Below are 105580 nucleotides of genomic sequence, written 5' to 3'. Positions count from 1 at the left end.
CCCCTGTCCCCTGTCCCCTGTTCCCTGTTCCCTGTTCCCTAAGATAAAAATTACCTGTTTAATACTTTCCAAACAACCTCTAAAAAGCGATAATATTAGTCTAGTTTGTAGGATTCTCTCAATTTAACTACAACGGCTGACCAATATTCAAGCTCACAGGTCAATTGTAAAATTTGAATCGATCATGTCTAACTTGCCGCCACTGAATACGGAAACCATCTGGGCTATTCTTAATGATAAAATTGGTGATGCCATAGTCAATCAATTAGTATGGCACTATTTAGGTTATCGCTATGACTCTTCAATTGCTAAATGGGATAACAGCGAAGTCACATCAGAATGGCGAGATGATTACCCAGAACCACCTGATTTCATTGATAGCCGCCCAGCAACAGTAAAATTAACTCGTGCCATTCCTAAAGACAATAAACAAATTTTGAAAGAAAAATTGGGTTTTAAAGGTTACAAAATTGGTGAATTTGGTCCCCGACAGACTCGTAGAGCAACGGCCGCGAATTGGTTATTAAGTTACTTGCAAGAAACTCAGGGTAGCATTGAGTAAATTTATGATAACAATAAGAGGATGTTTGGAAAGTATTAAACAGGTAATTTTTATCTTAGGGAACAGGGAACACCAGAAGGATTGGGAAGGATTGGGAAGGATTGGGAAGGATTGGGGAACACGGTTCGACTTCGCTCACCGACCGCACAAAAAACAATCAAATCCAGTCCCCTCCCCTGACAAGGACAAGACTTGGTGGACTTGGTGGACAAGGTGACAAGGGAGAAAAACATTACAAAGTCTGTATTTTTAGTAAGAAAAATAGCCGCTTAAAAGACCATTGTCCGTATAAAATCTTCCTTGTCCACTTTCCTTCCTTGTCTTCCTAGTCTTGCCTTCACAGATCATATTAAAAACCTACCCTTGCAAGGAGAGGGAGGGGTTAAATAATAGTTGATACACTAATCATGACTTGACAAACATCCTCTTAGAACTATTTAAAGATTATCAGTATCTTATTGACACTCCGCGCACTCATATGATGGAGATTCTCGGTTCATCCGTCCTCCCTAGGGACTAAATAAATACAAGCATCTAGCGTTGTTGGATAGATGCACAAGCTGACAATGCACCTGATTTCAAGGTTGGGGTCTGCGGAGAAGCCGATGCCACAAGAGTTAGAATTATTGAGGTTATACAGTTTAAATGGGGGACAATTCAGTTTATGCGGAATCCTACACCACTACCCAAGATAGTCCGCGCCCATGTATTTATTTCCGGTCGAGTGCAAGGAGTAGGCTATCGCTATGCCACCGTCGATACAGCGACTCAGTTGGGATTAACCGGTTGGGTGCGGAATCTTCCCGATAACCGTGTAGAAGCAGTTTTTGAAGGGGCGCGGGTGGTTGTAGAACAGATGGTTCGCTGGTGTCACACTGGACCACCTGCTGCAGTCGTCAAAGATGTTGTGCTTGAGTATGAAAAACCTCAAGGTTTGCGGGGGTTTGAAGTTAAGCCTTTTGATTGAACTCTCCCGGACTGCAGTAAAAAAAGCTGTGGGGAAATCAGTAATCAAGTCACTGCCAATACAACCGAACCTGTAATTTTGCCACTACGTAGGGCATATAAAGCTTGATTTGCTTCACCTAGAGGAAAAGAATTAACTTCCGTGTGGATGGGGATTTTCGGTGCTATAGCAAGAAATTCTTCTCCGTCTTGGCGAGTTAAATTCGCCACCGATCGCAAAACTCTTTCTTGCCAGAGGATTTCATAGGGAAAAGCCGGAATATCACTCATGTGGATACCAGCACAAACTACTATACCACCTTTAGCTACTGCACGCAAGGCAGCTGGAACTAATTTTCCTAGAGGAGCAAAGATAATTGCTGCATCCAAGGGTTCTGGCGGTAAGATGTTGGAATTTCCGGACCAAGTTGCACCTAATTGACGGGCAAACTCTTGTCCCTGAATATCTCCTGGACGGGTAAAGGCGAAAACTTGTCTGCCATGATAACGAGCCAGTTGAATCAAAATGTGGGCAGATGAACCAAAACCATAAAAACCCAGTTTTTCAGCATCACCAGTCATGCTGTAAGCGCGATAGCCAATTAAACCACCACATAATAGAGGTGCTGCTTGTAAGTCAGGATAGCTGGGGTCTAGGGTAAAACAAAAACGGTGGTCAGCTACGGTATAATCTGCATAACCACCATCTAAGTTATAACCCGTAAACTCAGCATAATCGCAAAGATTTTCACGGTTAGAGACACAGTAACGGCAGTAATTACAAGTATGGCCGAGCCAAGGAACACCCACACGTTGACCGATATGAAAATTAACAACACTATCACCTTTGGCCTCAACGGTACCGACAATTTGATGTCCTGGGATTAAAGGTAGTTTTGGATGAGTTAATTCGCCATCTACTATATGTAAATCCGTGCGACACACAGCACAGGCATGAACACGAATCAGCACTTGCTCAGAATTGGGTTTTGGCACTGGTAACTCAACTAGGCGTAGAGGTTGGCGCGGCGCCTCCAAAATCATTGCACGCATAGGTAATTATATGGTCAAAATTTTCTGTATTTATATGGTATGGGCAATTCATGAATTAACCCTAGCTCTAGAGATGGAGGTAATTTTCGCCCATGCTTCCCAGGTATCTAACTATTCTGTAAATTCTATTGACTTTTTATAAACTATTCGTTACACTTATTTACATAAGTTAGCAAATGCCTCAAACCATTTTAAGTAAATCAGTATCAATCAAGTTGCTTTGGACTTGAGCTAAAATTTCGCTTCTTAGTATTGTTGTATCTAAATCGTCATTCTTACTTCTGTGAATCAGAAACCTCAGTTGCCAAGCTGAGGTTTTTTGTTGGTTACAACTGAGCGCTATAGCAGTAACCACAAGTGTTAGGACATTTCCCTGTTCCCTGTTCCCTGTTCCCTTAAAACCAAAATTATGATGTCCTAAGGTGTATGCGTAGTGCTATAGTTTAGATTTTGTTTCAGTTTTGGCATTTTCTTGCGGCTAAATCACGCTGCGATCGCTACATTAGAAAATACATGAGGAGATTATTTATAAGTGACTCACACAAAACCATGAGTGAAAATGTAACGATTTTTCAAAATCCTTTACTTAAAGGTTCTGGCTTACCCCCCTATCAGGACATTCAACCAGAGCAAGTAATACCAGCATTAGGGCAGCTACTGGCGGAACTTGACCAGAAGCTAACTATTTTAGAAACTAATATCGAACTTACTTGGAACGGCTTAGTAGAACCACTAGAAAAGCTCACAGAACAGCTCAACTGGACTTGGGGCATAGTCGGCCATTTAATGGGTGTCAAGAATAGCCCTGAACTAAGGACAGCATATGAAAGCGTACAACCACAAGTAGTACAGTTTCTTAACAAGCTTGGTCAAAGCCAATCAATTTACAATGGTCTCAAGGCATTCCGCGCCAGTGACAACTGGGCTACCTTAGAATCAGCCCAACAGCGAATTGTAGAAACCGCCATCAGAGATGCCGAACTTTCCGGTGTGGGCTTACAACCAGAAGCGAGGGAGCGTTTCAATGCTATCCAAATGGACTTAGCAGAACTAGCTACCAAATTCTCAAACCATGTCCTAGATGCGACTAAAGCCTTTAGCTTAACCCTGACTAAAAAAGCAGAAATTGACGGCTTACCCGATAGCTTATTGAGTTTAGCAGCACAGGCTGCCCGTGAGGCGGGAGATGAAAACGCCACCCCAGAAAATGGCCCTTGGCGCATTACTTTAGACTTTCCCAGCTATGGGCCATTCATGCAGCACAGCACGCGGCGAGATTTACGGGAAAAACTGTATAAAGCTTATATAACTCGTGCTTCATCGGGAGAGTTAAATAATCAGGGGCTAATTGAGCGTACCTTGGAGTTGCGGCAAGAATTAGCCAAATTACTGGGCTTTGAAAATTATGCTCAGTTGAGTTTAGCCAGCAAAATGGCTCCCAATGTGACAGCAGTTGAGGCATTATTAGAAGAACTACGTCAAGCCAGTTATGATGCTGCTGTTAAAGACTTAGAAGAACTCAAAGCCTTTGCTTCCTCTAAGAAAGCAGCGGAAGCCGATAATTTACAACACTGGGACACCAGCTTTTGGGCCGAACGTCAAAGGGAAGAAAAATTTGCCTTCACCGCTGAAGAATTACGTCCTTATTTTCCCCTACCCCAAGTCTTAGATGGCTTATTTGGACTGGTGAAGCGGTTGTTTGGTGTGACTGTCACTCCCGCCGATGGTCAAGCCCCAGTCTGGCATGAGAATGTACGTTATTTCCAAATTGCTGATGAAAGTGGTATTCCCCTAGCTTACTTCTACTTAGACCCTTACAGCCGCCCGGCAGAAAAACGCGGTGGTGCTTGGATGGATGTATGTATTAATCGTAGCAAAATAACTGAGAATGGTGTGACATCGATTCGTTTACCTGTGGCCTATTTGGTATGTAACCAAACTCCTCCTGTGGATGGTAAGCCTAGTTTGATGACTTTCTATGAAGTAGAAACTTTATTTCATGAATTTGGCCATGGCTTGCAGCATATGCTCACCAAAGTAGACTATACTGGAGCAGCAGGTATTAATAATGTAGAATGGGATGCTGTGGAACTACCCAGTCAGTTCATGGAAAACTGGTGCTATGAGCGACCCACTTTGTTTGGTATGGCAAAGCATTATCAAACTGGTGCAGCCCTACCAGAGCATTATTACCAAAAACTCCTGGCCGCACGTAACTATATGAGTGGTAGTGTGATGTTGCGGCAAATTCACTTTAGCAGTGTTGATTTAGAACTACACTATCGTTATCGGCCTGGTAGTGGGGAAACAGCCGCAGATGTGCGTCATCGCATTGCCAAAACTACTACAGTTTTATCACCACTACCAGAAGATGCTTTTTTATGTGCCTTCGGACACATTTTTGCTGGGGGTTATGCAGCAGGTTATTACAGTTATAAGTGGGCTGAGGTATTGAGTGCTGACGCATTTGCCGCTTTTGAAGAAGCTGGTTTAGAGGATGAACAGGCGATAAAAGCCACAGGTAGACGTTACCGTGATACGGTACTGGCTCTGGGTGGTAGTCAACATCCTATGAAGGTGTTTGAATCTTTCCGAGGTCGTCAACCCAGTACACTGTCTTTACTCAAGCATACTGGTTTATTAGCAAAAGCAGGTTAGTGAGATCCCGGCAGTTCTTCTAATCTACAAGGGTGTGTTAGCCAATGGCATAACATACCCTAGGTCAAATTGATATGATAGTTAAGTCTACATCTGTGTTCATCTGTGGTTAATTATTTCCCCCCAATACCTGAATTGAGTTGAAAAATGGCAGGTAAATTCTGATGACAAATCCAGATATATATAGCAATCCTAAATGACTCATGAACAGTTTCTGTTGGGTGTGTTCCCTGTTCCCTTTCCTCACTGATAATTTCTCAACTCAAATAGGATGACTATAGTTATATGAAAATTATGGGAAATACTTAAGTATTGCCAATAGTTTAGAAATATTAACATATAGCAGTAACCACAATTGTTAGGACATTTCCCTGCTTGTTGTTCCCCATTCCCTGTTCCCTGTTCCCTGTTCCCAGTTCCCTTAAAACCACAATTATGATCTCCTAACGTGTATGCGTAGTGCTATAGATTATTAAAAAAAATAACTAAGATTATAGTTTATAAACTTTATTACGCTAAATTAAAAGTATACCCAGCCTAGTATAAATTTATGTAAATCAGAGCCAAAAAACTCAAGATTAATTAACTATCTGTCACTTTTTCCAGTGACAATGGTCATTAATTAAAAGTTTGTAGCGACTTACTGACTAGGTTGTTTGTGCTGAAGTTGAGATGTTCAACTCAGCCAACTAATAAGAGTAAACACCAAAGCAACTTTAACGGCGAGAAGTAACAATGATTGAAAGAATTTTACTAGCAGTTTCTGGCTTAGGCCACGCAGAAGAAATGCTGAAAGTCTTAAAAGAGATGCCCTCAATTAAATCTGCCAAAGTGACGGTTCTCCATGTTGTACCTGCCCAAAGTACTGCGGCTGCTATGACAGATAAATGGGAAGAGGGCGGTAAAATCTTAGCTAGTGCTATTCAATCTCTCAACTTAGACCCTAGTCAGGTGTCTTCCATTCTGCGACAAGGTGACCCCAAAGACCTGGTTTGTCAGCTAGCAGATGAAATTGATGCTGACTTGATTATTATGGGTTCACGGGGACTGAAACGCCTGCAATCCATTTTATCTAATTCAGTTAGTCAGTATGTTTTCCAGCTATCTTCTCGCCCCATGTTGCTGGTCAAGGACGACATTTATGTGAAGAGAATTAAGCGCGTTATGGTTGCCATGGATAACTCCGAACCTGCCAAAAAATGCTTAAGTTTGGCGCTATTTTTGTTACGAGATATCCCCGGTAGTCAGTTAATTTTAAGCAATATTACTACAGATTTACGTACCAAACAATCTCAGGTCACTGAAATTACGCCAGATAAAAATTCCAATTTGGCATGGGCGGTGGCTGAAGCGCAAAAGTACGGTGTACAAACTCGTTGTTTCACTAGTAGCGGTAAACCAGGTGAAGAAATTTGCCGCATAGCAGAAGAGTTAAATATAGATTTATTATTGCTCGGTTCTCCAGACCGCCGCCCATCCGTGGCTAAGAGTTTTGTGGATATAGACAGACTCATCGGTGCTTCTTTGTCTGACTATGTTCGAGTTCATGCAACTTGTCCTGTGTTATTGGCGCGGACTGTCGCCTAACATCAGGTCAATAAAGAACCCATGCACCAATGGTGTTGGGGTTCTTGGTGTTATGCACAAATATCAAGAATCTTTTCCACCTTCACGGCTAGCAGTTTGGATGTAAAGAATTATTAAAAACACTGCGGGCACTAGAACGAACAGAATGCTCGCTACGAACCCTAGGTCATTCACTTGCATAGCAAGAAAGCCTCTCTTTAATTTTAGTTTTTAGTGAACAATTTTAGAATAGCATTATCGATGCCAGTGTTACCTCAAATTTTTTTTACGTTGCGTTGGTCTGAGAATTTAAATGTTAAGGTTTGGTTACTACACTGACTGGTCCGTTGACTAGGGTTTGACAGGCCAGGCGGTAGTTATCAGGTTTTTTCTTAAATTTGCGGTTCTCTACATCTGTGCGGGGGGAAAGATTTTCTATTCCTTCGACTATCTCCACAATGCAGGTGCCACACTGACCATTGCCGCCGCAATTTGTCATTTTACCAATAAATTTATATATGTCAATGCCATTTTGCATGGCTTTGAGCCGAAGATTAGCCCCATCCGCTGCTATTACTTCTTGGTTTTCTTTGACAAATTTGATGTTACCCATGGCTTATTTATACCTCTTTGACTGTAAGCGTTTTTTAATAAAGCTGATTTTGGCATAGAGCGCCCACACTATCTTACTTAATTTATGGCAAAATATTACAAAATACTAAGGGATATCAAGTTTAGAAAAGAAAAAACTGCCAAATAAATAGGACAGGTAGGATACCTGTCCCAAAAATTGGTCATAGGTTGGCTTACCTGAAACCAACAGCTGCTTGCCATACAAACGCCAGCAACAAGAAGAAGACGGGAATAATGGGGAGAACATCTACCAAAGGATCGAAAATTTGGTAAGCTTCAGGCAATTTGGCTAATAACAATGCTGCTTCCATGTTTGTTTAAATCCACCTATTTAACACAGACTTCATAATTGAAGTGTATCTTAACATGGTTTGGGGATGGGGTATTTAATATTTTTAGGCAGCAAAATTCTTTCCTGGGCTCCCATTCCCCATTTTCTGCCTAGTTAAGCCATTGTGCAAATTCCCTGGCAAAGCGATCGCTTAATATTGCTTCACGAATCTTCTGGGTAAAGCGAATTAATTCGGTAATGTTGTGAATACTCAACAACGTGTAGCCTAATATTTCCTGCGATCGCACTAAATGAGAGATGTAAGCACGGCTAAAATTTTGACAAGCATAACAAGAGCAAGTTTCATCTAATGGTGCATAATCTTCACGAAACTTAGCATTCTTTAAATTCCAGCGTTCCCCTTGCACAATTGCTGTACCGTGTCGCGCCCAACGGGTAGGAATCACACAGTCAAATAAATCTACACCAGAAGCGATGGCAATAGCCATTTCCCGATAAGTACCCACACCCATCAAATAACGAGGCTTTTCCGGTGGTAATAGTGGCGCTGTAGTGCGCACAATATCAGCCATGAGTTCAGGTGGTTCTCCCACACTCACACCACCAATAGCGTATCCTGGCAAGTCCAACTCAGCTAAAGCCTCAGCCGCTTGGACGCGTAAATCCAGATACACCCCACCTTGAACGATACCAAACAAAGCTTGATCACTGCGTTGATGAAAAGAAATACAGCGTTCTAGCCAACGATAAGTCCTCTGAGTCGCCGCTTGTACATCTTGGCGGGTAGCTGGATAAGGGGGACATTCATCAAAAGCCATGATCACATCAGCCCCTAGAGTATTTTGGATCTCTATAGAGCGTTCCGGCGTTAAATGAATAATTTGCCCATCATGAGGTGAGCGAAAAGTTACACCATCTTCAGAAATTTTCCGCATTTCGCTCAAGCTGAATACTTGAAACCCACCGGAATCTGTGAGCATTGGTCCATTCCAGCCCATAAATTTGTGTAACCCACCACCTCCAGCGACAATTCTCTCCCCAGGTTGCAGATGCAGATGATAAGTATTAGAAAGTATCATCTGCGCCCCAGTACTGATTAACTGTTCTGGAGTGACAGTTTTGACATTTGCCAGAGTCCCCACTGGCATAAATCTTGGGGTTTCCACAGATCCATGAGGAGTCATAAACACCCCAGACCTGGCTTTTGTCTGGCTACATTGAGCCAGGGATTGAAAAGAAAAATTTTGACTCAAGGTAAAAGTAATGCTACTGCGCTAAATGTATAAACAAAACCCCGAAATTCTGGCAATTGATTCTTTATGAACACTCAAGGACTCACAAATAAACCAGTACCAATTTTTTGAGTATATGCTAATCAAAAGGAGTCGGAACCATCATCGTCAATTTCTGCATCCCATTTAGCGGAGAAAACTTGCTCCATCATCGCTTCTATGGCGTTGAAATTCAAGTTGCGTTCTTTTCGCTCTTGTAAGGGAGTCGAAAGTGGAATCAGCCGTAAACACATATGTTCTTGGAACAAATCAAAGTAAGTTTCTTGTTGCGGGGACTGTTTAAGTTCGAGGTAATCAAAGCTATCAAGATTTAAGTAAAGCGCACAGTTAGCAACGACTGTAGACCTTTGCGGATTAACAAAAACTTCCATGACATCTCCTTCACCCTCGCTCTGTAAGCCTTCTTGGGTGTAGATATAGCGGACTCGCCCTAAATCAGACAGCAATCGTCGCATATCAAGCTTATTTACAATTATTCCCGTATTAACAATACACGGGGATGGTATCCTGGTGTGGGGTAGATGGTGACTCATAGGAAAATAGGAGATAAGCAAAGGTCAGGTATAAAAAAGCAAAAATGTGACTTTAACAGCTTGTGGCCTGCTTTTGAAAAAATATCAATTTTGGAGGGCTAATGTCTAATACAGTCTAGGGTAATTTATTAATTGCCGAATGCAAAATCTAATTCTTTGTTTTACTATTTTAGGTTGCTAATGTCACCGGTATTTCCTCACAGTCAAAATGTAAAAAAAGATTTTACAAGACTTGATGCTTTAAGCCCCGCACTTCAGCCGGGGAGACATAAGCCAATTACATCAATAAATATGTATTAATTAGGTAATTTCAGTATATTAAGTAATAGGATGAATCAACCTCAGTGGTGGAAAAGATTATTCTTTCATGTATTTGCCAGTATTACTTTTTATACAGCTATTCCTCTACCTTATATCAATGGGCTAGACTTCCGCAGAGCAGCGTATTTTGCCCCCCTGGTAGGGGTGATGATTGGCGGTATTTTGGGGCTATGTGATACCGCGATGAATTATCTAGGGATACCATTGCTAACTCGTAGCGCTTTAGTAGTGGTTATCTGGATTGCTATAACTGGAGGATTGCACTTAGATGGGGCTATGGATACTGCCGATGGTTTAGCGGTGGCTAACCCGGAAAAACGCTTAGAAGTGATGACGGACAGCGCTACAGGGGCTTTTGGGGCTATGGCGGCTATGGCGTTAATATTACTCAAGGCCACAGCTTTAATGGATATTGTAGACCACCGTTGGCTACTGCTGATGGCAGCTTGTGGATGGGGACGCTGGGGACAACAACTCGCCATCGCCCGGTATCCTTACCTCAAACCCACTGGTAAAGGCGCATTCCACAAACAAGCCATTCGTTCATATCCTGATTTATTACCAGGACTGTTTTTACTATTGAGCTTGAGTGTGTTAATGAGGTTATTCCATACCAAGTATCTATTTTTTGCCCTCAGTATGAGCGGGGTGGGAAGTGCGATCGCTCTACTGACCGGTTTATGGTTCCATTATCAATTAGGCGGACACACAGGAGATACTTATGGCGCGGTAGTTGAGTGGACAGAAGCCTTATTCCTCTGTGTTCTCACCATTTTTTAATTACTTCACCGCTTGCAGCTTTGTTACCTTCAGTTCAAAAAGTCCCACCCCAGTTTCCCCAAAGGAGCGGACGCGGATAATATACTTTCCTGTTTCCTGAATGCGGGTAAACAGTAAGGAATTGGTAGTACCATCAGGTCCATCATCATTTTCCGCCACTGTGGCTCCATTAGGTCCTAAGAGTGTAATGATGGTATCAAAACTCTCAGAATTCAAATCAATCACTAGCTTATCACCCTTATTCAGGTTGACTATATAATCCCGTCCAAAGCCACCTTGTCCCGTGGGGATATCTTTTTCTGAAAGGGTATCGGACAGTTCAGTACTGGGAGTTATAGGAATAGGATTATACAATTGGTTTTGAGCATATCCCACCGTTGTATTTATGCCCATGACCAACAAGGTGGTAGGAATAATCATTAGTTCTCTTAAACCCACCAGAAAAGCTTTACTAATCATTAGTGTTCTCACAAAACAGGTCGCCACATTTAGAATAGATGGATGAAAGTAACTTTATCTATCAACTTTGAGGTATTTGTCTTTGACGGCTGTAGCAACAGCGGCTAAACCTAAGACAGGAATACCATCCTGATTGAGTGTTTGTACAGCAGACCTGAGGGTGGCACCAGTGGTATAAATATCGTCAACTAACAATATTGGGACATTTACACGGCGACTGCTTAATTCAGTCCCAACGGCAAATGCTGACGCTAAGTTACTTTCTCGTTGCGATGCTGATAAACCAAATTGTGCCTCAGTTTCCTGCACTCTTTTTAAACCATTGGCTAGCAATTTTAACCCAGCTGTTTGACAGAAACTTTCAGCTATGAGTGCAGCTTGGTTATAACCGCGTTTTTTTTGCTTATTGGGATGGAGTGGTATGGGGACGACTACAGGGTGTGGTTTACTTTTCGATACATTTGATAATAACCATGCTTCGCCTAACCATTGACCTAACGGACGGGCAATTTGGGGTTGATTTTCATATTTCATCACAGCGATCGCTCGTTTGACAATACCGCCGTAGACTCCCCAACCAAATACAGGTATTGGTTGTTGCCATAAAGCAGTAGGATTCCTGTGCTGGCAGTTTTTGATTTGCTTAATACAATAAGGGCAAAATTCTCCAGATGTTGTTCTTTGGCATAAAAGACAACTTGATTGGAGAAACAGGTTGAGAAAGTTGTTAAAATTTTGCTTCCAGGTTGGCATTTCCAGAATGGGAGAACTTAGACTTTGATATGGTTAACTTTTACAGACAAAGTATAATTTTACTTGTAAAATTTATTTCATGGCATTTTATGCTTGAGGAGTTATAACCAGTTTGGCATCACTTAACACTAGGAAAGTGACCAGTCCATGTCCACAAGACTGATAACTTCAGTAGGAACGTATTATTTGACGATCCTAAAACTTACACAATCGTCTCACGACTTCAGCTACGTGAGTAAGGTTTGTAATGTTTAAGCTTTAAAAACCCTGCCAAGGTTGCCAGTAGCACTATATACTGTCTACCAGGACTGTAGATACCACTATTATCAGGCATTTTTTAGCCATTCACTAAACCATGAAACTTGAGGATATATATCAATTCTTTGAGGATCCTCCGCCAGCTTATCTCTGTCAGGAACTAGCAGTTTGTTACATTTTGTATGTTTTAATACAACATGAATCCTATGGCACTGAATTGATCCAGCGACTAGAAACTGAATACCCAGACTATCGACTTTCGGATACCGTACTTTATAGTGCGATCAAATTTCTCGAAGACGAAAAGGCTATTACTGGGTATTGGAAGAAACTCGACGGGCGAGGAAGGCCCAGAAGGATGTACGAAGTTTCTCCACAATGGCAAGAACAGTCGCAAAAGTTGGCCAATCTTTGGCAATATTACATAAAGGGGAGGAAAAATTCATGAATATTTGCTCATAAATTCAGTCTCATCCTATGAAAACAATAATAATTTTAGTTATGAATAATGCAATTGTGCCATCTACGCTCTTGCTCACTTTGTTGTTATCAGTGGGTCTATTTTTCTTTATTCGGGCCTCAACCAAAGACCGCACAACAAAAGCAGAACTTGTATCTGAACAAGACGAAGCTGCTTTAATGCCGAAAGTTAAGGAGTATTTTCGCCAGCGTTGTTACCAAGTAGCCGCCATAGATAGAGAAAAGAACCAAGTGATTTTCGAAGGTTTTGTTCAACCCAGCTTATTTTTAGCTCTGTTTTTAACCCTGTTAGCATCTGCTGGTATGGCTTGTCTAGCATTGGTTTTGTCGCTACTTTTCCCGAACTTTGGTAATTGGTTTCTGGGATTGATACTATTGTCACCTTTAAGCGGTGTATTTTATTGGCAAAAAGCTGGAAGAATTGAGAAGGTATCCTTGTACATAGAAGAAGCAAACCAGGATAAACTAGGGGTTATAAGTAAACTCACTATAATTGCCCATCGAGATGAACTCATGGAGTTCCAGAGGGCTTTACAGTTAGAATCCGCTGATTGATCACAGCAAGTAGGAAAAGCTAACCGGGATATAAGTCTTCCCTACGAAATTGTATCGCAGGGAAAGGATTATATCGGATTAGAGAGCCTCTTCGGCAATCCATTGCAGGAGAAGGCGACTCAACTCTCAGGGGATGTATTTTGCTCTATCTCACTCTCCTGTACAGCATTTGAATAGAAACAAACCTATACAAACCAATGTTTGAGCCGAAGTTAATTTCTCCATACAGTCGAATTAACTGGACTCCATATCGATGTACTAGCAACTTAGTCAGAAACTAAAAAAAAACGAAAATTTTTCATAAACTGAACCACTTTACCAGTTAAATGATTGACGGAACCCACATTCCAAATCTAAAGAGAACCATGAAGAATTCAGCGGCTAGCCACGGCCGCTGGCTCCACACCTGTCGGAGATTCTAATGACCGCAGACTGGGAAACAAGAAATGGTTTTCTTCTACGTATTGAGCACCAAACAGCCCCTTCTCTGCCCAGAAATAACGGTCTGTGGTATGCTCATTTCGCTTGACAAGTAGCAATGCGGGTGGGGCAATGCCTTCAGCTTGAATAAATTTTCTTGCTGCTGTGACAGGTTTTTCTTCGCCACTTTCAATGCTATATTGAGGCACGTGTTCTAGAATTCGTCGTCCTTCTTGACGACGACGACTTTTCCGCTTCCGTCTTCTAGCCAAAGTATTTTCCTCCTCTTTCAAGCTATAGATTGTAGTTATAGCTACAAAATCAGTGGCAATTATATAAGTTCTACTTTAAAATATCAAGAGTTTTTAAAGTTTCGATACACAGAAGTAAAACATGAAATTTGTAAAGCATATAATTACCTGGTGCACCCCATCACCCAAAAGATTTAGTTAAGCTTTATTTAAAGAGGGATAAAAAATAAAGTAATCCTTTTCTATCTTCCCTGAAATTCTGTAATCCTGAGCAAAAGCTAAAAAAATGTTAATGTCTGCCAGTTCAGATTTTGTTGCTCTATGCCGAGAGCAAATAGCACTGCTAGCCCAAGGGCTGGGAGCATCATTATGTGTTGTTTATCTAACAGAAGAACTGCTAGATGCTCCTGCTGGTAAAGCGAAACTCATTCCTGTGGTGGTTCACCCGGAGACAGCAGTATTACCTCGGGGGAAAGAAATGACTGGGGCAAGACTTGGGGATGTTTTGGTCAGACATGAGCAACAGGGTAAGTTATTGGCAGAGGGTAAGGGATCAAGGATTTCATTGGATGAGACAAGGAAAGCAGATGCACAAAAAGCAGATTTACACGAGGAATCTCGACTCAGTGAACACCAAATTGTCCTACCTCTGATTCATGAAGGGGTGATGATGGGTCTATTGATTACAGGTAGAGAAGATAGGGACTGGAATGAACAGGAACAAAGCGAAATTGAAAAAATCGTGCAAACCATAGCCATAGGGTGTTTCCTAGACCAACGTCGAGCCTGGTTACAGCATCAGCTACATCAACAACAAATTCTGCAAGCACAGCAGCGAGATTTGCTGGATAATTTACTACACCAGTTTCGTAACCCATTGACCGCCTTACGCACCTTCGGCAAACTGCTATTAAAACGCCTGCGTTCAGGTGATCCCAACCGAGACGTAGGAACTAATATTGTCAGGGAAAGCGATCGCCTCGAAGAATTACTTCGACAGTTCGAGCAAGTAATTGATTGGACAGAGGGGAATGTCGCGCCCTTGTCATTGCCTGAAAACGAAGTATTTGTGGAAGCAACTGTCGAAAAACAACCCAAACCGGTACTCTTATTGCCAGGAATAGGAGAGAAAAACATTGATTGCTTTGTAGTTGATTTATTAACACCATTATTGGTATCAGCTCAAGCAATAGCACAGGAGCGTCATCTAGAACTCATAACCGAAATTCCCGGTCACTTGCCCCCGGTAAAGGCTAATGTCAAAGCATTACCAGAAGTATTCAGCAATATTATTGATAATGCTCTAAAATACACTCCTCATGGGGGCAAAATAGTCATTCAATTAGGGCAGGAAAAACCTAATTTTCAGGGAATTGCTATTAGTAATACCGGCGCAGGAATTCCACCAGAAGACTTAGCCCATTTGGGAGAACGCCATTATCGGGGAGTGCAAGCCCAAAGTCAAATTCCTGGTAGTGGTTTGGGACTAGCGATCGCCAAACAATTAATAGAACAAATGGAGGGCGAAATGGAAATTTTCAGCCCTGCAATTAACTCGAGTCTGGTTTCACCCCATACACCGGGAACTACATTTATAATTTGGTTACCAATGACTAATCGCCAATGATTATCTCACCGAAACCGGAAAGTTTTGATTGATTGTTATTTGTAAATCCGTATCTGGGACGATAGAGATTAACTCAACGCTATTTCTGCCAAAGAACAGGCCAATCAAACCGCCGATAGCCGCACCACCTAGCACCTCTTCTGTAGCGATAGCGCCATCGCCTGTGACGGCAGACACCGCAGCCGCAGCACCAGCACCTAAGACACTATTACGGATAATTGTACTGGTGTTAATACCCTTTCTAATAGTTTCAGTTTTAGTAATTACTTCTGAAGAAGCGTTAATTTTATACTCCTCACCTGTGGTCAAAACTAACTTCTCCGCCACGAATTGAGAACCGCCTTGAGCAGGTTGGAGTTTACCGAAAACTTGACTACCAGCCGGAATGATTACAGTTCCTTGTCGGGTAATTACATTTTGATATACTGTCAGAGTCAAAGGCGCTGTTTCATCTTTGGTGACGAGAATTTTTTGCCCCTGAGCATACTTCACAGGAATCACAGTCCCTTGGGGAATAGTCACAGATATCGGTGTGGGGGTGGTAGGCCGAACAGCGACAATATCGACAATATAGGGAGAAATAATTGCGGAGGCTTGATTAGAACTAACCAACGCCTGATAGATAAAAGCTGCCACCTGTGCGCGGGTGGCGGTTACAGTTGGATTCAGCAACTGAACGTTAGGATAGTTCACCACAATTCGCCGCTCAGTAGCTGCAGCGATGGGACTACGCGCCCAGTCAGCAATATTAAAGCTGTCGTTGAAAATTTGCAAAGTAGTTTGAGTATTAATACTCGGAGAATAATTTAACCCGTTGGCTAAAGCTACCAAAACCTGTTGGCGCGGAATATTCTGGTTAGGCTCGAAGCGATTACCTGGATACCCTGTTAAGAAACCGATGGTATAGGCTTGTCGAATGGCATTAGATGCCCAAAAATTACTAGGAACATCCACAAAATTGATTGCTTGCCGTTGTGGTGCTTTTAGGAACGCATTGTTAATCATCGCGGCAAATTGAGCGCGGGTTACTGCTTCTTCGGGGCGAAACCTACCATCAGGAAACCCAGCAATTACACCTCGCCTAGACAACTCTTGGATGAACTGTGCTGCCCAATAGTTAGATGGAACATCGGAAAATCTCGTTTGAGCTAATGATGGTGTGGTTGTGATTAAGGGTGCTAGAGTGCCTAATATGAAGCTTACGGCTAAAAGTGCTGGGGTTCCAGATTGCCAAGGATTTAAATTCAACATTGCTTTTTACTGCCCTAAATTTCAGTTTTTCTCCTAGGTATTCAGACAATTTGGGTGATTAAAAGTTCCTGAACTGTTGATTTTTAATCCTGAGACTATTAACTATCATTTGTTCTTTGTAGTAATGGATATAAGATAATATGAGATAGGATTTATTATGCTGTTTGCATAAATTATGTTATTATTTAATCATGGCTAAATATAACAGCTAAAAATGAAGCGATCGCCTGCCATATATATTTGCACTGGCGATCGCTCATGGTAAATAATTAAACTCACAGATCAAATATAGTCAATCTTATTACAGGTTTATGACTAAATTGGAATTAAGTCGCAGCGTCAAATCTTGTTCGGGTCTTAAAACGAATGCTTCAACTTGTTGTTTCCGTAGCAATACACTAGCTAAAGCACCAGCAGCAGCACCTCCGAGAGGTTCTAAAACTTCAACTCTGCGGTTTCCTGTAATTAGTGAAATTGCAGTAGCGGCACCAGCCCCAATAGCAGCATCTGTTAATACTTTACTGCTATCATTTTTACTAATTGTTTCAGTTCTGCTAATTATCTGAGAGGAAGCATTAATTAATTGCTTAGGACGGCCATCAGTAAAGACTAACTCCCTGGCCACGAACCTCACACCCCTAACATTGTCATTGTTTCTGCTTCTGTTATCGAAATATACGGGTTCTAGCTGTCCTACAACTTCAGTGTTTCTGGGAATTAAGATATTTCTGCGATTATCGATGATGTCATTTGATATTTTCAATGTCAGGTTTAATGTTTCCCCGCGAACCACAACAACTCTTTCTTTTTCGTGTGTGACAGGAAGACTCACGTTAGCGTTACCTGGAATTGTCACTGTTCTGGTTTGCCCAATAGTATACTGGGCATTAGCAGGAGTAAAGGCCATCATTGGAGTAACAGTACTACTAATTGCCATTGCTACGAGTGCAGCGGTGTGATATTTCCATTGGTGAAGAGTATTCATAATATGCTTGTGCTTGATGTATGTGCTCTATGATCTGACGGGCTATTGATTATGATTGTTTCTGGTTGTGTTTTAATGTAAGTATAGTTATAAAGCCTTTTTCAGGCTCATGAAGTACACACCTATTCCCTATTCCCTATTCCCTGTTCCCTGTTCCCTGTTCCCTGTTCCCTGTTCCCTGTTCCCTCAAACTAAAAAAAATTGTACCTCACGAGCATGGGAAATGCTATAGATATCTCACCAATTGCAGCACTCTTCAAGTAAATAGAATACACATCCTCATATGATCAATCTTGTGGAGTGGTGAGGAAAGTCCGTCCTTGTATAGCGCAGATGAAATGCTTGTAAATATGCATCTGACATTCTTGATCACCAGATAAAAAAGATTGATTAAGATTTGGTAAAGGAAAAGGTTACAACCATATGAATACAACTCCCACAAGCAGGATGATTTTCTTTTAGGTCAAATGAGCAAAATAATTTGCCTAATATGAAAAATTGCGTCATCATATTGTTAAGTTTAGTAAAATTACGGACTTAAATACTACAATAGTAAGAAGCACATAGCTAAACTATCAAATAGTGCATCTGTACTGCCAAATAGGAAAACACTTAGATGTGGTGCTGTAGCCTCAATGATTCCAGTACAACTTATCCTCAAAAACTTTCTCAGTTACCGTGATGCAAGTTTAGATTTTAGCGGTTTGCATACGGCTTGTATTTGTGGTTCTAATGGTGCCGGTAAGTCTTCTCTGTTAGAAGCAATCACATGGGCAATTTGGGGTGAAAGCCGCGCTGGTGTTGAAGATGATGTGATTCATTCAGGGGCGAAAGAAGTTCGGGTGGATTATATTTTTCAATGTAACCAGCAAAAATATCGTGTGATTCGCACAAGAGTTAGGGGTGCTAGTGGTGTCCTAGAATTTCAAATTGAAACAACTTCTGGGTTTCGCGCCCTGACTGGTAAAGGTGTCAGAGCAACCCAGGACTTGATTTTACAACACATCAAGCTTGATTATGATACTTTTATTAATTCTGCCTACCTGCGTCAAGGTCGTGCTGACGAATTTATGATCAAGCGTCCCAGTGAACGCAAGGAAATTTTAGCAGAGTTATTAAAACTCAATCAATATGATCAACTCGAAGAAAGAGCAAAAGATGCATCTCGCCAGTTTAAGGCTAGGTCTGAGGAGTTAGAGCGTACTCTGGAGTCGAGTCAAATTCAGCTGCAAAAACGGGAAGTAACCGCGGACCAAAAAGCAAAATTGGAAACTGAACTTAATCAACTGCAACAATTCCAGTCCTTAGAGAATATTCAATTACAAAGTTTGCAAGTTATCCAGCATCAGCGCCAAAATTGGGAGCAACAACTTAATTTTTATAGGCAACAACAGCAAAATTTAACTCAAGATAGCGATCGCCTACAACAGGAACAATCAGCAATTCAAAGTCAGCTGTCAGATTTAGAAGCAATATTAAATCAGGAAACCGAAATACACAATGGCTTTAGGCAGTATCAAAATCTGGAGTTACAAGAAGAAGCCTTAGCAACTAAGTTTCAAGAACACACCCGCGCAACGGTACTGCTGCAACAAAAGCAACAGCAATTAACTAGCCAAATTCACGAACTAGAAAGGGAACTACAACAAGTTGAAGGACAATTAGTAGCCTTAGAACCCCAAGAGCGAGAAATTCAGGAAACTCTTCATAAATCTGGTGAAGTAGAAGCTGCTTTAGCACAACTAATATCCGCCCGTCGGCGTTTAACTCAATTGGATCAACTGCAAATGCAAGTTTCTCCTTTGTTACAACAACGGCAAAACCTGCAAAGTCAACTGGATAAAGTTCATGCTGGGGTTGTAGCACGTCTGGAACAGTTACAAGCTAGAGAAAACCAACTAAAAAGCTCCTCACAACGTCAACAGCAACTACAACAAGCGGCCAGAGAGTTAGAAACCCAGATTTCGCAAATGGAGAAAGATAAAGTTTACCTGCAACGAGTACAGGAAAAAGGACAGGAAAGACGGCACTTTATGGAACGTCTGCAAGGTCAAGAACGGGAATATGAAAGATTATTGGGGGAGTTGGAGCAAAAATTGCAAATGCTCCGCACCCCTGATGCAATTTGTCCCTTGTGTGAGCGTCCTTTAGATGAACATCACTGGAATCGTGTCGTAGATAAAACTAAAGATGACTACAAGGATACTGAAGACCAGTTGTGGGTATTCCGGGAACAAAAGGCAGTATCAGATCGAGAAATTCAACTACTGAGACAGGAATATCGGGAAATAAATCATAAATTGTCCCCTTATGATAATCTACGAGAACAAAGAGGTCAGTTAGCTGCACAACTGCAATCTATTAAGGACACTGAGCAAGAATTACAACAATTAGCTACTAACAAGCAGCTTTTAGAGCGATCGCTGGAAGTGGGTGATTACGCCCCAGATCAACAGGCGGAACTGCGGCAATTAGATGAATATTTACAACAACTGAATTATAATGAGCAAGACCACGCTCTGGCTCGCAGTGAAGTAGAGCGGTGGCGGTGGGCAGAAATTAAACAAGGGCAAATTAAAGACGCAGCCAAGCGACAAGCGCAAATAGCCGCCCGCAAACCAGAATTACAAGGGAATATTGCCCAATTACACACTAAAATCCAGCAGGATAAAACTGATTCTGACTGTGCGAAACAAATTTCTCAACTTGAGCGTCAGATTGCCGAAATCGGTTACAGTTCAGAGCAACATAACAGCCTGCGCCAAGCTTTACGCCAAGCTCAATCTTGGCAATTGCGTTATCAGCAACTTTTATCAGCCCAGCAGCAGTATCCCCAACTCCAGCAACGATGGCAGGATTTAGACGCTTCTAGGAGGGAAAGATTGCAAGAACGGGAAAAACTCCTGACCCAAATTGCAAATATTACCGAACAGTTAGAGCAATCAGCCAATCCCACGGAGCAAATAAACGCTTTAGAGCAGAAAATTCACACACGCCGACAAGAACTTGATGATTACATATCACATCTGGGGCGTTTAGAACAGGTGATGTTACAATTGGAAAACCTGCAAACCCAGTATGAGGAACAACAGCAGGAACTACAAACTTGTAAGCAGCAACAACGAGTTTATCAGGAATTGGCGCAAGCATTTGGTAAAAATGGTATCCAAGCAATGATGATTGAGAACGTCTTACCTCAACTGGAAGCTGAGACCAATCAACTGTTATCGCGGTTGAGTGCTAATCAATTGCACGTACAATTTATTACTCAAAAAGCCGGGCGGAGTAGTAACGCCAAGAAGAAAAGCGCCAAGCTGATTGATACCTTAGATATTTTAATAGCTGATTCCAGGGGAACACGAGCCTATGAGACTTACTCCGGTGGCGAAGCGTTTAGAATTAACTTTGCTATCCGTTTAGCCCTAGCAAAATTACTGGCACAGAGGGCTGGTGCAGCGTTGCAATTATTAATTATAGATGAAGGCTTTGGTACACAGGATGCCGAAGGATGCGATCGCCTAATTGCCTCCATTAATACTATCGCCTCTGATTTTGCCTGTATCCTCACAGTTACCCATATGCCCCATCTTAAAGAAGCTTTTCAAGCCCGCATTGAGGTGAATAAAACTCAGCAAGGTTCCCAGGTAAGCTTATCAATTTAACTCTGAAAAATTTCTGCCCACACCCCTGTGCCTAAAGTACGAGAAACCTAACTACGTTGCTGTTTCTGCCGCGGTTTTCAGCATTTTCATGATAAATTAATCAATTCGTTCCGTATTACCTATTCTTACCCAACCTTCCTGTTGGCTTTGAGTGCGAATTTTTTGCCATCTTTTATCCTGGCTTTCTTCCAAGATAATCAGTTCTTCATTCACCCCCACCCCAGCCACACGGGGAGCATCCAACGTTGGTTCAGCTCGCACACTTAAGCCTTCAGTCCAGGTCACACGGCCTCGGTAAGCTCCCGGTGGTAATGTTTCCGTGGGAGTTTCCGGGGGCGTTTCCGTAGGAGTTGGTTCGGGGGTGGATATAATATTTACCTCAGTTGTTTGAGGAGCTTCTTGTGGTAAAGACGTACCGTCATTTGCAAAAATAGGTTTAGGCGGGGGGATTAAATTTCGATTAATGAAATAAAATGCAACGGTAACACCGCTACCGATTAGAATAGCGATGGCCATGACAAAGCCGAGTATCAACTTAAGTAAATTAGAAAGCATCCTTATCACCTCATCGTCAATGGTCAATAGTCAATAGTAATTCATAATTAAATATTGACCACTCCGATAAAAAATGTACTGGAGCAGCCAGTGTAAAATTATGGTAACTTGATGATAAAAAAAAGTGAGTGCCGCCTTACTATTGCTAATTATTCATGAAGGCTTTGATACACAGGATGCACAAAGATGCGATCGCCTCTGACTTTGCTTGTATCCCCTACCTAGCCTGATAGAACTTCCCGACGATAAGCCCATCGTGCTAGCACCCCTGCAACGACTGTCCACCATAGTAACCACAGGATATGAACTAGGGGGTGGTTGTCAAACTTAAAAATATGTTGGAAATTGACTTGACCTATCCAAGCGATTAATTGACCGTAATGATAAGCAGGGGAATAAAGAACCAATTGCTCAAACCAAGGTTGAGGAGACAAACTGGTTTTGGTTGGGTTCCATCCTACTGTTAATCCCACGAAAGCTATAACTATCAGACTCACCCACCGGACAGACTCAGATTTAAAGAGATACCCCAAGGTGAAGCTGAAAATAGCAAAGGGAACAATGGCTAATAGTAGGATTACACTTAACCAGAGCATCCAGGGTTCAAATGCTAACGCTGGTTTGTGATGTACCAAACTCTCCACTTCTGCGGTAATCAGAGATAATCCACTTATTGTTAAAGCCAGCAATGAAAAAATCCCTACTTTGGCTGCAAGATAGGTTGTAAAGGGTAGTGGCGTGATTCGGATGAGTTTTAACCAACCGCGATCGCGTTCTGAGGCAATTTTCAAACAGAACTGAGCAATACAAAGATAAAGAATCAAGGCACCTAAATAAATTGATACATTGGATTGGAAGGATTCTTGGCTAGTTTTATTAGAGTAGCCAATGGCAATAGCTGAAATAGCACTCCCCAGCACAGTATCGATTTTCCGAAAACCTTGTAACATCTCAGCATAGAACTGTCCCCAAAAGGCTTTGGAATTGCTGATAAAATTGTTTTCTTGATAGTCACTGCTAGCTGGAGAATGTTGCGGAGAATTGTCTGTGCTGTTAACAACAGCTAGAAGGTCTTGATAGCGAGGTGAGGAAATTTCTTGAATTTTTCCATGACTTGGTTCTAATATCAGTTCCCGTGTCACTAAATCAGCAATTTCATCACAATCTTGTTGACTATGGCTAATGGCGATAATGGTTTTTCCTTGGCTATGGAATTCTCGAACTTGCTTCCAGAAATTTTCACGAGCCTCTTGACTAAGATTATTAGTAGGTTCATCAAGAATGAGTAAATCTGGGTTTCCCACAATCGCTAATGCAAAATATAAAGATTGAGCTTGTCCCCCAGCTAAGGTGGTTGCATAATCGTTTTGTTTTGTGTCTAAACGCGATCGCTTAATGGTATCTTCAAGTTCCAGGGGTTGGGGATAGTAACTCCGAAATAGCTGAATAGTTTCTTTGACAGTCAGATATTCCACAGGTTTTGCCCGTTGTAACATCGTCCCCAGTCTTAAATGAGATTTCGGATCTTCTGGTGATTTACCAAAAACTTCAATAGCCCCCTGATTGGGAGATTGTAATCCACACAACAAGTTTACTAAGGTAGTTTTTCCAGAGCCATTATCCCCACGCAGTAAAATAAATTCTCCGCACAGAATATCTAGGTTAATATCGTCTAAGACGTTCTGCTTTTTTTGATTAATCACATAGGTTTTTGTAACATTCCGCAGCTTGATAACTGATTTCATGATGATTATTGAAAGAAATTAAGAAAATCAATTTTTTCGATAACAAACCAAATTCCTGCTCCTGCAAGTAAAGCTGGTACCACTGGAATTCCTAAGAAAGTTATTAAGGTTAAACTGACTATTCCAGCTATTACCATTATGGGCGGTGGAAATGGTGGTGGTGGTGGGGGACAATTTGAGTTAATGCAAATTTGGTGAGGAAGTAAAGCTAAAAACAAAACAAAAATTGCAATTCCTCCCACAATTTTGACTAAGGATGGGGGAAGTCCGAATATTTTTTTTTGGTTTTCCATGATAAAAATGTTCATCAATTTACATTTTCAACGAACCAGCAATATCCCCAGGCTACCGCACTTCCGATACCAACTGCGAATGGCGGGGGAACCGTTAATGCAGTTACGCCAACGGTAGTGACGCTTCCAACGATGGCCGCGTCTTGTGGACTACACAAGGGTTTCACCTCCACACTGGCCGTATCTGTTTTACTGGAATCAGCAAAGGATTTCACGGAGATATGTGCTGTACCTTTTTTTTGTCCGGTAATTACACCATCCTGGTTCACCTCAACTATTTTGGGATTATCGGATTCCCAGGAAAGTTCTTGATTAAAATCCCCTTTTCCTTCCAACTTGACTTTAAATTGAAATTTATCACCGTTTATTCCCAGTTTTTTTTCTCGTGGTTCCAAGTGGAGACCCGTGATAATGGGTTCTGAAACTTTTAATACAAACGCAGTAGACTTGTTGGGATCTAAATTCGATATCCCAACAATCTTGGTTGTTCCAGGATTGAGCGCTAATAGTTGACCTTGGCCAGAAATGCTAGCAATAGTGGGAACCTCAGATGACCAAGATACGGTGTGATCGGCTGGAGTACAGTTACCTTGACATTCAACATTAAATTTTACCGTACCTTGTGTGCCCACATAAAGCTGCTCTGGTTTATTCACCAATTGAATGGCTTTGATTTGAGGTGGATTTTCTAAAATCTCTACCGGGATAGTCTGGGTGAGTCGTTCATCTTTGTTCCACACTCCTGTGATTTCAGTTTTTCCGGGTTTTAAGGCTTTTACCTGATTAGAGCTATCAATTTCAAGCAGGCTATGATTATTAATCTTCCACGAGAGAGATTTATCTTCTAACCAGCTAAGACCCTCAATTTTGACTTCTAATTTACGGGTTTCGCCTGCTTTGATCCGTAACTGTTGGGGGTTAACGGCTAACTTGGGTAAAACTTCAACTGGAATACTATAGGCTGGTAGATTGTTTCCTTTAGATTGATTTTCTTGAATACCAAACTTAACCTGCACTTCAGTTTTTCCCACTGACCTAGCTAGAACATGAGCTTGATTATCTTGTTTTTGGATTGCTACATTGGAGTTACTTGAACTCCAATCAAATTTTGGGGTATTGGAACCAATATTGCGTATTTGAGCGGTGAGGGTGGCTTGCTCACCTAATGTAATCTCTAAATGTTCAGGGTGAACAGAAGTTATCCAGCATTCTGTTTGTTGACCTTGCTGCCACCATAGGATAGGATCGCAGCTCTGTTGAGAAATGATAGTGTAAGCTACTAGAGATACTGTCCAGAGGATAAATATACCAATAAGTATTCGCGATCGTCGGAATAGACTCTCCAGAAAATTCGGCTTAACCGAAGAACTTGAGGGAGCTTGAGAAGTCATGAGAAACTCTCATTATTAAAGTTTGCATCCACAGTTTGATTACATTAGGACTTACGCAAGATTGGACTAAAAACCTGCTTCTGATGTAGGGGTGATTCATGAATTACCCCTACTTTCGTTCTGTTTTGCGTAAGTCCTGTACATACCATATCATTACTTGCTGTATCAGGCTACTCTTAAATTTCGCAGTACCATTGTGCTAGGTTTTCCGAAAGATTCCGAGTAAATATGTAAAAAAATATGACTTTATTAAGTAGGGTTTTCCATTTTCAACCCAAGGTTTCCAGGTAAGTGTATGCCTATATATATACATCCCCAATAAAGAATGTGGAGGGGTGCCATTAAAATTCTGTACAAACGTTGGGAAAAATTATTAAGTAGGTCAAAATTCAGCAACGTAAAATGTGGATAGGGATTGCTTCACTCCACTTCGTTCCGTATGGCTAACGCCAAGCTTCGCTAACGCAATGACGTTTTATCTTTAATTAAGTACGTTGACCTACTTAACATCCGAATGATTAATTACGTAACTTACCGAAAGTATCACCCAAAATATTGTGTTTCGAGGCTAAACGCGCCCTCCCAGATGCAGCCCATTCTTGTAATTGTTGAATTTGTTCCACAGCTGTTCGCGCCAGGGGTATAATCTGGCTGGCAGCTTCGAGAATATCATCAGTAGTAAAATCGCGGTTTTGACTAAATCCAATGTGCATTGCTTCAATCAAAGTTTGCTCAATTTCGGCTCCTGAAAAATCCGGTGTTTCATAAGCTAGTCTGTCAATATCATAACCTTTCAAGTTATGGGGACGCAGTCGGGATAAATGAACGTTAAAAATTGCTTTTCTTTCATCTTGAGTAGGTAAACCCACAAAGAAAATTTCATCAAATCGCCCTTTACGCAACATTTCTGCTGGTAGGGACTGGATGTCGTTAGCAGTGGAAACAACAAATACAGGTGAGGTCTTTTCAGCTAACCAGGTAATAAAAGTACCGAACACACGGCTAGTAGTACCTGCATCACCTTTACCACCCAGTCCGGAAAAAGCTTTATCAATCTCATCAATCCACAATACACAGGGGGCGAGGGCTTCCGCTACCTGAATCATTTGGCGAGTCCGTGATTCTGATTCACCCACTAAACCACCAAATAAGCGCCCCACATCTAAACGTAACAGGGGTAAATGCCAGTGATGAGCGATCGCTTTTGCTGTTAAAGATTTACCTGTTCCTTGAATACCTAACAACATTAAACCACGAGGGTGGGGTAATCCGTACTGTCGCGCCTTATCAGTAAACGAGCCTCCCCGACGCAGTAACCAATCTTTGAGGTTATCTAGTCCCCCTATATCAGAAATTTGCTCAGTGGCTGGGTAAAAGTCCAGGATTTGGGTTTGGCGGATAGTTTGGCGCTTTTCCTCTAAAACTAAGTCTACATCCTCTGGTTGTAATTCTCCATGGGATGCGATGGCTCGAGCCAAAACCCGCCGTATCCGTTCCATGGACAGACCTTGACAGGAACGCACCAAGTCATCGATAACTTTCACCGATAGGGAATTATTACCAGTGCTTTGTACTAACCTTTCCACCTCAGCTTTAATTTCCGGCGCTGCGGGTAAAGGAAACTCCACCACCGTGAGAACTTCGGTTAAATCGTCAGGAATAGCAACCCGGGGCGACAGCAATACCAGATTTTTCGGTTGGGACTTCAGGAGTTTAGCTAAGTTGCGAAGTTTGCGGGCGATGGCCACATCATCTAAAAATCGATGATAATCACGTAAAATCAAGACAGCAGGGGCAGAAGCTGGCAACTTTTCCACAAATTCCAAAGCTTGCAACGGGTTACGCTTGCCAAACCCTGTATCATTGGGGTTTCCCTGGTAGCCATCCACAAAATCCCAGGTGTATACAGGACGGTTTCCTTGGTTTGTCGCTTCTTCCCGGATTGCGGCTTCTACCCGTTCCTCCTCATAAGTGGGGATATAAATCAAAGGGTAGCGCGCGCGTAGCAACAATTTAAATTCTTCACGAAAGTTCATAATTTTTCAAAACTTAAAAATATTTATTTAAAAAACCCGGCTCTCAGAAACCGGGTGTATTGATCAATGTCTTAAGTTAGGATGAACTAATAAATCGTTTTTCAGGCTGATCACAAGCACTACAACTTAAAACATTTACTCACCCCGGAAGTTGCTTTTTTAACGCTTCCAAAGAAGCCCAACGACTATCAACAGGTTTGTCTGAACTATCAACCTTACCAGTCAAAATACCCGGACAATTGAGGTTACAAAGCTGGCGCTGAGGCAATTCCAAGCACATCTGCTCATATAACCACTCACTCGGATAAAAATAACCATCAGGTGAGAGGGTTTCCAGCAAATCTTCCATCACAACTTCCCTCTCTAAAGGTATATCCTGTATTTGATTAGCGGCTTCATCTAACCAAATAACTTCTTTGGTATTCACTATTAAACGATGGTTATATTGCTGCAAACAGCGGTTACAAGTACAAGTAACAATTGTTTCGGCTTTGCTAGATACTTCTAAGTAATTGCCATGATGCTCTATCCGCAAGCGACCACGAACAGGTGTTAAGCTTTCCAAACCGGGGAGAAACTCTTTAACTTCGATTTCCTCTCTCCGCTCCGGCGCTTTGGTAAGTTGCGGGATAAAAATTGCGTCCATAGGATTTTGATATAATCACGAACAGTTATATTTTGCTGTCACAAAAACCATAAAGCCGTCCCAGAAGGACGGGGTTTTTAACCCAAATTTCTCATAACTCTGTTTTAGCTTTTGAACAGAAGAGAAATTTTGTATTTACAAGGTTTTTATGATATAATCCGTTTTTACCTGATTATTCAACTGTCGGCGCTGGACAGACCACCAAATGACGGTGCGGCTCTCGTCCACGGCTAAAAGTTTGCAAATCTGCAAATTCTTGGAAGAAAGAATGGATTTGCCGCCTTTCAGCTGCACTGAGAGACTTTATTTCTACTTCCATACCGGAAGCGCGTACTTCCTCTGCTGCTGCTTGTGCCAAAGCGCGAATTTCCCCTTGTCTTTTGCTGCGGTACCCATTCAACTCAATGGTATAAGAGGCTTGTGACCCTGGGGGCTGGTTGAGGTTTAGCACCGAGTTGGCTAAATACTGAATCGCATCTAGCACTGAACCATTAGCGCCAATTAAAACTTGGATTTGTTTCTGGGTCAGGTTAGTTTCATCAATAGTCAACCAGTAGCTATCTATTTCTGGGGAATTGTCAAATTGAGAGCGGTCAGTTTCTAAATTCCCTTGAATCTCCGCAGGTGTTCCTGTTAGTCCCAGCAGGGTTTTTAACCACTGCTGCCCTCTGTGCATCCCACTGTCAAGCATCATCAACCTGTAGTCTTTTTCTTAGAACTTTTGGGCTCAAATGGTAAACTTCTCTGTTCTGCTGCGGCTTCTTTCTCTTGGGTGGCTACAATTTCCTGTAGTCCCTCTGGTAGAGGTTCACGGGAGAGAATATAAGTTTGGGCAGTTTGGAAAATATTACCAATCACCATATACATTAATACCCCAGCTGGTAGGGGGAAGAACAAAAACATTCCAGAAAATATAACTGGTGTGATTTTGTTAACTGTATCTTGTTGCGGGTTACCACCACTAGAATTCTGCCCGGAAATCATTTGGCTGACATAAAGGCTGATGCCAAAAAATATGATCATCGAGACAATATCCCAGTGGACTTTACCATCAGGATCTATAGCACCAACTCTACCCAAAGCTTCTATAAACAAAAATCCTTTTTCTGCTGCTAGTCCGGGAATTGAGCCTTGAATGGTCACGTCTCCTGGTTCCAAGGCTTCTATATTGCCCTGGGCATCTATTTTGACCCTCTCTTCCCCTTTCATGACTTTCCATTGAGGAACCAGGTTATTTTCTGGATGTTCTGCTAAAAGCGTCTGAAATGGTTTGCCCTCAAGAGTTTGATATTGGATCTTAGTTTTTTCTCCTACGGCTAATTTGTTACCCCCGGGTAGAATGGCTGTGATCCGAAGGTGTTCTCCATCAGCAATGTAGATGTTTTGGGGAGCAGTAGCAAAGGCCTGGGGTTGAATTCGCTCAATTTGTTCAGCCGGAAAAATTTGCAGGTTAACGCTGTAGTTGGCACCAGCAAAAGGTGAACCCCGCAATGTGGCAAACAGCGCTAATAATACTGGCATTTGCAGTAATAGGGGCAGACATCCTGCTAATGGGTTACCAAATTCTTTTTGGACATTGACCATTTCCTCTTGCTGCTTTTGCTGATCGTCCTTATAGCGCTCTTTAATTTCTGCCATCCGCTTCTGCATCAGAGGTTGCACAATTCGCATTTTCCGCATATTACGAATTGAACCAGCACTCAGGGGATAGAGCGCGAAGCGGATTATCAATGTCAAGGCAACGATCGCCAATCCATAGCTAGGCACAATCCCATAGAAAAAATCTATGATTGGCAGCATCACGTTGTTTGAGAGAAACCCGATACCAAAATCCATTATTCTGAATTCAACCTGAGTTACTGTAAACTAATCTGAATGTGACATACTCCTACACTTTTGTGCAGGCTGCCCAGAGAATCCCGCTGTTGCACAGGAGGCTCTCGGCTCCAAGAACGGAATGCCATCCCGCTCTATTTTTTATATTTATAGCTTACTAGATTAAAGTAAATGTTACCTTCGCTAGTCCCTACTATTTTGTAGAAACGCGACGAATCGCGTCTCTATTACTCCCTATTGCTTGTTAGCGGCAGCGCTATATAGGGGATTTTTAGCTTTAACTCTTTCATTGATGTAGTCATAAGTCTGGCGGAAATTAGGAACAGCCCGCATTTCTAGGCGACTACCATTTCTGAGGGTTAATACCATATCTCCCCAAAAGCCAATTCCACGGGGAATTTTGACAATTTTCACAATCTCTGAATAAATGATATCCGTGCGATCGCCTCCTCTCCAACCTCCCGTTACGGAAATCCGGCGGTCAGTGATGCGGAAACGTAGCCATAATGCTCTGACAATGGCTCCCACAGTCAATGGTAGCCCGACAACAGTTAGTCCAATCAACACATTGAGGATTAAGTCCCCGATGTGGGGGCCTCCCTCATAATAAACTTCTTCACGAATGCCCATCAAACACCTCAGCTTTTACCAACAACTCTTTTAATTCTTGCAGAAATTGCTGGCTTACGCACTGAGATTCTGCTGCTGCTGGTTTGACAACAATGACTAGCCGCCAACCTGGAAACAATTTTGGCAATAGCTCATGCAGTGCAGCTGTAATCTGGCGTTTGATCCGATTACGAATTACTGCTTTTTTGCTGACTTTTGTGCTAATGGAAACGCCAAATTTTGTGCTCGATAGTGGCTGCTCACTGATTACAGTATCCAAGGAAGGCTTTTTCAAACCTGAAGGTTTTAAAGCTCTCAATGTGAAATGAGAACTGTGACGACGAATTCCTTCCCGGAAAACTGCTTGGAAATCTTTTCGAGATTTTAATCGATTTGCTTTGGGCAAAGCCACATCTGGTCTTCTTGAAATTTCCTAAACGCTCAGACGATGACGTCCCCTTTTTCTTCTGGACCGGATCACATTTCTTCCTGTTGGTGTCTGCATCCTAGCCCGAAAACCAGAAGTTCTTTTTCTTTTACGGCAAGTGCCGCCCAGGGTCCTCTTCATCCCGTTCTCCTCTTAGGCGATTTTTATAAAAAGTTACAATCGCTTACTATATCACTTCCAGAACTAAAAATGATATTTTTTTTAAATGTCCTCAACAATTAATCAGGCGGGTTAATGAAGACCATCGTTGATAATTAAGCAAATCTGTGATATCTTCCGTAGCGTAGCCATACCCGCCCTTAGTAAAAATCCTTGCTTAAGAGATACTCAAAACCCAGGTTCCCACATAACGCTCTAAGGGTAAATCTCCAGGAGAGAGAATTTGACAGTTAAAATAATACATCCCGCCAAAACTCGGTGTTTTGACATCTGACAGGACTAACTCAACTTCTCCTCCGGCTGCTACCGGCTTTTGGGGGAAAATTTCTATACGGCGAGCTTCTTTGTTCCATTTGACTTCATCTAGAGGAACTTTTTGACCTTTGACTTTGACCTCCACTTTGTTCGGGTCGAAACTTCCTTCGTAATAATCTGGGTAGCTAACCACAAACTGAGCTGCGGCTAAGTTCATTTTTTTGGCTGGTATTCGCAGTCTGAATCGCTCCCAGCTATTAGCTTGTCCGCCAAAGTCTAATCTAAAGGGAAGCTGATTTTCACTTTTAACGCCGCCAAATAGGGTCAGTCCCGGTAAGCCTTGAGCTCCAGTTATGACTGGAAACCCAGTCAACAAAGAGCTAGTGACGGCTAGAGCCGAAACAAGCCTCACAAGCAGTTGACGATCAGAACCGGGAAATTGTAAATTTTGCATAGTCTAGGCTTCCTCCACCAGAAAACAGGTTAGTGATATAAAGTAAGTCTTGAGTCCTCTTAACTCAACTTTACTACTGACACCCTGGTAATTGACGTTAAATTGAAGCAAAAAGTGCCATCACTCTTGAAAGCTTGAGTTTTACTCAAAATATAGAAATCCGGTTTGGTTTCTGAATTTTAGACTAAGTAAACTTGATTTTGTTGCTAAATATGTCTAAATACATCTAATTCCAAAGGTTTTGTGATAAAAACTGATCTATCTAGTCAGCGATTGGGCGGATCGCAGTGCTGGGGGTATTGGCCAATCAAGGGATAGATTGAGGAAAATGAGCTTGATTCAAAGCAGCAATCATTAAAAAATAACGCTAAAAAAATATGTAAAGAAAGAATACTAAAATTTTGCAATGCCTAAAACAAACTAAAGAGAAAGATGCAAAATTAGTAATCAATTTAGGATTTGTAATATGTGAATCTATTTGTGACTATCGGCAAGTGTCAAATCTGCCAGGGGCGAAGTGAGGCTAGAACACAGAAAAGCAAAAGTATTTAAGGGTTTATCTACCAGGAAAAGCCATCTCAGACAGTGACGCCCAAAAAAGAGGTATTTATCTCCAGGAGATTTCATGAAAATAGCAGTTGCTAAAGAAATTGAAGTTTGTGAACGACGTGTGGCATTAAATCCTGACACCGTTACCCGGTTAGTGAAACAAGGTTTGGAAGTATGGGTAGAAAAAGGTGCGGGAGAAGGCTCTTTTTTTAGCGATTCTGCCTACGAAGCAGCAGGAGCAACAGTTATAACTGATACAGCTAAATTATGGAGTGAAGCAGATATTGTACTCAAAGTTAGCCCACCAAAAGAGCGAGAAAATGGCGGCTCAGAAATAGAGTTACTGCGACATGGATCTGTGTTAATCAGTTTCCTTAATCCTTTGGGAAATCCCGCGGTAGTACAGGAACTGGCAAATCGGCACATTACAGCTTTGAGTATGGAGATGATCCCCCGTACGACCAGGGCGCAAAGTATGGATGCTTTGTCTTCCCAAGCTTCACTAGCAGGATATAAAGCCGTATTAATTGCGGCTGCTGCATTACCTAAATATTTCCCGATGCTGACCACAGCCGCAGGCACTATCGCCCCAGCTAAAGTATTTATTATGGGGGCTGGTGTAGCGGGATTGCAAGCGATCGCCACAGCCAGACGCTTAGGTGCTGTAGTAGAAGCCTTTGATATTCGTCCCGCAGTCAAAGAAGAGGTGCAAAGTCTGGGGGCGAAATTCGTCGAAGTCAAACTGGAAGAAGAAACCACTGCAGCAGGCGGATATGCCAAAGAAATTTCCGAAGCTAGTAAACAACGTACCCAGGAAGTTGTGGCGGAACACGTGAAAAATGCCGATGTCGTGATTACCACCGCCCAAGTACCCGGGAGAAAAGCACCAAGACTAGTAACAGAGGAAATGGTAGCACAAATGAAACCGGGTTCAGTAATTGTAGATCTAGCAGCCGAACAAGGGGGTAACTGTGCTTGCACCCAAGCAGGTAAAGATATTCTCTGGAATGGCGTGACGATTATTGGCCCCATCAATTTACCCTCATCAATGCCAGTTCACGCTAGCCAGCTGTATTCTAAGAACTTAACATCCTTGCTGCAATTATTAATCAAAGATAAAACTTTACAAGTAGATTTTGCTGACGACATCATTGATGCGGCTTGCATTACCCACGCCGGGGAAATTCGCAATCAAAGAGTGCAGGATGCGCTAAAAGCTTTGATCCCTCAAATCGGCACTTAACTAACCGCCCCTCAAAACCTATCTGTGTGCATCTGTGGTTAAAAACAGGAGATTTCAGTTCATGACCGAAGCATTACTCGCTGCTTTATTTGTATTTGTTTTGGCATCCTTTATTGGCTTTGAGGTGATCAACAAAATCCCACCGACTTTACACACCCCCTTAATGTCAGGCTCCAATGCCATTTCTGGTATTGCTGTATTAGGGGCAATTGTAGCTGCTGGTGCTAAAGATACCAGTATATCAGTAATTCTCGGTTTAATTGCTGTGGTACTAGCGACAGTTAACGTTGTCGGTGGTTTTCTCGTCACAGATCGGATGTTGCAAATGTTCAAGAAAAAGGAAGTTAAGGCGTGAGCGATTTTCTACCAACTGGGATTCAGCTGACGTACCTGGTCGCTGCATCATTATTTATCCTGGGTTTAAAGAAACTGGGTTCCCCAGCTACAGCACGTAACGGTAACGTGATCTCGGCTGTGGGGATGCTGCTGGCCATTGTCGCCACACTGTTAGATCAGCAGGTACTCAACTATGAGATGATTTTAGTGGGCTTGGCTATTGGTGCCGGAATTGGTGCGATCGCTGCTTACAAAGTCCAAATGACGGAAATGCCCCAAATGGTGGGTTTACTCAATGGTTTAGGTGGTGCTGCTTCCGCACTCATCGCCGTTGCCGAGTTCTGGCGGTTAATTGGCAATGCCCAACCCATACCTCTAGATGTAAACATTTCCATTTTACTGGATGTATTAATCGGTGGTGTCACCTTAACGGGTAGTTTTATCGCCTTCGCCAAATTGCAAGGTTTAATCAGTGGGTCACCGATTAAATTACCTTTCCAGCAACCATTTAACCTCTTCCTACTGGCTGCTTACTTAGTAGGCAGTGTCTATTTAATCATCACACCCGACAGCCTACCCATATTCTTCGCCGTGGTAGGAGTTTCTCTAGTATTGGGTGTTATGTTCGTCCTCCCCATTGGTGGGGGCGATATGCCTGTAGTCATTTCCCTATTAAACTCCCTATCTGGGATAGCAGCCGCAGCCGCAGGGTTTGTGGTCATGAACAATATGTTGATTATCGCTGGCGCACTGGTGGGCGCATCGGGGTTAATCCTCACCCAGATTATGTGTAAAGCGATGAATCGTTCATTATTTAACGTGCTGTTTGGTGCCTTTGGTGGGGAAGCGTCCGCTCCTAGTGGTGGCGGTGCTACAGGTGCTACAACCAATCAAACAGTTCGTAGCATTGACCCCGAAGAAGGAGCAATGATGTTGGGTTATGCCCGTAACGTGGTGATTGTCCCTGGTTATGGTATGGCTGTTGCCCAGGCACAGCATACTGTAAGGGAATTAGCAGATCAATTAGAACGCATGGGGGTTGATGTTAAGTATGCTATTCACCCCGTCGCTGGTAGAATGCCGGGGCATATGAATGTGTTACTCGCAGAAGCCAATGTGCCTTATACCCAGTTGTATGACATGGATGATATCAATCCCCAATTGGAAGGGGCGGATGTGGCTTTAGTGATTGGTGCTAATGATGTGGTCAATCCAGCAGCCCGCAGCGATACCAATAGCCCCATTTATGGTATGCCGATTTTGGAGGTAGATCGGGCAAAGCAGACAATTGTCATTAAGCGTGGCATGAGTACGGGTTTTGCCGGTGTAGATAATGAATTATTCTACAAAGAAAAAACTACCATGCTGTTTGGTAGCGCCAAGGATATGGTTTCTAAGTTGGTTTCCGAGGTAAAGCAGCTTTAAGGACTATTTTCAAGGGTGAGCTTGCCCTGGGAGGTATGATGTTCCTGGGGTAAGTCTTTTCTGCCAAGACGATTTCACGACAGATAAATCTAATATGCCTAATGATAGAAGCTAATCAAAATGTAAAATTTTGAAATTGAACTAAGTCTCGATGACCAAAAATGCCCGATAATCAATATTGTTGAATTTGTCCGCTGACACAGCACATTTCATCTGGGTGAGGTAAATCAATAGCTGGCAAAACTTCGCCGTCAGCGCTTAGTCGATAGCTTCTGTGGGCTAGCCATCAGCTTGCCCGCAACACTACAGTTTTACCAGAAAATGTGCTGTCAACCCACTAGATAAAAAACTGCACAAGATGGATGGGTCCAATTTTATGGATATGAGAAAAATTTAGATTTTGATTTTCAACATTTGTTTGTTGAAAACAACAAACATTAAGTAATCAGGGTGTATCATTAGTCAGTATATCTATATGTTATCAAAACAAGAACGTCAAATAGATTTTTTAGGTAATATCCCTTTTATATCAGTTCATATTGGTGGATTATTGATTTTTTGGGTAGGTTTTAGTTGGACTGCTTTAATTACTTGTTTATTATTATGGTTTGTGCGGATGTTTGGCATCACCGCTGGATACCACCGTTATTTTTCACACCGTACTTATCAAACAACACGTTTTTTTCAGTTTATTCTGGCGGTTTTAGGTAATGCTTCGGCGCAGTTAGGCCCATTATGGTGGGCTGCACATCATCGTCATCACCACAACTATGCAGATACAGAACAAGATATTCATTCCCCCGTTGTTCATGGTGGCTGGTGGTCACATATTGGTTGGGTAGTCTGTCCTCAGTATTCTCAGACTGATGAACGCAAAATCCGAGATTTTGCCAAATATCCAGAGTTACAGTATTTAAACCGGTTTCATATGGTGGTGCCTATCTTGCTAGCAATCGCTGTAACTGTCATCGGCATATTGTTTCAGATTTATCTTCCTGGCCTACAAACATCTGGTTTGCAGATGCTTATTTGGGGGTTCTGTTTAAGTACTGTCCTGGTTTATCACTCAACTTTTACAATTAATTCTCTCGCCCATATCGTTGGTTACCGTAGTTTTAATACCTCGGATAATAGTCGCAATAATCTGTTTTTAGCTTTAATTACTTTAGGTGAAGGTTGGCATAATAATCATCATTATTATCCTGCATCAGAACGTCAAGGTTTCTATTGGTGGGAAATAGATATTACTCATTACATTCTCACCCTATTATCATGGATGGGAATTGTTTGGAATTTAAGAACTCCTCCTCAAACAATTTATGACCAGTCTCATAGTTGAGCTAAAAAGTAGTAGTACCGCGGCGCGAAAGTCCAAATTCAAAAGGCTTTTTTTTGGGATGTGATACTTCCACAAACTTAGATAGACGCATAGGAAAGGGGAATGGGGCGATCGCTAAAAAATGGTGTAGGAACATGATCAAATCACGTCCCTACAAATAACGAATTATCGTCGTTTGGGAGAAGTGCGTCGCAGTTCGCGTTTTTCCTCTTCTCGGCGACGTCGATCGCGCCAATCTGCTAAGGTCAGATAACCAACCCCACCAGTCACCGCTACAAGCAGCAGCAAGGCCAGTAAGGCCAAAATATTTAGGAATGGATTTTCCACGATTCCCCTATAGTCCGTTACGTCCCCACACTACCATCGCAATTGACCAGGTAAACACAACCAAAAGCGATACCCAACCAAGTGTTAAAGTTGCCATAGTCTTACACTTTCTCAATAATTACAAAACGTCTCTAATACCCATAATAATGTCAAAGGGCTGCATAAACAAAAGCCAAGGAAACTTCAGATATGCAAACGATGGCCGAACGCCTAGAATCTCTCAAAGCTGGAATAATTTCGGCTATTTCCTTAAGTCTTGCCTTCCTAATTACCAGTCTGGTAAATACTATGGTGTTAGTACAGTATTTTCCCACACTGGCAACTCTATATACAAGTATAAATTTCCCTTGGTGGCTCAGTGGCGGAATCGCCGCCTTGTCTGGTTTCCTCTTTGGTGTTACCTACCGCTACATTATCCGCACAGATCAGAATCCCCAACTAAAATCCGGTGCTGTACTGGCTTTCGGTTTAGTGCGGGGCTTAACTCAGATCAACTCTACACAAAATATTATACCTGATTTAGTCCAAGCCGGGGAAAGTATACTTTGGTTCGCCATGGGCGCGATCGCCCTTGATACAGCTATACAAATCCGCTGGGTGAAACCTTTCCCCTCCACAAATGATAGGGAGCAACTAAACTAAGATTCATACACAATTTCTGTTCCCTCTTCATAGCGATCGCCCCTTAATACAGTCAACCGTCAACCGTCAACCGTCAACCGTCAACAGATGCAAACACCCAATCAGATTAAAACCCCCTCTTTTATCCAAAAAATACAATGGGTAGCTGACCCTGTAGGGTATATGGAAACAGCAGCTCAAGAATATCCCGATATTTTCTCCGCCCAAGTGGTGGGGTTTGGTAACAACCTGGTATTTGTTAACCATCCCCAGGGCGTGCAAGAAATTTTAACCAATGACCGTAAGAAATTTGTTGCTGCTGGGAAAGAAAATAGAATTTTACAACCCTTACTAGGTGACTATTCGGTGATTATGCTGGAAGGCGATCGCCATCGTCAGCGACGAAAATTAGTCATGCCATCTTTTCATGGCGATCGCATGCGAAACTATGGTGAAATCATCAGGGAAATTACCACCAAAGTCTGGAGCCAACTCCCCACAAACCAACCCTTCACCACCCGCACCGCCACCCAGAATATTTCCTTACAAGTTATCTTACAGACCGTCTTCGGTGTCTATGAAGGAGAACGCAGCCAACAACTGCTAAAAAATCTCTCATTAATGGCGGATATATTTCGCTCACCATTAACTTCTAGTTTTCTATTTTTCCCCTCTCTGCAAACAGATTTAGGACCCTGGAGTCCTTGGGGTAATTTTTTACGCAATAGACAAAAAGTAGACCAGTTAATTTACGCAGAAATCCGCGAACGCCGACAACAAACCGATGAGAATCGTATTGATATTCTCTCCTTGCTCATGTCAGCAAAAGATGAAAACGGTAACTCAATGACAGACCAAGAGTTACGCGACGAATTAATGACCCTGTTATTCGCCGGTTATGAAACCACAGCCACCGCCATGGCTTGGGGATTATATTGGATTCATAAACACCCCGAAATTAAAGAAAAACTGCTCCAAGAACTGCATACCCTGGGTGATACACCAGACCCCATGAGTATATTCCGGTTACCTTATCTCACCGCTGTTTGTAATGAGACATTACGGATTCATCCAGTAGCTATGTTGACATTTCCCAGAGTAGTCAAAGAACCTGTAGAACTCCTAGGATATGCTTTAGCACCGGGGACAGTATTAATGGGCTGTATGTATCTCATTCACCAACGGCAAGATTTATACCCCGAACCCAAGCAGTTTAAACCAGAAAGATTTCTGGAACGTCAATATTCCCCCTATGAATTTATGCCTTTTGGTGGCGGTGTCCGGCGCTGTTTAGGTGAAGCCTTAGCCGTGTTTGAAATGAAACTAGTATTAGCCACCATCTTATCCCGCTATGAACTCGCACTAGCTGATACCAAACCAGAAATACCCCAACGTCGGGGTGTAACTTTAGCCCCCGGTCGTGGGGTGAAGATGCTGATCAATGGAAACTAAAAGCTGCCTGGATTAGCACTTTGTAGTACCCACGTCCCCACTCGCTGGGGACATTAATCGAATGGAAACTGTTTGATTCATTTATTTACATCGCACAGTTTGATAATGTCCCCACTCCCTGGGGACATTAATTGAATTAATACTGTTAACCTCGGTGGTTGAGCGCAGTCTAAACCCAAAACCCGGTGGTTGAGCGTAGTCGAAACCCAAAACCCGGTGGTTGAGCGTAGTCGAAACCCAAAACCCGGTGGTTGAGCGTAGTCGAAACCACCTTACTCAAAGAACTAATTAACCTCGGTGGTTGAGCGTAGTCGAAACCCAGCGCAGTCCAAACCCAGCGCAGTCGAAATCAGCATTATTCAGAAGATTCCATACGAAAATTTTTATAATGTGATTCATTCTGACATTCAGCCAAAACATGAACACGATCCCAACTGCTATTCATTAAAGCAATCTTCTTACCTCGACTCCATCCCAGAACCTGCTTTTCTCGTTCAAAAACATCAACCAGATTATCAAAATGTTCAGCATAAACTAACTTTACAGGTAATCGATTTTTCGTATAATTTGCACCCAAACCATTTTGATGTTCCCATAAACGACGGGGTAAATTTATTGTACTTCCTGTATAGAAAGAACCATCAGCACATTCTAGGATATATAGATAAGGCATTATGATAAACTCCTGATGATATAGACTTCTATTGTTCCCTTCGACTTCGCTCAGGGAACATAACCCCGCTGGTTGAGCGTAGTCGAAACCCAGCGCAGTCGAAACCACGATCGCCCCAACAATCTCGAAAATCGCCTGGGGTTCTGTTAACCTCACTTCCTCCCCCTTCTATTGTTCCCTTCGACTTCGCTCAGGGAACATAACCCCGGTGGTTGAGCGTAGTCGAAACCCAGCGTAGTCGAAACCACGATCGCCCCAAAAAGCATAAGCACGGGAAGCATTATGCAGCTACATCAACATAATCACATTCGGTTTGCGGTTGAGGAATGTTTAATCCATCTTCTATTAATGCTTCTAAGTGAAAAGCAATTGCTTCTTGAATATTTTGTTTAACTTCTTCTATTGTGTCACCAACACTCACACATCCAGGTAAATCAGGCACGTAAGCAGAATAGTTTTCTGAAGCTTTTTCAATAATAATTGCATAACGCATGATCATTCCTCCAATTGTGCTTGTTTAAGAATACTTTTAAGAGTGCCAATTCCTAAATCTTTGGAATGTTTACCGGGAACAGTTACTGTTCCCAGTTTATTAGGGTGTTTATATTGACGATGACTTCCTTTAGTTCTCGACAAATACCATCCATCTGCTTCTAATATTTTGATAATTTCAGAAACTTTCATTGTTTATTTTATCATTTTTCACGTTTTTGTCTCGGCATAAAAGAATCTTGCCGATATATAGAGACTTGACCAAATTAGAAGTATACACTATGATAAAACAGTATAAATGGATGGAATAAAGCTTCTGCAATTGATACTCTCCAACTAAGGGGGATGGATTTACAAGGGTTTATTCGTAAATTAGGAAGCGTTAAGGGTTTCAGGTGTTTCGTTGCGATCGCCCTGATTCGATATAATGGTATAAATACTATCAACAACTCTTGACTATGCAGATTAGTGAAGAAATCACAATCAAAGTGAGTCCTAAAGTTGCTCAAGCCTATCAAAAAGCAACGGAACGGAAAAAGCAATCTTTGGTAATGCTAGTTAGTTTATTTTTACGAGAGGATCTGAATGAGGAAGTTTATTTTCTTGGTAAATTGATGGATGAAATTAGCGATAGAGCAGTTTCCACAAGGCTTGACACCAGAAATTTTGGAAACAATTCTGAATGAATAATCTCCCTAAATATGTATTAGATACCAATATTATTGTTAGTGCTTTATTATTTAAAAAATGCAGAATTAATCGTGAGTGGAGATGAAGATTTGTTAATTTTGAATCCTTTTCAAGAAATTGCTATTGTGACAGTTAGACAATTTTTAGAGATGGAATAATCTGGGTTGATATTGGATTTTGTTGATTCAACCAACCGAAAAGCGATCGCCTCTTACACATTATGTTCCCCAATCCTTCCGGTGTTTCCTAATATAAAAATTACCTGTTTAATACTTTCCAAACATCCTCTTAGGCGATCGCCTCTAGGTTAATATATATGCTGATTGAGCGAAGTCGAAACCCGGCGCAGTCGAAATCCGGTGGTTGAGCGAAGTCGAAACCCGGCGCAGTCGAAATCCGGTGGTTGAGCGAAGTCGAAACCCGGCGCAGTCGAAATCAGCATTATTCAGAAGATTACATACGAAAATTTTTATAATGTGATTCATTCTGACATTCAGCCAAAACATGAACACGATCCCAACTGCTATTCATTAAAGCCATCTTCTTAGCTCGACTCCATCCCTGAACCTGCTTTTCTCGTTCAAAAACATCAACCACATTATCAAAATGTTCAGCATAAACTAACTTTACAGGTAATCGCTTTTTCGTATAATTTGCACCCAAACCATTTTCATGTTCCCATAAACGACGGGGTAAATTTATTGTACTTCCTGTATAGAAAGAACCATCAGCACATTCTAGGATATATAAATAAGGCATTATGATAAACTCCTGATGATATAGACTTCTATTGTTCCCTTCGACTTCGCTCAGGGAACATATTGATTTCGTTGGTTGAGCGTAGTCGAAACCACGATCGCCCCAATAATCTCTAAAATCTCCTGGGGTTCTCTTAACCTCACTTCCTCCCCCTGATATTGTTCCCTTCGACTTCGCTCAGGGAACTTAACCCCGGTGGTTGAGCGAAGTCGAAACCACTAAAATTAGCAACATATAATATTCTTATGCACACCCTAGCCTCTCGTATGCAGGCGGTACAATCGCCAATCATTCCTGTGGTTGGGGAATTAATCCAAAATTCCCCCGGTACCATTTCTTTAGGACAAGGTGTAGTTTCCTACAACCCACCACCAGAAGCCATTCAGCTTTTACCCCAATTCTTAGCAAATTCAACTAATAATTTATACAAACCAGTAGAGGGGATACCTGTATTATTAGCAGCGATCGCCCAAAAATTAGAAACTTTCAACCGCATTATTATTAACCAAAATAACTCAATTGTAGTCACTGCGGGCAGCAACATGGGGTTTATGAACGCCATTTTAGCCATTACTACCCCCGGTGACGAAATTATCCTGAATACACCTTACTATTTCAACCATGAAATGGCCATAACCATGGCCGGGTGTACTCCCGTATTAGTAGCAACAGATGAAAACTACCAATTACGTCCCCAAGCGATCGCCCAAGCAATTACCCCCAGAACCCGCGCTGTAGTCACAATTTCCCCCAATAATCCCACAGGAGTTATTTACCCAGCAGCCGCATTACAACAAGTAAATCAAATATGTGCAAATCATCGCATCTACCATATTAGCGATGAAGCCTACGAATATTTTACCTACAACGGCGTTAAACACATTTCCCCTGGTGGTTTTGAGGGTGCAACAGATTACACCATTTCTCTTTATAGCCTATCCAAAACCTATGGTTTTGCAAGTTGGCGGATTGGCTATATGGTAATTCCCCAACACCTACTAGTCGCAGTCAAAAAGATTCAGGATACAATTTTAATTTGTCCTCCTGTGGTTTCTCAGTATGCCGCAGTAGGAGCATTACAAGCTAAACCAGAGTATTTACATAATCACATTGGGGCAATTGCCCAAGTCCGCCAAATAGTCATAGATGCCCTCAACCCTCTAGCAGGTTTATGTAATATTACTCCTGCCGATGGTGCATTTTATTTCTTCCTCAAAGTTCATACCCACATGGATAGCTTTGATTTAGTAAAAAGGTTAATTCAAGAACATCAAATCGCAGTAATTCCCGGTACAACTTTTGGGCTGAAAGATGGATGTTATCTGCGGGTAGCTTATGGGGCGTTGCAAAAAGATACAGCTAAAGCAGGTATAGAGAGATTAGTAAAAGGCTTACACAGGATAGTCAGTAATACTTGACCTATCCTGCGCCTTATGTGTAATAAGTGTCTTTGTTTGGATCCTTGATGATTCCTTGCTCAGAGGCTATTGGCGAAGTTGAGACCCGCCAATTAATCTAAAGCAAATTCTACAAACTCTAGTTGTCCAGCTAACATATTTTTATCCACCGCCGACAAGGTTTTATTATGAGAACGGGGAGAATTTAAACAGCCACAAACTAACTGGGCGACATCTGCCCGGTGAATAGTGCCAACAATACGCGGATCTTCGGTTAAAATACCATTGCCTGTTGCCGGTTCCGATTTTAAGCCACCGGGGCGAATGATAGTGTAAGTCAGCCCACTAGCAATTAAATGTTGTTCGGCCTTGTCTTTTTCCACTAACACAGGTCCCAATGTTGCTAGAGCTTGGGGAGGTAAAGCACCAGCACTATTACCAGTACCAATGGATGAAATTAAAATAAACCTTTGTACCCCTGCTTTTACTGAGGCATCAATGAGATTTTTATTACCGAGGTAATCAGCCCTTTCACCCTCGGAAGGTAAGCCGCCAATGGTACTAATTACCGTTTGGATAGGTTCATCACCGAGTATGGCAGCTTCTACATCTCTGACATTTAAAGCATCTCCCATTATAGTTTTAACACCTATTGCTTCTAGTTCAGGAGTTTCGCTTCTTAGGAGTGCTTTCACCCGGAGATTTTGCGCCGTTAAATATTTAGCAATTTCTCGACCAACGCCACGACTTGCGCCTGCGAGAAAAATGTAAGATCCAGTGGTCATATTAAGGGATTATAAATTCACTTCCTCAGCTTACAATGTAGCGAACTCATTAAACGCCAAAGTTCACCAATCACAAGCACTATGGATGTGCCGACAACTACACGCACCCAGTCCATGAAAGACAAAGGTATTGTTCTAAAGATGCTACCACCAAACTGAATAATCAATATCTGTCCCACAAAAATAGTGATAGCGATCGCCACAAATGCTTTATTCCTAGACAACCCTGTAAAGGCAGACTGACTTAATCCCAAGCATCGAGCATTAAACAAATTCCAGAATTGTAACATTTTCCTTGCTCAACTATGGTACTGGGATAAATTTTGTAAGCAGAATAGGTTCCCTCTTCAATACTGTGATTTCTAGCCTCAGCTTGAGTTATTTTTCTAACTTGTTCCGCTGATTGCATATTTTTTCACCTTATCTAGTAGAAAGAAAATACATTTTATGAACTTTTGTAAGATAAATTAAGCTGATGTTTACAGCTTTTTATACTTCCTAATAGCGTTATTCATCAAGATAATTTGTTCAGCATGAAATGATGGAGGTATCAAGCTGTGAATCCTATGTTCTAGTCCATCATGCATTACATCTGTGGGTAATTGAGAGTGATCTAATCCCAATGTATGACCAATTTCATGGGTAATAGTATTAGCAATCAAGTTAGATAATTGAGCCAAATTTAGACTTGCTTCATGGGAAACATGAAGTATTTTGTCTAAACGAACAAGAGCAATAGTAGTAACTTGCTGATGAGTAAAACTAGCAATTCCGAGATAGTCAACTGGTTGCTGGTCAGCTAATACATGGATATGGGTGAAATTATCCCCCCACTCTGTTGAATCAGGATGTTCTGAGGTCAAAAACACATTGACACTCCTAAAAGCACTAAAGACCTTAGCAAGAGCATCTGTCATAACTGCTAGTATTGTGCTATTGTCCTCAATGTCAAGAATCACTCTGGAAATATCAACCAAAATACAATGGCGAATATCGCGATTGTCTTTAGCTATTAACCATCCACAATAGGGACACACTAGCCAACTTGTTTGAACACGAGAACGACAACCTTGACAGTGAAGCTTTGCAGGTCTATCAAGGTTAATTCGTTCCCAAATCGGAACTTTCATCTGAGGATTTGTCTTCCTCAGATTTAGACGTTCATAAAGAGACATTTTACTTAGAACCAGCTACCCAACTAAAGCCAAATCCGTACTTTTTATCTGCTGCTTCATGACCGCTAAAGTACTTTTCTGCTTTCAAAATTACTATTTGAGAGCCAATATTACTAATCACAGCCGCAGCGCAAAAAGGTTTATTCACATCTGGGTTATTGAGTTCCAAATAAATCTGTTCCCCATTGCTAATTTTGAAGAACATTCGCCCACCCACAGAGCTAAAATCACGCGCACCTTGATAAATGAGAGCGAAAAACATTACTCTTTTAATGGTGTCCGGTCTGTAAATAAACATATTTTCACCATCTGCGGCTACTCCGGTGCGGTCATCTTTATCTAGAAAAATATAAGGAGGGGAATCTTTTTTACCAAAATTTCCCCCCAAAGGTTGAATGACTCCTTTCTGACCATCTACCGTCTCATACATACATCCCAAGTCCAAGTCAGGAGGACTATTAGTACTAAACAACGTGCTAAGGAGACCAGGATTTTGAGTAGATTTTTGATTCCAATTTAGGTTGACATGAACCGTTAACTGGTTAGATACACCTGTCTTACTTAGGTCTATTTTGTGGGAATCACCACTTTTTTTAAGAGTAATAGCCATGATTGTATAATTCTAGATATTCAACAGTAAGACCTGATCATGTCTGCTAAACCGTTGACAGTGATCCCATTGCCCACAGCTGCCATTTTCCATTCATTATCGTGTCGATATACTTCCGCCAATATCATTCCTGTCCTCCCCTGATAATCTCTACCTGAGAGGTTATATCTAGCCAGTTCTTTGTTATTATCTGCATTGACTAAACGCACAAAAGCATTTTCAACTTGGCTAAAGTCCTGTTTACGGCGAAGGCATTCATAAATATTGATTACGAACACCAATTTAGCAATCTGGGTTGGTATCCGAGGTAAGTCAACAATAATCACCTCATCATCCCCATCACCTGCGCCAGTTAAGTTATCCCCTGTATGAATGATGGCTTTTGACGAATGCTGAAGATTCCCAAAGTAGACAATATTTTCTTTACTGGTTAACTTACCATTGGCATCTAGGCAAATTACAGAAGCATCCAAATCATACTGAGCACCACCTGCAAAGTTACTAAAAAACCCACCCCCGGATGTTTTTGCTACATCCCAGCCTAGTCCACACCTCAACTTAGTCAGGGTGGGAGCTTCCTTAGATAGAGAAATTCTCTGTCCTTTTTGTAAATTAATTCCCATATCTCATCTCCTAGCTATAACGATCTAATAATGCTTGTAAGCCACCTTGATAACCAGATCCGACTGCATTTAAACGCCACTCTCCATCTTTGCGATAGATTTCAGCCATAATTAATGCAGTTTCAACAGAGTAATCCTCAACTAAGTCGTATCTAACTACTTCTTGATTAGTCTGAGCATTAACGATACGAACAAAAGCATTTTGAACCTGACCAAAGTTTTGACCTCGTTTTCCGGCTTCATGAATAGTTACCGTAATCACAATTTTCTGAATATCAGCAGGAACCTTTTGCAGACTAATCTTGATCACTTCATCATCACCATCACCAGCACCTGTCAGATTATCCCCTGTGTGTTCTACTGACTTGCTTACATCTGGGCTGGTCTGGTTATTGTAAAAAATAAAGTGGTTGTCAGATATCAACTTTTCGTTACTGCTGAGTAGAAAAGCTGATGCGTCTAGGTCAAAGTTATAGCCGGTGTCCGTTGGTTTCACATCCCACCCCAAACCAACAAATACCTCGGTAAGTCCCGGCGCAACTTTTTCTAGTGAAACCCGTTGTCCTTTTGTTAACGTAACTGCCATTTTTTTTGTCTCCTGAAATTCAACTTTTAACGAATAAAGTACAGTGCCTAACTTCTCATAGAATTGGTATGACCAACCATCTTACTGGGGTAAATGAAAATGCTGACTTTTCCCCCAGTAAAATGGTTTTAGCCTTCTGGAGAATTACCTAGTTGTAGCGATCAAGGAGCGCCTGTAAACCACCTTGATAACCGGATCCGACTGCATTTAGACGCCACTCACCATCTTGACGATAAAGTTCAGCCATGATCAATGCTGTCTCGATGGAATAATCTTCTGTAAGTTCATAGCGGACAGCTTCTTCTTGTGTCTGCTCATTGACAATACGTACATAGGCATTTTGTACTTGACCAAAGTTTTGATTGCGTTTTTCTGCCTCATGAATAGTCACAGCGATCGCAATTTTTTCAACCTCATCAGGTACTTGATTCAAAGAAACTTTGATTGTCTCATCATCTCCCTCACCTATACCCGTCAGGTTATCTCCTAGATGTTGTACTGCTTTATCAGCATCGGGACTTTTAGGATTGTTATAAAATATAAAATGGGCTTCAGATATGAGCTTATCATGAGAATTGAGCAGAAAAGCTGAGGCATCTAAATCAAAATCTGTGCCGGTATCAGTAGACTTTACATCCCATCCAAGACCAACAAAAACTTGAGACAGACCCGGTGCAACTTTCTCCAGAGAGATACGTTGTCCCTTAGCCAGATTAATTGTCATTATTCAAGACTCCGTGATAATTCAGGTAATATGTAGTGGGAATATATGTATATTGGTGATTAGACAATATACGTTGTGCAAATAAGTTTATAATTGAAACTCTAAGGGATTCAAAGATAAATTTGAACATATTTCTCGCACAACTTGCTTCTCGGATTCATCGAAGTTATTATCAGCCGAACCGATGCTACAACATACTATAATCAATAATTTTGCAGCCTCGGAATCATTCTTGAACTTACTAATAGCTTTTAGTGCTTGTTCTTTACCAATATGTGAGTCAAACTCAAAACCACTCACAAAATAGTTGAATCTCTCAATTACATCATTCATCTCAAATACACGCAGTTCCTCATTTCTAGCAATAAAACCCGCCATTTTTTGTTTTTCCGTAGAATGAATATGTCCATCTGCTGCTGCTACTAAAGCGCATCCAGCAACAATAGCATCCATGAATTCTTTGTTTTTAAACCGCACAATAGAATCATGGAGATTTTTTTGTTGTTCTTTTACCCAATTTAAAAAAGTCACGACAGTACTCCAGTTTTACTTGATGTCCCTAAGAGGATGTCTGCTGCATTGCATAGCAACAGATGTCAATACTTTCAGTTCATCTATCGGAGGTAATCATCCGAATTGAAAGTTTTCGATGAAATGTATCATAATAAACCGAATTAATTTTGACAATTATGAGTATTGTATAAATATAATCATCTATCTAAAGATAGATATTTAATCAAAAGATGATAATATCGTCACCTAGCGGCTAAACCCCAAGATTGCTACTCGCGCTCTATGATCTATTATACATACTCAGGAAGAGTAACAAAAAATACTGTTATTTCTATTGAAGCAACTATACTTACATCTGTTACCAAAACTATTTCTGGGATGCAAATCATTGACCATGAGAAATTGATCAGCATCGTAACTCATAAATTCCAGATTGCTCTTGAGTAATTAGGTCGGTATAGCTTACCCTAAGTATGCAATATTATTGTGTCACACCCAATGCAGATGGATTGGATTAGCTTACTCAAAGCTCAACAAGCTGACTTCCTTCAACGTGTGAAAAAACCTAAAACTTATGATTTATCCTTGCTGGAAAGTCAAGTTAAAGCATCTCACCGTGAGAGAATAGTATTCTCTTGTGAGGAATTGCTGAAGATAACCGAATTTTCCCGTCAGCAAGCGGAAATTATCGCCAAAAATCCACCACCAACACCACCGGAATACCCCGACCCGGATGACTGGGGGATGACTTTTCCCGAATACTTCCAGAAGCAAGCACAAGAGTATCTTTTGCGAGAGCAAATTGTGGGGTTAGTGATGGCTGAATGTCTGGGTAAGTTAGTCAAAAAAATCCCACAGCAGACCTTGGAAAACATGGTGTTAGATGATGAGGGGAATTTGCGCGGAGAGAGCAAATTTGCTTACCTGTTGGCTAATAATCCTAATGTTAGTATTCAAGTTTACGCAGCTGATGGAGAAAGTGTTAATAGTATTAAGAAAAATAAAGTGAGGTGGTCAGTTACTCAGGATGATTTAAAGAATTATCAAGTATTAGTTTTTCTCTGTTTATTGCATCCGTTTACTGATATGAATTATTACCAAAAACATTCTATCATTGCGGGTTTTTTACCAACAAGCCAAATTCAATTTCCGGAGCCAAAACTGTATGTTACTCCCGGTCATTTCTTGTATGCGGGGGGTTTGAGTTGGTATTTAGAATCATTAGTTACCCAAGGAAATATCAAAAAACCCACACAGCCATTAGTTGAACAACAGATAATAGTAGAAACAGTGCAAACTTTGCCAGCAGAACACCCGCAAAAGGCAATAATTGGTGATTGGGAATGTTGGCAAACATTGAAAGGCCACACTAGAGGAATTAATTGTATAGCTTTTAGTTCCAGGTGTAACAATGGCACAACCTCCCCCATATTAGCAAGTGGTAGTTATGGGGAAACAAAGCTATGGGATTTAAGTAAGGGTGAATTAATCCAGACATTATCAGAGTATCCTTGGGTGGTTTCTGGACAGGTAGATATGGTAAATTCTCTAGCCTTTAGTCCAGATGGACAAACTTTAATTACTGGTGGTGCTGATTCCACGGTGAAGATTTGGCACGTAGGCGCATTAGATTTAATCGATATTCTGCACAAGCATAATGCTATGGTGCGGTGCGTTGCATTTACACCAGATGGACTGATGTTAGCAACGGCTGGGGATGATAGAAAAGTCTTATTTTGGGATTTGACCCAACGTCAGGTAGCGATCGCCTTATCTTTAGATGATACAGCTGCTCATTCCCTAGTTTTTAGTCAAGATGGGCAAATATTGGCTACAGGTAGCTACCGCAAAATCAAAGTTTGGCGGACTTCACAACCCAGCGGGTGGAAAACTCTCAAAGATTCACCACCCCTATACAGTCTCACCGGTCATTCTCACATCGTCTCTGCCATGACTATCAGTGCCGATGGTAAACTACTAGTCAGTGGGAGTTGGGATCAAACAATTAAAATTTGGCAATTGGAAACAGGGAAATTAATTCGTACCCTCAAGGGTCATAGAGATAAAGTGTATGCTGTAGCCCTGAGTCCTGATGGACAAATTATCGCCAGTGGTAGTGCAGATCAAAGCATCAAATTGTGGCATCGAGAAACAGGCGAATTGCTAGCTACTTTTAATGGTCATAGCCATACAGTTACAGCCTTAGCCTTCACAGATTCGGGTGAGATGTTAGTTTCTGGGAGTTTTGATCAAACAATTAAAATTTGGCAGAGAAGCTGATTGGAGAGGCATTTGATGGGTTGATGAATCAAATTTAGATGTATATGCAATCACAACGAATTTCATACTTAAGATACAACCCTAGGTAGAGAATGACAGATAGCCATAGCCAATAGCCTAGATACAACCCACTAACAGAGGTGAAGTTATGGCAGTATCTGCAGTTGATATTTCTAGAAGTCTCAGCGGCATAGATTTTCCAGCCAATAAACAGGATTTAGTCAACCATGCCAGACAGAAAAACGCCAGTCAAGAAATAATCAACATCCTCCAACAAATGGCAGAAAGGGAATATGGCAATATGGCAGACGTAGAACATGCCTTTGGTGAAGTGAGATAATTTCTCGCCTGGTCAGCAACAGTATGAAGAAAGCGATCGCCCTATTTCTAGAGCGATCGCTAAACAATTCACGCTAAAATCATTAAACCAGAAGTGATTGCATCAATGGTCTGTCTGCCAATAACTTACCGGTTCGTAACCACTCATCCAATTCATCTGGTGCTTGAACTTGGTTAAGGAACTCACGCAATTGAAGACCTTCCAGAATTTCCTTGTCCAATAATGCCTGTGCAGTCTCCTCTAGCAACTTGCGGTTATAATGCAAAATACTCAAAGCGATGTGATGAGCATTATCTAGAGTCAGCTTCACTTCCCGGTCAATTTCCTCAGCCACCTTGGGACTAATACTACGGCGGGGATTAGGGTAACCTTCCAGGAACTGCTGTTGAATCTTCTCAAAAGCCACAGTACCCAACTTCTCGCTCATCCCATACATAGTAATAGCTCGTTCTGCCAAATCAGTAGCTTTCTGGATATCATCAGCAGCACCAGTGGAAACCTTGCGCTCAATAGCTTCATTAAAATCTGCCATTAATACTGCTGGGCGATTTTGTCGGGTGGCTAACATTGCAGCTTCATTGACTAGGTTAGCTAAATCTGCTCCTGCAAAACCAGGATTTCGACCCGCAATAGTTGATAAATCAACATCATCAGCTAATTTCACATTTCTCGCATGGACATTCAGAATAGCTTCACGACCACTTTTATCAGCACGGTCAACCACAACTTGACGGTCAAATCGACCTGGACGACTTAATGCGGGGTCTACTATTAGCAACAAAAAATTTCACACAGCAACAATTTTGGCAGTATTGATCTCAAGATTTGTGTCTATATAGGTTTATTCTAGAAACTAAACCCAGTCACCTAATATCGGGTATACCCCACAGAGAAATGTGTATTGCCGTACTATTATGAAAAATAATTTAGGATTTGTAGCTAAATTGCTGGTACTTTCCGGTTTGCTGTCCCTATTGATTAAATACGCGGGACCGCATTTATCCATAGCCGCAACAAATGCCAATGCCCTGATTATAGTTCTGTTACCGAATGTAATGCTCGCGATCGCTTTATTTTGGAGATTCCAGTCAGTACTGAAACAAAATTAGTAGAAATTGGTAAAATCAGCTAAGGTAACAATGATACATCTGGGGCAGGCCTGTGAACCTTGGGCAATGGATTGGCTTAATCGCTATAGTTCTTTGTTTGTATATCTTATGGCAAATTCGGCAAGTGCTGTTGCTGATATTTGCTGCAGTGGTTTTGGCTACTACCTTAAATCGGCTAGCCAAACGTCTTCAAAGCTTAGGCTTGAAACGTGGCTTCGCTGTTCTCCTATCGGTGTGTATTTTCTTGGCCGGTGTAGTATGTTTTTTCTGGCTGATTGTTCCCCCTTTTGTGCAGCAGTTTCAAGAACTCACTTATCGGGTTCCTCAAGGTTTTGCTCTTTTTAATAGTTGGCTAAAGGAACTAGAAACCCTCGTTCCCACTCCACTGGTTCCCTACCTCCCTAATCTCAGTCACCTGATTGCACAAGCACAACCCTTTCTCAATCAGGTATTGGGTAACTCTTTTGCTTTTGTTTCTGGCTCCCTAGAAGTCCTAGTTAAGATGTTATTACTCCTAGTACTAACGGGGATGTTATTAGCCGAACCTCAAGCCTATCGCCGATTATTTATTCGCCTATTCCCTTCATTTTATCGCTCAAGAATAGATGGGATTTTGGACCAATGTGAACTTTCATTGGAGGGATGGATAACAGGTGCTTTTATTGCTATGAGTGTGGTGGGAATATCAAGTGTGATTGGCTTATATGTTTTGGGGGTGAAAGCCGCTCTAGCTTTGGGAGTTTTAGCAGGATTTCTCAATTTAATTCCTAATTTAGGTCCTACATTGAGTCTAATACCAGCAATGGCGATCGCCTTGTTAGATACTCCCTGGAAACCTCTGCTAGTGTTGCTTCTCTATTTTGTGATTCAACAGATTGATGCCAACTTTGTGACTCCCACTGTCATGGCACATCGCGTTTCCCTACTACCTGCTGTGACATTAATTTCCCAACTATTTTTCGTTACTTTCTTTGGTTTTTTAGGATTATTTTTAGCCTTACCTTTGACCGTAGTTGCTAAGATTTGGTTGCAAGAAGTATTGATTAAAGATGTTCTAGATGAATGGGGAAATAGTCTCGGACAAGAAAGTGAGTTAGTAATCATTTCGCCATCTTCTCTCTCAGATAATGATCCTAAGAAAGTAACTCAAAATAGCAGCATGGAACCAACAATTGATGAAATTTTACCAGCAGAAGAATAATTAATCATCTATATTTTATTTCCGGTTGATTTACGGCAGTTTTTATGTAGCTATTAAAGCCTTTTTCAGGCTCATGAAGTACACACCAATTCCCAATTCCCTATTCCCTGTTCCCTGTTCCCTGTTCCCTGTTACCTGTTCCCTCAAACTAAAAAAATTTGTACCTCACGAGCATGGGAAATGCTATTATATCTGAGTGTTAATCTTAATGTAATATGATAAATTTTGCGGTATATCCAGCCATTATTTAGCGAAATATGCTCTATTTACTACAAATGTTGCGCATCTGGGTAAACAGAAAATTTTATTAACTTTTTGTATGGTTATAGTAGCAGCCGTTACACTTTTACAAGTAGGACTTATGTTATTTATTATTGTTAATCCCTTATCCTGAATATTTTAGGTAACAGGAGCGGGAATATCCTAGCATTACCTCTCTACAGGAATTTATGCGTAGGATGAGATTTTATTTTTACTCTTATGTAGGGTTCTGTGTACTAAATTTGTAGCAGTTATATTCTAAGTATAATCACTTGAACAAAACGAAACTATTTCAGGAAAGGTAAAGTAGCCAGAAAACCTCTTCTGTATTCCCTTGTGGTCAGGATAATTTTTAATGCCTATCTAACTTGTATCTAGCAGAGAATGAAAATTTATCCACATTTATCGGTCATTGGTCAAAGGGTAAATCTGATGCACATCAGTATCTTCATAAACCATGAGGATGTAGTCTTCTAAAATTATCAAAATTAATCATATTTCGGAGTGTTTTAAATAACTTGAAAATAGGAATCTCATTATGCTTACTTTGTTAAAATTTAATATTTATCTCAAGAAAGTATTATGTATTTGCTGTATACATACACCGATGATATAATACTAAATATAATTGATATATTTGGTATTATATCCTGTTAAATAAGATGGAATAACTGAGTTGTACTATCAATTACTATGCTCTTACTAGTCAAAAATATGCTCAAAATCATGATGTTGTCGATATAAAAAATGACTTTGTATATAATATTATGTTCTAAATGAATATGTAATGAACCGTATTTTGTACAGTGACAGAAAGGAATTAAATTCACAAAACAACCATGTATACGCAGAATAATTAGCAGTATCTTCATCAAAAAATAATATATGTAGATAACTTTGTCAAAACTATCTGTTTCATAAAGATTGCACTAATTAGGGCTAAACATTTATGTTTAGTCTTATAGCCTCCGGAAACTGAGGTATATACTTTGAAAAAAGGAAAATAAAGCAGTGACGTACAACATAACAAAAACCGTTATGCATGAAAGCTTACAACTCGATGAAATAGTCGAATTTGCTGAAAATCCTGAACCACGTTGTCCTTGTGTGCTATTGCTAGATACATCAGGATCAATGCAAGGAGATCCTATAGAAGCTTTAAATCAGGGCTTGCTGAGTTTGAAGGATGAATTAGTGAAAAATTCCTTAGCATCCAGAAGGGTTGAAGTGGCGATCATCACTTTTGATACTAATGTGAATATAGTCCAGGATTTTGTCACAGCCGATGAATTTAACCCGCCCATTTTGACAGCCCAGGGACTAACGACTATGGGGGCAGGAATTCATAAAGCATTGGACATGGTGGAAGAGCGTAAATCTTTATATCGTGCCAATGGCATTGCTTATTATCGTCCTTGGGTGTTCATGATTACAGATGGAGAACCACAGGGTGAATTAGACCATCTCATAGAGCAAGCAGCGCAACGCCTACAAGTAGATGAAGCTAATAAACGAGTTGCATTCTTCACAGTAGGTGTAGAAAACGCTAACATGATGCGCTTAAATCAATTAGCAGTGCGAACCCCACTCAAACTCAAAGGACTTAACTTTATTGAGATGTTTGTTTGGTTGTCAGCCAGTATGTCCGCAGTTTCCCATTCTCAGATAGATGAACAGGTAGCACTACCACCCATTGGCTGGGGTACTCTTTAATCGGGTTAGCGTCGCTTACCGTAGGTATCGTGGCTTACATTCACACGAGCTATGCCTGAAAAAAAATCTATGAATACAACATTGAAACAGATATCTCATTGGCAAGTAGTGGCCGCATCTGTATGCGGTACAAGCCACATCAGAAATAAGCAGCTGTGTCAAGATGCTCACCACTGGCAGCTACTACCAGGTAATGTGTTGCTCACTGCTGCTGCTGATGGTGCAGGTTCTGCCAGCCAGGGAAAAGTGGGAGCAATGGTAGCTGTAGAAAAAGCAATAGAAACCCTTGCTATCAAAGAAATTACTAGAGATTCCCTTGCAGATGATGCAATTGTGCGATCGCTATTGAATGAAGCCTTACTAGCAGCCAAAAAAGCGGTAGAGGATGCAGCAAGAGCTGGCAGCAAACAGCCTCAAGATTTAGCAACTACCTTAATTATTATGGTTGCTACCCCGGATATGGTCGCAGTGGTACAAATTGGTGATGGTTTAGCAGTAGCCAAGGATCGCATGGGTAACTTAATGGCACTGACAAGACCTGATCATGGGGAATACATCAACGAGACGAATTTTTTAACTTCCCCTCATGCCTTAGATACAGCGCAAATCAGATTATGGCGTGAAAACATAGTTAATATTGGTGTCCTTACCGATGGACTACAAATGCTGGCCTTAAATATGCTTGTGGGTGAACCTCATAAACCCTTCTTTTTTCCCTTATTCGACTTTGTAGAGAATGCCGAAGATCAGACAACAGCCAAGGAACAGTTGGTGAGGTTTTTAGGTTCTGAACGGATTACCCAACGTACTGATGATGACCTGACCCTGATTTTAGCAGGTCTTAGGAGTGCTCAATGATCTTTTGTCTGAGTAACGTTGTGGTGATTTTGCGAGATTTGTATTTTATATAACCCCATTCATCGTAATTTTATCATGCAGGTCTTACGTTGTTTTCCCAAACAAGAAATTATCAACCTCAGCGTTAGTTTGGGGCGTGGCGGTGAAGCTTGTATCTATACAGTGCCCTCCTGTGGTGATTTAGTCGCTAAAGTTTATCACAAACCAACAGTTGCTCACGCCAACAAACTCCAGGCGATGCTGGCCAACCCTCCAGAAAACCCTACAGCTAGCTTGGGGCATATTTCCATTGCTTGGCCGCTGGATTTATTACGGTCAAAAGACCAAGACAATGGCATCATCGGCTTTTTGATGCCTCGCATTCGTGGGATGCGCCCCATTATCGACTTTTACAATCCCAGAACTCGTCGCGACCACTGTCCCTTATTCAATTATCAGTATCTGCTACGCACTGCTCGTAATTTGGCAGCGGCTTTTGCAGCTTTGCATAATAGTGGATATTGCGTTGGTGACGTCAATGAGTCAAATATTCTCGTTAGCGATACAGCACTGGTGACCTTGGTTGATACTGACTCGTTCCAAGTGTACGATCCTGATCAGAATGTTGTTTATCGCTGTCCTGTAGGTAAACCAGAGTTTACCCCACCAGAACTACAGAATAAAATTTTTGCTCAACACGATCGCAAAGTGACCCATGATTCCTTTGGGCTGGCGGTGTTGATTTTTCAACTTTTAATGGAAGGTACTCACCCCTTTTCGGGAATCTTTCAAGGTGTTTCTGAGCCACCACCCTACGAAGCCCGGATTGCTGCGGGACATTTCACTTATAGTCAAAAGCGTCAAGTACCTTATCTCCCCACCCCCATCGCACCCGCTTGGGAAATGCTGCATCCCAAGTTGCAAGAATTGTTTTTACGTTGTTTTGAAGATGGTCACGATCACCCACATCTGCGCCCCAACGCCCAAACTTGGTTATCAGTTTTAGCTGAAGCAGAAGATAGCCTGATTACTTGTACTGCTAATCCCCAGCATCGCTATAATCACCATTTAGATAGTTGTCCCTGGTGTAAACGTGCTTTGCGCTTAGGTGGACGTGATCCATTTCCATCACCTAGAGCAGTAGAAAATCGCGAACATCTGCGCCCGCGATTTGTACCTAAAAGGCGTTACGCCCAGCGTCCACGTTCTCCACAACCAGTCAGGCCGCAATCCCAAATAAATCATTGGCAGTTACCTAAGTATTCTGTTTATCAACGTCAAAAAAACACAAAGTTTTATCCCGCTATTTTGTGTTTAGTGGGTTTTGGTGTGTTGGGGTATTTAGACGTAGCAATTAAATTTACTCGTCCTTATGTTTCTCAAAATGCCTACACTCAACAAACTTTGATAACTCGTCCTCAACCCCAGCCAGATACTCTGACTTTCGCCGATTACTATCAACAGGGTCATGCTGCTTACCAAGCAAAAGATTATCACAAAGCAGTACAACACTTTAGCCAAGCTATAGAACAGACAGCAACAAATGCTAGTGCTTATGTTCACAGAGGTAATGCCCGCTATGAATTGAGGGATTATGAAGGCGCTCTGGCAGACTATAATCAAGCTTTGCAGATTAACCCTCAAGAAGTTAAAGCTTTTATCCACCGAGGCAATGTTCGTTATATGCTGGCTGAATATAGCCACGATCCTGATCGCGAATATAACCTAGCGATCGCTGATTTTAGTCAAGCCTTATCGCTCAACGATCAAGAAACAGAAGCCTATATTAAAAGGGGTATTGTCCGTTCGGAAATGGCCAGATATAGCGGTCACTCTGTGCAAGATTATCAAAAAGCGATTCTTGATTTTACCCAGGCGATTCGACTGAATGCATCCAAAGCAGAAGCTTATTTTCATCGCGGTGAAATCCGCTATAGAATGGCACAATTTAGCACAAACTTTATTCCAGAATATCAACAGGTAATCGCTGACTTTAACCAAGCACTAAAAATCAATGGTAACTTGGCGAAAGTCTATCTCAAACGAGGGATGATTCGCTATGAACTTACACAGTATGCTGGGCAAGACTCTGATCGAAATAACCTCAAGGCTATTGAAGACTTACAAACCGCTGCCAAACTATCCTTGGAACAAGAGGATACACACAGCTATCAGCAAGCCATGAGCAGTATTTGTGTAATTATAGAAAGCCAATGTACTGCTTTATTAAAAAATTCTGCTATGTGGTAATTACACCTGTAACTTAGCAGTTATAGTATTCAATCAATAACTATAACTATTTTATTACTAAATATTTTTATTATATCGACGACATAAACATGACAACGTTTAACTTGTCATGTTTAGCATATTTAATTAATGCAATATCCATGATAAATTATTTATTTTTTTATATACTCAAGAAAATTATTCATAGAATCTTTATTAATTTGCTAAAAATAATAGTTATATTATGTACAGAAATAAAGACATTATCCCAGCAAATTTTTCTCATCAAAACGCGTGCATCTTCTTTATCCTGAAAAGTTGAAAACTCAACAATCGATAAAATCCTCAACAAGGTAATTATATGAAAGCGGTAATTCTGGCTGGAGGACTGGGTACACGCCTCAGTGAAGAAACTAGTATCAGACCGAAGCCAATGGTGGAAATTGGTGGTAAACCAATTCTTTGGCACATTATGAAGATTTACTCCGCCCACGGTATTAATGACTTTATTATTTGTTGTGGCTACAAAGGTTACATCATTAAAGAGTATTTTGCTAATTACTTTTTACATATGTCAGATGTTACCTTCGATATGCGATTTAACCAAATGAATGTACATTCTGGTTATGCTGAACCCTGGCGCGTCACCTTAGTTAATACGGGGGATTACACCATGACCGGTGGACGATTAAAACGGATTAGCGAGCATGTTGGTAACAGTACATTTTGCTTTACCTATGGTGATGGTGTCTGTAACATAAATATCACAGAGTTAATTAAGTTTCATCAAGAACAAAAAAGCCTAGCGACACTCAGCGCAGTTCAACCCGCAGGACGCTTTGGTGCTATTTCCTTAGGACAAGAGCAAACTAAAATCAACAGCTTTCAGGAAAAACCTGAAGGTGATGGCGCATGGATTAATGGCGGTTACTTTGTTTTAGAACCAGAAGTAATTAACTTGATTGCTGATGACTCTACGGTTTGGGAGAAAGAACCATTAGAAAAACTCGCACAGATGAATCAGCTTTCTGCTTTTAAACACCATGGTTTTTGGCAACCCATGGATACATTACGCGATAAAAACCACCTAGAGGAGCTATGGAAAAGTGGTGAAGCTCCGTGGAAAGTGTGGTAATTAGGTGGTTTATTTACGCAGTATTGTATGAGGAGAATTTATCCAATGGAATCAAATTTTTGGGCGGGAAAAAAAGTTTTTGTCACGGGACATACAGGCTTTAAAGGTAGTTGGTTGTCTCTGTGGTTACAAATGTTAGGGGCTCAGGTCTGTGGTTATGCTTTAACTCCGCCCACAACCTTGAATCTGTTTGAGTTAGCTAATGTTGCTGATGGAATGACATCGGTGGTAGGAGACATCAGAAATTTAGATTTTCTCCAGCAAGTTATGCAAACCTACCAGCCAGATATTGTCATCCATATGGCAGCTCAGGCTTTGGTGCGGGAATCTTACTACAACCCAGTAGACACCTATGCGGTGAATATTATGGGAACAGTCAATGTATTGGAAGCAGTCAGGAATGTGCCCAGTGTCAGAGCAGTAGTTTCAGTCACCTCTGATAAGTGTTATGAAAATCGGGAATGGGTTTGGGGTTACCGGGAAACAGATCCTATGGGGGGATATGACCCTTACAGCAGCAGTAAAGGATGTGCCGAATTAGTCACTACAGCTTATCGTCAATCGTTCTTTAATCCCGCTGATTACACCCAACATGGGGTAGCGATCGCCAGCGTGCGAGCCGGAAATGTCATTGGTGGAGGAGATTGGGCTAAGGATCGGCTAGTTCCCGATATTCTCAATGCTTGGCTTTCCGGGAAAGAAGTTGTCATTAGAAACCCCCAAGCAGTGCGCCCTTGGCAACACGTTCTGGAACCCCTTAACGGTTATTTAATGCTAGCTGAAAAACTATTTACTCACGGTTCAGTATATTGTGGGGGCTGGAATTTTGGACCAAATGAATCAGGAGTGAAAACTGTAGCTTGGGTAGTTAATCAGTTACAGCAGTTTTGGGGTGACGATGCTCATTGGATTCAGGATGGTGGAGTTCAACCCCATGAGGCTAATTTTTTAACCTTGGATTGTTCTAAAGCCCGGACTCAAATTAATTGGGAACCACAATTAGATTTACCAACAGCTTTAGCTTGGATTGTGGATTGGACTAAAGCCTGGCAACAAGATAATGATATGCAGCAAAAAAGCCAATCTCAGATTCAGCAGTTTATGCAACTTGCAGATTTTCAGCAACGAAAATTTTCTCTGTTGGGAGTTTAATATAGGGTAAATGTGAGCAATTAAACCACCAATTCCGAGATAGTGCTAACTTTTTCCCAAGGACTTATCAAGATAAATTCTATGAATTTTACCCCAACTGCACTCAAAGACGCATTCATTGTTGATGTTGAAAAAAAGCCGGATCATCGCGGATTTTTCGCCCGTGGTTTCTGCGCTCAGGAATTTATGGCACATGGTTTAAAACCTACCGTTGCCCAATGTAATATATCTTTTAACCATAAAAAAGGAACTGTCAGAGGAATGCATTATCAAGTTTCCCCAGCTGCGGAAACCAAATTAGTGCGTTGTACTCAAGGGGTAATCTATGACGTAATTATTGATATGCGTCCTGAATCGCCGACTTTCTTATCACATATAGGCGTGGAATTAAGCGCCGAAAATCACCGGGCTTTGTACGTACCAGAAATGTTTGCTCACGGTTATCAAACTCTCACAGATGAGGCTGAAGTTATCTATCAAGTGGGTGAGTTTTATACACCAGGTTATGAACGGGGGTTACGCTATAATGACCCATTTTTTAATATTGAATGGCCTTTAGAAGTTACTCACATTTCCGAGAAGGATTTAAATTGGACATTACTAGAAATGATTCCTGTTGGTAGTGCCTAGTTGTGCCATGCATTATAAGTGGTGAAGGAATGAACCATGAAGGATCCAAGGAACACAACCGAAGAATGATTAAGGGCATTAATTTCAAATGGTTTGACCTAGGAAGTTTCATGGGATAGATCACTGGACTACATAAATAGTTCTATTTAACACAGAGGAGTTGAACTAATGATTATTATTGATCGTGCCTTAGAAGCCCGCGGCGCAGCTGGAAATCCAGTGAAAGTGGGAATGATTGGTGCTGGTTTTATGGGTCGGGGGATTGCGAATCAAATTATTAATTCAGTTCCCGGAATGGAGTTGGTGGCGGTTTTTAGCCGTCAGGTTCATGCAGCCAAAAGAGCTTATACAGAAGCAGGACGAGAAAATATTGAAGTTGTTACCAGTGTAACTGAATTAGAAGCGGCGATCGCACAGCATAAATATGCAGTTACCGAAGATGCTGAATTACTCTGCCAAGCTGAGGGAATTGATGCCATCATCGAAGTTACTGGCGCAGTCGAATTTGGTGCTCACATTGTGATGGAAGCGATCGCCCATCGTAAACATGTGATTATGATGAACGCCGAACTTGACGCTACCATCGGCCCCATCCTGAAGGTTTACGCCGACAAAGCCGGAGTCATTCTCAGCGCCTGTGATGGTGATCAACCAGGGGTAGAGATGAATCTCTACCGATTTGTCAAAAGTATTGGTCTGACTCCGTTATTGTGCGGTAATATTAAAGGACTTCAAGACCCCTATCGCAATCCCACAACCCAAGAAGGATTTGCTAAACGTTGGGGTCAAAAAGCCCACATGGTGACCAGCTTTGCCGATGGAACCAAAATATCCTTCGAGCAAGCCATCGTTGCCAACGCCACAGGAATGAAAGTAGCCCAACGCGGAATGCTAGGTTACAACTTCAGCGGTCATGTAGATCAAATGACCAAAATGTACGATGTTGAACAACTAAAAGAACTTGGTGGTATTGTTGATTATGTAGTTGGCGCTCAACCCAGCCCTGGCGTGTTTGTATTTGCTACTCACGAAGACCCCAAACAACGGCACTATCTAGATTTGTACAAATTAGGTGAGGGTCCTTTATATAGCTTCTACACTCCCTATCACCTCTGCCATTTTGAAGTTCCATTGTCTGTAGCGCGTGCTGTCCTGTTCCAGGATACTGTCTTATCTCCCCTGGCCGGCCCAGTGGTTGATGTGATCACCACTGCCAAAATTAACCTCAAAGCTGGCGAAACCTTAGATGGTATCGGCTACTATATGACCTACGGCCAATGTGAGAATTCTGCCATTGTTCAAGAGCAGAAATTGCTACCCATCGGTTTAGCCGAAGGATGTCGCCTCAAACGAGACATTTGCCAGGATCAAGTCCTCACCTATGATGATGTAGACTTACCTCAAGGTAGACTTTGCGACCAACTGCGCGCCGAACAAAACGCTCATTTTGCATCAGAAAAAGTTCTCGCAATGGTTGGGTAACAACAGTACCTTGTGTATCAGTGCAGTGAAGAAAATCCCTCAAAAGCTCAGAGGATGTTTGAGGGAATCTTCCATAAACACATAAACTCAGTTTGTAGTGAGGACTGTAGTCCAAGCAACATTGATCATGAGGGCAGACCTTTTCACCTTGTCTAGATTTGTATGTAGAGGTGAAAGATATAAGAATGGGTATTGATAATTCTCAACACTCAAGTTATTAAGAGCAACTAGCTAGAAACTTTTACAACACACTTAAGAATAAATTTAGACACAACTATGAAAATTGCTCTAGTTCATGATTACTTAACCCAGCGCGGCGGGGCAGAGCGTGTATTTGAGTTACTTTGTAAGCGCTATCCCGAAGCGGATGTTTTTACCTCTTTGTACAATCCGCAAAAAACTATTGATATGGGTGAGCGTATAGTCCAAACTACTTTTTTGCAAAAAATTCCCGGCGCAGTCAAGTATTTTAGACTGATGGCTCCTTTGTATTTTCCCGCCTTTCGCGCCTTGGATTTACAAGATTATGATTTGATTATTAGTAGCAGTACGAGCTTTGCCAAAGCAGTACGCAAACGTCCAGATGCAAAACATATTTGTTTTTGTCATAATGTTACCCGTTTCCTGTGGGATACGGAAACTTATTTAAGGGAATATGGGGACTACCGATATTTTGCGCCATTAATTGAGCAAATTTTTCAACTAATGAGAAATCTGGACTTGAAATATGCTCAGGAACCTGATCTTTACATTGCTAACTCTAGTATAGTTGCCCGTCGTATTGAAAAAATTTATAACAAACCAGCAATTGCCATTAACTATCCCATTGATACAAATAATTTCCTGTTTTCAGATACAAAAGATGAATATTATTTGGCGTCGGCGAGGATGATCAGCTATAAGCGGCTAGATATAATCATCGAAGCATTTAATTGGCTAGGTTGGCAATTATTAATTTCAGGCGATGGACCTGAACAAGAACGTCTAAAAGCCAAAGCTTTAGATAATATTAAATTTTTAGGACACGTCAGTGATTCTCAACGGAAAGAATTATTTTCTAAGGCCAAGTCTGTAATAGTTGCGGCTTTAGAAGATTATGGATTAGTTCCAGTTGAGGCAAATGCTAGTGGGACACCAGTGATTGCCTACGGGGCAGGTGGAGTTTTAGATACACAGATACACGGCAAAACAGGGGTATTGTTTAAGAGACAAACACCCGAGTCCATACAATCTGCATTACTAGAGTCCGGACGAATCATTTGGGATTATGAAAGTATTCGTAAGCATGCAGTGAATAATTTTTCGGAACCAGTATTTTTTAAAAAGGTTGAGCAGCTTATTGAACAAACTTGCAGTGTGAATTTATAATTTCTGATCCATTGTATACAGATGATCAAACAGCAACAAAAACTGAGACATCTAGAAATTAAAAGGGAGTTATATTTTCTAAATTAAAGATTAGGTAAAGCTTATGTTACCACCATAAAATATCTTGTCATAGTTAGCCTGAAAGCTTAGAATCAGGGAGAATTTAAAATTAGTATCACTATATCCTTAAGGGGATTTAAGCTACGTATAGCGTATCGCAGTTCAGGATAATAAACATGAATCAACCTAGTCTAAGTCCCGGTATAAATCACATTAGTAACTCTGGTATAGAACCAAGTTACGGACAGCTATTTAAGATATTAATTCGGAGGTTTCCTTGGTTTTTAGCAGTATTTCTGACTTCAATTGCCATGGCGACTGTAGTAACTTCAAGGACAAAACCTACCTATAAAAGCTCCATGCAGCTGCTTGTAGAACCTAATTATCAAGGTAGGCGAGAAGATGCCGGAATAGACAGTCAATTTATCGAGCCTGACATTAAGATAGATACAGCAACCCAGCTGAATCTCATGCAAAGTTCAGGACTGATTCAACAAGCAGTTGAAAAACTTAAATCTGACTATCCTCATATCAATGTCAACGAAATTAAAGAATCTTTAGTTCTTCATCAAATCAGAAATAAAGAAGATGATTCAGCTACAAAAATTTTCCAAGTAGAGTATAGTGCCAACGATCCCGAACAGACACAAAAAGTTCTGGCGGCAATTAGGCAAGTTTATGTGGAATATAATAAACAGCAACAGGATGCGCGGTTACAAAAAGGTTTACAAGTTATTCGGGAACAGTTAAATAAAGCCAGCGAGGAAGTGAACGCCTCGGAGACTAATCTACAAAGATTCCGCAGAAACCAAAATTTAATCGATCCTGAGTCACAAGCTAAAACCCTAGAAGACTCTTTAAATGCTATTCAACAAGAGCGTCGTACTACCCGTTCTCAGTATCAAGAGGCCATAGCACGCCAAAAAACTTTGCAAGAACAACTCAGGCGTTCTCCACAAAATGCTCTGGTTGCTTCTCGTCTGAGTCAGTCTACCCGTTACCAAGGCTTACTCAACGAAATTCAAAAAACCGAACTAGCACTAGCTCAAGAGCGGTTGCGCTTTACCGATGCAACTCCCGGTGTACAAAAGCTTCAAGAACAACTTGAAAGCCAGAAGCAATTATTGCAACAAGAGGTTAGCAGAACTTTAGGCGTACAGTCTAATGGTGTATTTTCCTCCCAAGTACCTCTTTTAGAACAAGGACAATTTGGCGAAATTGACCTGAATCTGGCTACTCAGCTAGTGGAGACCCAAACAACTATAGTTGCTTTAAGCGCCCGCGATCAAACCTTGGCGGAAAAAGAAAATGAATTGCGTTTTGAAATCAAACGCTTTCCGCCTTTGTTGGCTTATTACAATCGGATTATGCCACAGCTACAATTTAGCCGTGAAAGGTTAGAGGAGCTATTGCGAGCAGAACAGAAATTGCGCCAAGAACTTGCCAAAGGGGGCTTTAACTGGGAAGTTGTGGAAGAACCGCAGTTAGGTATTTATATGGGGCCCCATCTCCAGCAGAATCTGTTGTTGGGTGCAGTGGTTGGCTTGATGTTGGGAGGTATGACTACTTTTATTCGAGAAGCATCTGATGATGCTGTTCATACCACTGCTGAACTGGAAAAACAGGTTTCCTTACCTTTGTTGGGAACTACTCCCAAACTACCAACTACCAAAAGCAGAGAATCAATTATTAAGTTACCTTTTGGGAAACCAGAAGTTCTTGCCCCCTGGACTATTCAGGTGTTGCAATCGGCACCGCGCTGGGAATCGCTGGATTTAATTTTGAAAAATATTGAACTTTTAAATTCCGTTCCCAACTTGAAGTCTCTGATGGTTACCTCGCCTTTACCAGATGAGAGTAAGTCAGCTTTGGCGTTGGGTTTAGCTATGAGTGCGGCTCGTTTACACAAACGGGTACTACTGATTGATGCTAATTTAAGAGATCCTAGTCTCCACGAACAGCTGAATCTTCCCAATGAGCAAGGACTATCTACCCTCTTGGCTAGTCATGCGGCTATTCCCAACCGTAATGGTATTCCTACTTTAGATTCCGCTTACATTGATATTTTAACAGCCGGGCCTATACCTATTGACCCCGCAAATCTTCTGAGTTCACCACGCATGAAAGAATTAATAGGGGAATTTGAGGAAAATTATGATTTGGTTCTCATAGATGCTCCGCCAGTTCTCGGTTTGGTGGATGCCATGCTGACAGCTTCATCTTGTCGTAGTGTGGTACTGGCAGCAAGTATGAGTAAAGTAACTCGCAGCCAAATAGCCCAAGCTACAAGCATGTTGAGTAAGTTAAACCTCATCGGGGTTGTGGCTAGTGGAGTCTCAAACTCTGACAGTACCTATGTACAGTATCCCCAGCCGTCTAATTCGTCTCAATTGGCGCTACAACAAGCGTTGGAAAAATAGGTGAGCAACAGAGGAAGCGTTTACTTGTATCAGTGTGCTTTACCAATTGAAAGGTTTTATATTATGTGCGATCGCTCTGGTCAACTGCGCTAAGAGGATGTTTGGTCTGGGAAGTGACAAAAGTCCTCCGGGCATCCAAGAAACAGCGCTTGGGCGATCGCACATATCTTTTTTTTAGATACAGCAGGTTGTAGATAGATGAGGCACAAATGTGAATAGTAACATTATTCTGGGCTAGGCATCCTGACCACTAAGACTGTAACTCACCTCAATAAAGATGTCTGTAATTGTCTCAACTCCAGTAGCTGCCATTGCTGGATTTTCTCAATAGACATATCCAGAATTTAAATATGCCTATCCTATAACCATTATAGAGATATTCTATGGAAAGTCTCTACATTCTTTTTCCCAGATGACTAATATGAGATTTCCAGGATACTACTATTACTTCAAAAGAAGTATATTTATAGTAGCTTTATAATTAACAAGAAAAAGCACTGGCTATTTAAAGACTAAATAAAGAATTTACTTCAGCATATAGTCAGGTCTCAAAGGTCTTATATCCTAGACATTAAAGCCCCAACGCAACAACTAAAAGTCAAGGTTAAACTGGTTTTGTGAGATTGAGAAAAAAATAGGTAGTCGCAACTAATAGTAGATATGAATTTATGGCGCACTTAAGGGATGAAGGAATTTTATTGAAGCACTTTTCGATTATCCATGTTGAGCAGATAATCCCCTTAATTTCCCTTTTGTGCAGTATGTTTACTGCTACTTATTTCCTAAGTATCCTTCTGGTTTGTACATTTTTTAACCAGCATAATCGCCCAAAATCTAGAGTCATCTGGAGTGCAACTTAAAAAGCATATTTCGGCACACAATTACCTATTTTTGGAGCAAAACAAAATTCCGTTTGAGTCTTTGGCATTCATAGCCTTCAATATTAACTCAGCGATTCACTATTGTATAGATCCAAAGACATATGACAATTTCATTAATTCCTCCTGCTCTCGCAAATTCCTCTCATCCAGCCGAGCAACACCGCAATCATCGCTTTTCATACTGTACACTCCAATGGCGGCGTGGTCAGTTGTTAGTCAAATCGCCCGGAAAAACTAAACAGCTTTATCTACCTTCTTTACATGATGAGCAATTATTAATAAATTGCTTAAAACATTCTCCAGTAAATTTGGTCAGTATAGATCCCAGTGTTGGTAAGGATTATCTAAAACTGTGGGTTGAAGCCTGTCAGGAAGCTGGAAAGCCCATATTTCTAAGATTACCCTCTAGCAATAAACAAGTTAGCCGTTGGCAACAACTCATTGACTGGATTACCGCTTTGTTTTTGCTACTACTCATGAGTCCAGTTATGCTGGTATTGTTTTTCATTTTACAGATTGGGTCACCAGGGGCAGTTTTGACCAGTGAGTGGCAGGTGGGAAAACGAGGTAAAATCTTTCGTGCCCTCAAGTTTTGTACAACCGCAAATGAGAATCTTATAGATGTAGGGCGTTGGATACGTAAATATGATCTGGACTATTTGCCCCAGTTGTGGAATGTGCTGCGCGGTGAAACGACTTTGATGAGATCTCGTAATTGTACTTTAGAAAGTGCCCTAACTGTGGCGGGACAAGAGCAGATGAATCAATTATCACAGATGACGGATTCATGGCAACAATCTAGTCTCTTGCATTTGGATAACCCAACACTGTGATTTTCTGCTAAATGCATTCAGTCCATAAGGTGCGTTATGGCGCTTTGTCTGACGCACCCTCAAGCAAGATAAGCAATTTTTTGTCTTACTCAAATTAAAGGGTTGTTGAGCATCTCTATGACTGTTCCAATTGATCACATTATGTTTGTAAGAGAATCATGTATATTCAAGCTGCTCAAGTCTTAGGTGATCGCTTTAAAACCAGTAAATTTTGGCAGAAAAACTATTTAATATTGAGAGAATTTAAAAAATTCCGCAAAGTTGCTATTCTCGCTCTACTATTTTCAGCACTAGCTGCAACTTTTGAAGGTTTTAGTATTGGCTTTCTCTTGTCATTTTTGCAAAATTTAACTACCCCTGATGCCGAACCAATTCAAACTGGAATCTCCTGGTTTGACACTTGGATTTTAGCAGCTCATTCATCGGCAATTAATAGGCTATATCGTATTTCTTTACTAATTTTACTGAGTACATGGATACGTGCTAGTTTCAATTACCTCGCACAAGTATACATAGAAATATCTCAATTACGTCTAGCAGACTGCTTGCGTAAACAAATTTTTGAGCAGTTACAAGGATTATCCTTAAGTTATTTTAACAATACACGTTCTGGAGAAATAATTAATAGTATCACTACGGAAATTGAAAGAATAAAACAGTGGTTTAGTGGATCAGCATTTTTGATAACTAGAGGGATAACCATTGCTGTATATTTTCTCTCCATGTGTTTATTATCTTGGCATCTGACAATTATTTCTTTTCTATTATTCACCTTAATAGGGGTTGGATTATCAACACTAAATGCCCGTGCCAGGGAAACTAGTTTTAGTACATCGGTTGCTAATGGAAAATTTACTTCTATAGCTATTGAATTTATTAACGCAATTCGTACTGTTCAGGCATTTTCAACTCAAGAATTTGAGCGCCATCGTTTTTATGATGCTAGCAATCAAGTAGTTAGCACCTCTACCAAAGTTGTATTAACCTGGGCGCTGGTTAGACCACTAGCTGAAGCTATAGCTAGTACGATTCTTATTGGGATGATTGTGTTTGCTTTTACTGCTTTTGTTGCCAATGGAACCCTAGAGGTCGCTTCTTTGCTCACATTTTTCTTTGTTCTCTTTCGGGTTGTGCCAATTGTCCAAGATATTAATGGCACTAGAGCCCATCTTAGCACAATTGCAGGAGCAGCGGATAATATTAAGGAGCTAATTAGAACTGACAATAAAACCTATTTACAGAATGGTTATCTCCCATTTAATGGGCTAGAATATTCAATTGATATAGTGTCAGTGGATTTTGGCTATGATGCAAATACATCAGTGCTAAATAATATTACCCTGAGTATTGAAAAGGGTAAAACTACGGCGTTAGTCGGTGGTACTGGTGCTGGTAAAAGTACATTGATTGATTTAATTCCCCGATTTTATGACCCAACTGCCGGAAATATCATGATTGATGGAGTGGATATCCGCAAATTTGATATTAAGTCTTTACGGAGGAAAATCGCTGTTGTCAGTCAGGATACATTTATTTTCAATAGTTCTGTGGCGAATAATATTGCCTACGGTACACAAGGAGCAAATGAGGCTCAAATTCGCAAAGTTGCTCAACTAGCCAATGCACTAGAATTTATTGAAGAAATGCCCGAAGGCTTTAATACCCAATTGGGGGATCGGGGTGTGCGATTATCTGGAGGACAACGCCAGCGAATTGCCATCGCCCGGGCTTTGCTGCGAGACCCAGAAATTTTGATTTTGGACGAAGCCACTAGCGCTCTTGATTCCATGACTGAACGCTTGATTCAAGAATCTCTAGAAAAGCTATCTGTAGGTAAAACAGTTATTGCGATCGCTCACCGTCTCTCAACTATCGCCCAAGCTGATAAAGTCGTGGTATTAGAACAAGGGCGGATTGTCGAGCAAGGTAATTACCAGGAATTATTAGAACTTAAAGGCAAGTTATGGCAATATCACAAGACCCAATATCAAATGGGTTAACATCGATAAAATTATCATGATTTATGGCTAGTAAATTGCAGAATGAATTGATAAATACTTGATTTCTAGGAAATATAACAATGGTAAATGTTGGCTATCATTCCGCTCGCTTACAAGGAAAAATTAAGCGTAATTTATATAAATCCAAGATAGCTAAAACGGTTAGACGTGACATCAAAATAACTCAACAAGTTCCGTTGACTGTATATGCATTATCTTGTGAACGCGACTTACCCGAACAAGTCGCAAGTATTCGCTCATTTATCACTCATGTTGGTATCCCTCATAGATTTACCGTGATTTCTGATGGTAGCTATACTGATTTGAGTTGTCAGTTACTGCGCCGGATTCATCCCTGTGTTGAAGTCATACCCATCAAGGAATTTATTAAACCAGATTTACCGCAATGTGTATGTGATTATGCCCAAATCCATCCTATGGGTAAAAAATTATCAGCATTGATGTCAATTCCCATTCATGGTGCCACTATCTATACAGACTCAGATATTTTATTCTTCCCAGGGGGAAGTGATTTAGTAGAGTTGGCTAATTCAGATAGTCCAGTCTGCCATTATTTACCAGATTGTGCCAATTCACTAGATGGGAGAATCCTTTATGAAGAAACAGAAAAAATAAATCCTATCAATGCGGGATTTATTTTATTTAAGCATGAATTAGATTGGAGTTTGTCCATCAAACGTTTGGCAAATTTATCGGGACTACCAAGCTATTTTACAGAACAAACCATTGTCCATTTAACAATTCATAATCATGATAGCGTTCCTCTATGCTCAGAAAAGTATGTCATGAATGTCATGGATCAATTTATATATCATGATAAATTTTCTAGTAGCAAAATTGCTTTACGGCATTACGTAAGTGATATCAGACATAAGTTTTGGATGAATATCGAAAAGTAAATTTTTCCGCCTGATAGACCGTAAATAAAACTATAAGTAATAGCTGTAATATGAGTCATACATTGGTTAAGAAAAAACAGATTTATCACTGCTCACGTGTTGATATCAACGGGGGTGGTGGTTTGGAAACTTATCTAGCTTCTCTGGTCAATTCTCAGATGAGTGGGGTGAGCGATCGCACAATTTATTCTTTAAAGAATTTTGATCAGCAACAAGCCCAATTACTGCACATCCACGACCCGGAAATGTTGCTGGATTTGCACGAAGAATGTCCAGCCATATTGACTTTACATAATCATTCTATTTACTGTGTCAGTGGCACAAAATATTTATCTAATTCTAATAAAGTTTGTGATCGAATTATCAATCCTATGGGATGCACTTGGGGTAATTTAGTAGATGGTTGTGGAACTCGTAGACCCCATAAAATTGTCTATAACTGGTTTTATACTTACCATAGTTTACAAAGACTAAAGCAGCTAAAAATTCCTGTAATTGCTAATAGTGACTATGTGCGTCAACAAATTATTAATTGTGGTTTAGCGCCTGAAAGATTGGTAACACTGCGCTGTAGTGTCAAACCTCCCCAACTTCCTACCGCACCACTAACTCCAGAAATTCATCAACATCAGCGTTTATTGTTTGCTGGGCGGATTGTACCTGATAAAGGCGTGGAATGGCTAATTAAAGCTTTAGCACATACCCACCCAGGTATTCATCTTGATATTGCTGGGGATGGTTGGAGTAAGCCCAGTATGCAAAGATTAGCAGGTAAAATGGGGTTAAGCGATCGCATTACTTGGCATGGTTGGTGTGACACAGAAAAATTAGAATCACTTTATCAACAGTGTTTTGGTGTGGTTTTTCCCAGTCTTTGGCCGGAACCTGCTGGTTTGGTCACTCTAGAAGCTTATAGTCACTATCGCCCAATTATTGCTAGTGCAGTTGGGGGTATTCCTGAACATGTGAAAGATGGAAAAACTGGAATTTTAGTTTCACCTAATAATATTAAACAGTTAGCTGCTGCTATCAATGAATTAGCAATTAATTATTCCCAAAGCCGACTGATGGGTGAGATGGGTAATGCTTGGTATCAAGAAGAATTTACTATGGATATTCATGTACAAAAGTTAGCAAAAATTTATTCCCATACGATTGCTGCTTTTTCAACTAGAAATACCAATAATAATTCTTTTGATTTTTCCCATATTTAATCCTGTTTATATGAATCGTTTCCTGAATAGTGAAATAGCGAAATTTTCCAGGTAAATGAGTTGCAGGTATTAATTGTAAAACTATTTTAGTATGGGCATGACACCCACACTGGGTTACCTCACTCACATCAAAATTGCTGTGATTTTTAGTTTTCTTTAGATTTTTAATAATTGGCGCCATGCTTAATCGTGAATATGTATCTAATTGGCAACATATCCAAGAGTATTTATTAACAAACTTATTTGGATATATACCGACCAATTTTGTAGGAGGTAGATTAAGAAAACTATTCTACCGCGGGATTTTTCGTAACCTCGGCAAATCAGTTTATATTGATAGTTATGTTCGGATTCTCAATGCTTCTTGTATTGAGATTGGTAATAAAGTACAACTTTTACGCAATGTCAATTTAGATGCAAGATGGCACTCAAATAATAGGATATATTTAGGAGATTTAGTCAGCCTTGAACAGGGGGTTGATATTAGGGCATTAAATAACACTTCTGTTGAAATTCATGAAGGTACTTTTATAGGACCTTATGTCTGTATTACAGGTTCTGGCAATATTAAAATTGGTAAAAACTGTTTAATTGCAGCACAAACAGGGTTGTTTGCCAATAATCATATTTTTTCCGATCCTACTGAAAATATTAACTCTCAAGGCGTTACTCGTGAAGGAATTGTAATTGAAGATGATTGTTGGTTAGGCTCAGGAGTAAAAGTATTAGATGGGGTAACAATTGGAGAAGGTAGCATTATTGGTGCTGGTGCTGTTGTGACTAAGGACATCCCTCCTTTCTCAGTTGCTGTAGGCGTACCTGCAAAAGTTGTCCGCAGTCGGAAAGAATATATCTGCGAAGACGGTAGCCGTCTCCCTATTCTCCTGAGTACATCACTTGCTAGAGTAGAAAAGGCTGCTAAACTCAGCTATCAAGATTTACAAAATAGCGATAGGACTGTCAAATATGATTTACTTTTTAACAATGTGTTGCAAGTCCTACTTACTTCTATCTGTCAAATCATGAATGCCGATAGTGTTACAGTTCTTTTACCAGCAGAAAAAGAACAGCAATTATTTGTCTGTGCCTCTATTGGGTTAGAAGAAGAGATTAGAGAAGGCATTCAGATTCCATTTGGTTGTGGCTTTGCAGGTAAAATAGCAACTAGTGCCAAGCGTGTAATTGTAGATGATCTATCAACAATAGAAGTTTTCAGTCCCATTTTGCGTAATAAGGGGATCCGCTCAATAATTGGTGTACCGTTACAACTTAAAGAGCAAGTATGCGGTGTGTTGCACGTTGGTAATTTTTGTTACCACCAATTTAGCAACGATAACATTCAACAATTACAGCTTATTGCTGATCATATTGGATTAGCAATTGAACCATTATTACAAAGTACCAAACTCAAGTTCAATTAGTAATGTAATTTGATACCAAGTTTTTATCAAAGCCGGTATCTGTCATGCATGGTGTTCGGAACGCCCTGAAGGCTTCGCGTACACTCTCGTTGAGAATCAATATCATTAATTACCAGGTACTACTACAGACATCCTCTTAGTATGAATTGTTAAATTCAATCAAAACCTTTTGAACTAAAAACTGATTATAGATTTTTTATGAAAAAGCTTATTGTTTACATTGCCGAAGTTATTTTAAGCGAAGAGTCTGGCATGGGTCGAGTTGCTTGGCATTGGAAAAATGAATTTGAAAGCCGAGGCTACGAATTTCTGCATATCGGTCCATCTGAAACAGGCCGATTTGCTCATAAAGCATTCTTCCCTTATGCAGCTCGGCGCTTCTATAAAAAACTGGCTAGAGAAGCGTCTGTCTTTATAGTTCATGAACCCGCTTCTGGATTCTTCCTATCATTTAATATTCCTGTTGTAGTAGTTAGCCATGGGCTAGAGCGAAGAGCTTGGGAATTGGAGTTGGAAGACAAATATGGAAGCTCTCAAAAATTAAAATTGCGGACAAAGTTACTTTTTCCCTTATGGCGGTTGCATTATTGTGATTTAGGTTTAAGAAAAGGAAATCTTTTACTTCTTCTAAATCAAGAAGATTGTGAATTTACTAAGCAATATTATCACAGAAATTCCCAAGATATATTTTTATACAAGAATGGGATTTATCCCTATCATGTCAATGAAACACCACAGATTAACAATCCATTGACTATTCTTTTTATGGGTTCTTGGATTGAGCGCAAAGGAATTAAAACCTTGGTTGATGCTGCTCAAATTTTGCATAAACAAGGCTTAACTTTTCATTGGTTGCTTGCAGGTACAGGTCTTGACCATGAGGCTGTTTTAGCTGCCTGGCCAAAGAATTTTCATCCTTATTTGGAAATAATTCCTAAATTTTTGGCCTCTGATGAGCTGAGTCTGTTTATGCGTTCTCAAATCTTTGTTCTGCCTAGCTTTTTTGAAGGGCAACCTTTAGTGCTACTACAGGCAATGGCATCTGGACGCTGCTGTATCACTACAAATTGCTGTGGTCAAAAAGATTTGATTCGTCATGGGGATAATGGGTTACTTTATGAAGGAGGTAATGCAGGGGAGTTAGCTTATCTAATACAACAGTGTGCTAATGATAGCCAGTTGAGAACGACTCTTGGTAAAAATGCAAAAACTACAGTCGAAAATCGGTCATGGAAAGAAGTATCTGCTGAAGTAGTAACCCGTGTAGAAGCTCTAATCAAATAGAAAATTTGTGGAAATTTACTTACTATGATTAAATTACTTACTATCGCAATACCCACATTTAATCGTGCTACATTGCTTGATAAACAGCTAGCATGGCTGCATCAAGAAATCAAAGGTTGTGAATCTGAGTGCGAAATTTTAATTTCTGATAATTGCTCAACTGATAATACTCAAGATATTATCAAAAAATGGCAACCAATTTTTACTTTAAGTACCTTTAAACCCCATAGGAATATAGAAAATATCGGATTAATGGGAAATGTTATTCATTGTCTAAAATCAAGTACCACCAAATATGTATGGACAATTAGCGATGATGATAAATTTGAACAGCAAGTACTTACTTACGTTATTAGTAAACTTAAAAAATATGAAGATTTATCATTATTGTTCCTTAACTTTTCTGGTCGTAATAAAATTACTGGAGAGGCTGTTCATCCACCTACAATTATTGGCAACCGTTGGTTTGATGTCGAGACTGAAGATGCTTGTACTAATGGCAAGGCGATATTTGAATATTGTTTTTCCAAAAGTATTGGTGCAGTTAGTCTTTTAAGTGCTACAGTATATCGTAGTGAATTAGCACAAAAATCTCTACAACTTTGGCAAGATGCTGCAAGTAATTGGTTATCTTTAGCTTACATAGCCGGGTTTTGTGCAGCTAATGGCAGCGTAATTGTTACTAAAGATATTTATTTAGAATGCACTGTTGGTGTCAGCTATTGGCAGAAAGATCCAACATCCGCACTGTTATCCCAGTTTAAGCATATCCCAGAAATGATTTTAAAATTAGAAGAAAGTGGATACTCGAAAGAATTTTGTAGGAGTATGATTTTACATAAAGCTAGAGAAGTTAACTTAAAAGTTTTATTAGGTGCTTTGAGAAGATGGCCTGTTTTGACTAGCGGTATATTTATTTATTTTTTCAATTTAATTACCTTATCTACTTTTTATTTGATAACTTCTGAAATAAAAAGATGGGAAGTTAAATTGAGACATAATTATTAAAACATATTTGCTAAGAAAACAGGTGAATTAATTAAGGTGGTAAAAAGCTTGTGGGTCAGAATATTTTTGCAGAAAAGCGGAATCAACAGACTGAATTAGCAGGTTTTGATCTTTGGCAAGCAATAAAACAGCAAAAAATAAATTTGGGTACCATCGCAGCCCTCACACTCAGTTATAGTCTGAATATATTAGCAAACCCAGGATTAATTAGGAATACCCAAGTTAAATTAAACATTTTCTTGTCACATCCGCCGGGGTATTACATCTTGGCGGTTACTTGCTTCCAACTCAGCAATTACTGGGGCAAAATTAACAATGGAGGTAATAAATGAAAATTTGTATCGTTACCCATAGCCTACAAAAATGTGATGGTCAGGGTAGAGTTAATTATGAAGTAGCCCAAGAAGCAATTCGTCGCGGTTATCAATTAACATTATTAGCTAGTCAAGTAGACTTAGAATTACAGGAAAGTCACCTAGTTAAGTGGGTTGATATTCCTGTAAAAGGCTATCCTACAGAATTTATCCGTAACATTATTTTTGCAAATAAAAGCACAATATGGTTAAAAAAACATCGCCAAGAAGTTGACATAGTAAAAGTCAATGGCGCAATTACTAATCCCCCAGGAGATGTGAACGCAGTACATTTTGTCCATAATTCTTGGTTGAAATTTACCTCTAATAGAACTCAAAAAAAACCAGGAAATTTCCTATATAACTCTTACCAGTGGCTATACACAACTTTAAATGCACATTGGGAAAAACCAGCTTTTCTCAAAGCCCAAGTTGTAGTAGCAGTTTCTCAGCAAGTTGCTCAGGATTTAAAAGCCATAGGTGTACGGTCAGAGTCTATCAAAGTAATTTTAAACGGCGTTGATTTACAAGAGTTTTCCCCAGGAGTCAGCGATCGCCAAAAATGGCAACTACCTGAAAATGTACCCTTAGCATTGTTTGCGGGTGATATCAGACTGACCCGCAAGAACTTAGATACAGTCTTACAAGCCTTAGTCCAAGTTCCTGAGTTACATCTAGCAGTAGCAGGAAATACTGAAGGAAGCCCCTATCTTCAGTTAGCAGAATCATTAGGACTTCGTCAGCGGGTACATTTTTTGGGACAAAGGTCTGATGTACCAGAACTAATGAAAGCTGTAGATTTCTTGATTTTCCCCTCACGTTATGAACCATTTGGGTTAGTGGTTATTGAAGCCATGGCTTCTGGGTTACCTGTAATTACCGCCAGTTCCACTGGTGCTGCTGCTTTAGTAACACCAGAATCGGGAATAGTGTTGTCAAACTCAGACGATGTAAAAGCTTTAACACAAGCATTACAGTTACTCAGTAGAGATCGCTCATTGTGCCAAAAAATGGGTAAAGCCGCGCGTTTAGTTGCAGAACAACACAGTTGGAGCAGTATGGCAAAAACCTATTTAGATTTATTTGAGGAGTTAATGAATCATGAGGAATACGGTTCTCATCCCCACCTATCGCCGTCCTCTAGATCTATCACGTTGCCTTTTGGCGCTGCAAGTACAAACTAAACCAGTTGATCAAGTAGTTGTGGTGGTTAGGGATACGGACGCCCAAACTTGGCAATTCCTCGGCGGATTTTACGCCGAAAGGTTACCATTGCATATTGTACCTGTGACGGAGCCGGGAGTAGTAGCTGCACTCAACGCCGGTTTGAACGTGGTAATAGGAGATATTGTTTCTATTACTGATGATGACGCAGCACCTCATTCTGACTGGTTGGAAAGAATCAACGCTCACTTTATCACTGATCCTGCTATTGGCGGTGTCGGGGGTCGGGATTGGGTACACTACGGTGACAAAATTGAAGACGGTCAACAGCCCATAGTTGGTAAGTTGCAGTGGTTCGGGCGGGTAATTGGTAACCACCATTTAGGAGTAGGATCACCCCGGGAAGTTGATGTTCTCAAAGGGGTGAATATGAGTTTTCGTACCCAAGCAATTGGGCAATTAAAATTCGATCAACGAATGCGTGGTACTGGAGCCCAGGTACACTTTGAAATGGCCTTTACTCTGACTTTAAAGCGGGCTGGTTGGAAGATGATTTATGATCCCCTGGTGGCGGTAGATCACTATCCAGCCCAACGTTTTGATGAAGACCAACGCCACAAGTTTAATGAAATGGCTTTGATTAACCTAGTTCATAATGAAACTTTAGTCTTACTAGAACATCTGCCGCGATCGCGTCATTTTGTGTTTTGGCTGTGGGCATTATTAGTAGGGACAAGAGATAGTTTAGGTTTAATCCAATGGCTGCGACTTTTACCTAGTCAAGGTAAAATTGCCGGACAAAAGTTATTACTGTCCTGGCGGGGACGTTGGTTAGCACATCGACAATTCGTAATTGGTCATTAGTTATTGGCGGTAATGATTTCCAAACAGATACATTTCAATAGTTTTTCAGAATCACACTTTTTTCCCCAAGAGCGATCGCTAGAGGGTTGGCTAGCTATTTCCGGCTTTTTGCTACTGAGTGTAGTTTCCTATTTTGCCGGTGCGGCTGCTTTATTGCGCTTAGTTTACCCGGTGACCGCTTTAGCAGTAGCCATATTTTTATACTTACGTCATCCCATTCTCTATATCGGTTTTACTTGGTGGATATGGTTTCTTACACCCTTAGCCGCCCGTTTAGTTGACTATCGAATTGGCTGGGACCCCACCCGTCAGATGCTCATAGCACCTTACTTAGTTGTATTTGTGACTATAGCGACTTTTTTACGGCACTCTCCCCGGGCTTCCACTCAGGGAGCTATGCCGTTTGTTTTGGCTTTTATCGCGGTCTTCTATGGTCTTTTAATCGGTTTGGTTCATAATTCACCCCTACCTGTAGTCAGGGGTCTTTTAGATTGGCTAAGTCCCATTCTCTTTGCCTTTCACTTGTTTATCAACTGGCGAGACTATCCCAGCTACCGCCAGAATATTCAACGTATATTCATCTGGGCTGTATTGCTATTAGGTATTTATGCTATCTATCAATTTGTAGTCGCACCGGAATGGGATAGATACTGGCTGATAGAATCGAAAATGTATACAAGTTCAGGAAGTCCTGAACCTTTCGGTATGAGGGTATGGAGCACTTTACACTCACCTGGACCGTTTGCTTCTCTGATGCAAACAGGACTACTGTTAGTATTTACCAGTTCGGGAAGCTTAATTTTACCAGCATCAGCCGTTGGTTATTTGTCATTTTTACTGACACAAGTACGTAGTAGTTGGTTGGGTTGGTTGTTGGGAATCGTGATGATTTTTGGTTCCGCCAAGGCGCATCTTCAAATGCGCTTAATGGCCATGATTTTAATCATCATCATGTGTGTTATACCCTTGACTAATATTGAACCGATTTCTGATGTGGTGACAAATCGGTTAGAAACTTTTTCTCAGTTAGAAAAAGATACTAGCTTTAATGAGAGATCAGAAAGCTATGAGAGAAATTTAAACTTAGCTCTTTCTAATGTTTTAGGTAACGGATTAGGAAATATCTGGACCGTGAATGAAAAGACTGGTGAATTGGAAGTCTTTGTCCTTGACAGTGGTATTCTAGATATGTTTTTTACCCTGGGGTGGGTGGGTGCAATACCTTATCTGGCAGGGTTTATGTTGATAATTTTCAGCGTATTTCAGTATACTCAAGCAAATTTTGATACTTTTGTCAGTACCGCCAGGGCGATTAGTATTACTTTTTGTGTGCAGCTAGTTGGCTATAGTACTATGATCGGTCTTTCTGGTATGATTATGTGGGGATTTTTGGCTATGGCTATGGCAGCCCATAAGTACTATCAGCATCAAAATACTCAGTTTTGAGTAAGATTATTTCCGGACAGCGCGGAACATTCCAAAGCGGCACAGACCTGTACCAAATGCCAGTCGCATCAGTAGCAGTGTAGGAACTTCTCGCACAGATTTAATCAAACCAGATACGCCAAAACGGACTAATCCCTGCGGACGGGCTACTCCTTGCCAAATAGAATCTAACCAAGAAGGAAGTGTCGGTTGTGTCCAGTCTGCTGTCTTCACCTGTGCTTCAACTAATCCCGTCTCTGATAACAGTTCACTAAAACCTTCAATGCTGGCAAAAGCAGGATGAGACCACTGATCTAGTAATTGTTTCATTACGGGTTTTTCCCAAAAATTCAGAGGTTTTTGGCGTTCGTCCCTTTGATTCCAGTCAGCCACAACCAGCACTCCACCCGGCTTGAGCACCCGCATTAATTCTTTGGCAAAAACGGCTTTATCTGGCATATGCGGACCGGCTTCAATAGACCAAACTACATCAAAACTGGCATCAGAGAAGGAAAGCGCCATGGCATCATCCACCTGAAATTTCACATCCAGTCCATTGGCCGTTAACTCCTGGGCACGTTGGACTTGTTGAGGACTGATGGTAATCCCTGTTACCGCAAATCCATAATCTTTTGCTAGAATGCGACTACTACCCCCGATGCCACAGCCAACATCTAAAACAGTTGTACCGGCGGGTAATTTGTCTAAACCAGCCCAATGCACCATTTCATGCACAAAGTCAGACTTAGCAACCAGAAAATCTTTTCTTTGTGGTGGTGAGCCATAATGACCTAAGTGGATGTGTTCGCCCCAGTAAAATTCTAAAATCCCATCTTCTGTCCATTGGTCGTAAGAATTGGCTACGGAGTTAGATGATTGGTAACGACGAGGGGTGAGTAAATATAATAAAATCCCTATCGCTAATAGTGCGGTGAGTAGTCCCAGGGCAAAAAACAACCAACTCATGGAAATCAGTCCTTAATATTTCTTTACAATTCTATCCTATTTTTGGCATGGCTTCAGCGAAGGTAACTATGGCAATATCCAATCTTGATGTAGCTTTGATAGCCTATTTAAAACTCGACTATTCTCCAGGTTGAATGTTGACACTCCCCACGGCTTCTAGCCGTGGGATTCTTGATTCACAGGGACTCCAATGAATTTACCCGCGCTAACGCGCCGATCCGCTAACCCCAAGCATCTTGACCGTGTGCCCCACGGCTGCAAGTCCACGTATAGCGACTACCTGAGCGGATGCAACATCTCTATCTGTTGTATACCCGCAATTTGAACAAACATGAGTACGCTCTGACAGTTCTTTCTTACCTGTCTCAACTCCACAATTAGGGCATATTTGGCTTGTTTTACGTGAGTCTACCTTTTGAAAATAGACATCGCGCTTTAAACAGGTTTGTTGAAGGATATTAAAAAACTGACCAAATCCAGCATCCAAGCAATGTTTACCCAGCATTGAACGGGACAAACCAACTAAATTTAAATCTTCCACAAACACCATCCCAGCGTTGTCACAGATTTGATGAGACAACTTTCTGTGCCAATCTTGACGACAATTGGTAAAATTCAGTTTGCCGAAGCAAAGAACACAAAAATATGGTAGCTACCCCAACTAATTTAGATATTCCTGCCTTAGAAGCAGAATATAGTCAAAGCACACCCAGGGAAATTCTTAAATTTGCCTTAGAAACTTTTAACAATATCTCCATTTCTTTTAGTGGTGCTGAGGATGTTGTCCTCATCGATATAGCATCAAAAGTTACTAAAAATTTCCGTGTTTTTACTCTCGATACCGGACGATTGCACCCCGAAACATACCAGTTATTGAATCAGGTCAGAGAACATTATGGTATTAAATTAGAAGTCCAATTTCCTGATGCGGGGGAAGTGCAAGCTTTAGTAGAAGAGAAGGGATTGTTTAGTTTCTATCAAGATGGTCATAAAGAATGCTGCGGGGTTCGCAAGGTCAGACCCCTACGCCGGAAACTCAATACTCTGGATGCTTGGATTACAGGTCAACGCAAAGACCAAAGCCCTAGTACCCGCAACCATATCCCGCTGATTGAAGTTGATACTGCTTTTTCGAATCCAGACCATCAGTTAATTAAGTTTAACCCCTTAGCCAACTGGTCTTCTGCACAGGTGTGGGAATATATCCGTGCTTTAGATGTACCTTACAATAAGTTGCATGAACGCGGTTTTGTCAGCATTGGCTGTGAACCCTGCACTAGACCTGTTTTACCTAACCAGCATGAACGTGAAGGGCGTTGGTGGTGGGAAGAATCCACTGCTAAGGAATGCGGTTTGCATCTTGGTAATTTGCAAAAGTAGTTTAAACTGAGCGATGCCTCCGCCGGGCGCGGTGCGCCATCGCTCTTGTTGACGATTTTTGTGGTACTGAGTTTAAATCCCAGAAATCAGCTAGTTGCTTCCACTGGTTTTTGCTGAGAAATATTCCCCGGTATTGGTTCGGTTTTCGTTCCTGGAGATACAGCTGTGACTTCAATATGGTTGAATAACGTGGTGACAAATGCAAATAGCAAGAATGGTAGGGACAACAAAACTATGAGACCTACAGTTGCTAAAGCATATACAGGACGTTTAGCACCCATTAAAGCTAAAGCCGATGCTAAACTGACAGTGATTGTAATTAGCCAAACAATTATTTGACCGTAGATATCACCAAAGGTCAGGGTACAGACAAAACGGTATTTTTGAAAATTACTCTTGTCCATCATGTTTTATATTTGTTCCACTTCTCTCCTATAGGTTCTACGTTAAAGCCATGTTTGGCTTGCAGTCAATTTCTCAATATTTTGGCAAATTTTGTAATATCACTTAACAATAGTTATTTGAGTTACGAGGTTTCACGTACTTAGAGGATGTTTGATAAGTTTTCAACAGCTAATTTTTATCTTAGGGAACAGGGAACACCGGAAGGATTGGGGAACACACCGAACACGGTATGGCTAACGCCACGCTATCGCTATCGACTTCGCTCACCGACCACACAAAAAACAATAAAATCCAGTTCCCTCCCCTTACAAGGGGAGGGTTAGGGTGGGGTCAAACAGGGGTCAAGCAATATTTGATACACTAATCATGACTTGACAAACATCCTCTTAGGCCTAGCAACCACCCGCGCTGGAAGAAATTAATAAATTCATCAGAGTGCTTGTGAGGTGAAAATGCTTCTAGCTATGGTCAGTCTCAGTGGCACAATAGGTTAGTTTGTACTTATCAAAGGATATGGCGGGGGATATTAAATAATATCCGACGGTAGTTTTGTAGCAAAGACGACAATTTTTATGATATCAGGGGACTAAAATAAATTAAAGTCAAGGAATAACTACAAATCCAGCCTAGCTGGAACGAAGGTTACACCCTGCTTGTGACTACCAAAGTAGAATTACAACTACTGAGCAGTTTCTCACGCATAAATTTAAATTTAATCTGGGGGATCACTATGTTCAAGAGCAAGAACTAATAAGTATAAGTTAACGGAATACCATTTTTATATTTTCTTTGTTATTTTGTATTTAACGGGACAGTTATTCATTATCCAGTGAGCTAAATATAAAGTGAGTGAACTATTTACCAGGAAAGTCTATGCAAATTACTCACTTTGTGATTGTCCTCGTTTGATTTATCAACACAAGACAAATCCCGGATATAGATGGCATGGTAAAATTCCCAATCGGCAAATAGTTTATCAATACAAGGAACACCTTGGTCATAACTATGGTTAAGACAAATAATCAGCATATTATCCTACCTGCTTTTATCAAAGCTGTAGAAGTGGAAGCAAGTGAGAATGTAGGTAGCAACAATAAATTTACTCGACGCAAATTCTACTTACTGCAACCATTACGTAAAAGGCTAGACAAGATTGAAATTAAAAATCGCGACTTTGCTCACTTTATTGCTAAAATGATTCCGGCTCAGTGTCCTTTCGAGCGCGACGTCATGCTATTTGGGCGCAAAATAGCCCACATCCCCCCTCTGTGTAAGCTTAATCCACTGTATGATGAATTTGTCGGCCTGCGCTTTCGCGCTTTGTGTTATTTAGTAGATGAGTGTGGAGAGGACATTCAATCTTACTGCTAAATCCTAACTGAGAAAACATGGTATGGAAATTAAAATTGAGCATCAACCAAGTCAAGTGCGCCTCAACCAGTTGGGTGTGTTTCAGTGGGAAATTTGGCAGAAAGAAATATCCAAATTTACCTGGACTTATGATACTCAAGAAACTTGTTATTTTTTGTTAGGTGATGTCGTTGTTACCCCCGATGGTGGACAACCGGTGAAAATAGGAAAGGGTGATTTAGTGACTTTTCCGGCTGGTATGTCTTGTATATGGGAAATCACCAGCGACGTGAAAAAACATTACTGTTTTGATTAGTTAAGAGCCAAGAATCATGAATGAATTTCCTGGTCTTTTGGTTTCTTTCATCCTCCAGAATGCAAACATCTCCACAGTGACTAGGAATTAAATAGAAGGATAGGAGACATGGTGGTGCTGTGTCTCCTATTATTTTTAATATGAGAGTTATCAGGTAAATAAAATGCATATTTATTGATTTATGTGTTTGTTATTTAAGTAAAAATAAGTAAGTAATTCAAGGTATTTTGTGAGGAAAATGTCGATAAAACAGCCTCTAGATACGCTTATAAGGAAGTGAATGACAATAACTATAACTATAACTATAACTATATGTTAAAGCCTTTTTCAGGCTAATGAAGTACACATCAATTGCCTGTTCCCTATTCCCTATTCCCTGTTCCCTGTTCCCTGTTCCCTCAAACTAAACAACTTTGTACCTCACGAGCATGGGAAATGCTATATCTAGCATAGTATACTTTATTGCCATCAATTATTAATAACAATTGTTATTGCTGTTTTATGATTCTCCTGAACATAATTTCAGATATTACTCCTGTTGTTTGATAAAAAAAGTCATTTTTTATTCTTATTTCAAAAAATACTTGTATTTTGAATATATTTTGAATATATATAATTTCCCCAGTTAAAATGCAAGTATAAATGACAAGCATCAAAAGTTGATCATGCTAACTGAAGACAATTTAGAAAGTCTGCAAGAGGTTGTGGCAATTTGGAATGAGTGGAGGCGGAAATATCAAGGTGCAGAAGCTAACTCCTATGGCGCCAAGCTGATTAACGCTAACCTAAGTTACGCAAACCTAAATGGGGCTGACTTACATCGCGCTAACTTGAGAGGAGCTAACTTGAAAGGGGCGAATCTGAGCGGGGCGAATCTGACTGGGGCGAATCTGACTGGGGCGAATTTATCCCAATCAAACACAATGGCCGCAAACTTCCATAACGCCACTCTGACAGGTGCTTGTATCCAAGACTGCAATTTTCATGGTGCAACAAAACTAGATGCAGCAATTTGTGAATATGTTGATTGAGAATTAGCTGCGGATCTGATATAAATTCTCATCCAGTAGTAGAGGAATTTTCTAAAATGCTAGAAATTGGATATTCCCAAACTAAATTCTCTCACACAATGTTACTACATTTAAGCACCTGGCAAGAAGTTGAAACCTATTTACAAGAATCTCAGGGTATTATTATCCCCATTGGATCCACAGAACAACATGGACCCACAGGGTTAATTGGTACTGATGCTATTTGTGCAGAGGCGATCGCTGGTGGCGTTGGTGAAGCAACTCAAGCAATGGTTAGCCCTACAATCAATGTGGGCATGGCATTACATCATACCGCTTTTCCCGGTACAATAAGCCTACGTCCAAGTACATTGATTCAGGTAGTCAGAGACTATATTACTTGTTTAGCTAAAACTGGTTTTACTAAGTTCTATTTTATCAATGGACACGGTGGTAACATTGCCACCCTGAAAGCTGCATTCTCAGAAACCTATGCGCACTTGGAAAATTTGCAGATTAGCAACGCCCAATGTCAACTTGCTAACTGGTTTATGTGCAGTTCTGTATATAAACTTGCCAAAGAATTATATGGTGATCAAGAAGGCTCCCATGCTACCCCCAGCGAAGTAGCCGTTACCCAGTATATTTATCCACAATCTATTAAAAAAGCATCTCTGACACCAGAAGTTGCTCTTGGACATAAAATTTATGGTGCAACTGACTTCCGCAGACGCTATCCAGATGGACGCATGGGTTCAAATCCGGCTTTAGCAACACCAGAACACGGTCAGCAGTTTTATGATTTGGCGGTGACAGAACTCAGTACAGGATATTTAGAGTTTTTGAAAGCCCAATAGTATGGCTAGTCGTTAAGTTTACATGGTGGGCTACGGCGCGGTGGCTACATATACTTATATGTTTAATTTTATGCCTAACCCACCCCAGATGGTTACTACAAACTCTTATATTTTGCGTGGCTTACCCATGAATGTTCTTTACATCTTTGTATTGAGCTTAAACACTGGCCTTTACCGCAAAATCTCTACCTCTTCAGCCACATTCATCTGGTCAAGGACTCCCCAAACTTGCTGTAACATTGGTTCTAACCCAGCGCGGGTAACTGCGGAGATTAAGAACACAGGACAAAGGGATAGGTGATGAAGTTGAGCCCCTAGGGCTTCTAAATCCACTGTGTCCCTGTCCACCGCATCAATTTTATTCAGCGCTAAAATTTGGGGACGCTTTGCTAAACCTCGTCCATAGGCTTGCAACTCTTCCTTAATTATCTTGTATTCACCAATCACATCTTCGCTAGTTGCATCAATGAGGTGTAGCAGAACCTTTGTGCGTTCAATGTGGCGCAAAAAATCGTATCCCAAACCCGCACCCTGAGAAGCACCTGCAATTAAACCGGGAATATCAGCAAAAACAGTACCATCACCAGTAGGTTTTCTGACTACACCCAAATTAGGGATGAGAGTTGTAAAAGGATAGTCAGCAATTTTGGGACGTGCGGCTGATAGAGATGAAATTAGCGTAGATTTACCAGCATTGGGTAAGCCAATAATTCCTACTTCCGCCAAAAGTTTTAACTCTAGGCGTATTACCTTCATTTCTCCTGTGAGTCCAGGTAAAGCATATTCTGGAGCGCGGTTACGGTTACTCAGAAAATGCTGATTTCCTAGTCCACCTTTTCCACCTTCAGCAACCCGAAAACTTTGTCCAGGCTCAATTAAATCACATAGCAAAGCCCCTGTACTGGCATCATATACAGAAGTACCGCAGGGAACTTCGATGATTAAATCCTTACCATTAGCGCCGGTACAGTTATTTGGTCCACCACGTCCACCATTATCAGCTTTAAAAAGATGCTTGTATCGAAAGTCCAGCAAAGTTTGTAGGTTAGTATCCACAACAAAAATCACCGAACCCCCTCGTCCCCCGTTTCCACCAGATGGACCCCCTGCTGGTACGTATTTCTCACGTCGGAAGGCGACGATACCATCCCCACCTTTACCCGCTTCAACTTCGATTACCGCTTGGTCAATAAATTGCATAATTTAGTTATTTATCATTGGTCATTGGTCATTAGTCCTCTGGAACGTTACCAATTGATTTCAGGTATCCGTTACTTTGAGTTCTAGTTCATTGGTTGTTAGCTTTAATACATCTAATTGTTCATTTGTTAACAGGTTACGATTATATGCTGCTATGAGCCAGTGCTGATTTTTCTACAAAGACACCCTAGCTATTTTGACGAAAAGACTATTTCTTTGATAACTTCCTGTTCATAAACCTTCTGCTATATTCCCACCAATGTTATCTGCTCAACGAATTATTTATTTACCTAGTGTATCTTGGTCTAATGGCTGCCAAGCATTAACCATTTTGCAGACAATTGATCAACCCGTAATTTTAGAAACCTCCCACTTGACTAAACTAGCAAATTCCCAGACTCCAAATTAACATAAATTTCTAGTACAATTTACTACAAATTTGATAAATTAATTAATGGAAAAGTATCTCGGACAGATTACTACATAAGATATAAGTAGCAGTAACCTAACTAGACAGCCCAACTAACTGTAATCAAGTATACATGAAAGTTTATTTTGGCATTGAGCATGAAGTCGCTTTCCTCAACCACGAAGGAAAATTTGCTGATTTTTCCCAAACTAAATTCGCTGAGTTTAATCAAATTGTCGAAAAACTGCCCACGTACCCCAACGATTATTCACAATTGCGCGTTGGGGATGCTGGTATTCGGCAAAAGAGATGGTATATTGAGGGTTTTGAAAGATTTGCTAATTCTGAAAAGGTGATAGACTGTATACCCAAAGGTATCGAAATCAGAACCACTATCCACTCTGATATTTCAGGTGCTTTAACTGAATTATCACAAAGTTTTCAATTACTGCGTGAAGTAGCTGCTGGCTATGGTTTTTCACCTGTTTTAACTAGTTTTAACCCCTATAAGACTGTATTTGAACCTCAACCACCTTTAAATGATTATGAACTCCAACAGTTACAGACTTATCCTGATGAACAAACCGCCAATATTTACATGGTAACTTATGGTCCAGATTTAAATATCTCAGTGCCAGATTTACCAATTGAAAATGTGATTGATATTGGCAAGAAGTTAACCTATTATAGTCCCTATATAGTTCCTTTTAGTTATAGTTCCCCTTTTTATAATGGGGGATTATGGGATGGTTTGTCAGTGAGAACTTTTTTCAGAACGGGAAAAAGATCGGCAGCACTGGTGTTTGTCGAAAAGGAAGAACAACTCATTAATAGCGTACCATCATTGACAAAAATCGCCCGTATTCCTGCTGAAGTAGGACGCATTGAATTTAAAGCTTTTGATAGTTGTGATGACTTTTCTATCTATGGGGCGTTGTTGGCATTATTGAAAGGTTTGATATTGGATAAAAGTTTACCAGGTAGAGCAATTAGGCCTAACGCGACTTTACACCAAATCTCTGCAAAAAAAGGCTTTGATTATCCAGATATTTGTGCTAATGCTACACAGCTTTTACAAGTAGCTGAGGTTTCCTTGAAGGATGATTCAGATATTCAGTTATTAACACCATTAAAAGATATACTAGCAAAACGCAGAACTAAATCCCATGAACTAATAGCGGCTTACCAAAGTGTCGGTTCAATTGAACAAGCACTGCAAAATACCTACGCCCACCCTAGCATAGGGAGTAGGACAAATGAACAACCTCACCTTTAGGGGCAATTCATAGAATTGCCCCTAGATAATTTAGTCTTTTATTTAGGAATTTGTATTGGTTGACTGACTGGGTGGGATACCTTCAATGGTAATCAACCCCTCGATTACAGTTTTGACGATTGGTGCGGCCACAGTAGAACCATAAGCATTTGTGCCTTGTGGCTCATCCACTACCGCAAAAACTACATACCGGGGAGATTCTACCGGTAAAATACTTACGAAGCTAGTTATGCGCGCATTTGGGAGATAGCCACCATTTGGACTCGCTTTTTGAGATGTACCGGTTTTACCACCAATGCGATAACCGGGAATTTTGGCACTACTACCAGTACCTTCTGATACTACAGTTTCCATCATTTCCACTACCTTTTGAGTTGTGGTTGCTGAGAAAATTTGGCGTGTTGTGGGCAGATCAGGTGCATAATGCATCTGGCCTTTACTGTCCACCAACCCTTGCACTACATGGGGTGTGACTAATTTACCCCCATTCGCTAAAGCGCCATGCATTTGCACCAACTGTAACGGTGTTAAAGCAAAACCTTGCCCAAAGGATGTAGTTGCTGCTTCAATGGGTGAACTGAGAAACTGTCTTGAACCTTTGAGCCGTCCCCCCACTTCAAAAGGCAAATCTGTATCGACTGTTTCCCCTAGTCCCAAACGTTGTAGCCAATTGTAATAAACTTGTGGTTGTATGCGTTCAATGATCCGCACCATGCCAATATTGCTAGAAGTTTGTAATATCTGTGCAATGTTAATATTGCCATAACTCTTATGACCTGCATTTCTAATCGTGTGCTTACCTATTTGAATAGAACCGGGGTCATTAAACACATCATCTGCTTTAATTACGCCATTCTCTAGGGCGATCGCCACATTCAAAGGCTTAAAAGTCGATCCCGGCTCATAAAGATCAGCTACTGTCCAGTTTCTAAATAGGGAAATATCAGCACTAGAGTATTCATTGGGGTTATAGGTAGGATAAGAAGTCAGAGCTAGTAAAGAACCGTCTGAAGCATCCATAACAATTACCGCGCCGCGTTTAGCCTGAAACTTCTCTATCTGTTTTTCTAAAGCAGTACCGGCGACCCTTTGCAACCGGCTATCAATAGTTAATTGCAGTCGCAGGTCATCGAAATTTAAAAATCCTTCCGGTGCATGAATTGGTAGAAGTCTACCATTACCAGCCTTACTCAGCCGCGCTGTCTGCGCGGAACGTTCTAATAAATTCTCTTGACTGTATTCCACACCAGCCTGACCCCTACGGTCAAGATTGACGTAGCCCACCACGTCCGCAACCACATTCTTTTGCGGGTAATATCGGGAGTATTTTTGAATCAATTCTAAGCCATTTAAGCGCAATGATCTCACACGCCCAGCACTTACTTCGGGTAAGCCGGAAGCAAGTGTAATCCCACTCCTGCGACTTTCAAAAGTTTTCACCAATTCAGCCGGGGGTTTGTCGAGTATGGGAGCGAGTTGTTCTGCCATTTGTTTATTAGACTGACCAAACAGCTTAGGATGGGCATATAAGGTATATACAGGTCGGTCAACAGCTAATACACTATTAGTGCGATCTACCACTAGGCGACGGGGAACGAAAGGTCGTAAATTCACCATTTGCTGGTTACGCGCCTTCTCGGTTAACTTTGCTCCCTGGATAATCTGCAACTGATATAAATTAATAGCCAACCCCAAGCCTGCGGTCATTAATATGCCCCAAACCACGAACAGCCGGGGTCTGGTATTGGATATCTGGTCTTGAGGATTAGAGGTGAACCTAAACCTCTGTATAAATGCCAGGATAGAAGACTTTCCTCGCCTTCTAAATGCTGAATTTTGAAAATTTCTCAATTTTAGTTTACCGGGTGACTTCTGCATTTACCTGCTCAGTATTAGTTATCAGTTATTAGGAACAGCCGGATTCCCCTAAGTGCATCATTCAGGGTTGAAATCCTGTACTCCCGCTTTGATAACTCTAATATCCTAGTGGTAAGGGAGTGTTTTGCGGCTTTTCCATATTTAGTGCTGTGCCAGGGGGTGTAGCATCAGAACTAGAAGATGGAGATGCTGCGGGCAAAAAAATTGTTCTGGCTGGTGTTGGTGACACTAGCCCAGTGCCTTCCTCTTCTGCTTCTTCAGCCATTTTGTTCTTGAGGGTAGCGTTAGTTGTGGTTAACTGCCGTTCATAAAGTTTCAGGTTTTGTAGCCTGTTATATTCGTGACTCCACAGTTGTTGAGAATATACTATCCAACCATACACAAACAAAGTTGCTGCTACCAATAAAAACGTCACTACGGAGGAATAACGATGTGATGTGTACAAGCGCAGTAACCAAAAAGGTCCAGATCCCGAATTAGGCATCACAGGTAAGCTACCTTCCCCTAGCTTCTGATTTTTCTGGGTTGTTCTATTTGACTGACTTTCCACCCGTGAGACTCGTTGTTTAGCGACTTCAGGCAATGGATGAGTCGTAGAAACCGGCAACTTCTTTACAGCACGCCGTTGTCTTTTTGAGGATACTGGCAAAGGTACATCTACAGGTGTAGATGTACTCCCAGCGGTTGATCCTAGAGGCATGGGAGGCCTCTCCCCCTTGGATGGGGTAGGATTTATTCGGAACCAAAGACCTGTTTTGGGAACAGGCGATTTACGCACAACAGCCATATAATATGTTTTTAGATGGAAAATACAGTGTTTTAAACCTTTAGCCTGTTTGGCCTCAGGCGACAATCCTCGTCTGATACTTCACTGCACTAATGATGGCATTAGCAGGGTATTGTAATACCTGTCACTGGTAGGCAGCAATGTGCCATTTCAAGTATGGCAACACAAGGCAGCAAGGCACAAGAGCCTTCTAAAATAAAGAATTTTCATCTGATGTCTTGTTTGTCCGCCTTGATTTTGGCTATCTGCTGACTGGAGTCCCGAAGCAGAGAAATTAATCACCCTCTTGCATAATCAATCAGCCTCAAAAAATCAGCCGAAAGTATTGCTTTTGAAAATCTCAGCACAAGACATTTTTAAAATTAGCAACAAATAGGTTATGTTATACAACAGGCTATTTTTTTATTGCCATTTTCTGGTGAAAGAGGAGTTTATGTTGAAAACAAAAATCTTTGGTTTTGTTCTAATGTTAGGGTTGGCTGCGGTTCTTGGAGCCTGTGAGCCTGGGACTGAGCCTGAAACTCCACCAGTGACTCCCACTCCTGGTGAACCCACTGACGGTGCTACTCCTGCCCCCGCACCCGGTACCAATCCCCAATAAATTTTGACTCAGTAAATCGCCCCCAAGAAAATTAAAAAAGGTATAATCTATTACTGAATTTGGTAAATTTTTTTGGGGCGGTTATACAACATCTTTTTGTCAAATAGACTGAAAACTTTAATTAAATTAGCAGGCAAATGGTACTGGTTAATATAATTGCAAATGTAACCAGGTTTCATGGTGGTGGCTTACGGAAAAATTATCAGATGTATTAATCAGTTATTTATGCAACTTCTTGAGTTGGTAATTTACGTAAGTCATACTCCTGCTATAGTGCTGAAATAAACATACTTTCTTGGCAAGTTGCATATTTAAAGGCATAAAATTAATCCTCATAGCGGGGCAAAGTAGCTTTATGTTGCTACTACAATTTAGTACATCCCATTACTGTCGCAAAGCTCGTCTGGCGCTGGGCTATAAGCAAATTAATTATAAAACTGAAAATCTGACTCCTGGGTGGCATATCCTGCGAGTTAAGCCGCTAACAGGTTTGAAGACTTTACCTGTGTTGTTACCACTGGAGGGTCAACCCAATGCGATCGCTGACTCTACCGAAATTTTAAAATTCCTGGAAACTTATCAACCACAACCGTCCTACTTCTTACCCGACCATCAACAGCAGACAGAAGCGTGGATGTTAGAGGATTGGTTGGATGAAAGCATTGGTACAGCCACCAGGTTTGTATACTATCAGTTTCGGGCTGGGGAAGGCAAGGAAATTGACCCTTCACTGGTTAGTCAGATGGTAATTTCAGTAGTCCGCCAACAATATGGTATCAACCAAACTACTGTGGAATTGGCTAAAAAGAGACTTGCTATTGCCTTTTCAGAGTTATCTATTCGCTGGCAAAAAAATGACTACTTAGTAGGTAATCAGCTAAGTGTGGCAGACATTAGCGCAGCTGCTTTGCTGAGTCCTTTAGCACTGATTCCTGAGTATCGTCAAGGATATCCCTGGTTATTTGAGCGCATTGTGCAAGTCCACCAACTGTGTCATGAACCATTAGCACCAGGGTTGAGTGATGGTTAGGATGAAGGTAATGGGGAGAAAAAAAATAGTATTTTGGGTTGTGAGTATTAGTACTACCCTTTTGTTAGGCTGGAGTGGCCATTGGGGAACAAGTGCGATCGCATTACCCCCACCCGAAGATATACCAGAAGAAATATTGCGGAGGGAAATTATTCTAGACGCGCGATCGCCAGTGGACGGTAAAGCCCTGAATCCTGCCGAATACGCAGAATTACAAGAACAGCTACAAGTAAGTCCTCCACCCAAACTGAATGCCGATTTACGACAAACCATTTACTTGATAAGATTACGTAAGGCATTACTACAAATTTTCCCCTTCTTAGATATTTGAAGTAATTATAGCGAAAATGCCGAAAAACCTTGATAACCAGGCGCATATCCCCGTGTTTAAATAGTGGGGATCAAGGCACACCTTTCTCACTTATTACTAACTTTAGGTAAATTTGAGCAGATTTTGAGTGACAGTCGTTAAACCCCAATCTCCAGTGACCATTCTGATGTAGGATAACGGTGACGACAAAATTACAAATAAATTTAGAACCATAAATTTAGAACCATAAATTTAGTTCTTTCTGGGGAAAACCCAGATCTACTCTCTAGGGTCAGCAATGGGAGTAACTCACTCAATTACTGTATTCAAATCTAGGTAGCTTCATCTCTATGACCACAATTATCCCAGAACAGGTTAACCGTATAGTTGGGAATCAGCATCACGATCCCTTTGAAATACTAGGTTCTCATTGCATAGAACAAAATGGCAAAAAAGTCTGGGCTGTGCGAGCCTACCTACCAAATGCGACTGCAGCATCGGTAATTCTTCCTGAGGATCGTCAGGAATACCCAATGGAGACAGTACATAATCCACATTTTTTTGAATGCATAATTGAAACAGCGGAACTGACAAACTACCAGTTACGGATTAAAGAAGGTGAGCATGAGCGTGTCACCTATGACCCATACGCCTTCCGGTCTGCGAAACTAACAGACTTTGACTTACATTTGTTTGCCGAAGGCAATCATCACCGAATATACGAAAAAATGGGATCCCATCCCACAGAGATCAATGGTGTTAAAGGTGTTTATTTTGCCGTTTGGGCTCCCAATGCTCGTAATGTTTCCTTGCTAGGAGACTTCAATCTGTGGGACGGGCGTAAACACCAGATGCGCAAAGGCTCCACCGGCGTTTGGGAATTATTCATTCCTGAAATCGGCGTAGGAGAGCATTACAAGTATGAAATTAAAAATTTTGAAGGGCATATTTACGAAAAATCCGATCCCTATGCTTTCCAACAGGAACCCCGTCCCAAAACTGCCTCCATTGTCACTAATTTAAATACTTACACTTGGAGTGACCAAGACTGGATGGAAAAGCGTCGTCACACCGACCCCCTGACCCAACCAGTCTCCGTCTACGAAGTGCATTTAGGCTCTTGGTTACACGCTTCTAGTTCAGAACCAGCTAAATTACCCAATGGTGAGACAGAACCCGTAGTTATAGTTTCAGAACTCAAACCAGGCGCACGCTTCCTCACCTATAGAGAACTAGCAGACCGACTGATCCCCTATGTCAAAGAATTGGGGTACACCCATTTAGAACTGCTACCCATTGCGGAGCATCCCTTTGATGGGTCTTGGGGTTATCAAGTAACTGGATATTATGCCCCCACTTCACGTTTTGGCAGCCCCGAAGATTTCATGTATTTTGTTGACAAATGCCACCAAAACGATATTGGTGTAATTGTCGATTGGGTTCCCGGTCACTTTCCTAAAGATGGTCATGGTTTAGCTTTCTTCGATGGTACTCACCTTTATGAGCACTCCGACGCGCGCAAAGGAGAACACAAAGAATGGGGTACTTTAGTTTTCAACTACAATCGCCACGAAGTTAGGAACTTTCTAGTAGCTAATGCCCTCTTTTGGTTTGATAAATACCATATTGATGGTATTCGCGTTGATGCTGTGGCTTCCATGCTTTACCTAGACTATTGCCGCAAAGCAGGAGAATGGCTACCTAACCAATACGGCGGTAGAGAGAACTTAGAAGCCGCAGATTTTATGCGTCAAGTTAATCACATTATCTTTAGCTATTTCCCAGGTATTCTTTCGATTGCAGAAGAATCCACTTCCTGGCCTATGGTGTCCTGGCCTACCTACACAGGCGGACTAGGGTTTAATTTAAAGTGGAATATGGGCTGGATGCACGATATGCTGGACTACTTCAGTATGGATCCGTGGTTCCGCCAGTTCCATCAAAATAATATTACCTTTAGTATGTGGTATAACCACAGTGAGAACTTCATGCTGGCTTTGTCCCATGATGAAGTGGTACATGGTAAGAGCAATATCATCGGCAAAATGCCCGGTGATACATGGCAGAAGTTAGGCAATGTCCGTTGTTTATTTAGCTATATGTTTGCTCACCCAGGCAAGAAAACAATGTTTATGAGCATGGAGTTCGGCCAATGGAGTGAGTGGAATGTCTGGGCAGATTTGGAGTGGCAATTATTACAATATCAAGACCACCAACAATTAAAGCAGTTTTTCCAGGATCTAAACCTTCTCTACCGTTCTGAACCAGCTTTATATACTCAGGATTTCGCCCAAGATGGCTTTGAGTGGATTGATTGTAGCGATAACCGTCATAGTGTCGTTTCTTTTATCCGTCATGACAAGGATTCTGATGATTTCATTGTGGTGATTTGCAACTTCACTCCCCAACCACATTCTCACTACCGCATTGGTGTACCAGAGGAAGGATTTTATACCGAGTTGTTTAACAGTGATGCCCGTCCCTATGGCGGCAGTAATATGGGTAACTTAGGTGGTAAATGGACTGATAATTGGTCTTTACATAGTCGTCCTTATTCCCTCGATTTATGTCTACCACCTTTGGGTGTGTTGATGCTGAAGTTGGATCGGCACAAAACATCTGAGGGAATGGTGTAATACATTCCCCTGATCCCCCGCTGAACGGAAATAAGAAGCGATCGCTTCTTATTTCTCTTGAAAAATTCAACTTAAACCGTAACAGGTGACAAAAGTTGAATGTTGGAGAAGACAAACTCTTGAGTGGAAATTTTTCCATCTGTTTGAGTGCGTATTTCCCGACGATTTAAAACAAAATATGCGCCAACTTTTTCATATTCATCGGTAAACTCACTTCTCCCACCTTTTTGTTGCCCTGTTTTGGGATCGTGGTATACAGAATCATAGGTATGGGACAAATAACCCGCCCCAGTGTCATGGCTGCTAAAAGTGTTAATTGTCACAAAAGTACCGTGAATTAAACGGTGGACGTGGCAAACCTCATTATTGCGAACCTTATATTTATCGCCTTCAGATTTACCACCAACTAAAATTTCAGTTGCACCAGTCTCGTCAGTTTCTCCATAGCTGAATTTATTCTCACAGTGAGTGTCCTCAAAGCTGCGACGGACGCGGTGAATGGCAATTTCCCACGCCTGTCCGTGAATGGCTTTCTTTGCTTGCTCATCTTCTACCCCCAACACTTCCGCCTTGAGGTTAGCATCGATGACAACTTGACCTGTAAATAGTTGGTCATCATATTTATAAGTAATATCTGCGCTATAACCGGGAAAACTCTTGTCCCAAGTGTAGCGATTTTCATAAGCAGCCCGGAAAAGTTCCTGAGCGGAAAGTTTTGTAATTGTCATCTACTTCTCCCAGAGTGACTAGCTATATTAGCGTTTTATCTTGGCTGGTATTAGCATAGAAGTAAATATGAAGCTTTGCATAGTCCCCAAGTGGGTACACTTATGCCTAATTCTCTTTCCCTTATATTTCAAGCGATCGCAAATGTCAGCAACGAGCAGGAACTACGAGTGGCGCTCATGGATAAAATTGGTGAGTATTTTGGCGTCCAACATTGCGGGATCTATCTCATCAATGAACAGCCAAATGCGGTTAATGTTCAGGCTATTCCCGCCGTATGTATGGAAAACAATCCAGTTGGTCGTTATGTAGTGGAACGACACGCTCCCGCCCATGAACAATTAATACTATCACCAGGAGATTGGAAACATTTTTGTCCCCGTCATGACCATGAACACGTGATGACTGGGCCAATTGTTTGCGATGGTCGTCTAGTGGGGACATTAAACTTAGCTCGCGATCAAGGGACTGATCCCTTTAATGGCGATGACTTAGCTGACTTAAGCGCTTTGTGCATTCATTTATCAGCAAAACTTGCCACTCTCAGAGCCAAAGAAGCAAAAATATCCAATTCACTGTTAGTCAGTCCCTTAACCGCGCGTGAGCTAGAAATTGCTGAGTTGGTAGCACAGGGGTTAACCAATGCCGAAATTGGTGGACAACTCTGGATCACACAGAATTCTGTCAAGCAAGCTTTAAAACGGATGTTTCGTAAGCTTGGTGTTTCAACTCGTACAGAAATGGTCGCAAAACTACATTTTATCTGCTAGTTAACTCCTACAGAATACCCTTAGAACTGGGAATGTTACCAGCCCGACGGGGGTCAATTTCCACCGCCATTCGGGTTGCTCTGGCAAAAGCTTTAAATGTTGCCTCAATAATATGATGGGAGTTAATGCCATCCAGTTGACGAATGTGTAATGTCATTTGGCTATGGTTAACCAATGCTACAAAGAATTCCCGTACTAGCTGAGTGTCATAGGTTCCCACTCGCTGGGTGGGAATTTCCAAGCCATAACTCAGATGAGGTCTGCCAGAAAAGTCCAGCACCACTTGCACTAAAGCTTCATCCAATGGTGCCAGAAAATTACCAAAACGAGTAATACCTTTCCTGTTACCTAGGGCTTGACTGAAAGCTTGCCCTAAAGTGATACCCACATCTTCATTCGTGTGGTGATCATCAATTTCCCAGTCTCCCCGGGCTTGTACATTTAAGTCAATCAGCCCATGGGAGGAAATTTGATGCAACATATGATCTAAAAATGGAATCCCAGTTGCTGCTGTGCAGATGCCTGTACCATCCAAGTTAATAGTAACTTTTATATCAGTTTCGCCAGTGGTGCGATGAATCGAGGCTATGCGAGCAGTGTGAGTCGAATTAATTTGGCCTTGGAGTGAGTCCTTGCCGAAGGTATCGCTTGTTTGCATAGGTGGAGAATCGGGAATGGGGAATGGGGAAATCACAGACCCTATGGAGGGCGCATGACTGATGAGTGATGCTTGGTAACTGTATTTTGTCGGTTAACCGCCAACCGTCAACCGTCAACCGTTAACCTTAACAATGATTAATTATTACATTCCCATGATTTCATATCCTGCATCTACATACAAAACTTGTCCTGTAATGCCACTGGCTAAATCGCTAGACAAGAAAGCAGCAGTATTGCCCACTTCTTGCTGAGTAACAGTGCGTCGCAGGGGAGCTACTTCTTCTACATGGTGAATCATATCTAAAATTCCGCCTACTGCTGAAGATGCTAATGTGCGTATCGGCCCGGCGGAAATGGCATTCACCCGAATATTGTGTGGTCCGAGTTCAGCCGCCAAATAACGTACACTAGCTTCTAATCCGGCCTTAGCTACTCCCATGACGTTGTAGTTAGGAATTGCCCTGACACCACCCAGATATGTGAGGGTGATGATACTACCCCCTTCGGTCATCAGCGGTTTAGCCGCACCGCTTAACTGCACTAGTGAGTAGGTGCTGATTTCTAAGGCTGTTTTGAACCCAGAACGTGAGGTTTGGCTAAATCCACCGGTCAAATCCTCTCTGTTAGCGAAGGCCAGACAGTGGATGAGAATGTCCAATCTTCCCCACTGATCTTGAACTGCTTCAAAGGTAGATTTCACCTGTTCGTCATCTTGCACATTACAGGGAACAAATAAGCTGGGGTTGAGAGGTTCTACCAATTCCGCCACCTTTTTCTCCATCTTACCTCGCTCATCTGGTAGGTAGGTAATACCCAAGTTAGCTCCGGCTTGATGCAGTTGTTGAGCAATCCCCCAGGCAATGGAACGGTTATTGGCAATCCCTGTAACTAAGGCGTTTTTTCCAGTCAGATTCAGCATAGAAATTGTGAATGAGATCAATCATTAGGAGCATACTAGAATCTGCGCCGAGTTGCTCTTGGTTTGGCACATCATTTGCACAAATGATCATTTAGGGGACTGTTTTCTGAAAACTTTCTCTAGATAATCCTGAATATATTCTCAAGATATCGTGAATTTTTTGGGGAAAAACCTGATGACCTTAACTGTGTAAGTACTTATAACAACTACTAGCTAAAAAGATGAAAAATTATGTATCATTATGAACAAATAACGATGAAGTTATGGGTTTGAGTATAGGAATGTACAGAAAGGTTGACGGTGCTTTATTGATTTTTCAGGTGTATTCTTAGGTAATCAGTTTTTGTTTTTCCGGCATTGGGTAGGGGAAGGGAGATGATCGTGACACAAGATAAAGCCCTAGCAAATGTATTTCGTCAGATGGCGACCGGAGCATTTCCTCCAGTTGTAGAAACATTTGAACGCAATAAAACAATATTTTTTCCCGGCGATCCTGCTGAACGAGTTTATTTTCTTTTGAAGGGTGCTGTGAAACTTTCCAGGGTATATGAGGCAGGAGAGGAAATAACGGTAGCACTGCTGCGGGAAAATAGTGTTTTTGGTGTGTTGTCATTACTGACGGGAAATAAGTCTGATAGATTTTACCATGCAGTCGCATTTACGCCTGTAGAGTTACTGTCAGCCCCCATTGAACAGGTGGAGCAAGCCTTTAAGGAAAATCCAGAATTATCAATGTTGATGCTGCGAGGCCTATCTTCGCGGATTTTACAGACAGAGATGATGATTGAAACCTTGGCTCACCGGGATATGGGTTCGAGATTGGTAAGTTTTCTGTTAATTCTTTGTCGTGATTTTGGTGTTCCTTGTGCGGATGGGATTACGATTGATCTGAAGTTATCTCATCAGGCGATCGCTGAGGCAATTGGTTCAACTCGGGTAACGGTCACTAGGTTATTAGGGGACTTGCGTGAGAAACAAATGATTTCTATCCACAAAAAGAAGATTACGGTGCATAAACCTGTTACCTTAAGTAAGCAGTTCACTTAAAATCAATCGGGGGAGGTGGAGTGGTAAGGGTTGTGTTCTTCAAAATTACACCCATTGGGGATAAATCGAAAATTCTCAGTAGTTTCAGCTATTGCCTATCTGTCTTCCCCTACAAGATCATCCTTGAAAGTAGTAGGCTGTATCTGGAAGCATTATGCATCCGGCACACTACGTGAACGGTAGCTGAAGATGACCACCGGGTACATCCTGATCGCGGCAATTTTAATTTTGGGGGGCGTAATTGCCACCGTGGGCGATCGCATTGGCACACGAGTTGGCAAAGCACGCCTCTCACTATTTAACCTGCGTCCAAAAAAAACGGCTGTACTAGTAACTATATTTACTGGCGGCTTAATTTCGGCTTCAACATTAGGGATCTTATTTGCCGCTGATGAAGGATTACGGCAAGGGGTATTTGAGCTAGAAGATATTCAAAAAGACCTGAGAAACAAGCGGGAACAGCTCAAAATTGCCGAATCGGAGAAAAGCCAGGTAGAGGTTGAGTTAAGCACAGCTAGAATTGAACAAACTAAGGCGGAGCGACAGTTGCAGGTAATTAATAAGTCCTTACAAGCAGCTAACGCTAAACAAAAAGCAACACAAACTCAACTTCAACGTACCCAAACCCAGCTAGGTGAAGTAGTAAGTCAGTATCAACAAGCTTTAACTGAACTACAAAGCGTTTACGAGCAAAGACAAACACTCCAGCGGGCTATTGCACAACTGAGGGGAGAACGACAACGACTTTATGCCGAAGCTAAAACAGCAATAGAAGGGCGCGATCGCAAAATTACCCAACTTGATGCACTGATCAAAAAACGTAATCAAGAAATTGCCGCACGAGAGCAAGTAATCGCCACAAGGGAAGCCCTCCTCAAAGAATTAGAAAAACAACAGAATTTTTTAGAACAAGAAGTCGCAAGGCTAGAAAAGTATTATCAGTCATACCGTGACCTACGTCTGGGCAAACTCGCACTAGTTCGCAATCAAGTCCTGGCTGCGAAAGTGGTTCGCGTTAACCAACCTAGTGCAGCCCGTGAACTGGTAATACAACTGTTGCAAGCAGCTAACCAGAATGCCAACATTCAATTAACTGAACCCGGGGAAAATCCTACAAATAAACAGCTTATCGAGGTTAACCCAGAGAGGGTAGAACAACTGAGCCAGCAGATTAGCGATGGTCGAGAGTACGTTGTGCGAATTTTCTCTGCGGGGAATTACGTTCGCGGAGAAAAGCAAATAGAATTTTTTGCGGATGCAGCCCGAAATCAACTAGTGTTTTCCGAAGGCGAGGTATTAGCCACCACTACTGCTGACCCCAAAAAGATGACATCCTATCAGCTGTCCCAAAGACTAGATTTGCTGATTTCCGCTTCGGAATTTCGGGCGCGTAATGCTGGAATTGTGGAGGGTTTGTTAAGAGAAGGTACTCATTTACGCTTTTTCTTACAATTGAGACTATATGATCAACCTTTGGAAATTAAAGCGATCGCTATGGAGGACACTTATACAGCAGGTCCTTTAAGAATCAGGCTTTTAGCAATACTAAACGGAAAAGTAATTTTTAACACCTAAAAAAATAATTAAATCAAGCCATTGATGAAATTTCAGCGTATTGATTATGACTTTTAGTGAATTTTCACCCACACAACCAGTCATCTTAGGCTTCGACCCCGGTAAAGATAAGTGTGGTCTAGCAGTCATGGGACTAGATAGGCAATTGTACTATCACCAAGTTGTAACTGCACAAAAGGCCATCGCTACCATTGAAACCCTACGTCAACAGTTTCCCGTTTCCTTAATGGTCATGGGAAACCAAACCACTGCTAAACAATGGAAACAGCAATTGCGCGAAGCACTGGTAGAGCAGCTGAGTATCGTTTTAGTGGATGAGCGCTACAGCACCCTAGAAGCACGCGATCGCTATTGGCAGATGTACCCCCCCAAAGGGCTAACAAAACTCGTCCCCCAGGGTATGAGACAGCCACCACGACCCATAGATGATATTGTGGCCCTGCTCTTGATTGAACGGTACTTAAATCGCCTAACCACTAATGTTGATTAAGGGTTGAATTACATTACTCAGAGGATTAATATTTTGCTGGTTTCCTCCATATCAACTCACTCGCAATTCATCTCATCACTTCCGCTTCACGGTAAGACCAGAGGCTTCTTACTGTTTGAGCTAAAGTTCAGCCCTAATAGTAAAAGCATAATCCCCTCCCGGCTCTAACTGATAATCCTGTTGTTCTAAAAAACGACCAAGAGGTTCTTTAATCAAAGCGCGACCTTGGGAAGGCTTAACAGAAAGTTCTCCTCGGCGAAAATGCCATTGGAAATGCCACTCAAAGTTACCCGCACTTACTTCACCCTCAAGAAAGCCGAGTTGCCACGATTGACGGATAATTCTGACATGGGCTGTAGTTTCTGGAAGACGTTTGGCATTCACAATGCTTTGTGTTACTGGTGGAATTAAAGCCTAATCAATAGGCTACTTCTTTTATTTAGCAAACTTATCTAAAATATACAAACTCACATGGAAAAGACCGTAGCTGATCTTCGCAAGGATTACACCCTGCAAGATTTGAGCGAAACCGAAATTAACCCCAATCCTGTGATTCAATTTCAAAAATGGTTTGAACAAGCACTAGCAGCCCAACTTCCTGAACCCAATGCTATGACTCTGGCCACAGCTACACCAGACGGTAAGCCTTCAGCACGAATGGTACTACTCAAAGATTTTGATGAGCAAGGCTTTGTTTTATTCACTAACTACAATAGTCACAAAGGACAAGAACTAGCAGCAAATCCCCAAGCAGCTTTAGTATTTTGGTGGGCAGAATTGGAACGCCAAGTCAGAATTGTGGGGACTGTAGAGAAAATTTCCCCAGAACAGTCTGATAGCTATTTTGAGATGCGCCCCCCTAATAGTCGTTTGGGTGCATGGGCTTCTAATCAAAGTCAGGTAATTGTTGGTAGGGAAGTTTTAGAGCAACAACTGCAAGAATTCCAGCGCCAATATCAAAATCAGGAAGTTCCTAGACCTCCTCATTGGGGAGGCTACCGAGTCATTCCCACAGAAATTGAGTTTTGGCAAGGTCGCCCCAGTCGCCTGCATGACCGATTGCTCTATACTCGCTGGCATAATAGCAGTTGGAAAATTGAGCGCTTGTCACCTTGAAGAGTCGAGACTGGGAATTAGATTTTCCCAGTTTTTTTTGTTTATTCTGTGACTGGTACTTTAGTACTAGATGTAAACTGAACTCTGGGATCTGGCATGAAACTATATCTCAAATAAATTCCTCCCCAGATGAACAGGATAATTAACAAACCACCAATACCCAGGGGATTAGGTAACCAGAAAACTACTTCTATATGGGTTACCTGACCTGGTTGGATCTGCCATACTAATTCCCTGCCTTTTTTCTGGGGTGGGATAGCAGTTTCGTTTTGTTCAATATTTCTGGCTCCCCAAGGGGTATTTAAACTAAAATTGAGTTCTAGAATTGATTCAGTATCCGATAACACGTTGCCTCTACCGGCAATTAAGGAGAGCGATCGCAAGTCCAAATCATAAATTAATCGATTCCTGACTAACAAGAGAAAATTGTTTTGATCTATGAATAAATTTGATTCAATTTTCGGTGGTGCTGACTCCGATGATTGCTGTACACCCTCAGCTTTTTCATTTCCACGAGAGTTAAAAAAATCATTAAATTTCTCTTGCAACTCTTGACCATTACTGAAGGGAATTTTAACTATAATTTCTGAAGCAGAAATTCGTTGGGTTTTACCATCTAGTTGACGGGCACGACGTTCTATGCTAATTAACCATTCAGATACAGAATCGGCACTAAAGCTAGTGAGTCGTTCTCCCAATTTAATATGCTGTACCATTTCGCCACTGTTGGAGTGATGAAAATTAACCCCGGTATCGTACTCTACACACCCAGTCAACAGTAGTGATGTCAATATCACCAGCCACAAGATAGGATTTTTAATGGCAAATATCCGATGGATGAGATTCCTACCTATCAGCTTGACCACCAAAGCCATTTTTACTAAGACAAAACTTAATGCTCTAGTCAATCTCACGAAAATCTTGTTCAAAATAGGATGATTCATATAACGGTTGACGGTTGACGGTTGACGGTTGACGGAAGGGCGATCGCCTATGGTAATGCGATCGCTCCTCAGACCAGATGCTAAAATGTCCTATTGAGCAATCTAGGGTAAATTATCGGGGTCAATGCCCTGGGATTGTAAATAGGCTCTGAGTTTTTCCTTGGCTTGCCTTTCGGCTTCAGCGCGTTGGCTTTGCGCTTCAGCGCGTTGGCGTTCCTGCTCAATCTTCTCCACCGCCCAGGGTAATACATTCCCCGCCTGATCCCACCATCTCAACCAATAGCCGCTGCGTCCTCCCTTTTCTCCCATCCAAGTTCCCAAAAACAGCCCCATACTCTCTACCCAGTGACGCCCATTTTCATCTGGCTGTTTTAATTCATACTGGCCATTTTCTAACTGATAATATTCTATTAATCCTCCCTCTGGTTCAAAAATCACGTATACTGGTACTTGCAATATCTGCTGATAAAAAAACCATTTTCCCGGTGGGTAAGTAGGCTTAACGGAATATTCTCCCCCTTCTTTATCTGAGAGAAATTCCATGACTATGGCGGGGATATCTCCCTGTAAATGGGGTGTGTAACTTTTTCTATCTGGTAATATCTCTTTAACTGCGGGTACATATAACCAATCTGGGGCTTTAGCAATAAACTGCCCCTCTACGGTGGCACATAAGCCAAAATTGGTAGCAATTAACATTTGTGGCTGAATCCAACCGGTGATTTCTAAACTTTCCCTTAATGCTCCTGCTAATAGTGGTTGCCCTGTATTATCCACCGGTTCATCCTCTTTTAGGTCAAAATCAGGCGGTAACGGTTCCCAGGTGATAACCATTCCTGGAGGTGATGCGGTTTCACTAGTGCGAGTCGTTGTCACCATAAACACTACCTAATATTTATCATTATTATAGTTTTATTGGTTGATGGTTGACGGTTGACGGTTGACGGAAGGGCGATCGCCATGAAGCTCGGCAATTGGGAGCCGGGGGTTACGGAGCCAGGGGTTAGAAACCCCCGTCTAAAAGCTGAAGTCGGATTAATCCGACTGAGTGTTAAATATAACATTATAAATCCCATTAAGAACCATTGCCTAGAGTACCCTATTTAACCTAATAGTCCACTTCTAGTGGACTTTCGCTATCAGACGGGTAATTTATTACCCGGCTGCTTAGTGCAGCAGATATAGTGCGATCGCTGTCTTGTTGACTGTTGACTGTTGACGGAAGGGCGATCGCCCCTCAGACCAGATGCTAAAAT

The 105580-nt window shown here is 41.2% G+C and carries 109 protein-coding genes and 1 pseudogene; 58 read left to right on the top strand and 52 right to left on the bottom strand.

Translation table 11 applies throughout. The features are described from left to right. The first annotated feature begins 184 nt into the window (after positions 1–184). On the top strand, positions 185–562 hold the full coding sequence (locus PN447_RS07770; RefSeq protein WP_271762138.1) for a DUF1823 family protein: 378 nt from the start codon (positions 185–187) through the stop codon (positions 560–562). Between the two features lie 664 nt (positions 563–1226). Further along, positions 1227–1529 carry an acylphosphatase gene (locus PN447_RS07765; protein ID WP_271762137.1) on the top strand — a complete coding sequence of 101 codons (303 nt, stop codon included), beginning with the start codon at positions 1227–1229 and terminating at the stop codon, positions 1527–1529. Positions 1530–1573: 44 nt separating this feature from the next. Here PN447_RS07765 and PN447_RS07760 read toward each other — a convergent pair whose 3' ends face one another. Further along, positions 1574–2560, bottom strand: a complete 987-nt coding sequence (locus PN447_RS07760) for a zinc-dependent alcohol dehydrogenase family protein (protein WP_271762136.1) — start codon at positions 2558–2560, stop codon at positions 1574–1576. 10 nt (positions 2561–2570) lie between these two features. Between PN447_RS07760 and PN447_RS07755 the strand changes: the two genes are divergently transcribed. From PN447_RS07755 to PN447_RS07745, 3 genes are all read left to right on the top strand, one after another. Then, positions 2571–2702 carry a hypothetical protein gene (locus tag PN447_RS07755; protein WP_271762135.1) on the top strand — a complete coding sequence of 44 codons (132 nt, stop codon included), beginning with the start codon at positions 2571–2573 and terminating at the stop codon, positions 2700–2702. Between the two features lie 407 nt (positions 2703–3109). Then, a complete protein-coding gene (locus PN447_RS07750) occupies positions 3110–5218 on the top strand; it encodes a M3 family metallopeptidase (RefSeq protein ID WP_271762134.1) in 2109 nt (702 codons plus the stop codon). Between the two features lie 735 nt (positions 5219–5953). Then, the gene (locus PN447_RS07745; RefSeq protein ID WP_271762133.1) at positions 5954–6805 is read left to right on the top strand and encodes a universal stress protein; all 852 of its coding nucleotides are present in this window, start codon (positions 5954–5956) and stop codon (positions 6803–6805) included. A 63-nt stretch (positions 6806–6868) separates the two neighbouring features. Here PN447_RS07745 and psbM read toward each other — a convergent pair whose 3' ends face one another. The 5 genes from psbM to PN447_RS07720 all read right to left on the bottom strand — a co-directional run bounded on the left by psbM (position 6869) and on the right by PN447_RS07720 (position 9534). Next, positions 6869–6985, bottom strand: coding sequence for a photosystem II reaction center protein PsbM (psbM, locus tag PN447_RS07740; RefSeq protein ID WP_271731637.1), 117 nt, complete (start codon positions 6983–6985; stop codon positions 6869–6871). 115 nt (positions 6986–7100) lie between these two features. After that, entirely contained in the window at positions 7101–7397 is a 297-nt protein-coding gene (locus PN447_RS07735; RefSeq protein WP_271731635.1) for a 2Fe-2S iron-sulfur cluster-binding protein, read from the bottom strand. A gap of 193 nt (positions 7398–7590) precedes the next feature. Continuing rightward, positions 7591–7728: a photosystem II reaction center protein K gene (locus tag PN447_RS07730; RefSeq protein WP_010995059.1), complete on the bottom strand. Its 138-nt coding sequence runs from the start codon at positions 7726–7728 to the stop codon at positions 7591–7593. 130 nt (positions 7729–7858) lie between these two features. Beyond that, a complete protein-coding gene (gene tgt / locus PN447_RS07725) occupies positions 7859–8962 on the bottom strand; it encodes a tRNA guanosine(34) transglycosylase Tgt (RefSeq protein WP_271762132.1) in 1104 nt (367 codons plus the stop codon). A gap of 122 nt (positions 8963–9084) precedes the next feature. Beyond that, a complete protein-coding gene (locus PN447_RS07720) occupies positions 9085–9534 on the bottom strand; it encodes a hypothetical protein (RefSeq protein WP_271762131.1) in 450 nt (149 codons plus the stop codon). 330 nt (positions 9535–9864) lie between these two features. On the opposite strand from PN447_RS07720, the gene cobS reads away from it, so the two are divergent. After that, on the top strand, positions 9865–10635 hold the full coding sequence (cobS, locus tag PN447_RS07715) for an adenosylcobinamide-GDP ribazoletransferase (RefSeq protein WP_271762130.1): 771 nt from the start codon (positions 9865–9867) through the stop codon (positions 10633–10635). Here the strand turns inward: cobS and PN447_RS07710 are convergent, their stop codons facing one another. Together PN447_RS07710 and PN447_RS07705 are read right to left on the bottom strand one after the other, a co-directional pair. Further along, the gene (locus tag PN447_RS07710) at positions 10636–11094 is read right to left on the bottom strand and encodes a PPC domain-containing protein (protein ID WP_271762128.1); all 459 of its coding nucleotides are present in this window, start codon (positions 11092–11094) and stop codon (positions 10636–10638) included. 54 nt (positions 11095–11148) lie between these two features. Continuing rightward, positions 11149–11847 (bottom strand): ComF family protein, encoded by a 699-nt coding sequence (locus PN447_RS07705; protein ID WP_271762126.1) that lies wholly within the window; start codon positions 11845–11847, stop codon positions 11149–11151. Between the two features lie 355 nt (positions 11848–12202). Here PN447_RS07705 and PN447_RS07700 point away from each other — a divergent pair, with 355 nt between their 5' ends. Both PN447_RS07700 and PN447_RS07695 read left to right on the top strand, forming a co-directional pair. Further along, a complete protein-coding gene (locus PN447_RS07700; protein ID WP_271762125.1) occupies positions 12203–12553 on the top strand; it encodes a PadR family transcriptional regulator in 351 nt (116 codons plus the stop codon). A 53-nt stretch (positions 12554–12606) separates the two neighbouring features. Next, positions 12607–13140, top strand: coding sequence for a cofactor assembly of complex C subunit B (locus PN447_RS07695; protein WP_271762123.1), 534 nt, complete (start codon positions 12607–12609; stop codon positions 13138–13140). A gap of 374 nt (positions 13141–13514) precedes the next feature. Here the strand turns inward: PN447_RS07695 and PN447_RS07690 are convergent, their stop codons facing one another. Then, a complete protein-coding gene (locus PN447_RS07690) occupies positions 13515–13832 on the bottom strand; it encodes a DUF3155 domain-containing protein (protein ID WP_271731621.1) in 318 nt (105 codons plus the stop codon). Between the two features lie 265 nt (positions 13833–14097). Here PN447_RS07690 and PN447_RS07685 point away from each other — a divergent pair, with 265 nt between their 5' ends. Beyond that, positions 14098–15438, top strand: a complete 1341-nt coding sequence (locus PN447_RS07685) for a sensor histidine kinase (RefSeq protein WP_271762121.1) — start codon at positions 14098–14100, stop codon at positions 15436–15438. On the opposite strand, the gene PN447_RS07680 is transcribed toward PN447_RS07685, so the two are convergent. Continuing rightward, complete coding sequence (locus PN447_RS07680; RefSeq protein WP_271762120.1) at positions 15439–16689, bottom strand: S-layer homology domain-containing protein; 1251 nt, start codon at positions 16687–16689, stop codon at positions 15439–15441. It abuts the gene before it with no gap. Positions 16690–16990: 301 nt separating this feature from the next. Beyond that, positions 16991–17674: a conjugal transfer protein TrbI gene (locus tag PN447_RS07675; RefSeq protein ID WP_271762118.1), complete on the bottom strand. Its 684-nt coding sequence runs from the start codon at positions 17672–17674 to the stop codon at positions 16991–16993. 635 nt (positions 17675–18309) lie between these two features. Between PN447_RS07675 and sbcC the strand changes: the two genes are divergently transcribed. Continuing rightward, positions 18310–21336, top strand: coding sequence for an exonuclease subunit SbcC (gene sbcC, locus PN447_RS07670; RefSeq protein WP_271762117.1), 3027 nt, complete (start codon positions 18310–18312; stop codon positions 21334–21336). 96 nt (positions 21337–21432) lie between these two features. Here the strand turns inward: sbcC and PN447_RS07665 are convergent, their stop codons facing one another. From PN447_RS07665 to PN447_RS07610, 12 genes are all read right to left on the bottom strand, one after another. Beyond that, positions 21433–21891, bottom strand: coding sequence for an SH3 domain-containing protein (locus tag PN447_RS07665; protein ID WP_271762115.1), 459 nt, complete (start codon positions 21889–21891; stop codon positions 21433–21435). A gap of 221 nt (positions 21892–22112) precedes the next feature. Further along, positions 22113–23636 carry an ABC transporter ATP-binding protein/permease gene (locus PN447_RS07660; protein ID WP_271762114.1) on the bottom strand — a complete coding sequence of 508 codons (1524 nt, stop codon included), beginning with the start codon at positions 23634–23636 and terminating at the stop codon, positions 22113–22115. A 5-nt stretch (positions 23637–23641) separates the two neighbouring features. Beyond that, on the bottom strand, positions 23642–23944 hold the full coding sequence (locus tag PN447_RS07655) for a hypothetical protein (protein ID WP_271762112.1): 303 nt from the start codon (positions 23942–23944) through the stop codon (positions 23642–23644). Then, on the bottom strand, positions 23944–25320 hold the full coding sequence (locus PN447_RS07650; protein ID WP_271762110.1) for an Ig-like domain-containing protein: 1377 nt from the start codon (positions 25318–25320) through the stop codon (positions 23944–23946). The genes PN447_RS07655 and PN447_RS07650 overlap by 1 nt, the downstream gene beginning before the upstream one ends. A gap of 518 nt (positions 25321–25838) precedes the next feature. Further along, positions 25839–27356 carry an AAA family ATPase gene (locus tag PN447_RS07645; RefSeq protein WP_271762109.1) on the bottom strand — a complete coding sequence of 506 codons (1518 nt, stop codon included), beginning with the start codon at positions 27354–27356 and terminating at the stop codon, positions 25839–25841. A 139-nt stretch (positions 27357–27495) separates the two neighbouring features. Then, complete coding sequence (locus PN447_RS07640; RefSeq protein WP_271762107.1) at positions 27496–28002, bottom strand: YceD family protein; 507 nt, start codon at positions 28000–28002, stop codon at positions 27496–27498. Between the two features lie 172 nt (positions 28003–28174). Further along, positions 28175–28696 (bottom strand): Jag family protein, encoded by a 522-nt coding sequence (locus PN447_RS07635; RefSeq protein ID WP_442867085.1) that lies wholly within the window; start codon positions 28694–28696, stop codon positions 28175–28177. Further along, positions 28696–29838 (bottom strand): membrane protein insertase YidC, encoded by a 1143-nt coding sequence (yidC, locus tag PN447_RS07630; RefSeq protein ID WP_271762105.1) that lies wholly within the window; start codon positions 29836–29838, stop codon positions 28696–28698. The genes PN447_RS07635 and yidC overlap by 1 nt, the downstream gene beginning before the upstream one ends. Before the next feature lie 234 nt (positions 29839–30072). Next, on the bottom strand, positions 30073–30468 hold the full coding sequence (locus PN447_RS07625; protein WP_271762103.1) for a PH domain-containing protein: 396 nt from the start codon (positions 30466–30468) through the stop codon (positions 30073–30075). Next, complete coding sequence (gene rnpA / locus PN447_RS07620) at positions 30455–30859, bottom strand: ribonuclease P protein component (RefSeq protein ID WP_271733438.1); 405 nt, start codon at positions 30857–30859, stop codon at positions 30455–30457. Before rnpA ends, PN447_RS07625 begins: the two co-directional genes overlap by 14 nt. 21 nt (positions 30860–30880) lie before the next feature. Further along, positions 30881–31015 carry a 50S ribosomal protein L34 gene (gene rpmH, locus PN447_RS07615; RefSeq protein WP_271733439.1) on the bottom strand — a complete coding sequence of 45 codons (135 nt, stop codon included), beginning with the start codon at positions 31013–31015 and terminating at the stop codon, positions 30881–30883. Between the two features lie 196 nt (positions 31016–31211). After that, positions 31212–31763: a DUF2808 domain-containing protein gene (locus PN447_RS07610; protein WP_271762101.1), complete on the bottom strand. Its 552-nt coding sequence runs from the start codon at positions 31761–31763 to the stop codon at positions 31212–31214. Between the two features lie 625 nt (positions 31764–32388). Here PN447_RS07610 and PN447_RS07605 point away from each other — a divergent pair. From PN447_RS07605 to PN447_RS07590, 4 genes are all read left to right on the top strand, one after another. Next, positions 32389–33555: a Re/Si-specific NAD(P)(+) transhydrogenase subunit alpha gene (locus tag PN447_RS07605; protein WP_271762099.1), complete on the top strand. Its 1167-nt coding sequence runs from the start codon at positions 32389–32391 to the stop codon at positions 33553–33555. Between the two features lie 61 nt (positions 33556–33616). After that, entirely contained in the window at positions 33617–33910 is a 294-nt protein-coding gene (locus PN447_RS07600; protein WP_271733442.1) for an NAD(P) transhydrogenase subunit alpha, read from the top strand. Next, a complete protein-coding gene (locus PN447_RS07595) occupies positions 33907–35316 on the top strand; it encodes an NAD(P)(+) transhydrogenase (Re/Si-specific) subunit beta (RefSeq protein ID WP_271762098.1) in 1410 nt (469 codons plus the stop codon). Before PN447_RS07600 ends, PN447_RS07595 begins: the two co-directional genes overlap by 4 nt. Before the next feature lie 475 nt (positions 35317–35791). After that, a complete protein-coding gene (locus tag PN447_RS07590; protein ID WP_271762097.1) occupies positions 35792–36655 on the top strand; it encodes an acyl-CoA desaturase in 864 nt (287 codons plus the stop codon). Position 36656: 1 nt separating this feature from the next. Here PN447_RS07590 and PN447_RS07585 read toward each other — a convergent pair whose 3' ends face one another. Genes PN447_RS07585 through petN form a run of 3 tightly spaced genes read right to left on the bottom strand, consistent with a single transcriptional unit; the run spans position 36657 to position 37079 of the window. Continuing rightward, positions 36657–36791 carry a hypothetical protein gene (locus tag PN447_RS07585; protein WP_271762095.1) on the bottom strand — a complete coding sequence of 45 codons (135 nt, stop codon included), beginning with the start codon at positions 36789–36791 and terminating at the stop codon, positions 36657–36659. 29 nt (positions 36792–36820) lie between these two features. Continuing rightward, the gene (locus PN447_RS07580) at positions 36821–36982 is read right to left on the bottom strand and encodes a hypothetical protein (RefSeq protein ID WP_271733447.1); all 162 of its coding nucleotides are present in this window, start codon (positions 36980–36982) and stop codon (positions 36821–36823) included. A gap of 7 nt (positions 36983–36989) precedes the next feature. After that, entirely contained in the window at positions 36990–37079 is a 90-nt protein-coding gene (petN, locus tag PN447_RS07575) for a cytochrome b6-f complex subunit PetN (RefSeq protein WP_006195543.1), read from the bottom strand. Positions 37080–37180: 101 nt separating this feature from the next. On the opposite strand from petN, the gene PN447_RS07570 reads away from it, so the two are divergent. Together PN447_RS07570 and PN447_RS07565 are read left to right on the top strand one after the other, a co-directional pair. Further along, the gene (locus tag PN447_RS07570; protein WP_271762148.1) at positions 37181–37624 is read left to right on the top strand and encodes a hypothetical protein; all 444 of its coding nucleotides are present in this window, start codon (positions 37181–37183) and stop codon (positions 37622–37624) included. A gap of 87 nt (positions 37625–37711) precedes the next feature. Next, on the top strand, positions 37712–39055 hold the full coding sequence (locus PN447_RS07565; protein ID WP_271762093.1) for a cytochrome P450: 1344 nt from the start codon (positions 37712–37714) through the stop codon (positions 39053–39055). A 355-nt stretch (positions 39056–39410) separates the two neighbouring features. Here the strand turns inward: PN447_RS07565 and PN447_RS07560 are convergent, their stop codons facing one another. From PN447_RS07560 to PN447_RS07550, 3 genes are all read right to left on the bottom strand, one after another. Beyond that, complete coding sequence (locus PN447_RS07560; protein ID WP_271762092.1) at positions 39411–39884, bottom strand: GIY-YIG nuclease family protein; 474 nt, start codon at positions 39882–39884, stop codon at positions 39411–39413. Between the two features lie 124 nt (positions 39885–40008). Next, on the bottom strand, positions 40009–40221 hold the full coding sequence (locus PN447_RS07555; protein ID WP_271762091.1) for a type II toxin-antitoxin system HicB family antitoxin: 213 nt from the start codon (positions 40219–40221) through the stop codon (positions 40009–40011). Positions 40222–40223: 2 nt separating this feature from the next. After that, positions 40224–40412, bottom strand: coding sequence for a type II toxin-antitoxin system HicA family toxin (locus tag PN447_RS07550; RefSeq protein WP_271762089.1), 189 nt, complete (start codon positions 40410–40412; stop codon positions 40224–40226). 266 nt (positions 40413–40678) lie between these two features. On the opposite strand from PN447_RS07550, the gene PN447_RS07545 reads away from it, so the two are divergent. Then, complete coding sequence (locus PN447_RS07545; protein WP_271762087.1) at positions 40679–40906, top strand: hypothetical protein; 228 nt, start codon at positions 40679–40681, stop codon at positions 40904–40906. Between the two features lie 457 nt (positions 40907–41363). On the opposite strand, the gene PN447_RS07540 is transcribed toward PN447_RS07545, so the two are convergent. Then, the gene (locus PN447_RS07540; protein ID WP_271762086.1) at positions 41364–41669 is read right to left on the bottom strand and encodes a GIY-YIG nuclease family protein; all 306 of its coding nucleotides are present in this window, start codon (positions 41667–41669) and stop codon (positions 41364–41366) included. A 245-nt stretch (positions 41670–41914) separates the two neighbouring features. Here PN447_RS07540 and PN447_RS07535 point away from each other — a divergent pair, with 245 nt between their 5' ends. Further along, positions 41915–43087: a pyridoxal phosphate-dependent aminotransferase gene (locus PN447_RS07535; protein WP_271762084.1), complete on the top strand. Its 1173-nt coding sequence runs from the start codon at positions 41915–41917 to the stop codon at positions 43085–43087. A gap of 92 nt (positions 43088–43179) precedes the next feature. Here the strand turns inward: PN447_RS07535 and PN447_RS07530 are convergent, their stop codons facing one another. The 9 genes from PN447_RS07530 to PN447_RS07490 form a co-directional block, all read right to left on the bottom strand. Further along, positions 43180–43851: an SDR family oxidoreductase gene (locus tag PN447_RS07530; protein ID WP_271762083.1), complete on the bottom strand. Its 672-nt coding sequence runs from the start codon at positions 43849–43851 to the stop codon at positions 43180–43182. Between the two features lie 17 nt (positions 43852–43868). Continuing rightward, complete coding sequence (locus tag PN447_RS07525) at positions 43869–44141, bottom strand: cation transporting ATPase C-terminal domain-containing protein (protein WP_271762082.1); 273 nt, start codon at positions 44139–44141, stop codon at positions 43869–43871. Beyond that, on the bottom strand, positions 44096–44260 hold the full coding sequence (locus PN447_RS07520) for a hypothetical protein (protein ID WP_271762081.1): 165 nt from the start codon (positions 44258–44260) through the stop codon (positions 44096–44098). Before PN447_RS07520 ends, PN447_RS07525 begins: the two co-directional genes overlap by 46 nt. A gap of 70 nt (positions 44261–44330) precedes the next feature. Next, positions 44331–44981, bottom strand: coding sequence for a matrixin family metalloprotease (locus tag PN447_RS07515; protein ID WP_271762080.1), 651 nt, complete (start codon positions 44979–44981; stop codon positions 44331–44333). A 46-nt stretch (positions 44982–45027) separates the two neighbouring features. Then, positions 45028–45636 (bottom strand): tellurium resistance protein TerA, encoded by a 609-nt coding sequence (locus PN447_RS07510; RefSeq protein WP_271762079.1) that lies wholly within the window; start codon positions 45634–45636, stop codon positions 45028–45030. Positions 45637–45656: 20 nt separating this feature from the next. After that, the gene (locus PN447_RS07505; RefSeq protein WP_271762078.1) at positions 45657–46259 is read right to left on the bottom strand and encodes a TerD family protein; all 603 of its coding nucleotides are present in this window, start codon (positions 46257–46259) and stop codon (positions 45657–45659) included. A 10-nt stretch (positions 46260–46269) separates the two neighbouring features. Then, complete coding sequence (locus PN447_RS07500; RefSeq protein WP_271762077.1) at positions 46270–46845, bottom strand: TerD family protein; 576 nt, start codon at positions 46843–46845, stop codon at positions 46270–46272. Between the two features lie 148 nt (positions 46846–46993). After that, positions 46994–47569, bottom strand: coding sequence for a TerD family protein (locus PN447_RS07495; protein WP_271762076.1), 576 nt, complete (start codon positions 47567–47569; stop codon positions 46994–46996). Between the two features lie 87 nt (positions 47570–47656). Then, on the bottom strand, positions 47657–48100 hold the full coding sequence (locus tag PN447_RS07490; protein ID WP_271762075.1) for a tellurite resistance TerB family protein: 444 nt from the start codon (positions 48098–48100) through the stop codon (positions 47657–47659). Between the two features lie 486 nt (positions 48101–48586). Between PN447_RS07490 and PN447_RS07485 the strand changes: the two genes are divergently transcribed. Together PN447_RS07485 and PN447_RS07480 are read left to right on the top strand one after the other, a co-directional pair. Next, positions 48587–50362, top strand: a complete 1776-nt coding sequence (locus tag PN447_RS07485) for a WD40 repeat domain-containing protein (protein WP_271762074.1) — start codon at positions 48587–48589, stop codon at positions 50360–50362. A 148-nt stretch (positions 50363–50510) separates the two neighbouring features. After that, positions 50511–50702, top strand: a complete 192-nt coding sequence (locus PN447_RS07480) for a DUF2795 domain-containing protein (protein WP_271731457.1) — start codon at positions 50511–50513, stop codon at positions 50700–50702. Positions 50703–50784: 82 nt separating this feature from the next. Here PN447_RS07480 and PN447_RS07475 read toward each other — a convergent pair. Continuing rightward, positions 50785–51474, bottom strand: a pseudogene (locus tag PN447_RS07475) (hypothetical protein); the annotation flags it as partial. A 142-nt stretch (positions 51475–51616) separates the two neighbouring features. On the opposite strand from PN447_RS07475, the gene PN447_RS07470 reads away from it, so the two are divergent. The 22 genes from PN447_RS07470 (at position 51617) to PN447_RS07360 (ending at position 79687) form a co-directional block, all read left to right on the top strand. Then, positions 51617–51811, top strand: a complete 195-nt coding sequence (locus tag PN447_RS07470) for a hypothetical protein (RefSeq protein ID WP_271762073.1) — start codon at positions 51617–51619, stop codon at positions 51809–51811. Between the two features lie 52 nt (positions 51812–51863). Further along, a complete protein-coding gene (locus PN447_RS07465; RefSeq protein WP_271762072.1) occupies positions 51864–53012 on the top strand; it encodes an AI-2E family transporter in 1149 nt (382 codons plus the stop codon). A gap of 1299 nt (positions 53013–54311) precedes the next feature. Next, positions 54312–54986 carry a vWA domain-containing protein gene (locus tag PN447_RS07460; protein WP_271762071.1) on the top strand — a complete coding sequence of 225 codons (675 nt, stop codon included), beginning with the start codon at positions 54312–54314 and terminating at the stop codon, positions 54984–54986. A gap of 69 nt (positions 54987–55055) precedes the next feature. Beyond that, the gene (locus PN447_RS07455) at positions 55056–55844 is read left to right on the top strand and encodes a PP2C family serine/threonine-protein phosphatase (protein ID WP_271762070.1); all 789 of its coding nucleotides are present in this window, start codon (positions 55056–55058) and stop codon (positions 55842–55844) included. A 75-nt stretch (positions 55845–55919) separates the two neighbouring features. After that, positions 55920–58073 (top strand): tetratricopeptide repeat protein, encoded by a 2154-nt coding sequence (locus tag PN447_RS07450; protein WP_271762069.1) that lies wholly within the window; start codon positions 55920–55922, stop codon positions 58071–58073. A gap of 340 nt (positions 58074–58413) precedes the next feature. Next, positions 58414–59187: a glucose-1-phosphate cytidylyltransferase gene (gene rfbF, locus PN447_RS07445; RefSeq protein WP_271731278.1), complete on the top strand. Its 774-nt coding sequence runs from the start codon at positions 58414–58416 to the stop codon at positions 59185–59187. 45 nt (positions 59188–59232) lie between these two features. Next, a complete protein-coding gene (gene rfbG / locus PN447_RS07440) occupies positions 59233–60339 on the top strand; it encodes a CDP-glucose 4,6-dehydratase (protein WP_271762068.1) in 1107 nt (368 codons plus the stop codon). 81 nt (positions 60340–60420) lie between these two features. Further along, on the top strand, positions 60421–60969 hold the full coding sequence (gene rfbC / locus PN447_RS07435; protein ID WP_271762067.1) for a dTDP-4-dehydrorhamnose 3,5-epimerase: 549 nt from the start codon (positions 60421–60423) through the stop codon (positions 60967–60969). A gap of 168 nt (positions 60970–61137) precedes the next feature. Next, complete coding sequence (locus PN447_RS07430) at positions 61138–62451, top strand: NAD(P)H-dependent oxidoreductase (RefSeq protein ID WP_271762066.1); 1314 nt, start codon at positions 61138–61140, stop codon at positions 62449–62451. Between the two features lie 276 nt (positions 62452–62727). Next, positions 62728–63819 (top strand): glycosyltransferase, encoded by a 1092-nt coding sequence (locus PN447_RS07425; RefSeq protein WP_271762065.1) that lies wholly within the window; start codon positions 62728–62730, stop codon positions 63817–63819. Positions 63820–64055: 236 nt separating this feature from the next. Beyond that, positions 64056–66299 (top strand): GumC family protein, encoded by a 2244-nt coding sequence (locus PN447_RS07420; protein WP_271762064.1) that lies wholly within the window; start codon positions 64056–64058, stop codon positions 66297–66299. A gap of 982 nt (positions 66300–67281) precedes the next feature. Beyond that, entirely contained in the window at positions 67282–68013 is a 732-nt protein-coding gene (gene hepC / locus PN447_RS07415) for a heterocyst development glycosyltransferase HepC (RefSeq protein ID WP_271762063.1), read from the top strand. Positions 68014–68171: 158 nt separating this feature from the next. Next, positions 68172–70013, top strand: coding sequence for a heterocyst formation ABC transporter subunit HepA (hepA, locus tag PN447_RS07410; protein ID WP_271762062.1), 1842 nt, complete (start codon positions 68172–68174; stop codon positions 70011–70013). Between the two features lie 80 nt (positions 70014–70093). Next, on the top strand, positions 70094–70933 hold the full coding sequence (locus tag PN447_RS07405) for a hypothetical protein (RefSeq protein WP_271762061.1): 840 nt from the start codon (positions 70094–70096) through the stop codon (positions 70931–70933). A 50-nt stretch (positions 70934–70983) separates the two neighbouring features. Next, entirely contained in the window at positions 70984–72147 is a 1164-nt protein-coding gene (locus PN447_RS07400) for a glycosyltransferase family 4 protein (protein WP_271762060.1), read from the top strand. Between the two features lie 179 nt (positions 72148–72326). Beyond that, a complete protein-coding gene (locus PN447_RS18620; RefSeq protein WP_334311086.1) occupies positions 72327–73568 on the top strand; it encodes a GAF domain-containing protein in 1242 nt (413 codons plus the stop codon). Between the two features lie 198 nt (positions 73569–73766). Then, a complete protein-coding gene (locus tag PN447_RS07385; protein WP_271762058.1) occupies positions 73767–74852 on the top strand; it encodes a glycosyltransferase family 4 protein in 1086 nt (361 codons plus the stop codon). 24 nt (positions 74853–74876) lie between these two features. After that, on the top strand, positions 74877–75860 hold the full coding sequence (locus tag PN447_RS07380) for a glycosyltransferase family 2 protein (RefSeq protein WP_271762057.1): 984 nt from the start codon (positions 74877–74879) through the stop codon (positions 75858–75860). 50 nt (positions 75861–75910) lie between these two features. Further along, positions 75911–76192, top strand: coding sequence for a hypothetical protein (locus tag PN447_RS07375; protein ID WP_271762055.1), 282 nt, complete (start codon positions 75911–75913; stop codon positions 76190–76192). Continuing rightward, a complete protein-coding gene (locus PN447_RS07370; protein ID WP_271762053.1) occupies positions 76189–77397 on the top strand; it encodes a glycosyltransferase family 4 protein in 1209 nt (402 codons plus the stop codon). Before PN447_RS07375 ends, PN447_RS07370 begins: the two co-directional genes overlap by 4 nt. After that, positions 77315–78241, top strand: coding sequence for a glycosyltransferase (locus PN447_RS07365; RefSeq protein ID WP_271762051.1), 927 nt, complete (start codon positions 77315–77317; stop codon positions 78239–78241). The genes PN447_RS07370 and PN447_RS07365 overlap by 83 nt, the downstream gene beginning before the upstream one ends. Positions 78242–78253: 12 nt before the next feature. Continuing rightward, positions 78254–79687 carry an O-antigen ligase family protein gene (locus PN447_RS07360; RefSeq protein WP_271762050.1) on the top strand — a complete coding sequence of 478 codons (1434 nt, stop codon included), beginning with the start codon at positions 78254–78256 and terminating at the stop codon, positions 79685–79687. Between the two features lie 6 nt (positions 79688–79693). On the opposite strand, the gene PN447_RS07355 is transcribed toward PN447_RS07360, so the two are convergent. Then, entirely contained in the window at positions 79694–80632 is a 939-nt protein-coding gene (locus PN447_RS07355; protein WP_271762049.1) for a methyltransferase domain-containing protein, read from the bottom strand. A gap of 205 nt (positions 80633–80837) precedes the next feature. Next, positions 80838–81182: a transposase gene (locus PN447_RS07350; protein WP_271762145.1), complete on the bottom strand. Its 345-nt coding sequence runs from the start codon at positions 81180–81182 to the stop codon at positions 80838–80840. A 95-nt stretch (positions 81183–81277) separates the two neighbouring features. On the opposite strand from PN447_RS07350, the gene PN447_RS07345 reads away from it, so the two are divergent. Continuing rightward, positions 81278–82012: a phosphoadenylyl-sulfate reductase gene (locus tag PN447_RS07345; protein ID WP_271762048.1), complete on the top strand. Its 735-nt coding sequence runs from the start codon at positions 81278–81280 to the stop codon at positions 82010–82012. Between the two features lie 86 nt (positions 82013–82098). Here PN447_RS07345 and PN447_RS07340 read toward each other — a convergent pair whose 3' ends face one another. Then, the gene (locus tag PN447_RS07340) at positions 82099–82416 is read right to left on the bottom strand and encodes a hypothetical protein (RefSeq protein ID WP_271731279.1); all 318 of its coding nucleotides are present in this window, start codon (positions 82414–82416) and stop codon (positions 82099–82101) included. 1006 nt (positions 82417–83422) lie between these two features. On the opposite strand from PN447_RS07340, the gene PN447_RS07335 reads away from it, so the two are divergent. The 4 genes from PN447_RS07335 to PN447_RS07320 all read left to right on the top strand — a co-directional run bounded on the left by PN447_RS07335 (position 83423) and on the right by PN447_RS07320 (position 85950). Beyond that, a complete protein-coding gene (locus PN447_RS07335) occupies positions 83423–83788 on the top strand; it encodes a Mo-dependent nitrogenase C-terminal domain-containing protein (RefSeq protein ID WP_271762047.1) in 366 nt (121 codons plus the stop codon). Between the two features lie 22 nt (positions 83789–83810). Further along, positions 83811–84083 carry a cupin domain-containing protein gene (locus tag PN447_RS07330; RefSeq protein WP_271762045.1) on the top strand — a complete coding sequence of 91 codons (273 nt, stop codon included), beginning with the start codon at positions 83811–83813 and terminating at the stop codon, positions 84081–84083. A 665-nt stretch (positions 84084–84748) separates the two neighbouring features. Then, positions 84749–85114 carry a pentapeptide repeat-containing protein gene (locus PN447_RS07325; RefSeq protein WP_271762044.1) on the top strand — a complete coding sequence of 122 codons (366 nt, stop codon included), beginning with the start codon at positions 84749–84751 and terminating at the stop codon, positions 85112–85114. A gap of 98 nt (positions 85115–85212) precedes the next feature. Further along, positions 85213–85950, top strand: coding sequence for a creatininase family protein (locus PN447_RS07320; RefSeq protein WP_271762143.1), 738 nt, complete (start codon positions 85213–85215; stop codon positions 85948–85950). A gap of 171 nt (positions 85951–86121) precedes the next feature. On the opposite strand, the gene obgE is transcribed toward PN447_RS07320, so the two are convergent. Next, positions 86122–87150 (bottom strand): GTPase ObgE, encoded by a 1029-nt coding sequence (gene obgE, locus PN447_RS07315; RefSeq protein ID WP_271762042.1) that lies wholly within the window; start codon positions 87148–87150, stop codon positions 86122–86124. A gap of 259 nt (positions 87151–87409) precedes the next feature. Between obgE and PN447_RS07310 the strand changes: the two genes are divergently transcribed. Further along, positions 87410–87559, top strand: coding sequence for a hypothetical protein (locus tag PN447_RS07310; protein WP_271762040.1), 150 nt, complete (start codon positions 87410–87412; stop codon positions 87557–87559). A gap of 133 nt (positions 87560–87692) precedes the next feature. Next, positions 87693–88835, top strand: a complete 1143-nt coding sequence (locus PN447_RS07305) for a glutamate--cysteine ligase (protein ID WP_271762038.1) — start codon at positions 87693–87695, stop codon at positions 88833–88835. A 42-nt stretch (positions 88836–88877) separates the two neighbouring features. On the opposite strand, the gene PN447_RS07300 is transcribed toward PN447_RS07305, so the two are convergent. Beyond that, entirely contained in the window at positions 88878–90713 is a 1836-nt protein-coding gene (locus tag PN447_RS07300) for a peptidoglycan D,D-transpeptidase FtsI family protein (protein ID WP_271762036.1), read from the bottom strand. A 97-nt stretch (positions 90714–90810) separates the two neighbouring features. Next, positions 90811–91413, bottom strand: coding sequence for a hypothetical protein (locus tag PN447_RS07295; protein ID WP_271762035.1), 603 nt, complete (start codon positions 91411–91413; stop codon positions 90811–90813). Positions 91414–91933: 520 nt separating this feature from the next. On the opposite strand from PN447_RS07295, the gene PN447_RS07290 reads away from it, so the two are divergent. The 4 genes from PN447_RS07290 to glgB all read left to right on the top strand — a co-directional run bounded on the left by PN447_RS07290 (position 91934) and on the right by glgB (position 96077). Beyond that, complete coding sequence (locus tag PN447_RS07290) at positions 91934–92101, top strand: hypothetical protein (RefSeq protein WP_271762150.1); 168 nt, start codon at positions 91934–91936, stop codon at positions 92099–92101. A gap of 355 nt (positions 92102–92456) precedes the next feature. Beyond that, a complete protein-coding gene (locus tag PN447_RS07285; protein WP_271762034.1) occupies positions 92457–93131 on the top strand; it encodes a glutathione S-transferase family protein in 675 nt (224 codons plus the stop codon). 10 nt (positions 93132–93141) lie between these two features. Beyond that, entirely contained in the window at positions 93142–93462 is a 321-nt protein-coding gene (locus PN447_RS07280) for a hypothetical protein (protein WP_271762033.1), read from the top strand. 323 nt (positions 93463–93785) lie between these two features. Continuing rightward, positions 93786–96077 carry a 1,4-alpha-glucan branching enzyme gene (glgB, locus tag PN447_RS07275; protein WP_271762141.1) on the top strand — a complete coding sequence of 764 codons (2292 nt, stop codon included), beginning with the start codon at positions 93786–93788 and terminating at the stop codon, positions 96075–96077. 71 nt (positions 96078–96148) lie between these two features. Here the strand turns inward: glgB and PN447_RS07270 are convergent, their stop codons facing one another. Further along, positions 96149–96805, bottom strand: a complete 657-nt coding sequence (locus PN447_RS07270) for a DUF3386 domain-containing protein (RefSeq protein WP_271762032.1) — start codon at positions 96803–96805, stop codon at positions 96149–96151. A gap of 102 nt (positions 96806–96907) precedes the next feature. Here PN447_RS07270 and PN447_RS07265 point away from each other — a divergent pair, with 102 nt between their 5' ends. After that, on the top strand, positions 96908–97573 hold the full coding sequence (locus tag PN447_RS07265) for a LuxR C-terminal-related transcriptional regulator (RefSeq protein WP_271762030.1): 666 nt from the start codon (positions 96908–96910) through the stop codon (positions 97571–97573). A gap of 7 nt (positions 97574–97580) precedes the next feature. Here PN447_RS07265 and hisB read toward each other — a convergent pair whose 3' ends face one another. After that, positions 97581–98231, bottom strand: coding sequence for an imidazoleglycerol-phosphate dehydratase HisB (hisB, locus tag PN447_RS07260; RefSeq protein ID WP_271762140.1), 651 nt, complete (start codon positions 98229–98231; stop codon positions 97581–97583). Positions 98232–98375: 144 nt separating this feature from the next. Then, positions 98376–99152, bottom strand: a complete 777-nt coding sequence (gene fabI, locus PN447_RS07255; protein ID WP_271762029.1) for an enoyl-ACP reductase FabI — start codon at positions 99150–99152, stop codon at positions 98376–98378. A 375-nt stretch (positions 99153–99527) separates the two neighbouring features. On the opposite strand from fabI, the gene ntcA reads away from it, so the two are divergent. The 3 genes from ntcA (at position 99528) to PN447_RS07240 (ending at position 102264) form a co-directional block, all read left to right on the top strand. After that, positions 99528–100199, top strand: a complete 672-nt coding sequence (gene ntcA, locus PN447_RS07250; RefSeq protein ID WP_271762028.1) for a global nitrogen regulator NtcA — start codon at positions 99528–99530, stop codon at positions 100197–100199. A gap of 189 nt (positions 100200–100388) precedes the next feature. Continuing rightward, on the top strand, positions 100389–101774 hold the full coding sequence (locus PN447_RS07245; protein WP_271762027.1) for a DUF3084 domain-containing protein: 1386 nt from the start codon (positions 100389–100391) through the stop codon (positions 101772–101774). A 46-nt stretch (positions 101775–101820) separates the two neighbouring features. Continuing rightward, positions 101821–102264, top strand: coding sequence for a pre-16S rRNA-processing nuclease YqgF (locus PN447_RS07240; RefSeq protein ID WP_271762026.1), 444 nt, complete (start codon positions 101821–101823; stop codon positions 102262–102264). Positions 102265–102384: 120 nt separating this feature from the next. Here the strand turns inward: PN447_RS07240 and PN447_RS07235 are convergent, their stop codons facing one another. After that, complete coding sequence (locus tag PN447_RS07235) at positions 102385–102648, bottom strand: DUF3146 family protein (protein ID WP_271762025.1); 264 nt, start codon at positions 102646–102648, stop codon at positions 102385–102387. An 87-nt stretch (positions 102649–102735) separates the two neighbouring features. Here PN447_RS07235 and pdxH point away from each other — a divergent pair, with 87 nt between their 5' ends. Then, positions 102736–103380: a pyridoxamine 5'-phosphate oxidase gene (gene pdxH, locus PN447_RS07230; protein WP_271762023.1), complete on the top strand. Its 645-nt coding sequence runs from the start codon at positions 102736–102738 to the stop codon at positions 103378–103380. Between the two features lie 41 nt (positions 103381–103421). Here the strand turns inward: pdxH and PN447_RS07225 are convergent, their stop codons facing one another. Then, a complete protein-coding gene (locus tag PN447_RS07225) occupies positions 103422–104324 on the bottom strand; it encodes a DUF3153 domain-containing protein (protein ID WP_271762022.1) in 903 nt (300 codons plus the stop codon). A gap of 102 nt (positions 104325–104426) precedes the next feature. Continuing rightward, positions 104427–105203 carry a Uma2 family endonuclease gene (locus PN447_RS07220; RefSeq protein WP_271762020.1) on the bottom strand — a complete coding sequence of 259 codons (777 nt, stop codon included), beginning with the start codon at positions 105201–105203 and terminating at the stop codon, positions 104427–104429. Between the last annotated feature and the right edge of the window lie 377 nt (positions 105204–105580).

This window comes from Anabaena sp. CS-542/02 (genome assembly GCF_028331085.1).
GTDB classification, from domain to species: Bacteria; Cyanobacteriota; Cyanobacteriia; order Cyanobacteriales; family Nostocaceae; genus Anabaenopsis; species Anabaenopsis arnoldii.
The sequence above is the reverse complement of the archived record's forward strand: the minus strand, read 5'-3'. Positions and strand labels throughout refer to the sequence as shown.

Excerpts from the sequence above, each read along its gene's own strand:
- PN447_RS07360 (WP_271762050.1), top strand. The coding sequence starts at position 78,254 with ATGATTTCCAAACAGATACATTTCAATAGTTTTTCAGAATCACACTTT.
- PN447_RS07425 (WP_271762065.1), top strand. The coding sequence starts at position 62,728 with ATGAAAATTGCTCTAGTTCATGATTACTTAACCCAGCGCGGCGGGGCA.
- PN447_RS07545 (WP_271762087.1), top strand. The coding sequence starts at position 40,679 with ATGCAGATTAGTGAAGAAATCACAATCAAAGTGAGTCCTAAAGTTGCT.
- PN447_RS07710 (WP_271762128.1), bottom strand. The coding sequence starts at position 11,094 with ATGATTAGTAAAGCTTTTCTGGTGGGTTTAAGAGAACTAATGATTATT.
- PN447_RS07720 (WP_271762131.1), bottom strand. The coding sequence starts at position 9,534 with ATGAGTCACCATCTACCCCACACCAGGATACCATCCCCGTGTATTGTT.
- PN447_RS07325 (WP_271762044.1), top strand. The coding sequence starts at position 84,749 with ATGCTAACTGAAGACAATTTAGAAAGTCTGCAAGAGGTTGTGGCAATT.
- PN447_RS07385 (WP_271762058.1), top strand. The coding sequence starts at position 73,767 with ATGAAAAAGCTTATTGTTTACATTGCCGAAGTTATTTTAAGCGAAGAG.
- PN447_RS07370 (WP_271762053.1), top strand. The coding sequence starts at position 76,189 with ATGAAAATTTGTATCGTTACCCATAGCCTACAAAAATGTGATGGTCAG.
- PN447_RS07550 (WP_271762089.1), bottom strand. The coding sequence starts at position 40,412 with ATGAAAGTTTCTGAAATTATCAAAATATTAGAAGCAGATGGATGGTAT.
- hepA (WP_271762062.1), top strand. The coding sequence starts at position 68,172 with ATGTATATTCAAGCTGCTCAAGTCTTAGGTGATCGCTTTAAAACCAGT.
- petN (WP_006195543.1), bottom strand. The coding sequence starts at position 37,079 with ATGGCAACTTTAACACTTGGTTGGGTATCGCTTTTGGTTGTGTTTACC.
- hepC (WP_271762063.1), top strand. The coding sequence starts at position 67,282 with ATGACAATTTCATTAATTCCTCCTGCTCTCGCAAATTCCTCTCATCCA.
- PN447_RS07485 (WP_271762074.1), top strand. The coding sequence starts at position 48,587 with ATGGATTGGATTAGCTTACTCAAAGCTCAACAAGCTGACTTCCTTCAA.
- PN447_RS07310 (WP_271762040.1), top strand. The coding sequence starts at position 87,410 with ATGTTATCTGCTCAACGAATTATTTATTTACCTAGTGTATCTTGGTCT.
- PN447_RS07295 (WP_271762035.1), bottom strand. The coding sequence starts at position 91,413 with ATGCCTCTAGGATCAACCGCTGGGAGTACATCTACACCTGTAGATGTA.
- hisB (WP_271762140.1), bottom strand. The coding sequence starts at position 98,231 with ATGCAAACAAGCGATACCTTCGGCAAGGACTCACTCCAAGGCCAAATT.
- PN447_RS07750 (WP_271762134.1), top strand. The coding sequence starts at position 3,110 with ATGAGTGAAAATGTAACGATTTTTCAAAATCCTTTACTTAAAGGTTCT.
- PN447_RS07430 (WP_271762066.1), top strand. The coding sequence starts at position 61,138 with ATGATTATTATTGATCGTGCCTTAGAAGCCCGCGGCGCAGCTGGAAAT.
- PN447_RS07585 (WP_271762095.1), bottom strand. The coding sequence starts at position 36,791 with ATGTTCCTACACCATTTTTTAGCGATCGCCCCATTCCCCTTTCCTATG.
- PN447_RS07765 (WP_271762137.1), top strand. The coding sequence starts at position 1,227 with ATGCGGAATCCTACACCACTACCCAAGATAGTCCGCGCCCATGTATTT.
- PN447_RS07530 (WP_271762083.1), bottom strand. The coding sequence starts at position 43,851 with ATGACCACTGGATCTTACATTTTTCTCGCAGGCGCAAGTCGTGGCGTT.
- PN447_RS07455 (WP_271762070.1), top strand. The coding sequence starts at position 55,056 with ATGAATACAACATTGAAACAGATATCTCATTGGCAAGTAGTGGCCGCA.
- PN447_RS07660 (WP_271762114.1), bottom strand. The coding sequence starts at position 23,636 with ATGAAATCAGTTATCAAGCTGCGGAATGTTACAAAAACCTATGTGATT.
- PN447_RS07700 (WP_271762125.1), top strand. The coding sequence starts at position 12,203 with ATGAAACTTGAGGATATATATCAATTCTTTGAGGATCCTCCGCCAGCT.
- obgE (WP_271762042.1), bottom strand. The coding sequence starts at position 87,150 with ATGCAATTTATTGACCAAGCGGTAATCGAAGTTGAAGCGGGTAAAGGT.
- PN447_RS07730 (WP_010995059.1), bottom strand. The coding sequence starts at position 7,728 with ATGGAAGCAGCATTGTTATTAGCCAAATTGCCTGAAGCTTACCAAATT.
- sbcC (WP_271762117.1), top strand. The coding sequence starts at position 18,310 with ATGATTCCAGTACAACTTATCCTCAAAAACTTTCTCAGTTACCGTGAT.
- PN447_RS07290 (WP_271762150.1), top strand. The coding sequence starts at position 91,934 with ATGTTGAAAACAAAAATCTTTGGTTTTGTTCTAATGTTAGGGTTGGCT.
- PN447_RS07540 (WP_271762086.1), bottom strand. The coding sequence starts at position 41,669 with ATGCCTTATTTATATATCCTAGAATGTGCTGATGGTTCTTTCTATACA.
- PN447_RS07330 (WP_271762045.1), top strand. The coding sequence starts at position 83,811 with ATGGAAATTAAAATTGAGCATCAACCAAGTCAAGTGCGCCTCAACCAG.
- PN447_RS07265 (WP_271762030.1), top strand. The coding sequence starts at position 96,908 with ATGCCTAATTCTCTTTCCCTTATATTTCAAGCGATCGCAAATGTCAGC.
- rfbG (WP_271762068.1), top strand. The coding sequence starts at position 59,233 with ATGGAATCAAATTTTTGGGCGGGAAAAAAAGTTTTTGTCACGGGACAT.
- PN447_RS07645 (WP_271762109.1), bottom strand. The coding sequence starts at position 27,356 with ATGAACTTTCGTGAAGAATTTAAATTGTTGCTACGCGCGCGCTACCCT.
- PN447_RS07340 (WP_271731279.1), bottom strand. The coding sequence starts at position 82,416 with ATGGACAAGAGTAATTTTCAAAAATACCGTTTTGTCTGTACCCTGACC.
- pdxH (WP_271762023.1), top strand. The coding sequence starts at position 102,736 with ATGGAAAAGACCGTAGCTGATCTTCGCAAGGATTACACCCTGCAAGAT.
- PN447_RS07500 (WP_271762077.1), bottom strand. The coding sequence starts at position 46,845 with ATGGCAGTTACGTTAACAAAAGGACAACGGGTTTCACTAGAAAAAGTT.
- rpmH (WP_271733439.1), bottom strand. The coding sequence starts at position 31,015 with ATGAAGAGGACCCTGGGCGGCACTTGCCGTAAAAGAAAAAGAACTTCT.
- PN447_RS07345 (WP_271762048.1), top strand. The coding sequence starts at position 81,278 with ATGGTAGCTACCCCAACTAATTTAGATATTCCTGCCTTAGAAGCAGAA.
- PN447_RS07655 (WP_271762112.1), bottom strand. The coding sequence starts at position 23,944 with ATGAACATTTTTATCATGGAAAACCAAAAAAAAATATTCGGACTTCCC.
- PN447_RS07320 (WP_271762143.1), top strand. The coding sequence starts at position 85,213 with ATGTTACTACATTTAAGCACCTGGCAAGAAGTTGAAACCTATTTACAA.
- PN447_RS07745 (WP_271762133.1), top strand. The coding sequence starts at position 5,954 with ATGATTGAAAGAATTTTACTAGCAGTTTCTGGCTTAGGCCACGCAGAA.
- PN447_RS07450 (WP_271762069.1), top strand. The coding sequence starts at position 55,920 with ATGCAGGTCTTACGTTGTTTTCCCAAACAAGAAATTATCAACCTCAGC.
- PN447_RS07300 (WP_271762036.1), bottom strand. The coding sequence starts at position 90,713 with ATGCAGAAGTCACCCGGTAAACTAAAATTGAGAAATTTTCAAAATTCA.
- PN447_RS18620 (WP_334311086.1), top strand. The coding sequence starts at position 72,327 with ATGCTTAATCGTGAATATGTATCTAATTGGCAACATATCCAAGAGTAT.
- PN447_RS07380 (WP_271762057.1), top strand. The coding sequence starts at position 74,877 with ATGATTAAATTACTTACTATCGCAATACCCACATTTAATCGTGCTACA.
- PN447_RS07565 (WP_271762093.1), top strand. The coding sequence starts at position 37,712 with ATGCAAACACCCAATCAGATTAAAACCCCCTCTTTTATCCAAAAAATA.
- PN447_RS07355 (WP_271762049.1), bottom strand. The coding sequence starts at position 80,632 with ATGAGTTGGTTGTTTTTTGCCCTGGGACTACTCACCGCACTATTAGCG.
- PN447_RS07675 (WP_271762118.1), bottom strand. The coding sequence starts at position 17,674 with ATGAATACTCTTCACCAATGGAAATATCACACCGCTGCACTCGTAGCA.
- PN447_RS07570 (WP_271762148.1), top strand. The coding sequence starts at position 37,181 with ATGGCCGAACGCCTAGAATCTCTCAAAGCTGGAATAATTTCGGCTATT.
- PN447_RS07635 (WP_442867085.1), bottom strand. The coding sequence starts at position 28,696 with ATGATGCTTGACAGTGGGATGCACAGAGGGCAGCAGTGGTTAAAAACC.
- PN447_RS07220 (WP_271762020.1), bottom strand. The coding sequence starts at position 105,203 with ATGGTGACAACGACTCGCACTAGTGAAACCGCATCACCTCCAGGAATG.
- fabI (WP_271762029.1), bottom strand. The coding sequence starts at position 99,152 with ATGCTGAATCTGACTGGAAAAAACGCCTTAGTTACAGGGATTGCCAAT.
- PN447_RS07755 (WP_271762135.1), top strand. The coding sequence starts at position 2,571 with ATGGTCAAAATTTTCTGTATTTATATGGTATGGGCAATTCATGAATTA.
- PN447_RS07695 (WP_271762123.1), top strand. The coding sequence starts at position 12,607 with ATGAATAATGCAATTGTGCCATCTACGCTCTTGCTCACTTTGTTGTTA.
- PN447_RS07335 (WP_271762047.1), top strand. The coding sequence starts at position 83,423 with ATGGTTAAGACAAATAATCAGCATATTATCCTACCTGCTTTTATCAAA.
- PN447_RS07555 (WP_271762091.1), bottom strand. The coding sequence starts at position 40,221 with ATGCGTTATGCAATTATTATTGAAAAAGCTTCAGAAAACTATTCTGCT.
- PN447_RS07605 (WP_271762099.1), top strand. The coding sequence starts at position 32,389 with ATGAAAATAGCAGTTGCTAAAGAAATTGAAGTTTGTGAACGACGTGTG.
- PN447_RS07305 (WP_271762038.1), top strand. The coding sequence starts at position 87,693 with ATGAAAGTTTATTTTGGCATTGAGCATGAAGTCGCTTTCCTCAACCAC.
- PN447_RS07245 (WP_271762027.1), top strand. The coding sequence starts at position 100,389 with ATGACCACCGGGTACATCCTGATCGCGGCAATTTTAATTTTGGGGGGC.
- PN447_RS07285 (WP_271762034.1), top strand. The coding sequence starts at position 92,457 with ATGTTGCTACTACAATTTAGTACATCCCATTACTGTCGCAAAGCTCGT.
- PN447_RS07705 (WP_271762126.1), bottom strand. The coding sequence starts at position 11,847 with ATGCCAACCTGGAAGCAAAATTTTAACAACTTTCTCAACCTGTTTCTC.
- PN447_RS07735 (WP_271731635.1), bottom strand. The coding sequence starts at position 7,397 with ATGGGTAACATCAAATTTGTCAAAGAAAACCAAGAAGTAATAGCAGCG.
- cobS (WP_271762130.1), top strand. The coding sequence starts at position 9,865 with ATGAATCAACCTCAGTGGTGGAAAAGATTATTCTTTCATGTATTTGCC.
- PN447_RS07640 (WP_271762107.1), bottom strand. The coding sequence starts at position 28,002 with ATGGACGCAATTTTTATCCCGCAACTTACCAAAGCGCCGGAGCGGAGA.
- yidC (WP_271762105.1), bottom strand. The coding sequence starts at position 29,838 with ATGGATTTTGGTATCGGGTTTCTCTCAAACAACGTGATGCTGCCAATC.
- PN447_RS07610 (WP_271762101.1), bottom strand. The coding sequence starts at position 31,763 with ATGCAAAATTTACAATTTCCCGGTTCTGATCGTCAACTGCTTGTGAGG.
- PN447_RS07420 (WP_271762064.1), top strand. The coding sequence starts at position 64,056 with ATGAATCAACCTAGTCTAAGTCCCGGTATAAATCACATTAGTAACTCT.
- PN447_RS07650 (WP_271762110.1), bottom strand. The coding sequence starts at position 25,320 with ATGACTTCTCAAGCTCCCTCAAGTTCTTCGGTTAAGCCGAATTTTCTG.
- PN447_RS07400 (WP_271762060.1), top strand. The coding sequence starts at position 70,984 with ATGAGTCATACATTGGTTAAGAAAAAACAGATTTATCACTGCTCACGT.
- PN447_RS07515 (WP_271762080.1), bottom strand. The coding sequence starts at position 44,981 with ATGAAAGTTCCGATTTGGGAACGAATTAACCTTGATAGACCTGCAAAG.
- PN447_RS07480 (WP_271731457.1), top strand. The coding sequence starts at position 50,511 with ATGGCAGTATCTGCAGTTGATATTTCTAGAAGTCTCAGCGGCATAGAT.
- PN447_RS07510 (WP_271762079.1), bottom strand. The coding sequence starts at position 45,636 with ATGGCTATTACTCTTAAAAAAAGTGGTGATTCCCACAAAATAGACCTA.
- PN447_RS07225 (WP_271762022.1), bottom strand. The coding sequence starts at position 104,324 with ATGAATCATCCTATTTTGAACAAGATTTTCGTGAGATTGACTAGAGCA.
- PN447_RS07665 (WP_271762115.1), bottom strand. The coding sequence starts at position 21,891 with ATGCTTTCTAATTTACTTAAGTTGATACTCGGCTTTGTCATGGCCATC.
- PN447_RS07405 (WP_271762061.1), top strand. The coding sequence starts at position 70,094 with ATGGTAAATGTTGGCTATCATTCCGCTCGCTTACAAGGAAAAATTAAG.
- PN447_RS07365 (WP_271762051.1), top strand. The coding sequence starts at position 77,315 with ATGAGGAATACGGTTCTCATCCCCACCTATCGCCGTCCTCTAGATCTA.
- PN447_RS07590 (WP_271762097.1), top strand. The coding sequence starts at position 35,792 with ATGTTATCAAAACAAGAACGTCAAATAGATTTTTTAGGTAATATCCCT.
- rfbC (WP_271762067.1), top strand. The coding sequence starts at position 60,421 with ATGAATTTTACCCCAACTGCACTCAAAGACGCATTCATTGTTGATGTT.
- PN447_RS07520 (WP_271762081.1), bottom strand. The coding sequence starts at position 44,260 with ATGCAATCAGCGGAACAAGTTAGAAAAATAACTCAAGCTGAGGCTAGA.
- PN447_RS07760 (WP_271762136.1), bottom strand. The coding sequence starts at position 2,560 with ATGCGTGCAATGATTTTGGAGGCGCCGCGCCAACCTCTACGCCTAGTT.
- PN447_RS07240 (WP_271762026.1), top strand. The coding sequence starts at position 101,821 with ATGACTTTTAGTGAATTTTCACCCACACAACCAGTCATCTTAGGCTTC.
- PN447_RS07680 (WP_271762120.1), bottom strand. The coding sequence starts at position 16,689 with ATGTTGAATTTAAATCCTTGGCAATCTGGAACCCCAGCACTTTTAGCC.
- PN447_RS07535 (WP_271762084.1), top strand. The coding sequence starts at position 41,915 with ATGCACACCCTAGCCTCTCGTATGCAGGCGGTACAATCGCCAATCATT.
- psbM (WP_271731637.1), bottom strand. The coding sequence starts at position 6,985 with ATGCAAGTGAATGACCTAGGGTTCGTAGCGAGCATTCTGTTCGTTCTA.
- rfbF (WP_271731278.1), top strand. The coding sequence starts at position 58,414 with ATGAAAGCGGTAATTCTGGCTGGAGGACTGGGTACACGCCTCAGTGAA.
- ntcA (WP_271762028.1), top strand. The coding sequence starts at position 99,528 with ATGATCGTGACACAAGATAAAGCCCTAGCAAATGTATTTCGTCAGATG.
- PN447_RS07525 (WP_271762082.1), bottom strand. The coding sequence starts at position 44,141 with ATGTTACAATTCTGGAATTTGTTTAATGCTCGATGCTTGGGATTAAGT.
- PN447_RS07460 (WP_271762071.1), top strand. The coding sequence starts at position 54,312 with ATGCATGAAAGCTTACAACTCGATGAAATAGTCGAATTTGCTGAAAAT.
- PN447_RS07505 (WP_271762078.1), bottom strand. The coding sequence starts at position 46,259 with ATGGGAATTAATTTACAAAAAGGACAGAGAATTTCTCTATCTAAGGAA.
- PN447_RS07770 (WP_271762138.1), top strand. The coding sequence starts at position 185 with ATGTCTAACTTGCCGCCACTGAATACGGAAACCATCTGGGCTATTCTT.
- PN447_RS07270 (WP_271762032.1), bottom strand. The coding sequence starts at position 96,805 with ATGACAATTACAAAACTTTCCGCTCAGGAACTTTTCCGGGCTGCTTAT.
- PN447_RS07280 (WP_271762033.1), top strand. The coding sequence starts at position 93,142 with ATGGGGAGAAAAAAAATAGTATTTTGGGTTGTGAGTATTAGTACTACC.
- PN447_RS07495 (WP_271762076.1), bottom strand. The coding sequence starts at position 47,569 with ATGACAATTAATCTGGCTAAGGGACAACGTATCTCTCTGGAGAAAGTT.
- PN447_RS07625 (WP_271762103.1), bottom strand. The coding sequence starts at position 30,468 with ATGGGCATTCGTGAAGAAGTTTATTATGAGGGAGGCCCCCACATCGGG.
- PN447_RS07470 (WP_271762073.1), top strand. The coding sequence starts at position 51,617 with ATGAAAAATAATTTAGGATTTGTAGCTAAATTGCTGGTACTTTCCGGT.
- PN447_RS07350 (WP_271762145.1), bottom strand. The coding sequence starts at position 81,182 with ATGGTGTTTGTGGAAGATTTAAATTTAGTTGGTTTGTCCCGTTCAATG.
- PN447_RS07600 (WP_271733442.1), top strand. The coding sequence starts at position 33,617 with ATGACCGAAGCATTACTCGCTGCTTTATTTGTATTTGTTTTGGCATCC.
- PN447_RS07685 (WP_271762121.1), top strand. The coding sequence starts at position 14,098 with ATGTTAATGTCTGCCAGTTCAGATTTTGTTGCTCTATGCCGAGAGCAA.